The organism is Kribbella sp. NPDC000426 (genome assembly GCF_040300265.1).
Taxonomy (GTDB): domain Bacteria; phylum Actinomycetota; class Actinomycetes; order Propionibacteriales; family Kribbellaceae; genus Kribbella.
Map to the genome: position 1 here is coordinate 372,256 of NZ_JBEPDK010000008.1, position 113,868 is coordinate 486,123.

Annotated in this window: 108 protein-coding genes, 1 tRNA gene, 1 pseudogene and 1 riboswitch (2 of these 111 cut by a window edge); of the genes and pseudogenes, 80 read left to right on the plus strand and 30 right to left on the minus strand. The window is 68.6% G+C overall.

From position 1 onward, the window contains the following. Positions 1-52, minus strand: the 5' portion of a protein-coding gene (locus ABT313_RS36305; RefSeq protein ID WP_350863402.1) for a hypothetical protein. Its footprint begins 485 nt before the window's first position; only the first 52 of its 537 coding nucleotides appear in the window; its start codon is at positions 50-52; its stop codon lies off the left edge, out of view. A 77-nt stretch (positions 53-129) separates the two neighbouring features. On the opposite strand from ABT313_RS36305, the gene imuA' reads away from it, so the two are divergent. Together imuA' and ABT313_RS36315 are read left to right on the plus strand one after the other, a co-directional pair. Further along, positions 130-999: a DnaE2-dependent mutagenesis accessory factor ImuA' gene (imuA', locus tag ABT313_RS36310; RefSeq protein WP_350863405.1), complete on the plus strand. Its 870-nt coding sequence runs from the start codon at positions 130-132 to the stop codon at positions 997-999. Further along, positions 999-2,651 (plus strand): DNA polymerase Y family protein, encoded by a 1,653-nt coding sequence (locus tag ABT313_RS36315; protein ID WP_350863408.1) that lies wholly within the window; start codon positions 999-1,001, stop codon positions 2,649-2,651. Before imuA' ends, ABT313_RS36315 begins: the two co-directional genes overlap by 1 nt. Here ABT313_RS36315 and ABT313_RS36320 read toward each other — a convergent pair whose 3' ends face one another. Beyond that, positions 2,652-3,260: a GNAT family N-acetyltransferase gene (locus ABT313_RS36320; protein WP_350863411.1), complete on the minus strand. Its 609-nt coding sequence runs from the start codon at positions 3,258-3,260 to the stop codon at positions 2,652-2,654. A 56-nt stretch (positions 3,261-3,316) separates the two neighbouring features. On the opposite strand from ABT313_RS36320, the gene ABT313_RS36325 reads away from it, so the two are divergent. Continuing rightward, positions 3,317-3,715 (plus strand): VOC family protein, encoded by a 399-nt coding sequence (locus ABT313_RS36325; protein WP_350863414.1) that lies wholly within the window; start codon positions 3,317-3,319, stop codon positions 3,713-3,715. A gap of 53 nt (positions 3,716-3,768) precedes the next feature. Next, the gene (locus ABT313_RS36330) at positions 3,769-4,533 is read left to right on the plus strand and encodes a class I SAM-dependent methyltransferase (protein ID WP_350863417.1); all 765 of its coding nucleotides are present in this window, start codon (positions 3,769-3,771) and stop codon (positions 4,531-4,533) included. On the opposite strand, the gene ABT313_RS36335 is transcribed toward ABT313_RS36330, so the two are convergent. Both ABT313_RS36335 and ABT313_RS36340 read right to left on the minus strand, forming a co-directional pair. Next, complete coding sequence (locus ABT313_RS36335) at positions 4,508-5,704, minus strand: RNA polymerase sigma factor (RefSeq protein ID WP_350863420.1); 1,197 nt, start codon at positions 5,702-5,704, stop codon at positions 4,508-4,510. The genes ABT313_RS36330 and ABT313_RS36335 overlap by 26 nt on opposite strands. After that, a complete protein-coding gene (locus ABT313_RS36340; protein ID WP_350863423.1) occupies positions 5,701-6,069 on the minus strand; it encodes a YciI family protein in 369 nt (122 codons plus the stop codon). The genes ABT313_RS36335 and ABT313_RS36340 overlap by 4 nt, the downstream gene beginning before the upstream one ends. Before the next feature lie 198 nt (positions 6,070-6,267). Between ABT313_RS36340 and clsA the strand changes: the two genes are divergently transcribed. The 16 genes and pseudogenes from clsA (at position 6,268) to ABT313_RS36420 (ending at position 20,865) form a co-directional block, all read left to right on the plus strand. Then, positions 6,268-6,864, plus strand: coding sequence for a cardiolipin synthase ClsA (gene clsA, locus ABT313_RS36345; RefSeq protein WP_350863426.1), 597 nt, complete (start codon positions 6,268-6,270; stop codon positions 6,862-6,864). Positions 6,865-6,868: 4 nt separating this feature from the next. Further along, positions 6,869-7,717: a DUF881 domain-containing protein gene (locus ABT313_RS36350; RefSeq protein ID WP_350863429.1), complete on the plus strand. Its 849-nt coding sequence runs from the start codon at positions 6,869-6,871 to the stop codon at positions 7,715-7,717. Continuing rightward, on the plus strand, positions 7,714-8,046 hold the full coding sequence (locus tag ABT313_RS36355; protein ID WP_012920789.1) for a small basic family protein: 333 nt from the start codon (positions 7,714-7,716) through the stop codon (positions 8,044-8,046). The genes ABT313_RS36350 and ABT313_RS36355 overlap by 4 nt, the downstream gene beginning before the upstream one ends. 1 nt (position 8,047) lies before the next feature. Then, positions 8,048-8,950, plus strand: coding sequence for a DUF881 domain-containing protein (locus tag ABT313_RS36360; RefSeq protein ID WP_350863434.1), 903 nt, complete (start codon positions 8,048-8,050; stop codon positions 8,948-8,950). A gap of 41 nt (positions 8,951-8,991) precedes the next feature. Then, positions 8,992-9,375 carry a glycine cleavage system protein GcvH gene (gcvH, locus tag ABT313_RS36365; RefSeq protein ID WP_130450574.1) on the plus strand — a complete coding sequence of 128 codons (384 nt, stop codon included), beginning with the start codon at positions 8,992-8,994 and terminating at the stop codon, positions 9,373-9,375. 127 nt (positions 9,376-9,502) lie between these two features. Then, positions 9,503-10,039: a zinc-ribbon and FHA domain-containing protein gene (locus tag ABT313_RS36370; protein ID WP_350863437.1), complete on the plus strand. Its 537-nt coding sequence runs from the start codon at positions 9,503-9,505 to the stop codon at positions 10,037-10,039. Continuing rightward, positions 10,026-10,739 (plus strand): transcriptional regulator FtsR, encoded by a 714-nt coding sequence (gene ftsR, locus ABT313_RS36375; protein WP_350863440.1) that lies wholly within the window; start codon positions 10,026-10,028, stop codon positions 10,737-10,739. The genes ABT313_RS36370 and ftsR overlap by 14 nt, the downstream gene beginning before the upstream one ends. Before the next feature lie 48 nt (positions 10,740-10,787). After that, the gene (locus tag ABT313_RS36380) at positions 10,788-11,279 is read left to right on the plus strand and encodes a bifunctional nuclease family protein (protein ID WP_350863442.1); all 492 of its coding nucleotides are present in this window, start codon (positions 10,788-10,790) and stop codon (positions 11,277-11,279) included. Positions 11,280-11,596: 317 nt separating this feature from the next. Continuing rightward, the gene (locus ABT313_RS36385) at positions 11,597-12,103 is read left to right on the plus strand and encodes a MerR family transcriptional regulator (RefSeq protein WP_350863819.1); all 507 of its coding nucleotides are present in this window, start codon (positions 11,597-11,599) and stop codon (positions 12,101-12,103) included. Between the two features lie 14 nt (positions 12,104-12,117). Next, the gene (locus ABT313_RS36390; RefSeq protein WP_350863445.1) at positions 12,118-13,011 is read left to right on the plus strand and encodes a dihydrodipicolinate synthase family protein; all 894 of its coding nucleotides are present in this window, start codon (positions 12,118-12,120) and stop codon (positions 13,009-13,011) included. 15 nt (positions 13,012-13,026) lie between these two features. Next, positions 13,027-13,116, plus strand: a riboswitch (glycine riboswitch). A 70-nt stretch (positions 13,117-13,186) separates the two neighbouring features. After that, positions 13,187-16,018, plus strand: a complete 2,832-nt coding sequence (gene gcvP, locus ABT313_RS36395; RefSeq protein ID WP_350863448.1) for an aminomethyl-transferring glycine dehydrogenase — start codon at positions 13,187-13,189, stop codon at positions 16,016-16,018. 521 nt (positions 16,019-16,539) lie between these two features. Further along, positions 16,540-17,832, plus strand: a complete 1,293-nt coding sequence (locus ABT313_RS36400; protein WP_350863822.1) for a serine hydrolase domain-containing protein — start codon at positions 16,540-16,542, stop codon at positions 17,830-17,832. Between the two features lie 89 nt (positions 17,833-17,921). Then, positions 17,922-18,089 (plus strand): annotated as a pseudogene (locus ABT313_RS36405) (hypothetical protein); the annotation flags it as partial. Continuing rightward, the gene (locus ABT313_RS36410; RefSeq protein ID WP_350863451.1) at positions 18,086-18,403 is read left to right on the plus strand and encodes a helix-turn-helix domain-containing protein; all 318 of its coding nucleotides are present in this window, start codon (positions 18,086-18,088) and stop codon (positions 18,401-18,403) included. The pseudogene ABT313_RS36405 and the gene ABT313_RS36410, both read left to right, overlap by 4 nt. Before the next feature lie 40 nt (positions 18,404-18,443). Beyond that, a tRNA-Asn gene (locus ABT313_RS36415) sits at positions 18,444-18,515 on the plus strand. Positions 18,516-18,543: 28 nt separating this feature from the next. After that, a complete protein-coding gene (locus ABT313_RS36420) occupies positions 18,544-20,865 on the plus strand; it encodes a hypothetical protein (RefSeq protein ID WP_350863454.1) in 2,322 nt (773 codons plus the stop codon). Here the strand turns inward: ABT313_RS36420 and ABT313_RS36425 are convergent. After that, a complete protein-coding gene (locus ABT313_RS36425) occupies positions 20,839-21,582 on the minus strand; it encodes a hypothetical protein (RefSeq protein ID WP_350863457.1) in 744 nt (247 codons plus the stop codon). The genes ABT313_RS36420 and ABT313_RS36425 overlap by 27 nt on opposite strands. A gap of 169 nt (positions 21,583-21,751) precedes the next feature. On the opposite strand from ABT313_RS36425, the gene ABT313_RS36430 reads away from it, so the two are divergent. The 8 genes from ABT313_RS36430 to ABT313_RS36465 all read left to right on the plus strand — a co-directional run bounded on the left by ABT313_RS36430 (position 21,752) and on the right by ABT313_RS36465 (position 32,043). Further along, a complete protein-coding gene (locus ABT313_RS36430) occupies positions 21,752-23,239 on the plus strand; it encodes a pyridoxal phosphate-dependent decarboxylase family protein (RefSeq protein WP_350863460.1) in 1,488 nt (495 codons plus the stop codon). Continuing rightward, positions 23,236-24,858, plus strand: coding sequence for an IucA/IucC family protein (locus tag ABT313_RS36435; RefSeq protein WP_350863463.1), 1,623 nt, complete (start codon positions 23,236-23,238; stop codon positions 24,856-24,858). Before ABT313_RS36430 ends, ABT313_RS36435 begins: the two co-directional genes overlap by 4 nt. A 17-nt stretch (positions 24,859-24,875) precedes the next feature. Then, positions 24,876-25,400 (plus strand): GNAT family N-acetyltransferase, encoded by a 525-nt coding sequence (locus tag ABT313_RS36440; RefSeq protein WP_350863465.1) that lies wholly within the window; start codon positions 24,876-24,878, stop codon positions 25,398-25,400. A 1-nt stretch (position 25,401) separates the two neighbouring features. Beyond that, the gene (locus ABT313_RS36445; protein ID WP_350863468.1) at positions 25,402-26,661 is read left to right on the plus strand and encodes a lysine N(6)-hydroxylase/L-ornithine N(5)-oxygenase family protein; all 1,260 of its coding nucleotides are present in this window, start codon (positions 25,402-25,404) and stop codon (positions 26,659-26,661) included. A gap of 455 nt (positions 26,662-27,116) precedes the next feature. Further along, positions 27,117-28,781 (plus strand): IucA/IucC family protein, encoded by a 1,665-nt coding sequence (locus ABT313_RS36450; RefSeq protein WP_350863471.1) that lies wholly within the window; start codon positions 27,117-27,119, stop codon positions 28,779-28,781. Positions 28,782-29,042: 261 nt separating this feature from the next. Further along, positions 29,043-30,062, plus strand: a complete 1,020-nt coding sequence (locus ABT313_RS36455; protein ID WP_350863473.1) for a Mom family adenine methylcarbamoylation protein — start codon at positions 29,043-29,045, stop codon at positions 30,060-30,062. 205 nt (positions 30,063-30,267) lie between these two features. Beyond that, the gene (locus ABT313_RS36460) at positions 30,268-31,308 is read left to right on the plus strand and encodes a hypothetical protein (protein ID WP_350863476.1); all 1,041 of its coding nucleotides are present in this window, start codon (positions 30,268-30,270) and stop codon (positions 31,306-31,308) included. Positions 31,309-31,518: 210 nt separating this feature from the next. Further along, the gene (locus ABT313_RS36465; RefSeq protein WP_350863479.1) at positions 31,519-32,043 is read left to right on the plus strand and encodes a hypothetical protein; all 525 of its coding nucleotides are present in this window, start codon (positions 31,519-31,521) and stop codon (positions 32,041-32,043) included. A 91-nt stretch (positions 32,044-32,134) separates the two neighbouring features. Here the strand turns inward: ABT313_RS36465 and ABT313_RS36470 are convergent, their stop codons facing one another. Continuing rightward, a complete protein-coding gene (locus ABT313_RS36470) occupies positions 32,135-32,290 on the minus strand; it encodes a hypothetical protein (protein ID WP_350863482.1) in 156 nt (51 codons plus the stop codon). Positions 32,291-32,885: 595 nt separating this feature from the next. Between ABT313_RS36470 and ABT313_RS36475 the strand changes: the two genes are divergently transcribed. Further along, positions 32,886-33,761: a hypothetical protein gene (locus ABT313_RS36475; protein WP_350863485.1), complete on the plus strand. Its 876-nt coding sequence runs from the start codon at positions 32,886-32,888 to the stop codon at positions 33,759-33,761. Positions 33,762-33,765: 4 nt separating this feature from the next. Here the strand turns inward: ABT313_RS36475 and ABT313_RS36480 are convergent, their stop codons facing one another. Further along, a complete protein-coding gene (locus ABT313_RS36480) occupies positions 33,766-35,298 on the minus strand; it encodes a PfkB family carbohydrate kinase (RefSeq protein ID WP_350863488.1) in 1,533 nt (510 codons plus the stop codon). A 148-nt stretch (positions 35,299-35,446) separates the two neighbouring features. Next, positions 35,447-36,961, minus strand: a complete 1,515-nt coding sequence (locus ABT313_RS36485; RefSeq protein ID WP_350863491.1) for a PfkB family carbohydrate kinase — start codon at positions 36,959-36,961, stop codon at positions 35,447-35,449. Positions 36,962-37,232: 271 nt separating this feature from the next. On the opposite strand from ABT313_RS36485, the gene ABT313_RS36490 reads away from it, so the two are divergent. Together ABT313_RS36490 and ABT313_RS36495 are read left to right on the plus strand one after the other, a co-directional pair. Beyond that, entirely contained in the window at positions 37,233-37,901 is a 669-nt protein-coding gene (locus ABT313_RS36490; protein WP_350863494.1) for a class I SAM-dependent methyltransferase, read from the plus strand. A 161-nt stretch (positions 37,902-38,062) separates the two neighbouring features. After that, complete coding sequence (locus ABT313_RS36495; RefSeq protein WP_350863497.1) at positions 38,063-38,488, plus strand: DUF805 domain-containing protein; 426 nt, start codon at positions 38,063-38,065, stop codon at positions 38,486-38,488. Between the two features lie 66 nt (positions 38,489-38,554). Here ABT313_RS36495 and ABT313_RS36500 read toward each other — a convergent pair whose 3' ends face one another. Then, the gene (locus tag ABT313_RS36500) at positions 38,555-39,958 is read right to left on the minus strand and encodes a metallopeptidase TldD-related protein (RefSeq protein WP_350863500.1); all 1,404 of its coding nucleotides are present in this window, start codon (positions 39,956-39,958) and stop codon (positions 38,555-38,557) included. Next, positions 39,955-41,466, minus strand: coding sequence for a TldD/PmbA family protein (locus tag ABT313_RS36505; RefSeq protein ID WP_350863503.1), 1,512 nt, complete (start codon positions 41,464-41,466; stop codon positions 39,955-39,957). Before ABT313_RS36505 ends, ABT313_RS36500 begins: the two co-directional genes overlap by 4 nt. 61 nt (positions 41,467-41,527) lie before the next feature. Between ABT313_RS36505 and ABT313_RS36510 the strand changes: the two genes are divergently transcribed. The 3 genes from ABT313_RS36510 to ABT313_RS36520 are packed head-to-tail and all read left to right on the plus strand — an operon-like array spanning position 41,528 to position 43,411. Beyond that, a complete protein-coding gene (locus tag ABT313_RS36510) occupies positions 41,528-42,088 on the plus strand; it encodes an RNA polymerase sigma factor (protein WP_350863506.1) in 561 nt (186 codons plus the stop codon). Then, a complete protein-coding gene (locus tag ABT313_RS36515; RefSeq protein WP_350863509.1) occupies positions 42,085-42,741 on the plus strand; it encodes a hypothetical protein in 657 nt (218 codons plus the stop codon). The genes ABT313_RS36510 and ABT313_RS36515 overlap by 4 nt, the downstream gene beginning before the upstream one ends. A 37-nt stretch (positions 42,742-42,778) precedes the next feature. Beyond that, positions 42,779-43,411 carry a hypothetical protein gene (locus ABT313_RS36520; protein WP_350863512.1) on the plus strand — a complete coding sequence of 211 codons (633 nt, stop codon included), beginning with the start codon at positions 42,779-42,781 and terminating at the stop codon, positions 43,409-43,411. Here ABT313_RS36520 and ABT313_RS36525 read toward each other — a convergent pair. After that, a complete protein-coding gene (locus ABT313_RS36525; RefSeq protein ID WP_350863516.1) occupies positions 43,408-44,097 on the minus strand; it encodes a nucleotidyltransferase domain-containing protein in 690 nt (229 codons plus the stop codon). The genes ABT313_RS36520 and ABT313_RS36525 overlap by 4 nt on opposite strands. Next, positions 44,097-44,939 carry an alpha/beta hydrolase gene (locus ABT313_RS36530; protein ID WP_350863824.1) on the minus strand — a complete coding sequence of 281 codons (843 nt, stop codon included), beginning with the start codon at positions 44,937-44,939 and terminating at the stop codon, positions 44,097-44,099. The genes ABT313_RS36525 and ABT313_RS36530 overlap by 1 nt, the downstream gene beginning before the upstream one ends. Before the next feature lie 154 nt (positions 44,940-45,093). Here ABT313_RS36530 and ABT313_RS36535 point away from each other — a divergent pair, with 154 nt between their 5' ends. Genes ABT313_RS36535 through ABT313_RS36555 form a run of 5 tightly spaced genes read left to right on the plus strand, consistent with a single transcriptional unit; the run spans position 45,094 to position 50,689 of the window. Then, positions 45,094-46,023, plus strand: a complete 930-nt coding sequence (locus ABT313_RS36535) for an ABC transporter permease (RefSeq protein WP_350863519.1) — start codon at positions 45,094-45,096, stop codon at positions 46,021-46,023. Next, a complete protein-coding gene (locus tag ABT313_RS36540; protein ID WP_350863521.1) occupies positions 46,023-47,021 on the plus strand; it encodes an ABC transporter permease in 999 nt (332 codons plus the stop codon). Before ABT313_RS36535 ends, ABT313_RS36540 begins: the two co-directional genes overlap by 1 nt. Further along, positions 47,014-48,024 (plus strand): ABC transporter ATP-binding protein, encoded by a 1,011-nt coding sequence (locus tag ABT313_RS36545; RefSeq protein ID WP_350863524.1) that lies wholly within the window; start codon positions 47,014-47,016, stop codon positions 48,022-48,024. The genes ABT313_RS36540 and ABT313_RS36545 overlap by 8 nt, the downstream gene beginning before the upstream one ends. Then, complete coding sequence (locus ABT313_RS36550; RefSeq protein ID WP_350863527.1) at positions 48,021-49,019, plus strand: ABC transporter ATP-binding protein; 999 nt, start codon at positions 48,021-48,023, stop codon at positions 49,017-49,019. Before ABT313_RS36545 ends, ABT313_RS36550 begins: the two co-directional genes overlap by 4 nt. Next, a complete protein-coding gene (locus tag ABT313_RS36555) occupies positions 49,016-50,689 on the plus strand; it encodes an ABC transporter substrate-binding protein (protein WP_350863530.1) in 1,674 nt (557 codons plus the stop codon). The genes ABT313_RS36550 and ABT313_RS36555 overlap by 4 nt, the downstream gene beginning before the upstream one ends. Positions 50,690-50,692: 3 nt before the next feature. Here ABT313_RS36555 and ABT313_RS36560 read toward each other — a convergent pair whose 3' ends face one another. Then, positions 50,693-51,184: a phosphatase domain-containing protein gene (locus ABT313_RS36560; RefSeq protein ID WP_350863532.1), complete on the minus strand. Its 492-nt coding sequence runs from the start codon at positions 51,182-51,184 to the stop codon at positions 50,693-50,695. Further along, a complete protein-coding gene (locus tag ABT313_RS36565; RefSeq protein WP_350863534.1) occupies positions 51,177-51,749 on the minus strand; it encodes a GNAT family N-acetyltransferase in 573 nt (190 codons plus the stop codon). The genes ABT313_RS36560 and ABT313_RS36565 overlap by 8 nt, the downstream gene beginning before the upstream one ends. Between ABT313_RS36565 and ABT313_RS36570 the strand changes: the two genes are divergently transcribed. The 3 genes from ABT313_RS36570 to ABT313_RS36580 all read left to right on the plus strand — a co-directional run bounded on the left by ABT313_RS36570 (position 51,748) and on the right by ABT313_RS36580 (position 56,541). After that, positions 51,748-52,569, plus strand: a complete 822-nt coding sequence (locus ABT313_RS36570; protein WP_350863537.1) for an oxidoreductase — start codon at positions 51,748-51,750, stop codon at positions 52,567-52,569. The two genes, ABT313_RS36565 and ABT313_RS36570, sit on opposite strands and share 2 nt — an antisense overlap. 94 nt (positions 52,570-52,663) lie before the next feature. Continuing rightward, positions 52,664-53,791, plus strand: a complete 1,128-nt coding sequence (locus tag ABT313_RS36575; RefSeq protein ID WP_350863540.1) for a metallophosphoesterase family protein — start codon at positions 52,664-52,666, stop codon at positions 53,789-53,791. Then, positions 53,788-56,541 carry an AAA family ATPase gene (locus ABT313_RS36580; protein ID WP_350863543.1) on the plus strand — a complete coding sequence of 918 codons (2,754 nt, stop codon included), beginning with the start codon at positions 53,788-53,790 and terminating at the stop codon, positions 56,539-56,541. The genes ABT313_RS36575 and ABT313_RS36580 overlap by 4 nt, the downstream gene beginning before the upstream one ends. Here ABT313_RS36580 and fdhD read toward each other — a convergent pair. Together fdhD and ABT313_RS36590 are read right to left on the minus strand one after the other, a co-directional pair. Further along, positions 56,525-57,358 (minus strand): formate dehydrogenase accessory sulfurtransferase FdhD, encoded by an 834-nt coding sequence (gene fdhD / locus ABT313_RS36585; RefSeq protein WP_350863545.1) that lies wholly within the window; start codon positions 57,356-57,358, stop codon positions 56,525-56,527. The two genes, ABT313_RS36580 and fdhD, sit on opposite strands and share 17 nt — an antisense overlap. Positions 57,359-57,375: 17 nt before the next feature. Next, a complete protein-coding gene (locus tag ABT313_RS36590; RefSeq protein WP_350863548.1) occupies positions 57,376-58,341 on the minus strand; it encodes a phosphotransferase family protein in 966 nt (321 codons plus the stop codon). A gap of 107 nt (positions 58,342-58,448) precedes the next feature. Between ABT313_RS36590 and ABT313_RS36595 the strand changes: the two genes are divergently transcribed. Beyond that, complete coding sequence (locus tag ABT313_RS36595) at positions 58,449-59,630, plus strand: RNA-guided endonuclease InsQ/TnpB family protein (RefSeq protein ID WP_350863827.1); 1,182 nt, start codon at positions 58,449-58,451, stop codon at positions 59,628-59,630. Positions 59,631-59,724: 94 nt separating this feature from the next. Next, entirely contained in the window at positions 59,725-60,330 is a 606-nt protein-coding gene (locus ABT313_RS36600; protein WP_350863551.1) for a trimeric intracellular cation channel family protein, read from the plus strand. Here ABT313_RS36600 and ABT313_RS36605 read toward each other — a convergent pair. Further along, on the minus strand, positions 60,313-61,023 hold the full coding sequence (locus ABT313_RS36605) for a MerR family transcriptional regulator (RefSeq protein ID WP_350863554.1): 711 nt from the start codon (positions 61,021-61,023) through the stop codon (positions 60,313-60,315). The genes ABT313_RS36600 and ABT313_RS36605 overlap by 18 nt on opposite strands. A gap of 40 nt (positions 61,024-61,063) precedes the next feature. Then, positions 61,064-62,239 carry an MFS transporter gene (locus ABT313_RS36610; protein WP_350863556.1) on the minus strand — a complete coding sequence of 392 codons (1,176 nt, stop codon included), beginning with the start codon at positions 62,237-62,239 and terminating at the stop codon, positions 61,064-61,066. A 72-nt stretch (positions 62,240-62,311) separates the two neighbouring features. Here ABT313_RS36610 and ABT313_RS36615 point away from each other — a divergent pair, with 72 nt between their 5' ends. The 3 genes from ABT313_RS36615 (at position 62,312) to ABT313_RS36625 (ending at position 64,780) form a co-directional block, all read left to right on the plus strand. After that, a complete protein-coding gene (locus ABT313_RS36615) occupies positions 62,312-63,382 on the plus strand; it encodes a ferrochelatase (RefSeq protein WP_350863559.1) in 1,071 nt (356 codons plus the stop codon). Next, on the plus strand, positions 63,379-64,185 hold the full coding sequence (locus ABT313_RS36620) for an inositol monophosphatase family protein (RefSeq protein WP_350863562.1): 807 nt from the start codon (positions 63,379-63,381) through the stop codon (positions 64,183-64,185). The genes ABT313_RS36615 and ABT313_RS36620 overlap by 4 nt, the downstream gene beginning before the upstream one ends. Positions 64,186-64,480: 295 nt before the next feature. Next, positions 64,481-64,780, plus strand: a complete 300-nt coding sequence (locus ABT313_RS36625) for a DUF4193 domain-containing protein (protein ID WP_130379292.1) — start codon at positions 64,481-64,483, stop codon at positions 64,778-64,780. A 92-nt stretch (positions 64,781-64,872) separates the two neighbouring features. Here the strand turns inward: ABT313_RS36625 and ABT313_RS36630 are convergent, their stop codons facing one another. Both ABT313_RS36630 and ABT313_RS36635 read right to left on the minus strand, forming a co-directional pair. Next, positions 64,873-65,199 (minus strand): DUF4235 domain-containing protein, encoded by a 327-nt coding sequence (locus ABT313_RS36630; protein ID WP_350863566.1) that lies wholly within the window; start codon positions 65,197-65,199, stop codon positions 64,873-64,875. A 30-nt stretch (positions 65,200-65,229) separates the two neighbouring features. Further along, on the minus strand, positions 65,230-65,685 hold the full coding sequence (locus tag ABT313_RS36635; protein ID WP_350863569.1) for a DUF3093 domain-containing protein: 456 nt from the start codon (positions 65,683-65,685) through the stop codon (positions 65,230-65,232). Positions 65,686-65,737: 52 nt separating this feature from the next. Here ABT313_RS36635 and dut point away from each other — a divergent pair, with 52 nt between their 5' ends. The 4 genes from dut (at position 65,738) to ABT313_RS36655 (ending at position 68,112) form a co-directional block, all read left to right on the plus strand. After that, positions 65,738-66,190 carry a dUTP diphosphatase gene (gene dut / locus ABT313_RS36640; protein WP_130450488.1) on the plus strand — a complete coding sequence of 151 codons (453 nt, stop codon included), beginning with the start codon at positions 65,738-65,740 and terminating at the stop codon, positions 66,188-66,190. An 87-nt stretch (positions 66,191-66,277) separates the two neighbouring features. Then, positions 66,278-66,928, plus strand: coding sequence for a DUF3710 domain-containing protein (locus tag ABT313_RS36645; RefSeq protein WP_350863573.1), 651 nt, complete (start codon positions 66,278-66,280; stop codon positions 66,926-66,928). Between the two features lie 19 nt (positions 66,929-66,947). Further along, on the plus strand, positions 66,948-67,337 hold the full coding sequence (locus ABT313_RS36650) for an OB-fold nucleic acid binding domain-containing protein (RefSeq protein WP_134098895.1): 390 nt from the start codon (positions 66,948-66,950) through the stop codon (positions 67,335-67,337). Further along, on the plus strand, positions 67,330-68,112 hold the full coding sequence (locus tag ABT313_RS36655; RefSeq protein WP_350863576.1) for a DUF3159 domain-containing protein: 783 nt from the start codon (positions 67,330-67,332) through the stop codon (positions 68,110-68,112). The genes ABT313_RS36650 and ABT313_RS36655 overlap by 8 nt, the downstream gene beginning before the upstream one ends. Before the next feature lie 52 nt (positions 68,113-68,164). Here ABT313_RS36655 and ABT313_RS36660 read toward each other — a convergent pair whose 3' ends face one another. Both ABT313_RS36660 and ABT313_RS36665 read right to left on the minus strand, forming a co-directional pair. Next, positions 68,165-68,839 carry a potassium channel family protein gene (locus ABT313_RS36660; RefSeq protein WP_350863579.1) on the minus strand — a complete coding sequence of 225 codons (675 nt, stop codon included), beginning with the start codon at positions 68,837-68,839 and terminating at the stop codon, positions 68,165-68,167. Then, complete coding sequence (locus ABT313_RS36665; RefSeq protein ID WP_350863582.1) at positions 68,839-69,501, minus strand: potassium channel family protein; 663 nt, start codon at positions 69,499-69,501, stop codon at positions 68,839-68,841. The genes ABT313_RS36660 and ABT313_RS36665 overlap by 1 nt, the downstream gene beginning before the upstream one ends. Before the next feature lie 96 nt (positions 69,502-69,597). On the opposite strand from ABT313_RS36665, the gene ABT313_RS36670 reads away from it, so the two are divergent. The 8 genes from ABT313_RS36670 to ABT313_RS36705 all read left to right on the plus strand — a co-directional run bounded on the left by ABT313_RS36670 (position 69,598) and on the right by ABT313_RS36705 (position 83,134). After that, a complete protein-coding gene (locus tag ABT313_RS36670; protein WP_350863585.1) occupies positions 69,598-71,625 on the plus strand; it encodes an APC family permease in 2,028 nt (675 codons plus the stop codon). Beyond that, entirely contained in the window at positions 71,622-72,821 is a 1,200-nt protein-coding gene (locus ABT313_RS36675; RefSeq protein ID WP_350863587.1) for a class I SAM-dependent RNA methyltransferase, read from the plus strand. The genes ABT313_RS36670 and ABT313_RS36675 overlap by 4 nt, the downstream gene beginning before the upstream one ends. A 35-nt stretch (positions 72,822-72,856) precedes the next feature. Beyond that, positions 72,857-77,791 carry a hypothetical protein gene (locus tag ABT313_RS36680; protein WP_350863590.1) on the plus strand — a complete coding sequence of 1,645 codons (4,935 nt, stop codon included), beginning with the start codon at positions 72,857-72,859 and terminating at the stop codon, positions 77,789-77,791. Between the two features lie 10 nt (positions 77,792-77,801). Then, the gene (locus ABT313_RS36685; RefSeq protein ID WP_350863593.1) at positions 77,802-78,731 is read left to right on the plus strand and encodes an LLM class F420-dependent oxidoreductase; all 930 of its coding nucleotides are present in this window, start codon (positions 77,802-77,804) and stop codon (positions 78,729-78,731) included. 147 nt (positions 78,732-78,878) lie between these two features. Beyond that, complete coding sequence (acnA, locus tag ABT313_RS36690) at positions 78,879-81,653, plus strand: aconitate hydratase AcnA (protein ID WP_350863596.1); 2,775 nt, start codon at positions 78,879-78,881, stop codon at positions 81,651-81,653. A 24-nt stretch (positions 81,654-81,677) separates the two neighbouring features. Continuing rightward, a complete protein-coding gene (locus ABT313_RS36695) occupies positions 81,678-81,908 on the plus strand; it encodes a cold-shock protein (protein WP_350863599.1) in 231 nt (76 codons plus the stop codon). Positions 81,909-81,939: 31 nt separating this feature from the next. Further along, positions 81,940-82,494 carry a HEAT repeat domain-containing protein gene (locus ABT313_RS36700; RefSeq protein ID WP_350863602.1) on the plus strand — a complete coding sequence of 185 codons (555 nt, stop codon included), beginning with the start codon at positions 81,940-81,942 and terminating at the stop codon, positions 82,492-82,494. A 40-nt stretch (positions 82,495-82,534) separates the two neighbouring features. Next, complete coding sequence (locus ABT313_RS36705) at positions 82,535-83,134, plus strand: GNAT family N-acetyltransferase (protein ID WP_350863605.1); 600 nt, start codon at positions 82,535-82,537, stop codon at positions 83,132-83,134. Here the strand turns inward: ABT313_RS36705 and ABT313_RS36710 are convergent. Further along, positions 83,111-83,527, minus strand: coding sequence for an HIT family protein (locus ABT313_RS36710; RefSeq protein ID WP_350863608.1), 417 nt, complete (start codon positions 83,525-83,527; stop codon positions 83,111-83,113). The genes ABT313_RS36705 and ABT313_RS36710 overlap by 24 nt on opposite strands. 4 nt (positions 83,528-83,531) lie before the next feature. Next, positions 83,532-85,439 carry a Na+/H+ antiporter gene (locus ABT313_RS36715; protein WP_350863611.1) on the minus strand — a complete coding sequence of 636 codons (1,908 nt, stop codon included), beginning with the start codon at positions 85,437-85,439 and terminating at the stop codon, positions 83,532-83,534. Between the two features lie 122 nt (positions 85,440-85,561). On the opposite strand from ABT313_RS36715, the gene ABT313_RS36720 reads away from it, so the two are divergent. Together ABT313_RS36720 and ABT313_RS36725 are read left to right on the plus strand one after the other, a co-directional pair. Then, the gene (locus ABT313_RS36720) at positions 85,562-87,070 is read left to right on the plus strand and encodes a CocE/NonD family hydrolase (protein ID WP_350863613.1); all 1,509 of its coding nucleotides are present in this window, start codon (positions 85,562-85,564) and stop codon (positions 87,068-87,070) included. Positions 87,071-87,074: 4 nt separating this feature from the next. Next, on the plus strand, positions 87,075-87,707 hold the full coding sequence (locus ABT313_RS36725; RefSeq protein ID WP_350863616.1) for an alpha/beta hydrolase: 633 nt from the start codon (positions 87,075-87,077) through the stop codon (positions 87,705-87,707). On the opposite strand, the gene ABT313_RS36730 is transcribed toward ABT313_RS36725, so the two are convergent. Further along, positions 87,704-88,057: a DUF402 domain-containing protein gene (locus ABT313_RS36730; RefSeq protein WP_350863619.1), complete on the minus strand. Its 354-nt coding sequence runs from the start codon at positions 88,055-88,057 to the stop codon at positions 87,704-87,706. The two genes, ABT313_RS36725 and ABT313_RS36730, sit on opposite strands and share 4 nt — an antisense overlap. 209 nt (positions 88,058-88,266) lie before the next feature. On the opposite strand from ABT313_RS36730, the gene ABT313_RS36735 reads away from it, so the two are divergent. From ABT313_RS36735 to ABT313_RS36750, 4 genes are all read left to right on the plus strand, one after another. After that, positions 88,267-90,009, plus strand: coding sequence for a polymorphic toxin-type HINT domain-containing protein (locus tag ABT313_RS36735; protein WP_350863622.1), 1,743 nt, complete (start codon positions 88,267-88,269; stop codon positions 90,007-90,009). Between the two features lie 20 nt (positions 90,010-90,029). Next, positions 90,030-90,311 (plus strand): VOC family protein, encoded by a 282-nt coding sequence (locus tag ABT313_RS36740; protein WP_350863625.1) that lies wholly within the window; start codon positions 90,030-90,032, stop codon positions 90,309-90,311. Between the two features lie 292 nt (positions 90,312-90,603). Continuing rightward, on the plus strand, positions 90,604-90,885 hold the full coding sequence (locus tag ABT313_RS36745; protein ID WP_350863628.1) for a hypothetical protein: 282 nt from the start codon (positions 90,604-90,606) through the stop codon (positions 90,883-90,885). Then, positions 90,882-91,229, plus strand: a complete 348-nt coding sequence (locus ABT313_RS36750; protein ID WP_350863631.1) for a hypothetical protein — start codon at positions 90,882-90,884, stop codon at positions 91,227-91,229. The genes ABT313_RS36745 and ABT313_RS36750 overlap by 4 nt, the downstream gene beginning before the upstream one ends. Before the next feature lie 802 nt (positions 91,230-92,031). On the opposite strand, the gene ABT313_RS36755 is transcribed toward ABT313_RS36750, so the two are convergent. Then, the gene (locus ABT313_RS36755; protein ID WP_350863634.1) at positions 92,032-92,532 is read right to left on the minus strand and encodes a DUF402 domain-containing protein; all 501 of its coding nucleotides are present in this window, start codon (positions 92,530-92,532) and stop codon (positions 92,032-92,034) included. A gap of 180 nt (positions 92,533-92,712) precedes the next feature. Here ABT313_RS36755 and dxs point away from each other — a divergent pair, with 180 nt between their 5' ends. The 5 genes from dxs to ABT313_RS36780 all read left to right on the plus strand — a co-directional run bounded on the left by dxs (position 92,713) and on the right by ABT313_RS36780 (position 100,317). After that, positions 92,713-94,605: a 1-deoxy-D-xylulose-5-phosphate synthase gene (dxs, locus tag ABT313_RS36760; protein WP_350863637.1), complete on the plus strand. Its 1,893-nt coding sequence runs from the start codon at positions 92,713-92,715 to the stop codon at positions 94,603-94,605. Positions 94,606-94,640: 35 nt separating this feature from the next. After that, positions 94,641-95,978: a hypothetical protein gene (locus ABT313_RS36765; RefSeq protein WP_350863640.1), complete on the plus strand. Its 1,338-nt coding sequence runs from the start codon at positions 94,641-94,643 to the stop codon at positions 95,976-95,978. A 67-nt stretch (positions 95,979-96,045) separates the two neighbouring features. Further along, complete coding sequence (locus ABT313_RS36770) at positions 96,046-97,404, plus strand: gluzincin family metallopeptidase (protein ID WP_350863643.1); 1,359 nt, start codon at positions 96,046-96,048, stop codon at positions 97,402-97,404. Positions 97,405-97,473: 69 nt separating this feature from the next. Beyond that, complete coding sequence (locus ABT313_RS36775) at positions 97,474-98,955, plus strand: APC family permease (protein ID WP_350863646.1); 1,482 nt, start codon at positions 97,474-97,476, stop codon at positions 98,953-98,955. Between the two features lie 54 nt (positions 98,956-99,009). Further along, a complete protein-coding gene (locus ABT313_RS36780) occupies positions 99,010-100,317 on the plus strand; it encodes a hypothetical protein (protein ID WP_350863649.1) in 1,308 nt (435 codons plus the stop codon). Positions 100,318-100,817: 500 nt separating this feature from the next. On the opposite strand, the gene ABT313_RS36785 is transcribed toward ABT313_RS36780, so the two are convergent. Both ABT313_RS36785 and ABT313_RS36790 read right to left on the minus strand, forming a co-directional pair. Next, positions 100,818-102,929: a 3-hydroxyacyl-CoA dehydrogenase NAD-binding domain-containing protein gene (locus ABT313_RS36785; protein ID WP_350863652.1), complete on the minus strand. Its 2,112-nt coding sequence runs from the start codon at positions 102,927-102,929 to the stop codon at positions 100,818-100,820. Continuing rightward, complete coding sequence (locus ABT313_RS36790; RefSeq protein WP_350863655.1) at positions 102,926-104,128, minus strand: thiolase family protein; 1,203 nt, start codon at positions 104,126-104,128, stop codon at positions 102,926-102,928. The genes ABT313_RS36785 and ABT313_RS36790 overlap by 4 nt, the downstream gene beginning before the upstream one ends. Before the next feature lie 158 nt (positions 104,129-104,286). Here ABT313_RS36790 and ABT313_RS36795 point away from each other — a divergent pair, with 158 nt between their 5' ends. The 5 genes from ABT313_RS36795 (at position 104,287) to ABT313_RS36815 (ending at position 108,025) form a co-directional block, all read left to right on the plus strand. Beyond that, positions 104,287-104,955, plus strand: coding sequence for a hypothetical protein (locus tag ABT313_RS36795; RefSeq protein ID WP_350863658.1), 669 nt, complete (start codon positions 104,287-104,289; stop codon positions 104,953-104,955). Further along, a complete protein-coding gene (locus tag ABT313_RS36800) occupies positions 104,952-105,614 on the plus strand; it encodes a dienelactone hydrolase family protein (protein ID WP_350863661.1) in 663 nt (220 codons plus the stop codon). Before ABT313_RS36795 ends, ABT313_RS36800 begins: the two co-directional genes overlap by 4 nt. Before the next feature lie 2 nt (positions 105,615-105,616). Beyond that, positions 105,617-106,105, plus strand: a complete 489-nt coding sequence (locus ABT313_RS36805; RefSeq protein WP_350863664.1) for a glutathione peroxidase — start codon at positions 105,617-105,619, stop codon at positions 106,103-106,105. Positions 106,106-106,196: 91 nt separating this feature from the next. After that, positions 106,197-106,787 (plus strand): winged helix-turn-helix domain-containing protein, encoded by a 591-nt coding sequence (locus ABT313_RS36810; protein WP_350863667.1) that lies wholly within the window; start codon positions 106,197-106,199, stop codon positions 106,785-106,787. Continuing rightward, on the plus strand, positions 106,784-108,025 hold the full coding sequence (locus ABT313_RS36815; protein WP_350863670.1) for an MFS transporter: 1,242 nt from the start codon (positions 106,784-106,786) through the stop codon (positions 108,023-108,025). Before ABT313_RS36810 ends, ABT313_RS36815 begins: the two co-directional genes overlap by 4 nt. A 6-nt stretch (positions 108,026-108,031) precedes the next feature. Here the strand turns inward: ABT313_RS36815 and ABT313_RS36820 are convergent, their stop codons facing one another. Next, entirely contained in the window at positions 108,032-109,294 is a 1,263-nt protein-coding gene (locus ABT313_RS36820; protein WP_350863672.1) for a ribonuclease D, read from the minus strand. Then, positions 109,291-109,893, minus strand: a complete 603-nt coding sequence (locus ABT313_RS36825) for a DUF3000 domain-containing protein (RefSeq protein WP_350863675.1) — start codon at positions 109,891-109,893, stop codon at positions 109,291-109,293. The genes ABT313_RS36820 and ABT313_RS36825 overlap by 4 nt, the downstream gene beginning before the upstream one ends. A 106-nt stretch (positions 109,894-109,999) precedes the next feature. Here ABT313_RS36825 and hemE point away from each other — a divergent pair, with 106 nt between their 5' ends. The 5 genes in view from hemE to ABT313_RS36850 are tightly spaced (each overlapping or abutting the next) and all read left to right on the plus strand, a layout consistent with a single transcriptional unit that may run on beyond the window. After that, a complete protein-coding gene (gene hemE / locus ABT313_RS36830) occupies positions 110,000-111,040 on the plus strand; it encodes a uroporphyrinogen decarboxylase (RefSeq protein WP_350863678.1) in 1,041 nt (346 codons plus the stop codon). Further along, positions 111,037-111,546: a GNAT family N-acetyltransferase gene (locus tag ABT313_RS36835; protein ID WP_350863681.1), complete on the plus strand. Its 510-nt coding sequence runs from the start codon at positions 111,037-111,039 to the stop codon at positions 111,544-111,546. Before hemE ends, ABT313_RS36835 begins: the two co-directional genes overlap by 4 nt. Next, positions 111,543-112,946 carry a protoporphyrinogen oxidase gene (hemG, locus tag ABT313_RS36840; RefSeq protein WP_350863683.1) on the plus strand — a complete coding sequence of 468 codons (1,404 nt, stop codon included), beginning with the start codon at positions 111,543-111,545 and terminating at the stop codon, positions 112,944-112,946. Before ABT313_RS36835 ends, hemG begins: the two co-directional genes overlap by 4 nt. Beyond that, positions 112,943-113,638 (plus strand): hydrogen peroxide-dependent heme synthase, encoded by a 696-nt coding sequence (hemQ, locus tag ABT313_RS36845; protein WP_350863686.1) that lies wholly within the window; start codon positions 112,943-112,945, stop codon positions 113,636-113,638. The genes hemG and hemQ overlap by 4 nt, the downstream gene beginning before the upstream one ends. Continuing rightward, on the plus strand, positions 113,638-113,868 hold the 5' portion of the coding sequence (locus ABT313_RS36850; RefSeq protein ID WP_350863689.1) for a VOC family protein. It continues 147 nt past the right edge of the window; only the first 231 of its 378 coding nucleotides appear in the window; its start codon is at positions 113,638-113,640; the stop codon falls past the right edge of the window. The genes hemQ and ABT313_RS36850 overlap by 1 nt, the downstream gene beginning before the upstream one ends.

Sequence of the window (113,868 nt, forward strand, 5' to 3'; positions counted from 1 at the left end):
CCTGGATATCTCGCAGCGCGGCGGTGAACCGGGGGTCTTCGACGCGTCGCACGGCTGCGACTCTAGCCAGATCCCGGGCCTGTGGACGACCGGATTGACATGTTCGAACAGGTGTTCGAACATGGATTCATGACGGGGAACGAGGCAGCAACGGGCCGGGTCACGGCACTCGACCAGGCACGGCTGCTCCTCGCCCAGGTCAAGGCGCGGAAGGCCGCCGAAAACGACGCGGGAAACGACGCCGCAGACGACGCTGGAATCGCTGCTGGGGAGAGTGCCTGGCCGGCTCCGGTCACCGGCCGGGTGCCGTCGGTTGCGCGGGTGCAGCAGGCGTTGGATACGGCGGGGGTGGATCGGGAGCTGCCGACGCATCCGGCGGTGAGCGAGCTGCTGGCAGGGGCGAGCCTGCGCGGCGGCTCGGTGTACTCCGTTCGTGGCAGTGCCGCCCTGGTGATGGCGTTGATGGCGGGGCCGTCCGCGGAGGGCGCCTGGTGCGGTGTCGTCGGGGTGCCGTCGTTCGGTGCCGAGGCGGCGCGTGGGCTCGGGGTCGATCTGGAGCGGCTCGTGCTGGTCCCGGATCCGGGTCGCGAATGGCTCAGCGTCGTCGCCGCGTTGGTGGACGCGCTGACGGTGGTGGTCGTCCGGCCGCCCGGGGAGGTGACACCGGGGGAGGCGTCCCGGCTCGCCGCCCGGCTCCGGACCCGCGGCGCGATGCTGATCGCGTATGGGTCGTGGCCCGGCAGCGAGGCCCGGTTCGAGATCGAGAGCAGCACCTGGACCGGTCTCGGTGACGGCGAGGGGCTGATCACCGCCCGCCGGGCCACGGTCGCGGTGACCGGTCGACGGGCGGCCGTCCGTGCTCGTCGGCATGAGCTCTGGCTGCCCGGCCCGGACGGTGCGGTCCGGCCTGCCGAGCCGGCGCGTGCGGCCGACCTGTTTCGTGAGGAAGGCCCGGGCTGGCAGGAAGAGTGGGCGGACCAGATCGGCGCGGTGGGCTGATGGGCGGCCGCGGACTCACCCGCACGATGGTGATCTGGGTGCCCGACTGGCCGGTGACGGCGGCCGCGGTGGCGACCGGGCGCTCGCCGGACGATCCGATCGTCGTGCTGGAGAAGGGGAAGGTGCTCGCCACCTCGGCGGCTGCCCGGGCCGAAGGGGTGCGGCGCGGGCAGCGGGCCCGGGACGCGCAGTCGCGGTGCCCGGAGCTGGTCGTGCTGAAGTACGACCCGGTGATCGACGCGCGCGCGTTCGACCCGGTGATCGCGTGCCTGGAGGCGATCACGCCGGGGGTGCAGGTGATCCGCCCGGGCATGTGTGCGTTGAAGGCACGTGGTCCGGCCAGGTTCTACGGCAGCGAGGAGAGGGCGGCGGAGAAGCTGCTCGACCGGCTGGAGACGTTCGACGTGCCGGGCAGCCGGGTCGGGATCGCCGACGGTCCGTTCGCCGCGGAGCAGGCGGCGCGGGCGAGCTCCGCGCGGACCAGGGTGCAGGTGGTGCCGCCGGGCGGATCGCCGGAGTTCCTCGCGCCGTTGTCGGTCGACCTGCTCGAGCAGCCGGAGCTCACGGATCTGCTGCGCCGGCTGGGGTTGCGGTCGCTGGGTGCGTTCGCCGGGCTGTCCGCGACGGAGGTGCTGACCCGGTTCGGTCCCAGCGGCGCCTTCGCCCATCGGCTCGCGAGCGGATCCGACGATCGTCCGGTGACCGGCCGGGAGGTCCCGCCGGAATTGACCCGCACGCTCGACTTCGAGCCGTCCGTCGACCGCGTCGACCAGGTCGCGTTCGCGGTCCGCGCGATCGCCGACGAGCTGATCGTCCGGCTGACCGAGCTCGGCCTGGTGTGTACGACGCTGCGGGTCGAGGTCGGCACCGAGTCCGGGCGGATCCACGAGCGGGAGTGGCTACATCCGCGCTGGTTCACCGCGGCGGACGTGGTGGACCGCGTGCGTTGGCAGCTGCAGGGGAGCGGCACGGCGACCAGTGAGCTGACGTCACCCGTCGTGCGGATCCGGTTGATCCCGGACCAGGCGGATCCGGTCGGCGCGCATGTCGACGGGTTGTGGGGCGGCGGGCCGGATGAGCGGATCCACCGGGCGTTGTCGCGGGTGCAGAGCATGCTCGGTCACGGCGCGGTCGTGTCGGTGGTGATCGGCGGCGGCCGAGGATTCGCAGAGCGCCAGACACTGATCCCCTGGGGTGACCCGCCTGTGCCGGCGAGGCCGCCCGACCAGCCCTGGCCGGGGTCGATCACCGGGCCGAGCGCTGAGCCGGGGCCGGGCAGCGGGTCCATCACCGGCACTGGGGCGAAGCGCTGGCCGGTGCCGGCGCCGACCACGATCTTCCCCGAGCCGATCCCCGCGAAGGTGTTCGCCGCGGACGGCACCCAGGTCTCGGTCAGCGCCCGCGGTGAGCTGTCCGGCGAACCGGCCGCCTTCTCCTTGCTGTCCGCCGGCGGTGCCGGCGTTCAAGTTGCCGACAGCAACAAACTCCACCCGATCACGGCCTGGGCCGGCCCCTGGCTCAGCACCGAACGCTGGTGGGACCCCGCCACCGAGTCCCGCCAGGCCCGCTTCCAGTTCCAGACCGCCGACACCCGAGCCTGGCTCTTCACCCTCCACCGAACAACCTGGCAGGCCCAAGCCACCTACGACTGATCACACGAAGTCGATGCGCATGACTGTGCGGCGGAGGGTGGGGTGGGTGAGTTGTTTGAAGCCGGCTTCTTCGAAGGCTTGGTGGGGGCCGACGTGGAGTTCGCCCCAGGTGATGGTCTTGCCGGGTTGGGTGAACATCGGGTAGGCCTCGAGTGCGCGGGCGCCGCGGCTGCGGGCGTAGGGGATCGTGGCGCGGGCCAGGTGATAGGTGAGGCCGCGGCCGCGGAAGCCTTTGCGGACCGTCATGCAGGTGACTGCCCAGACGCTCTCGTCGTCCTTGTCCTCGGAGCGGTCGGCCCACGGCACCCGCGACGTCCGCAGCTTCGGGTAGGCCGTGCGCGGCTCGACGGCGACCCAGCCGGCCGGCTCGCCGTCGACGTACGCCACCAGGCCGGTCGTCGACTTCGCGTCCGGCATGTCGCACGCGGTCTGGTCCTGGAGCCGCGTCATCCGCTCGTCCAGCGTCGAGTCCCGCCAGATCCACCCGCGGATCTTGAACCGCTGGCACTGGCACTCACCGGCGTCCGTGGTACCGAAGATCGTTTGCAGGTCTTCCCACGACGCCTCGTTCGCCGGTACGACGGTCAACTGCGACTCATCGATCACCATGCCCGCAGATTAACGCCGGTTCCGGACGACCCGCGTCCGGATCTAGGTTGATCCGTATGCATCGCAGCCGAGTCTCCACCTTTCTCATCGACGTACGGCGGGACGAGGTCGGCGCCGCCACGACGTTCTGGTCCGAGGCGCTCGGCGTCCGGACGTCGTCGCCGGAGGGCGAGCCGCAGTTCATCAGCCTGCACAACGCGATCCCCGGGTACGTCGCCGCGATCCAGTCCGTCGACGACGACCCGCGGTACCACCTCGACATCGAGACCGACGACGTCCCCGCCGAGGTCGCGCGACTGACCGGCCTCGGCGCGGTGGAGATCGCCGACTGGCAGGGCTGCCACACGCTCCGGGCCCCGGGCGGCCACCTCTTCTGCGTCATCCCCGTACACAGCGATCCGGAGCACTTCGAGCAGCATGCAACGGTCTGGAACAGCCCTTCGGTTCCGGACTAGGCTGCCAGCAGAATCCGCTGGTCAGCGCCGGATCGCGGACTAGGCTCCGAGGCATGACTGAGCTTGCGACGACGTTCCAGCAGGAAGCGGTAGCGAAGGCATATCAGCATCGGCCCCCGTACCCGGACGAGGTGTTCGACCGCCTCGAAGCCCTGATCACCGACGAACCGCGACGCGTGCTCGATATCGGCGCCGGCGAAGGCGCGATCGCCCGGCCGCTCGCCCCGCGGGTCGAGCACGTCGACGCGATCGACTTCTCCGCGCCGATGGTCGAAGCCGGCCGGGAGCGCCCCGGCGGCGACCGCTCGAACATCACCTGGCAGGTCAACGCGATCGAGACCGCCGACCTCGAAGGCCCGTACGCACTGGTGACGGCCGGCGCGAGCATCCACTGGATGCCATGGGAGGAGACGTTCGCGCGGATCGTCCCGCACCTGACCCCGAACGCCCAGCTCGTCGTCATCGAGCACGGCCCCGTCGAAATGCCGTGGTGGGACGGCGTCGTCGCAGCGATCCAGCTGCACTCGCGCAAGAAGGACCACGACCCGAAGTACAGCGTCGTCGAGGCGATCCGCGATCGCGGCCTGCTCGAGCTCAACGGCACGGTGCTGACGGCGCCCGTCACTTATCACCAGAAGGTGGCGGACTACGTGGAGCAGTTCCACTCGACCTCGAGTCTGGCGCGGGACCTGATGACACCGGAGGAGGCTGCCGACTTCGACGCGAGGGTCGAGGAAGCGGTCCGCCCGTACGCGACGGACGGCGTACTCGCGCTGAAGATCCAGGCCGAGCTCAGCTGGGGCCGGCCGCGAGCTTAGCGGCGCGCGCCTGCAGGTAGCGCTGCTCGGGAAGACTTTGCGTGAGCCGCGCAGCAAGCTCGTACGCCGAGAGCGCGGCGCCCGCATCGCCCGACAGCTCGAGTAGATGGGCGCGAACCGCAGCCAACCGATGGTGGCCCTGCAACGCAGGATCCACGTCGTCGAGCAACGCCAGCCCGGCCGCCGGGCCGTGCACCATTGCGACCGCGACGATCCTGTTCAGAGTCACCATCGGGCCCGGCGCCGTCGACTCGAGGAGTTCGTACAGCATCAGGATCTCGCGCCAGTCCGTGTCCTCGGCCCGCGCCGCCGAGTCGTGGACGGCGGCGATCGCCGCCTGCAACTGGTAGGGACCGACCGGCGCCGTCTGCAGCGTGGACGTGATCAACTCGGTGCCCTCGGCAATCGCCTTGGTATCCCACAACAGCCGGTCCTGCTCCGGCAACGGCACCAAGGCCCCTTCGCCCGTCGTACGTGCGGGCCGGCGGGCGTCCGTCAGCAGCATCAAAGCCAGCAGCCCGGCCACCTCGCCCTCCGCCGGCAGCTGAGCCCGCAGCTGCCGCGTCAACCGGATCGCCTCCGTGCTCAACTCGACCCGGTGCAGCGACGTACCGGACGATGCCGTGTAGCCCTCGTTGAAGATCAGATACAGCACATGCAGTACGGCGGCCAGCCGCTCGGGCTGCTCCGCCGCCGGCGGCATCGCGAACCGCGCGCCCTGGAGCTTCGCCTTCGCCCGGCTGATCCGCTGCCCGATCGTTGCCTCTGGCACCAGAAATGCCCGGGCGATCTCACCGGTGGTCAGTCCGCCGACCGCGCGCAGCGTGAGCGCGACCTGCGACTGCGACGTCAGCGCCGGGTGGCAGCACAGCATCAGCAACGTCAGCGAGTCGTCGACCGACGACGCGGGCTCCGGCTCCGGAGCGACCGCGACCGTCTCCTCCCGCCGCGCTCGCGCCGCCTCGCTCCGCAGTACCTCGATCCGCCGCCGCGACGCGACCGTGACCAGCCAGCCGCGCGGATTCGCCGGAACACCCTCACCCGGCCACTGCAACGACGCAGCCAGCAGAGCCTCCTGTACGGCGTCCTCGCACGAGTCGAAGTCGCCGTACCGCCGGACCAGCGCGGCCAGCACCTGCGGGGCCTGCTCCCGCAGCAGGTCCTCGATCACATGAACGCACCGAGATCGCGGACCGGACGGACCTCCACGACACTGAACGGAGCCTCCGGGATCTGCGCGACGATCTCCACCGCCCGGTCCATCGACTCGCAGTCCAGCAGGTAGAACCCGGCCAGCTGCTCCTTCACCTCGGCGAACGGCCCGTCCGTCGTCAGCGGCTTGCCGTCGCGGACCAGCACCTGCTTGGTCAGCCCCGGGTCGTCCAGCGACTCCGACGCGACCAGCTCCCCGCGGGCCTCGAGCGCCTCGTGCAGGCCGGCGTACCCCGCCATGCCTTCCTTCTTCTGCTCGTCGGACAGCGAATCCCACACTGCCCGCGACTCCGGGTTCCCGTAGATCAGTACCAAGAACTTCATGATCGGCCCTCCCGTTCCAAGGATCACTCTCGGGTATCGATCGGGTCACCGGTTCGCAGCACCCATAGCGGACAACAGGCCGCCGCGTTCTGGTATCAGGGGAAAGTCGGGGCATGCCCCGGCATGGCCGGACGTAAACCTGTCGGGGCGCCCCAGTAGAGTTACGACGGGTATCAGGGTGAGAGAGGGAGGGGTCGCGTGCCGGACTTGGAAGTGTCCGACCGGGTTTGGACGATCCCGAACGCGCTCAGCTTCCTCAGGTTGCTGGGTGTGCCGCTGTTCCTGTGGCTGGTGCTCGGCCCGAAGGAGGACGGCTGGGCGCTGCTGGTGCTGGCGATCTCCGGCTTCACCGACTGGGCCGACGGCCAGATCGCCCGCCGGATGAACCAGACCAGCCGGCTGGGCCAGATGCTCGACCCGGTGGCCGACCGGCTGTACATCTTCGCGACCGTCGTCGGCCTGGCGTTGCGCGACATCATTCCGTGGTGGCTGGCGATCGCCCTGCCGCTGCGGGACGTGCTGCTGACGCTGACCCTGCCGGCCCTGCACCGCCGCGGCTTCAACGCGCTGCCGGTGCACTTCCTCGGCAAGTCCGCCACGTTCTGCCTGCTGTACGCGTTCCCGCTGCTCCTGCTCGGCGACGGCGACTCCACCCTCAACCTGCTCGCCCGAGTGTTCGGCTGGGCGTTCGCGATCTGGGGGACCGGTCTGTACTACTGGGCCGGCGCGCTGTACTTCGCCCAGCTGCGGCACCTCGTCCAGACGGTGAAGCCGATCAAGGACGCGGCCGGGTAGACCCGTGACACAGCAAGCCCCCCAGCAACCGGCGCAGAAGCCCCGGCGCGTCGACGCGTCGATGTCGCTGCTCAACAACCTGATGGCGCACCCGATCGACGAGGGGTACGCCGTCGCCGCCCGGACCCGGCCGAAGGACGGCGCCAAGGCCTTGCGCTCCCGGCACCGGATCATGCTGGTGGCGGCCACGGTCGTGCTCGGCTTCCTGCTCGCGATCGCCGCCTCGCAGAACTACCGCAGCGCGCCGGAGGCCGAGAAGCAGCGCAACGAGCTGATCGACCGGATCAACCAGGCCGACAGCCGGCTGACCGGCCTGCGCAACCACCAGTCCGACCTGGCCGACGAGGTGCGCCGGTTGCAGGCGAGCGGACTGAGCAACGACAGCACCGGCGCCGCGCTGCAGCAGAAGCTCGACGACCTGGAGCTGCAGACCGGGGCGATCTCGGTCACCGGCCCCGGGCTGAAGGCGGTCGTCGACGACGCGAAGGACGCCGACTCCAAGGAGGGCCGGCTGCTCGACGTCGATCTGCAGCAGCTGGTCAACGGCCTGTGGACGTCCGGCGCGGAGGCGGTCTCGGTGAACGGTCACCGGATCACCTCGCTGACCGCGATCCGCGGCGCGGGCAGTGCGATCACGGTCGACTACAGCTCGCTGACCCCGCCGTACACGGTGCTCGCGATCGGGGACACCGCGACCATGCCGGCCCGGTTCGCGCAGAGCTCGGGCGGCCGCTGGGTGCAGTACCTGGTGAGCAACTTCGATGTCCGGATGACGATCACGACGGAGGACTCCTTGCTGGTGCCGGCCGATGCGACCATCGCGTTGCGCTACGCGAAAGTGGGATCGAGATGATCGCCGTACTCGGACTGGTGATCGGTGTCGTGATCGGCCTGCTGGTCGCGCCCGACGTACCGGACTGGGCCCAGCCCTACCTGCCGATCGCGGTCGTGGCCGCGCTCGACGCGGTGTTCGGCGCGCTCCGCGCGTTCCTGGACGGGATCTTCGACGACAAGGTGTTCGTCGTGTCGTTCGTCTCGAACGTGCTGATCGCGGCCCTGATCGTGTACCTGGGCGACCAGCTCGGCGTCGGCTCGCAGCTGTCGACCGGCGTGGTCGTCGTCCTCGGCATCCGCATCTTCACCAACATGGCCGCCATCCGCCGCCACATCTTCCGGGCCTGACATGACCGACGACAAGCCTGACAAGCCCGAGCAGCCGGCCAAGCCTGAGCAGCCGCCGAAGCCCGAGCAGACGCCCAAGCCCGAGCGGACGCCCAAGGTCGAGCAGGCGGCGAAGCCTGCGGTCGAGGCGCCGCAGCCGGCCGCACCGACCCCGATGCCCAAGCCGAAGACGCCCAACCTGGCGCTGCGGCGGCTCAAGGCCGGTTTCAAGCCGTCCCGCGGCCAGGCGATCGTGGCCGTCGTACTGGCGCTGGTCGCCTGCGTGGCCGTCGTCCAGGTGCGGGTGAACCGGGCCGACGACGGCTACCAGAACGCCCGCCGCGAGGACCTGATCGCGATCCTGGACGGCCTCGGCCAGAACACCCGCCGGCTGGAGAGCGAGATCGCCGACCTCGAGGAGCGGAAGAACTCGCTGTCCTCGAGCGCGGACAAGGCCCAGACGGCGCGCGAGCAGGCCGAGGCCCAGGTCCGCACCCTCGGCATCCTGGCCGGTACGCTGCCCGCGACAGGTCCCGGTGTCCGGATCACGCTGAACGACCCGCAGGGCAAGATGACCTCGAGCAACCTGCTGGACGCGATCGAGGAGTTGCGCGACGCCGGGGCGGAAGCGATCCAGATCAACGGGTTGGTCCGGGTCGTCGCCAGCACCGACTTCGTGGACGACCCGCCGGGCATCCTGATCGACGGCCAGAAGGTCATCTCGCCGTACGTGATCGAGGCCATCGGGGAGTCGCACAACCTGGCCGAGGCGGCCAACTTCCCCGGCGGCCTGGTCAGCGAGGTGACCGGTCCGCAGGTGGGCGGAACGGCGGAGGTGAACGAGCTGCCGACGGTCCCGATCACCGCCTTGCACGCGCCGCAGGAGCATCGTTACGCTCGCCCGGCGCCCAGCCCGACCAAGTAGCTGTCCCGTAGCTGTTCTCCTTGAGTGAAAGAGGAACGAAGGTGTACCCCGAAGACCTGAAGTACACGGCCGAGCACGAGTGGCTGAAGGCCGGCAGCGACGGACCGGTGCGGGTCGGCATCACCGACTTCGCGCAGGACCAGCTCGGCGACATCGTGTACGTGCAGCTGCCCGACGTCGGCAGCACGGTGCGGGCCGGCGACGCCTGTGGAGAGCTGGAGTCGACCAAGAGCGTGAGCGACCTGTTCGCCCCGGTGAACGGCACCGTGACCGCGGTGAACGAGGCCCTGGCCGACCAGCCCGACCTGGTGAACAGCGACCCGTACGGCGAGGGCTGGCTGCTCGACATCGAGGTCGAGGACGCGGCCGAGGTCGCCGCGCTGATGGACGCCGATGCCTATCAGGGACAGCTCGACCAGAGCTGATAGGTTTTGGGGCCTCAACCGCCGGTCGAGGGTTGAGGCCCCCTCATCTTGTTCCAGCACGTCACACTGTTCATACGGGGTCTATCGAAAACGTCGCCGGACACCCGGCGATCGGGAGGATCACAGCATGCCGTTCTGCAACCAGTGCGGGCACGAGAACTCCGAGGGCAGCCGGTTCTGCTCGCAGTGCGGAGCGATGCTGCCTGGCGCCGACCGCCCGGCGGCAGCACCGGCGACTCCTCAGCCGACGCCGGGCGTCACCGACACCGCGATGCTGACTCCGATCGGCGTCGAGCCGGAGCCGGAGCAGACCGGTGAACCGCTGTCCGCCGACGACGAGGCCGCCGTCGGCGCGCTGCCGGCCGGATCGGCGCTGCTGATCGTCCAGCGCGGCCCGAACGCGGGCAGCCGGTTCCTGCTCGACGTCGACGTCGTCACCGCGGGCCGCCACCCCGACAGCGACATCTTCCTCGACGACGTCACCGTGTCCCGCCGGCACGCGGAGTTCCGCCGCGACCCGTACGGCGTGAAGGTCCGCGACGTCGGCAGCCTCAACGGCACCTACGTCAACCGCGACCGGATCGACGAGGTCCAGCTGAACAACGGCGACGAGGTTCAGATCGGCAAGTACCGGCTGGTGTACTACGCCAGTGGCCAGGCCTGATCCGAGCGCCGCTGATTCCACGGCCGGAGGGCCGGCGGACGGTCGCGGCATCGGTCAGGTGCTGCAGCTGCTGCAGGCCGAGTTCGCCGACGTCACGATCTCGAAGATCCGGTTCCTCGAGGCCGAGGGGCTGGTGACGCCTGCCCGGACGGCGTCGGGGTACCGCAAGTTCAGTGCCGCCGACGTCGAGCGGTTGCGGTACGTGCTGACCGCGCAACGCGACCAGTACCTGCCGCTGAAGGTGATCAAGGAACATCTCGGCGCGATCGACCGCGGCCTGCGTCCGGCCGCCGCGGGTCCACCGGTCGCGCCGAGTTCGTTGCCGCAGACTCCCGGTCAGCCGGTGGCGGAGGATTTCGGTGCCTCGGGCACCGAGCTGCGGCTGACCCGTGGCGAGCTGCAGGCCGCTGCCGGCGTCTCGGCCGAGTTGCTTGGGGAGTTGGAGAGCCACGGCCTGGTGGTGGCCAGCGGCAACCACTATCCGGGCGACGCGATCGTGATCGCCCAGGTTGCCGCGGAACTGGCCGGGTACGGGCTCGAGCCGCGGCACCTGCGCGCGTTCCGGACGGCGGCCGATCGGGAGGTCGGCCTGATCGAGCAGGTCACCGGCCCGCGCCGTACCGACCAGACCGCGGAGCTGGCCGCCCTGACCGTTCGGTTGCATACCGCACTGGTCCGTTCTCGCCTGCCGCGTCCGTAGCCAACCCACGGGGCACCTCAGGGCTTCCCTGCGGAGTAGGCTGAAGGTGTGCGCGAAGTCGACGTGGTCGGAGTCCGGGTTGAGATGCCCTCGAGTCAGCCGATCGTGCTGCTGAAAGAGGTCGGCGGAGAGCGGTACCTGCCGATCTGGATCGGGGCCGCCGAGGCCAGTGCGATCGCGTTCGCCCAGCAGGGCATGGAGCCGCCCAGGCCGCTGACCCACGACCTGTTCGCCGAGACCATCCGGGTGCTCGGGCACACGCTCAGCCAGGTCCGGATCGTGAACCTGAACGACGGGGTGTTCGAGGCGATCCTGGTCTTCGACGACAAGACCGAGATCTCCGCGCGGCCGTCGGACTCGATCGCGCTTGCGCTGCGGACCGGTACGCCGGTGTTCTGCGCCGAGGAGATCCTGGCCGAGGCCGGGATCCCGGTCCCGGAGAGTGAGACGGCCGACGACGAGGTGGTGGAGGAAGAGGAGGTCGAGCGGTTCCGCGAGTTCCTCGACCAGGTGACTCCGGAGGACTTCGACAAGAGTTAGCCACCCGTCGATTTGCCCCGGGTGGTACAAGAGCGGCTTGGTAACGATTCGTACGGCGGTCGCGACACGCTCCCGGCTCGGTGCGGTTGTCGTTGACCCGGTTGGGGCGGCAGCTTACCGTGAAGGAGTCGTGGGGTGCTGTCACTCCACGGAGATGGCTCGTTCCAGTCGGTATCCAGGGAGGCTCAGGCGTGACACGCACCGGCGACACGGATCTGACGGCGCAGTCGACGTCCGACGCGCACGCCAAGGCTGTGGCAGAGGCTACGGCCACCGCCGGCGTCCAGGGTCTGCTGTTCGACGACGACCTGCGGCCGATGCCGGAGGATGTCGGGTTCCGCGGCCCGACGGCCTGCGCCGCGGCCGGGATCACCTACCGGCAGCTCGACTACTGGGCGCGGACCGGTCTGGTCTCGCCGTCGGTCAGGCCGGCGACCGGCTCCGGGACGCAACGGTTGTACGGTTTCCGTGACGTTCTGTTGCTGAAGGTGATCAAGCGGCTGCTCGACGCCGGGATCTCGCTGCAGCAGATCCGGACCGCGATCGCGCACCTGAGCAAGCGCGGCTTCGACGACCTGACCCAGATCACGCTGATGAGCGACGGCGCCTCGGTCTACATGTGCTCCTCGCCCGACGAGGTGATCGACCTGCTGGCCGGCGGCCAGGGCGTGTTCGGTATCGCGCTCGGCGGCGTCTGGCGCGAGGTCGAAGGCTCGCTGTCCGAGCTGCCCACCGAGCGTGCCGACGGTCACGACGACGGCGAGTCCGACGGCCACGCCGGCGACGAGCTCGCCGCCCGCCGCCGCGCCCGGATGACGGGCTGACATAGTTCTGTCCTGTGCGCCCACTCACTGCTGACTCGCTCCGCGGTGTGTGGGCGACTTTGTTGCTGCCCCTCAACCCGGACGACTCGATCGACTTCGCCCGGCTCGAGTCCCAGGTCGCCGTACTGGCGTCGTCCGAGGTGGATGGCCTGTACGCCCACGGGACGGCGGGGGAGTTCCAGACGCTGACCGAGGACGAGTTCGACCGGATCAACTCGTTGCTCGTGGCCGCGGGTAAACCGTTCCAGCTCGGCGCCAGCCACCCGTCGGCCCAGGTGCAGCTGTCGCGGGTCGAGCGAGCGGCGAAGCTGGCGCCTGGAGCGATTCAGGTGATCGTCCCGGACTGGCTCCCGTTGAACGACCGTGAGTTGCTGACCTTCTTCCGGCGGGCGGCCGAGGTGGCAGGGGACGTGCCGCTCGTGTTCTACAACCCACCGCACGCGAAGACCGCCGTCGGGCCGCGGCAGCTGTGTGAGCTGGCGCAGGCGGTGCCGAGTCTGATCGGGTTGAAGACCGCGGGTGGGGACAGGGTCTGGTTCGACGAGGCTCTGGAGTCGGGGCTGGCGATCTTCGTGCCTGGACACTTCCTGGCGAGTATGTCGTTACTCGGTGCACACGGCAGCTACTCGAACGTCGCTGCGCTGTCACCCGACGGCGCCGTACGGACCGCTCACGATCTGGACGTCGAACGCCGGATCGCCGAGTTCTTCGCGGCGCACGTCGCGCCGCTGCAGAAGCTCGGCCTGTCGAACCCGGCGCTCGACAAGTTCCTTGCCGCGGTCGGCGACTGGGCCGACGTCGGCACCCGGGTCCGCTGGCCGATGCAGTCGGCGACCGCGCGGCAGGTCGAGGCGGCCAGGCCCGCCGCCCGGAGACTCCTGCCCGAACTGTTCGCAGAATCCTGGTAACCTCGGGACTGCCGTACACAGCACTCGGGAGAGACCCGTGTCATCGGGCGCCGAAGGGGCAATTCCTCCCCGGAACCTCTCAGGCCCATGGACCGAGTGCCACAGGCGACTCTGGAGCGCGCTCGCGTGACAGAGGGGGAGGCGACCGGAAGCATTGTCAGCAACGGAGCCTCTGATGACCGAACTGTCCGCAATCTTCGCCGACCGCCACATCGGGCCACGCCCGGACGAGGTCGCGCGCATGGTGCAGCTGCTCGGGTACGCCGACGTCGACGCACTGGTCGATGCCGCCGTACCGGACTCGATCCGCTCGGCCGAGCCGCTCCGGCTGCCTGAGCCGGCCTCCGAGGTCGACGCGCTGACCGAGCTCCGCCAGCTCGCGGCCCGCAACAACGTCGCGACCTCGATGATCGGCCAGGGGTACTACGGCACGTTCACACCGTCGGTCATCGTCCGACGACTGGTCGAGAACCCGGCCTGGTACACCGCCTACACGCCGTACCAGCCCGAGATCTCCCAGGGCCGCCTCGAGGCGCTGCTGAACTTCCAGACCGTCGTCTCCGACCTGACCGGCCTGCCGACCGCGAACGCGTCGCTGCTCGACGAGGGCACCGCGGCCGCTGAGGCGATGACGCTGGCCCACCGCTCCAACAAGAAGAGCAAGTCGGACCGCTTCCTGGTAGACGCCGACTGCTTCGCCCAGACCGTCGCCGTCGTGCAGACCCGCGCCGAGGCGCTCGGCATCGAGGTCGTCGTCGCCGACACCAGCGAGGGCCTGCCGGAGGGTGACTTCTTCGGTCTCCTTGTGCAGTACCCGGGCTCCAACGGCGCCGTCCGCGATCTCAAGCCGCTGATCGAGACGGCGCACGAGCGCGACACGTTGGTTGCCGTCGCCTCCGATCTGCTCGCGCTGACGGTGCTCGACGCACCGGGTGAGGCCGGCGCCGACATCGTCATCGGTTCCTCGCAGCGCTTCGGCGTACCGCTGTTCTACGGCGGCCCGCACGCCGGCTTCATGTCCGTGCGGTCCGGCCTCGAGCGGTCGTTGCCCGGTCGCCTCGTCGGCGTATCGGTCGACGCCGACGGCGCCCCGGCGTACCGGCTGGCGCTGCAGACGCGTGAGCAGCACATCCGTCGCGAGAAGGCGACCTCGAACATCTGTACGGCGCAGGTCCTCCTGGCCGTCGTCGCCTCGATGTACGCCGTGTACCACGGGCCGGACGGTCTTCGCGCGATCGCCGAGCGGGTGCATTCGTATGCCGGGAAGCTCGCCGCGTCGCTGCGAGCGGGCGAGGTCGAGGTCGTGCACGACGACTTCTTCGACACCGTGCTCGCCCGCGTGCCGGGTCAGGCCGCCGACGTGGTCGACGCCGCCCGGCAGAACGGGATCTGGCTGCGGCTCGTCGACGCGGACCACGTCGGCATCTCCTGCGACGAGAAGACCGATGTCGCCACGCTGACGCGGGTCTGCCAGTCCTTCGGGGTGCAGTACGACGACACGCTGGGCGCCGCGGCGATCGCCGTACCGCGGACGACGGAGTACCTGACGCACCCGGTGTTCAACACGCACCGGTCCGAGACGGCGATGCTGCGGTACCTGCGCAAGCTGTCCGACAAGGACTACGCGCTCGACCGCGGGATGATCCCGCTCGGCTCGTGCACGATGAAGCTGAACGCGACGACCGAGATGGAGCCGGTCACCTGGCCGGAGTTCGCGGACCTGCACCCGTTCGCGCCGGTCGAGGACGCGGCCGGATACCTGAAGCTGATCGGTCAGCTCGAGCGCTGGCTCGCCGAGGTCACCGGCTACGCGAAGGTCTCGATCCAGCCGAACGCGGGTTCGCAGGGTGAGCTCGCCGGTCTGCTCGCGATCCGCGGCTACCACCGGGCCCAGGGTTCTGCGGAGCGCAACGTCTGCCTCATCCCGGCGTCGGCGCACGGCACCAACGCCGCCTCCGCGGTGATGGCCGGTATGAAGGTTGTCGTTGTCAAGGGCAACGACGACGGCACGATCGACCTGGACGACCTGCGGGCCAAGGCCTCCGAGCACGCGTCGAAGCTGGCGGCCATCATGATCACGTACCCGTCGACGCACGGTGTGTACGAGGAGAGCGTCCGCGAGGTCTGCTCGATCGTCCACGAGCACGGCGGCCAGGTGTACGTCGACGGCGCGAACCTGAACGCGCTGCTGGGGCTGGCCAAGCCGGGTGAGTTCGGCGGCGACGTCAGCCACCTGAACCTGCACAAGACGTTCTGCATCCCGCACGGCGGCGGCGGTCCGGGTGTCGGGCCGGTCGGCGTCGCGGCCCACCTTGCGCCGTACCTGCCGAACCACCCGCTGCTCGACCAGGCCGGTCCCGAGTCCGGCGTCGGGCCGATCAGCGCGGCGCCGTTCGGATCCGCGGGCGTGCTGGCGATCTCGTGGGCCTACATCCGGATGATGGGCGCGTCCGGGCTGACCGACGCGACCAAGACCGCCGTACTGAGCGCGAACTACGTGGCGAAGCGGCTCGAGGGCGCGTTCCCGGTGCTGTACACGGGTGAGAACGGGCTGGTCGCGCACGAGTGCATCCTGGATCTGCGGCCGATGACGAAGGAGACCGGGATCTCGGTCGACGACGTCGCGAAGCGGCTGATCGACTACGGCTTCCACGCGCCGACGATGTCGTTCCCGGTCGCGGGCACGCTGATGGTCGAGCCGACCGAGTCCGAGGACCTGGACGAACTGGACCGCTTCTGCGACGCGATGATCGCGATCCGGCACGAGATCGACCGGGTCGCGGCAGGCGAGTGGCCGGCCGCGGACAACCCGCTGGTGAACGCCCCGCACACCGCCGAATCCGTCATCAACGACAAGTGGGAACACGCCTACACCCGCGAAGAGGCCGCCTTCCCCCGCTCGGTGGACCGCGCCTCCAAGTACTGGCCCCCCGTCCGCCGAATCGACGGCGCCTACGGCGACCGCAACCTAATCTGCTCCTGCCCCGCCCCCGAAGCCTTCGAGTAGAAGACGAAGAGCAAGAGAAAGATAGGTTTGGCGTGGTGGCCGGCTCCGGCGACCGATCGACGGGTCGGACCAGGTCCGATCGGGGCACGGGGTCTGCACCGACGGGTCGTACTCGTGCTGAGGCAGGCCTGAACTGACCGCCCCGGACCAGCTTTCCGGAACATAGCTGCCAGCGAGCGCCAACTTCTTTCCGGAAAGCGACACCTCGGCCCACCGCCGACTTCGGTCTCGCAGATGTTCCACCCGATCAAGCTGTTCGCGGTGGAGCGTCTGAGGGATCTGCAGTTCGACAGGAGGTCTCACATCGTCGGCTGGGTTTCCGGTTCGGCTGTACGACGCGCACAGCCGAACGCCTGCATGATCCACAGCCCCGCCGAGTCGTGGCGAACGGTTCCGACCCCGAACGCCGAGCCGCCGCCTGCGTCGACGCGGGCTGTGGGCTGTCCACCGGGGTGGTTACGTGGACATTAGGATGTCAGGGCGTTGTGGACCTGTTGGTGTGGAGGCGTTGGGTGAGTTCTGTGCGTCCTGATACTGCTGCTGCGTTGGTTGCTGAGGTTGCTACGGCTCAGGGGGAGTCGCGGGTGCCTTCGGTTGTAGCGGGGGTGGTTCGGGGCGGGGAGTTGGTGTGGACGGGGACGCGCGGGCGGTTCGCGACGGCTGATGGTGGGCTGCCGGGTGTAGAGGTGCAGTACCGGGTCGGCTCGATCACCAAGACGTTGACGGCGATCCTGGTGATGCAGTGCCGGGATGACGGGCTGCTGTCGCTGAATGATGCTGTGGGCAAGCATCTGCCGGGGATCGCGTTCGGGGACCGGACGATCCGGCACCTGCTCGCGCACAGCGGTGGGATGAACGCGGAGCCCGAAGGCCCTTGGTGGGAACGGAATCCGGGGGTCACCTTCGACGAGCTGACCGCGGCGATGGACGACTCGCAGGCCGTCGGCCCAGCGGATCGCCGGCACCACTACTCGAACCTCGGGTACGGCCTGCTCGGCGAGATCGTCGCGCGCCTCCGCGGCCTTCCGTGGATCGAGCTCGTCCAAACCCGGATCCTGAACGCCCTCGAGATGCGCCGTACGACGTACTTCCCGGAGGCCCCGGCGGCCGAGGGGTTCTCGGTGCACCCATTCAGCGGGCAGCTCGTCCCGGAGCCGGCGTACGACTCCGGCGCGATGGCCCCGGCCGGGCAGCTGTGGAGCACGATCGAGGACCTGGCCCGGTACGCGTCGTTCTGGATCGACCCGGTCCACGAGATCCTGAGCCGCGACACGGTCGAGGAGATGGCGGCGCCGGTCGCCTCGGATCCGCGCGAAGGCCTGACCGCGTCGTACGGCCTGGGGCTGCGGTTGATCGCCGACGACCCGCATCTGCTGATCGGCCACACCGGCTCGATGCCCGGCTTCCTCGCGGGCCTGTTCGTCGACCGCGTACGCCGGATCGGCGCGGTCACGCTCGGCAACGCGACGTACGGGCGGGTCGCCTCACTCGCGCCCGACCTGCTCCGCATCCTCACAACCTACGAGCCGCCGCTCACCCAGGAGTGGGTCCCCGAGCCAAACCTTGCCCAGGGCACCGACCTCCTCGGCCAGTGGTACTGGGGCAACACGCCGCTCACCATCTCCGTCTCCGCCGGCATCCTCCAACTCACCGGCGGCCTCACGACCCGCCTCTCCCCCCTGGAACCCGACCTCTACCTGGGCCGAGACGGCTACCTAGCAGGCGAAAAACTCCACGTCATCCGCACCGGCAACACCATCTCCCACCTCAACATCGCCACCTTCATCCTGACGAGAACGCCCTACGGCGACTGATGCCGATCAGCCGGGTTTACCATTTGCTATACCTAAGCCAGAGCGATGCACGAGTTTGTGCGGACAATTGACGCACTGCCCGAGGCGCGGTCCGGATCTTGTTTGCGTTCGATCCGTGGCGATCGAGCATCCTGCTGGTCGCCGGGGATGAGGCCGGTCGGTGGAAGGCTTGGTACAACGAGGCGATCCCGCTCGCGGAGCACCGTTACGAGATCTACGTGAAGGAACGACAGGCTGACGAGGAGGGCGAGCGATGAGCGGCTACGTGAGTTGGCGGGACATCCGTGATCAGGAGGTCGCACGTGCCGGGGGTGAGGAGAGCGTCGCGGCAGGCAAGCAGGAACTCCTTGCGGAGGTGCAGGGACACCGCTTGGCGGAGATCCGGCGCGCTCGTGGCTTGACCCAGACCCAGGTCGCCGAGCGGATGGGAGTGACCAAGGGTCGGGTCTCCCAGATCGAGAAGGGCAAGATCTCGGGCCAGGAAGTCCTCCTGCGCTATGCGGCCGCGCTTGGCGGTCGCCTGCACCAGGCGATCTATTTCGACGATGGCGACATAGCCGCGATCGCCTGAGCGCCGAAAACCCCTACGGCGGTTAGGCTGTGAGGCGTTGCATGGAGTAGATCAGGGGTAGATCGCCCGGCTGTTAACCGGGAGGGCGCAGGTTCGAGTCCTGCCTCCATGTCTTTGGATGACTAGGGAAATGGGGTCCTATGTCAGAGGAAGCGCGGGCGGAAGCCTCGGCCGGGTATGCGATGGGGCGGCTGGAGATGGCTCTCGAGCGTGCCCTGACCTCTGACGATCTGGACGTACGGCGACGTGCGGCGGCGCGGGTCGATGCCTGGCGCAACGTTCTCGACGGGATGGCGTCGGGGCGGCTCACGATCGGATCGCGGACCCCGGTGGCGGACACGCCGGCCTGGGTCACGCTCGAGGTGGCGCACGGCGGGTTCGCGACCGGGCGGTACGTCGCGGAGGCGCCGCTGCGCGAAGACGAGCTGGCCCGATTGCCGGAGGACGCGCCGGGGGAGACCGACAGGGAGCGACTCAACCTGTGGTTCCTCAGCGATGAAGGGCTCGCGGAGCTCAGCCAGGCCCTGCGGACCGGCAACTACCGCGTCGACGTCCCGGAGGAGTCGGCGCTGCTGGTCGTCGCCTGGTTGCTCGAGCGAGAGCAGTACGCCGCCGCGCTCGATCTCACGTCAGAACTGCGTCCGCTGATGCATCGGTTCCGGTTCACTCCGACGTTCAGCCCGTCCTCGGCCCCGGCCGGCTCGGTCGTGCGGCTGCAACCCGTCGGCGAGGTCCGCAGTATGTTGCGCCAGGCAACGGTACGCCCCCGGATCGCCGCCATGCTGGAGACTTTGCGGGTCTGGAACCCGCTGTACGACCGGCTCGTCGCGATGTGGTGCGACACGGTCGACGACGAACTGCCCGAGCTGACCGCCGACGGCACGGTCGTCGGAGGTTGGCCCTGCCGGGTCTGGCCGGACGACTGGGTGGAACGGCGATCTCAATGGCTGGACGAGTTTCGCGCCGCCGCCGAGGTCCATCGGCCGCGACATCCGAAGAGCAACTTCGCCCGGTTGCAGGCGGCGCTAGAGCGTTGCCCGTCCGACAGTTCAGCGCTGACCGGTCGTGAGGTCGGTTGGATCCGACGCGCGCTGGCCAACACGATCCAGGCCCACGGCGCGCCCGGCTCGGAGGCGCGTGCGGCCTTGCGTACGACGCAGAACGCGGTCGCCGCGCGGCCTACGTACGCGACTTTGGCGCACCTGCTGAGCTGCCGGCTGGATCGGTTCCCGGATGACGGCGGGCTGCCGACGCTCGACGCGATCGACGGTGAGGTGACAGCGGACGAGGTCCCGGCGGCGGCCGGCTCAGCCATTCCGGCGCATCTGCTTGCGAAGGCAGCACGGGCACTCGAGGCCCCGATCGGTGAGTTGGTGGATCGCGGCGTCATCAGCTCGGGCGAGGTGCTCGCGCAGGTGCTGCCGCAGATCACGTCCCAGCTGCTCGCCGCCAACATCGAGGACCCGACGCTGGCCGCCGCCTACGCCCAGACGTACGCCGCCTTCCGTCGCCGCCGGAGCCTGCTGCTGCTCAACCTGGAGCACCAGGTGCGCTTCGAGGAGCTGCCCTGGGTTGATGCCGTGGCGCCGTACCGCGATCGGCGCGCGCAGGCGACCCGGGCCGCCGCGCAGTCGCTGCGTGAGACGGCGGTCATCGCACTGACGGCGTTCCCGCAGACGATCCTGCCGAACCCGCTCGTGCGTGAGCTGGGCGCGCTGGCCTCGCAGGCCGACCTGAAGCTGCCCCTGGTCGAGGAGGTAGCGGCTGACATCTTCATGGGGACGTTCACCGAGAAGTGGCGCGCGGCGGCTGCCATGGCGAGCCGAGTGCTGTCAGGGACGCTGTACGCGCAGTACTACGCCCTGCCCGCCGCCTGGCCGGCTCTGGAGCAGCGCCGCTACAAGCGCTGGGGCAAGGCGACCGCAGACGACTTCGCAGAGGTGTGCAGTCGGCGCGCTCTCGAGGCACAGACCGGCAACGGTGGGTACGTCGCCAAGAACGGTACTGTCCTGGAGCAGAGCCAGATCCTGACCACGCACAACCTGGCAGTGCTGGTCGACGCATTGCAGCTCACGGACTGGCTGCGGGAGGTCGCCCCTGACCTGGCTGACCGCGCATTCGCCTGGGCGGTGCAGCGCCAGACCCAGCCGCCGACGGCGTGGATCACCGAGCTGCAGGGGATCAAGAACACGGCGTACGCGTGGCGGCAGGCGATCTTCTACCTGAGCTTCTGCGACCAGTCCGCGCAGCGCGACGTGCTGACGAGGCTGGGGGAGCGGTCCGGCGCACTAGGACCACGGATCGCGCCGGCTGTCGCAGGGCTGCGGCAGGTGGCCGCAGGGGACCGCTTCAACTCGGAAGGCCGGACTGCCCGCGGTGGGCGTCGGCTGCTGGGTTGGAGCGTCGGACCGCACTGGTTGGCGCGGCACGGACTGTCAAGGCATGACCTTCACCAGTACTAGTCGCTCCGCTGGGCCTCGCACTGACAGCTCAGCCACCGGACCGATGCCACGAACGTAGTACTTGTTGTCCACCACATCCGGCTCGAGCGCTGTGGTCTCCACGGTGCGCAAGGCGTTCCGGAACGTGCGGTACGGGACGGTTACCGTCGCGTGGCGTTCGACGGCCCAGAACACGTCCTCGGCCTCACCGGCGTACCACTCCTGACGGAACTTGCGTCCGAGCTGAGGGCGGGCCTGCATGAACACGCCGGCCTGTGCCCCGTCCACTCCGGCGTGGAACGAGCCCTCGGTGCTCACCACTCTGCCGTGGCTGTCCAGTTCGGCGGTGTCCTCGCCGAAGTACCAGACGTTGCCGCAACGGTCCTGCGCGTAGTAGTCGCTGGTGCGCTCCGCCAGCACTCTGTCCAGATAGAGACGGTCCTCGACCACGCGGGTGAGTACTCCGGCGACCAGTTTGGTCCTCGGGGTGATGACGACCACGTCGAGTGCCTTCTTGCCGTCCTTGACGCCGGTGGAAACCAGCGTGCGCCGCGGTTTCAGCGGGAACCACGGGTTGGTCACGTCGGCGGTGTGCCGCGACCGCTCGAACTTCGGGTGATATCGGCTGCCGGGCCCGAAGACCGGCAACTGACAGGCCGCATGTGCCTCGGCCGGCGCCGGAACCATCGCTGCGACCGAGACGCCGACGGTCGCAAGCAGTACAGCGGGCTTGAACATGATGCTCCCTTCGTCGCCCTTCAGCCTGCGACCGGACTGCTGAACCAGGCCTGAACCGTGAGGATGTTCACGTCACGGGTAGTCGGGTTGACACGATGGGTACGGCGGGCAAAAGTTAGGGCTGCCTTAGTAAGGGTTGCCTTACTCGACAACTTCCCGGGAGATCTGGATGTCGCAGCCCGCGCGTCTGACCGCGCTGCCAACACCCGTCCGCGATCCGTTCACCGACCGCTGGCCGCTGGCCTCGACGGTCGCGGATCGGGAACGTGGACCGTTGCCGCACGGTTCGCCGGGAGCGGTACTGCGCCGGGCCGCCGAGGTGCTGGGTGAGCCGCGGATCCCGTCGACCGGGGTGGGGGAGTCGGCCGCGCTGGACCTGATCGCGGGACTGCTGGACCAGGACGGCATCGACCTGAGTCACCCGCATGCGGCGGCACACTTGCAGCCGCCGGTGCTCCAGGTCGCGGTCGACGCGGACGCGCTGGCCTCGGCCTCGAACGCGTCGATGGACACGTACGACTCCGGTCCGGCCACGCTCGCGATCGAGCAGTGGGTCGTGAAGGCGCTGGCCGGTCTCGCCGGGTTCGGCCCGGAGGCGGACGGCGTACTCACGCCCGGCGGTTCGATCTCGAACCTGCTCGCGGTCCTGATCGCCCGTGACAGCGCGGCCGCCGCGGCCGGACTCGACGTACGGCGGAACGGCCTGCAGGGGCTGGAGCGGCCGGTCGTGTTCTGTTCCGAGCTGGCGCACTTCTCGGTCCAGCGAGCCTGCGCCGCCCTCGGGCTCGGTGAGTCGGCCGCGATCACGATTCCGTCCGATGAGAACTTCCGCCTGCGCACCGACGTACTCGCCGAGGAGCTGGCGAAGCCTGGCCGTACGCCGGTCGCAGTGGTCGCGACGGCCGGTACGACGGACTTCGGCTCGATCGACCCGATCGCTGAGGTCGCCGCGCTGGCCCGGGCGTACGGGGTGTGGATGCACGTGGATGCGGCGTACGGGTTCGGGGCGCTGTTCTCTGAGCGACTGGCCCCGCTGCTCGCCGACCTGCCGCTGGCGGACTCGGTCACACTGGACCTGCACAAGATCGGCTGGCAGCCGGCCGCGACCAGCGTGCTGCTTGTCGCCGACCGGACCCGGTTCTCGGCGTTCGACCGGTCGGTGGACTACCTGAACCCGGCCGACGACATCGACTCCGGGCTGGACGGGCTGCTCGGGCGCAGCCTGCAGACCACCCGCCGTCCGGATGCGGTCAAGGTTGCCACCACGCTGACGGCGTACGGGCGGTCCGGACTGGGCACAATGCTCGACACCTGTCACGAACTCGCGCACGCCGCCGCGGCCCGGGTCGTTGCCGACAGCAACCTTGAGTTGCTGGCGCCGGTGACCCTGACCACGGTGTTGTTCCGGGTCGCCGGGCAGGGGCTGGAGGCATCCGCTGCGGACGCCCTCCAGGGCGAGGTCCGGCGCCGGTTGCTGACGTCCGGGCGGGTGCTGATCGGCCGGACCAAGCTGCCGGCCCGCGGCGGCCGCCCGGCAACGGTCGCGTTGAAGTTGACGCTGCTGAACCCGAACGCCACCGCGACGGACATCGAGGACCTGCTCGACCAGGTCGTGGCCACCGGCCTCGACGTCCTGACCGGTGAAGGAGCAGCGTGAGTACTGCGGTTGCAGCGCACCTGAACGCGATCCTGCGGTGCTACACCCGGGAGTCGTCCGTGCCGGTGGCGGTCGGACCGTTGTCGTTCTCGGTGGGCTCGTCGACGGTCACGGCGCGGGTTTCGCATGCGTCGCGGACGGGGTTGCACCAGTTCGACGACGTGCTGGTGGACGGCGTACCGGCTGTTCCTGAGGAGCTGGTGCGGGTGCTGTCGGCGGACGCCGATCCGGCAGAGATCGACGACCTGGCTGCGCGTACGGCGGAGTCGGTGCGGAACGTCGACCTGTTCGTGTCCGGGGCTGACGGGGAGCGCGGGCCGGGGCGCTTCCTGGAGTTCGAGCAGGCGTTGCTGTTCGGGCATCTGAACCACCCCGCGCCGAAGAGCCGGGACGGACTGAGCGGTGCCGAGCTGGCGGCGTACTCGCCGGAGCTCGGTGGCCGTTTCGCAGTGCACTGGTTCGAGGCCGACGCCGAGCTGGTGTCGTCGGACCAGGTGGCTGGCGCGCCCTCGCTGCAGGGACTGGACGCTGTGCAGCTGATGGGCGCGCTGGCCGGTATCACCCCGTCGTCGGGCCGAGTGCTGATCCCGGCCCACCCGTGGCAGGCCGCGGCCGTTGCGGCGCGGCCGCGGGTGGCGTCACTGATCGCCTCTGGTCGGGTCAAGGCGCTGGGGCCGCAGGGTGCGCAGTGGTACCCGACGTCCTCTCTGCGCACGGTCTTTCACCCCGATCTGCCGGTCATGCTCAAGCTGTCGCTCGGGCTGCGGATCACCAACTCGCGGCGTGAGTCGACGCCGACCGAGCTGCGTCGCGGGCTGGAGATCAACCGCCTGCTCGACGCGGCGTACAACGCGGGTACGGCGACCGCGCACCCGCGCTTCAGCATCGTCAGGGACCCGGCCTGGGTTGCTCTTGACGAGGGTGGACCGACATTGACTGGTATTGACGTGGCTGTACGAGAAGTGCCGACAGACGTCAACAGTTATGCATGTTTGGCGGGTCTCGTCGCGCCTCGTCCGGGCGGGCTCAGCCGGTTGAGTGTGTACGCCGCGGACGATCCGGCCGGCTGGGTGGCGGAGTACATCGACAACGTGCTGGTTCCGATGCTGCACCTGTACGCCGAGACCGGCATCGGACTCGAGGCGCATCAGCAGAACACGCTGGTACGGCTGGACGGGTCCGGGCGGATCAAGGGCGGTGCCTATCGCGACAACCAGGGCTATTACCTCGCATCGTCGTACCTGCGCGGTCTGTTGGCGGTCACCGGACTGCGTGACTCGACCCTGGCGGTCGTGGACGATCCGATTGTCGACGACCGGTTGACCTACTACCTGCTACACAACCAGGCGCTGGCTGTTGTGGGCTGTCTGGCGGCGGACGGGATCGCTGACGAGGCTGCGCTGCTTGAAGTGGTGCGTGAGCGGCTCACCCTCGCACTGCCGTTGCTGGCGGCTGCTGGACCCTCTGGTGACCGGCTGGCGCGGCGCTGGCTGGAGGCGGACACGCTGCCCTGCAAGGCGAACATGCTGACCCGCCTGCGCGGCATCGACGAGGTGGTGGCCCCACTGGACGCGCAGTCGGTCTACCTCGACGTACCGAACCCGCTGCGGCTCCGGTGAGGTGCGTCATCCGACCGATGCTCCACCTGGACCATGGCTTCGACCTGCGACCGGCCGACCCTTCCGACGCGGCCCGGATCGCACTGTGGATGGCGCAGCCGCACATCCAGCAGTGGTGGCACCAGGACTGGTCGGTCGAGCGCTGGGCCCAGGAGATTACTCGGCAGACCTCGGGGGAGCACTCGATCCCCTGCGTCGCGGCTGTCGACGCGGAGGACTTCGGGTACGTCGAGCTGTACCGCGTGCGGCACGACCACTTGGCGGAGTACTACGCGAGTGACGAGCACGACTGGGGTCTCCACCTCGCCATCGGCGACCTCACCCGTGTCGGGCGCGGACTCGGCCGGGGACTGATCCGGGCGGTCGCTGACGCGTTGCTGCGGGCCGATCCGTCGTGCTCGCGTGTTGTGGCCGAGCCCGACGTACGGAACACCCCGTCCGTACGCGCGTTCGCCGCCGCCGGCTTTGCCCAGCAAGGGGAGCTGCAGCTGCCCGAGAAGACCGCAGTACTGATGATCCGCTCGCGGACCCAGGAGGAATGACATGTACGACGTGATCGCAATCGGCTGCGGGCCGTTCAACCTGGGACTCGCCGCACTGGCGTCTGAGGTGGACGACGTCTCGCTTGCTGTGCTGGACAGCAGGCCGGAGTTCACTTGGCACCGCGGGCTGATGTTCGACGACGCGATGCTGCAGGTGTCGTTCCTGGCCGACCTGGTGTCGTTGGTCGAGCCGGCGCACCACCTGTCGTTCCTGTCGTTCCTACGGGCGACTGATCGGCTCTACCAGTTCTACGTGCGGGAGAAGTTCCATCCGACCCGGCGCGAGTACGAGACCTACCTGCGGTGGTGTGCGGCGCAGCTGGACTCACTGCACTTCGGCCACCACGTGCGGTCGGCTGTCTGGAACGGCTCCTTCTTTGAGCTTGCTGTGGAGCGCGGCTCGTCTGTTGAGACCTTTGAGGCTCGGCATCTGGTGGTTGGCGTCGGCACTGAGCCGTTCGTGCCTGCTGCGCTGGCTGGGCTGCCTCCGGAGCGGTTCCTGCACTCAGGGGACTACCTCTTCCGCCGTGACGATTTGCTGCGCGCCGGCCACGTGACTGTCGTCGGCTCGGGTCAGTCCGGCGCCGAGTGCACACTCGACCTTCTGCGAGCCTCAGGCCCTGCCGTCTCCTGGCTGACCCGCACCGCCGCCTTCACCCCACTGGACTACTCCAAACTCGTTCTGGAGATGACCACCCCGTCGTACGTCGACTACTTCCACGCACTGGACGAGTCCGTCCGCGACAAGCTGGTCAAAGACCAGTGGCGCCACTACAAGGGCATCTCCTCGGAAACCCTCGAAGCCATCCACGACGAGCTCTACGCCCGCGACCTGATCGCTGCGCCAGCTGAGCTCCAGGTAGGTGTAGGCGTCCAGTCCGCAGCCGTCGGCCCCGACGGTGTCGAACTGACCATGCTGCACACCGACACGGGCCGCACCTTCCAGCACACAACAGACGTAGTCATAGCCGCCACCGGCTACCGCAACAGACCCCTGCCCTTCATGGACTCCCTACAACCCCTCCTCGACCACGACGCCTCCGGCCGCTGGATCCTCAACCGCAACCACAGCGCCTCCTCAGCCACCCTCCCCGACCGAATCTTCGTAGCCAACGCCGACCTCCACTCCCACGGCGTAGCCGCCCCCGACCTAGGCCTAGGCGCCATCCGCAACGCCACGATCCTCAACACGATCACCACCCGCGAAGTCTTCCGCCTCCCAAAGACCACCGCCTTCACCAAGTTCGCGATCCCCGGATGAACGACCTCTGGACGGCCTGCTCTTCTCAACTACTGGCGAAGCTGATCTCCCAGTTCTCCACCGAAGGCCTCCTAGAACCAACCCCAACCCCGGCCCCGGCCCCATCCCCGGCCCCATCCCCGGCCTCGGCTCCGACCCCGGCCTCGGCTCCGACCCCGGCTCCGACCCCGGCCTCGGCCCCGGCCCCATCCCCGGCCCCATCCCCGGCCTCGGCTCCGACCCCGGCCTCGGCTCCGACCCCGGCCTCGGCTCCGACCCCGGCCTCGGCTCCGACCCCGGCCTCGGCTCCGACCCCGGCTCCGACCCCGGCCTCGGCTCCGACCCCGGCCTCGGCTCCGACCTCGACCCCGACCTCGGCTCCGACCTCGGCCTCGGCTCCGGCTCCGGCCTCAGCCTCAACGGCGTCGCCTTGCCCCGCTCCTGCTTCTCCGGCCGCGGCGGACCCGCCCCCCGCCTTGTCCGGGCCGGTTGGATACCAACTGGAGTTCGGAGCTATCGCCTACAACTTCTCCGCGACCCGCGGCGGCTTCGGCAGCTGGCGGGTCGATCCGGCCTCGATCCGCCGTACCACGGCCGGCATCCTCGGCAACGACGAGAGTGAACCCGCGACCGACCCCATCCAGTTCTTCGTCGAGGCTGCCGACGTACTGCGCCTGGACGGATCGACGGTGGCCGGGTACGTCGCCGAGCTGACGAGCACGCTGGCCGCCGACGTACGCATGGCCGCGTCCGCCGTACCTGCGGCCGACCTGCTCGACCTCCACCACAGCCGCCTCGAAGGGCACTTGACCGGGCATCCGCTTCTCGTCGCCAACAAGGGCCGGCTGGGCTTCTCCGCCGCCGACAGCGAGCGCTACGCCCCCGAAGCCCGCACCCCACTCCACCTGACCTGGCTAGCCGTACGACGAGGCCTCGCCGAGTTCCGCGGTACCCCGGACCTCTCCGAACACGCCGTCATCGCCCGCGAACTCGACGCCCCCGTAGTACAGACCTTCCGCGCCCAACTCGACGACCCCGACTCGTACGTCTGGCTCCCATGCCACCCCTGGCAACTCGACCATGTCATCCGCACCCAATGGGCCCGGGAACTGGCCACCGGCGAGATCGTCGTCCTGGGGCAGAGCCCAGACGAGTACCTCCCCACACAGTCCATCCGCACCATGGTCAACATCACCAACCCGACCCGCTACCAGGTCAAGCTCCCCCTGAAAATCCTCAACACCTCTGTCTATCGAGGCATCCCCACCCACTGCACCCTTGCCGCCCCCATGCTCACCCAATGGCTCCGCGGCCTCTGGTCCCGAGACGACCTCTTCCAACAACTAGGCACCGAACTCCTAGGCGAGGTCGCCTCCGTAAACGTCCCGCACCCAGAACTCTCAATCCACCCCACCACCCCGTACCAATGGACCGAAACCCTAGGCACCATCTGGCGAGACCCCATCGACCCCCGCCTCCACGAAGCCGAGTCCGTCTGGCCTTTGGCCGCAGTCCTCCACCCTGGGTTCACCTCCGCCGCCATAACCCGCTCGGGCGTCGAACCACAGGCCTGGCTCAGCGCACTCCTAGGCACCCTGCTGCGACCGCTCCTCCATCTCCTCCACGAATACGGGATCACGGTCAACCCCCACGGCGAGAACCTCGCCATAATCTGCGACCCGAACGGCGTCCCTGCCCGCCTGGTCATCAAAGACCTCGTCGACGACATCAACATCTCCACCGACCCCATCGTTGCCCGCGGCCCCGAACCCGACTCCCACGCCCGAGTCCTTCCCCGCAAGCCCTGGCACATCCTCCGCCAGTACGTCGTAGACGCCCTCCTCCTCGGTGTCCTGAACCCCCTAGCCGCCCAGAACCACATCCCCGAACACCTGTTCTGGTCCCTGGCCCGCGCCGAAATAGACCTCTACGCCACAACCCACCCAGAACACACCACCCGCCTGGCCGCCACCGCCCTAACCGGCGAAACCTTCGCCCGCTACCCCCTCAACGGCTACCGCCTAACCCTCGGCTACGCAGACCTCGACACCCGCCCTCCAATTCCCACCACAGGCACAATCCCCAACCCCCTCCACACCGCACAACTCGCATGGCTGCGCAACTTTCGACGTTTTTCGTGACCCACTGGGCTTGAGGCTCGTTGTGCGTACGGCGCGATCCGCCTAGCGCCAAATGTCGGGCCAGATCTGTCGAGCGATCGGCATGAGGGCTAGTGTTCGTCTCCGACCGGACACTCTATGGCCGGCTGCGAACTAATGGGGCACGAGATTGGCGTGGCGGCCAATGCTCGCAGTGCGAGATGGAGCGGGTATGGCTTCTGGCCAATGGCGGACGGTGGATCAACTGACTGGACCGCAAGCAGTTCTTGCAGGACTGGGGAGGTGAGCACGTGGCTCGATCGCTGCGTCTCGGTCAACATGGCATCCATCGAAGAGGACGCCGCCTTGGCAGGAGTCAGCCTGGCTGAGTTGGAGCGGCACGTTCGGCTGCATCTCCCTTCTGTTTCGGTTCAATTGATCGTGGCGCAACGACTTCATGAGGCCTACAGAGCCGTGCGTCGGATCGCGAGTGAGCGCGCAGTCGCGATCCACACAGAACATCAGGATGCGGCGGTCCATGGCGGGACGGAACTGCTTCAATCAGCTGATTACATCTGCCGACGGGACCTATGGCTCGAGACAAATTCACGTCCACGGGTGCCGCTGAGGTTCGACGATGTCGACCCGGATCTCGGCGAGCATTACCAAGGGAGCCTCCACTACCTCCTGACGCCGCGAGCGGACACAACACATCACTTCGGCTTTTACCTTGCCGATGCCAAGTGGCCGATCGCTTATATCGCGGTGTCGCCCTGTGACCGGCCCTACATGGCGCAAGGCTTGGCTGCGCACGGGTTCGGCATCGAGGACGCAGTCGTCCTGACACGGATGCATGGACTGCCGGGGCTGCCGCCCAACGCGATGAGTCTTATGACGAAGCACGTGATCCGGGCTCTGCGGCGTCGTGGCAAAGCGCGCGTCCTGCTGACGGCCTACAACCCCTTGCTTGGCTTCTGCGGCGCCGTCTACCGCGCCTCCGGATTCGTCCCGTACACCACCGCGCCGGTTGCCTACGGCTACGACAAGTCCGGCCGCTACACAACCCGACGGGCCGGGACCGGTGTACGGCTCTCGAAGTTAAACACGCCGCCGAATATCCTGATGGCACGCGGCCTGGATCCGTACGCCCAGGTAGCCCTATCCGCGCCCAAGGTAATAGGGCGGATCCCCGATCACGAGTATTGGGCGGATGTCCCGGCAGTGAGCGGTCTCAAGCCATGGGAATGTCGGCCGAAAGTTCAAACGACTGCATTGTCCGACCATTGTTATGACAATGTGTCCGTGACCGCGGTTTCTCCCTGAGTGCTCACTGGGTAAATCCTCCATGACAGGTATGAATTCCGGCAGGCGGCGATGAGGCCGCCTGTCACTTTGCTCCCGGAGGTGGTGTGCGCATGAACTGGTCAGGTCCTGCGGCCCTGCCTGACGTGCCTCATTGCCAAAGGGGTAGCCACGATCCTGTGAGCTGATGGCGCGATCCGGCGCCGGCTCCGGAGAGGGGGACCCGATGAACGGTCTGCTGCTGCTCTCCTCAGACGACCGCACCCGGTACGCCGAGGATATTCAGACCGCGATCGCACTGCCGGAAGGCGGGATCATTCAGTTCCGTTATCGGATGCGGTGGATCTCGCCGGAGTTGCAGGATGACGTGCGGGCCGACCGGGTCAACGGGCAGTCCGCTGTTCTTGGGTTCGTCGGGATGGACCGGCAAACCTCCCCGTTCGTCCTGCCGGTTCGTTATGCGACGGTGGCCAGGACTGAGGTCGTCGCGGACATGGTTCTCTTCCAGCTATGCGTGCGCGGCTACCCGAATCTCGACCTGTACCCGTCGTCGTTCGCCGAGATTGTCGCGATGAGCCGCGGCGTCATCGGCCAGCTGAAGCGAAACTCCAAAGGAAGGTTCTATCCGGCGACGTCGAACTTTCCGGCGATGCCGCACGAGATCCTGGACGATGCTCCGAAGCGGTGGCTGTCGACTGCACGACTCCTCGCGCTTCATCCGACGTTCAAGGAGTCCTACTTTCTCCGGGTAGCGCCGGTAGAGACCACTCGGCGCAAGTTGACGTTCGACGCCGAAGGAAAGCTCGCGAGCGTGGACGGCGAGTCGTTGCGGATCGCTACGCAGATCTTTGCCACGCACTACTCGCGTGACGGCGACTTCAGGCTGACCTGCTTGACGGACGAGACGAACCTGCGAGTTGCATCCGACAACGTTTACCACGTGGCGCTGAGGTACGACTCGATCGAGTTCTGGCTCCATCCTGCCGGCCAGAACTACGACACCTCCTCGCTTGTCAGGATCAGCTTGGCGAGTGAGAAGGCCGGTGGTCGGACGATTGCCGCGCATGTTCGCTTGCCAGTAATTGTTCGGCGGTCGAGATCGCGGATCATGCGGCGGTGGTCTGCGGCCAGTGTCGGGGCCGTTCTGGTTGCGATGCCGACCATCCTCGGCCCCGCGGTCGAGGTGCCGATCGGAGTACGGCTGGCGGCGGCACTAGTTGGTGCCGGACTACTCGCTGGTGGTGCGGTCCTGACTTCGCCGAAGTAGACGGCGAGAGTCTGTCGCGTTCCATAAGTCGTTCTCATTCAGATACACCGCTACACCCAGAATCACCCGGACTACACCTGGCCCCGTAGTGCGGAACGACCCGGATCCCCTTATAAAATTGACCTTGCGAACCGCTCCCGGCTGCGCTCATCATGACCAAAGATGCTCGTGCCCGACGGGTGCGAGGTTCGAGGCGAGGATGGGGGGATCGTGAGAAACTTCGCGTTGTCGATTTCCGGCGCAGAGACCGACTCTTGGCTCTCCGCGCACCTTCGCCGTCGGCTGTACGCCTACCGGGTCGCGCTGTCCGAGGAATGGTCAGAGTCCACAGTGCACCCAGCATTTACAGATCGCGCGGACGGCCCTGCATCGGCGGGTCAATGCGGCGTCAGTTCGGCCTGGCTTCTGCATGAATTGCCGTTGCTGTTGCGGGCGCGGTCGCGGTACTGCGTGGGCGACATCCTGGTCGGTAATCAGACCCTGCCGTTCCACTGCTGGATCGAGGTCGGGAACCCGGCGTCTCCCGACCGCTGGGTCATCGATCTGACCTGCGACCAGTACGAACTGCTCTCCGACCGAGCCTTCGTCTGCGACCGGCACAGCACCCTTACCGCCTTGGCCATCGAATACAAGGCCGTGTTGCGGCTCTCCGCCCGGGAACTGAAAGAGGACCCGGTCTGGCACCGCACGCAACTCCTGGCCAAAGGCATGAGGAGCTGGCTCACACGCCCGTAGCGGGCCTGCCGAGATGTGATCAACAGCCCGGCGAACAGTCAGACGCCCGCCCGGGATTCCCGGGCGGGCGTCGGACGTGCCTTGTGATCCGTCAGCCGGCCATCACAACCGCCACGCTGTAGAGCCCGTAGCAGAAGATCAGAACAACTCCCACGAGAGCAAGAATCAAGAGCTGCTTCCACAGCGTCACCATGAGGACCGAGCAAGCGAGTGCGACGAGGATCGGGAGCATTTCGTGCTGATTCATGGTGGGCCTCTTTTCCTGATTCACTTCCCTTGGCTCTTGTCATTTGCCGCCCACTGACTAGAGTGGGTCGCGGCGTCCTGCGTCTGGTTACTCTTCTATAAGACCCCACGACAATCGGTTGTCAATCCACCGGATTTGGTGGTTGTCAATCTGACCGAATTGTCTTTTCGGCAGGACGAGGTGAATCTTTGGCAACATTGTGGCGCGCAATCGGTGATACCTGACGCATCGCATCCGTACTGTCTCCTGCCAGTTGGCAGGGGAGGATCGCCAACTGGCAGTACGACTCGAGCGACACGAGCCAATACGTGTCGGGTTGGGAGTTGCGATGAGTAGGCAACTATCCGCTAGCATCCCGAATGTGGTGAGCATCACCACCGCACGGTGACGTTGCACGCGCCGACCGATGCGTGTCACGGCACGTGCGGACCCAGGGGCGATGACAACTTCAGTGCACGATGGCCGAGCGTCTCTACCGACGTCGGCCGCGCGGGGGGCCGCGGAACTAGTCTCAGCCGACTCGAGGAAGGCTTTCACGGCTGCTTTGCCGTACGCCGTCGCACGTCCGCAGATCTCACGCCGTCGCTCTCGGGCGTTGACGCTTGACGATTGCAGGTCAGGCGAGCCGGCGTTCGCAGAGCTGGTCGAACGTGTGGCGAGCGTGTACGAGGTCCCGGTGCGTGCGCTGACCGTCCGTACGCTCCTGCACTTGCCGCTGCTGGCGAAAGCAGGCGGGCGAATCTCGCAGAGCGACGTGACCGCGGAGCTGGAGCGGAACGCAGACAGGCTCGGGTCGGATTACGAGGCCATAGAACACCTTGTTCCAACGCGCGGGCACCCGCTTTCGGACCTGCGCTTCGAGGTTCTTCCCGATCGCATCGCGAATCAGATCTTCAGTCGGCTGCACTATCTGCGCAGCGCTCGCGACGGTTCTTTCAACTTTGCGCTCGTGGACCCGGTACATCGACTGCCCGTAACCGTGTGCAGCGTGTCCCCGTTGGAATGGGCGCTTGTCGGCCGCCAGTTACGTGCGTCCTTCGGGGTTGCGCCAGGTACTGCGTGGGACGTGTCGCGCGTGTACTCCTTCGAAGTCGCTCCTAAGAACGCCATATCCTTCCTGCTTGCGAAGGTCCGGCAGGTCATGCGAGGTATCGAGAACGCCCGAGTGCTGACCACAGCCGTTGACCCGAACCTGGCGTTCGTCGGCGCCAGCTACCGCGCTGCGAACTGGCAGCGGTGGATGTCCGTCCAGGCCAGGCCGTACTTGTATGTCGATGGCACGTATGCGAGTCCGCGGCAGCTCCGGGTTCGCTACGGCGGCGCCAACCTTCCGCACTTGCGTGCAATGAATCCCGGCACTCGTTTCGAGCAGAGCCGAGTGCCACTGCTGGACTCGTGGATCTATTGCTGCCGCCTGGACGGCATCACAGAGAGCGTTGCCGCCGAGGACCAGCGTCGTCTCCGTCGATGACCGGTCAGACCGTCGCGGGGTGTGGCGGTCGCAATCCCGAACGGGCCAAGAACGTGTCGATCTGTTTGCGGTCGGGCATCGACTCCGAGCGGAAGCCTGAAGCGGCGCAGGACATTGCCGCTGTTGCCCAGATCGCCACGTCCGGCGAGAACGTGCGGTTGTCGTCGATCAGTTTGGCCGCCAGTGCCGCGCAGAAGGCGTCACGCGCGACTGACGTCTCCTTGTAGATCGTCGGGAAGAGGGGCACCGGAGTGGCTTCCTCGAGTGGATGCGAGTAGATCGTGCAGCCGCCGTTCACCAGCAGACAAAGAGTCTCCACGCCGAAGGTGACAAGCTTCTCGGCGACCGGCCCGGGGGCGAACGGAAGCTCGGCCGGCGCAAAGGGGCCTAGTTCCCAGGGGTGCGCAATCAGGTAGTCGATCCGGCCGAACGTTGGAGGGCTGATGCGCTCGTCCGTGTACGGCTGGCCGGGCGTGACGATCACCAACGGACGATTGTCGGGCTCTCGGTGAGCGAGGGCGAGTGTTCGCTCCATTGTCACCCGGGGCATTTCGAAGGTCGTCATCAGAACGTCGCAGCCGATCACATCGCCGGCTCGATCTTCCATGTCCTGCTGGGACAGGAAGACCTCGCCCTGATTGCGCCAGTTCACCGCGATGCTGTCACCCATCTCCCTTTCGAACACCCCTGTGAAGGGAGTACTGGCGCCGTGGACGCGTTTGATCAGGGAGGTGTCGACGCCTTCCGAATCAAGATGCTCGAGGATGTCGTCGCCGAAACGGTCGTCGGCTACAGCGGCGATAAGCGAGGACTTCAGACCCAGCCGAGCGCAGGCTATTGCTTGCGTCAGCGCCTTACCGCCCGGCGAGAGACTGAAGCCGTATGCCTCACTCGAGGTCTCTGGCGCAGGCAGAGACTTGATGCGGAACGTTGCGTCCATCACCGCGCCGCCCACCACCACGACCTGTCGGACTGGAGGCGTCGAATCGGTCGGCGTGGTCGGCCGCGTGGTGACCGTTCTGGATCCGCCCGAGTGGCCGTCCGGCCTGACGAGCTGCTTCGCTAGTTCGCGCAGTACTTCGGGCTCCGTCGTACCGCGGAGGGCGCGGTCGCCGGGTGCCTCCGGGGCCGTGAGGTCGAGCGCGTCGTGCAGCCTGTTCCAGCTGTTCAACAGGACCAGACGGCGCCGACCAAGTGCGGCGAGATACAGCGAGCGCGTCGTTCGACTGTCGATGCCGGCGTTCTCGTAGGCACTCTTGTGCAGGCCGAGCGCGAGGATCGCGTCTGCCACGATCTGTTGGGTGCCATGCAGTTGGTCGCGAACTGTCGCGACCACGAGGTCGAATGCGGCCGCCGCCAGTTCGAGATCGCCGACATTGCCGAAGCGGGTGCTAGCCAGGTCGAGCAGCGGCGTCGTCGTACTGACCCGACCTGCATGCACGCGGGCCGCGGTCAGACCATCGCGGGTGCGGAGCTTCTCGAGGACGCCGACGAGCAGCAACGCATTCGTCGGCAGGCTCTCGCTTCGAAATGTCATCGACCCCCACCTGCCTTGTTCGTACCGGCCGTCAGACTGCCTGTGCGGTGAGCAGAGTGTGCCAGCACCTCTCGGAAGAGGTGAGGGCGGGCCGGTCTTTCAGGTTTAGTCCAGCAAACGTTGCTGGCAGCATTCCCTCTCGCGGTCTTCATGAGACGTCCGGCGACGTGATTTGACGGTACTTTTCGTCAACTGTCGCGCGTCTGGGATGCGAAGGAGTCCGGTGGTAACTCTCGGCGAAGCTGGACATGGCGGCCGCGGCCCAGCGAATAGCGTCGTCGGTCAGGCTGCGGTCTTCAATCAGGCGAGCGGCGAGGGCGGCGCAGAAGGCGTCTCGGGTGATTGAAGACTCCCTCAGGAGCAAAGGAGGGATGGGAATCTGCTGCTGGCGCTTGTCTGGTTCGTAGATGGTGCCGCCGCGGTCGACCAAGAGGCAGAGTGAGCGGAGACCGAGGCCCAGGAGATCGTCACCGACGATTTGAGGGTCGTGCTTCGACTCCTCAGTGAACGCGAAGCCTTCGAGTTCCCAGAGGTGGGCGACCAGGTAGTCGATCTGTTTCAGCACCGGGCTGAGGAGGTGGCCGTCCGCATAAGGCTGACCCGGCGTGACGATGACAACTGGCCTGTTCGGCGCTGAGCTGACCAGACTGAGGGTGTGCCGCAGGACGTACTGCGGCACTTCGAACGTCAGTAGCAGGACGTCGCACGAAATGATGGCGTCAGCGTGTTGGTCGATGGCGGAGACGTCGAGCTCCACACCGTCGCGCCAGACCGCGGCCGAGCTGTTGCCAAGTGGCAGCTCGAAGATCGCTGACGCCGGCGTCCGGACATCGGTTCTCTCGATCCGCTGCAGGAGTGAGGTGTCGACGCCCTCGCGTTCGAGGTGGGCCTCGATCTCCCGGCCTTCGTCGTCAGTTGCGATCGCGGCGAGTAGGCAGACATCGAGGTCCAGGTGGGCGGCTGCGACAGCCTGGCCCAAGCCCTTGCCGCCTGGTGTGCGGGTGTAGCTCATCGCCGGTGTCGAGGTGCCGACGTCAGGCATCGAACGGATTCGCCAGATGTGGTCGATCGTGGCGCCGCCGAGCACGATGACCTTGCCTGCCGCTGTCGAGTCGACGGTCCGCGCGGTCGTGGCCGGGATCGGCTCCGAGAGTTCAATCGTGGACCCGGGGTTGACGAGTAAAGCGGCGAGGCGCTCGAACACCTGGCCCTCGATGAGGGATCGGAGGGTGTGCTCGCCGGGAGCCGGCTCCACGTCAGACTCCGCGCCGAGTGCGTCATGAAACGCCGCCCAGTGCTCGAGGAGAGCGTTTCGCCGATTGCCGAGTGATCCCATCGACAGCTGGTGGATCGCTCTCGTCGGGAGGTTGTGGGCCTTGTATGCCTCTAAATAGATGCCGAGCTTGAGGCTGGCGTCCGCGACTATCCGGTCGGTCGGAGAGTCGAGCGCCCGGACCCGATCGGTGATGACCTCGAAGGCCGCGTCGGCGAGCTTCTGGCCGGTTCGGACAGCGTGGTTCCGGACGATGGCCAGGCGGAGGAGGGGCTGGGCGGCTGGGGTTGTGAGGCGCTTGGGGGTTAGGCCGTCATAGCGGCGGAGGGATTCCAGGACAGGGACCAGATAAGCGGCCTCGGTCTGTCCTTGGAACAAGTGGTCGGACATGCGTCCCCCAACGCAGTTAGTCAGCAGTTTCAGTATGCGGGCGGGGGGCGGGTGACGCTGGGTTGCCAGCGCGTCGTTGCAAGCACTTGATTCAGGCGGGGGAGTTGCGGGGGCTGGTCCGGATGGTTGCGGTGGGCAATCGGAGGGGTTGTGGGTAAGGCTGTGGATAAGGGGAACGGAATCTCGGGCGGGTGCGTCGATTCGATGTTCTGACGTAGGCTGCTGCGGTCTGTCGATCGGCCAGGTCGGTGGGGCGAACACGGGGAGCAGGATGAATACAGGGCATGTGGAGCTTGCGAGGGCTCAGCAGGAGCGGTGGGAGTCGGCTTATGCGCGGCACCCGCAGTTGCAGGGGGCGGAGCCTTCGGCGGCGGCGGGGTGGGCGGCTGAGGTGTTCGGTGCCGCGGGCATCGATGATGTGCTGGAGCTGGGGGCGGGGCACGGCAGGGACGCGCTTTTCCTGGCTCGGCAGGGATTCAGCGTGCATGCCACCGATTTCAGCGAGGCGGCGCTCGACCAGTTGCGGCACGAGGCGCAGCGGGAGGGGCTCGACGATCGGGTGACGGCGGCGTTGCACGACGTCCGGGATCCGTTGCCGCCGGCCGATGCGACGGTCAACGCGGTGTTCGCGAATCTCCTGCTGAACATGGCGTTCTCGCCGTCCGAGCTGCGGTCGCTGGTCGCGGAGATCCATCGCGTTCTCTGCCCTGGCGGGCTTTTCGTGTACGCCGTGTGGTCGACGGCGGACTCGTGTTCGCAGTACTGGCGTCAGCTCGAGGACGGGCTGGCGATGCACGACGGATTCGTCGGGCGGTTCTTCGACGAGTCACTGGTGACCGAGCTGGCCGCGGAATGGCGGCTCGACGAGGCGACGCCGTACGACGAAGGTCAGCGGCGGATGTGGCGGGTCACCATGACCAAACCAGGGCAGGAAAGCTGAAGCCGGCTCTAGGTGTTCCGGTCGCGAACTGGTGAAGTTGCCGGCGGTACCGGCGTGCCAGATTGCGGTGTGGTCACCAAAGCGAAAAGTTGCATTGACGAACCCGACCGGTTCCGACAGGCTCGGTCCGCGTCTCACCTTCGACCATCGGAGATACAGCAATGCAGTGGTACATCGACGTTCTGAAGAAGTACGCCGTGTTCGACGGCCGGGCCCGCCGCAAAGAGTACTGGATGTTCGTGCTCTTCAACGTGATCGCCTCGATCATCCTGTCCATCCTGGACAAGATCCTCGGGCTCGACTTCGGCTCGGGCAACTCGTCCGGCTGGCTGTCGACGATCTACAGCCTCGCGGTGCTGCTGCCCACGATCGGTGTGGCGATCCGGCGCATGCACGACACCGGACGTTCCGGCTGGTGGATCCTGATCAACCTGATCCCGTGTATCGGGTGGATCTGGTTCATCGTCCTGGCTGCCCAGGAGGGCAACGCGGGTGACAACGCGTACGGTCCGGACCCGAAGGCGGCCGAGCGGTTCGGCGGCCCGGGCCAGGCTGGTCCGGCGGAGCCGGGTTACCCGACCGTCTGATCCAGACACAGCAGAAGGCCCCCGCGAACCAGCAGGTCACGGGGGCCTTCTGCTGTTCCGGAAAGATCAGTTGGCCTGGCTGACGCTCGACATGTTGAAGTCGGGCACCAGCAGCGGCGGCGTCGCCGTCCGTGAGAAGTAGTCGCCCCACTCCCGCGAGTACGACGGAACCGTGGCTCCCGCGGCGGTGAACCGGGCGAGCAGGTCGACCGGGCTCTCGTTGAACCGGAAGTTGTTGACCGCGCCCGTCACCTCGCCGTTCTCGACCAGGTAGACGCCGTCGCGGGTCAGACCGGTGAGCAGCAGCGTCTGCGGGTCGACCATCCGGATGTACCAGAGACAGGTCACCAGCAGACCGTTGTCGAGCCCGGCGACCAGGTCGTCGGTCGAGCCGGCGCCGCCGTCGACGGACACGACGTAGTTCGCGATGTCGGGCGTTGCCTCCGGTACGCCGATGAGCTCCGCCGTGTGCCGGCTCGTCATCAGATGTTCGAGCTTGCCGCCGCGGATCCAGTCCGTCGCCTGCAACGTCAGTCCGTTGTCGAACACGCTCGACGAGCCGCCCGACGACCGGGCCACCGCGAACGCGAACGCCTCCAGCCCGGCCAGCGCCGGGTCGGAGTGCATGCTCACCGGCTGCTGCGACAAGGTGTCGCCGATCCGCGTACCGCCGCCGGACTTCGAGAACACCGTCTGGCCGTCGAAGGCGTCGCGGCCGTCGAGCTGCCAGTACAGGTACGTCATCAGGTCGGCGACCGCCGCCGGCGGCAGGACCGTCGGATGCCGGCCGGCGTCGACCGCGACCGTCCGGGTCGCCCAGCCGAGCCGGCGGGTGAGCTCGGCGTCCAGCGCGAGCGCGTCGACGTCGGTGAAGTCGCGGGTGGCCGTGCCGACCCAGGCAGAGTGGCTGAGGTCGGCGTTCTTGCCGGTCGAGGAGACATACCCGCGGGGGAGCGCCTGACGCAGCCGCAGTCCGGTCGACGAACCGACGTACAGCGTGACCACCTCGTGGTTGGCGAACCCGTACAGCCGGCGTCGCTCGAGGTCGGCGCGTTTGAGCGACTCACCGAGCGACGGCGCGAACTTCTCGTAGACGCCGACCGTGGTCTCCTCGGGTTCGAGGTCCCAGTCGGCGCCGACGGTGCCGTCGACGAGCGGGCGGGCGTCCTCGGCCGGGCCGGCCGAGCGGGCGGTCGCGATCGCTGCGGAAACGATCTCGCGCAACGAGTCCTCGGTGACGGACGAGCGGCGGATGACGCCGGCCGCCGTACCCTCGCCGGATCCGACCGTGGCGATCACGGTCACGCTCGATCCGCGCATCGCGCCGTTCGTGGTCAGGGTGTTGTTGGCCCAGCGCAGGTTCGTGCTGGAGGTCTCGGCGACGAGTACGACGCAGCCGTCGGCACCCTCGGCCGCGGCCAGCGCCAGACCGCGCTCGATGGTGTCCTGGGGCGTGAGCTGAATCGTCACCGGCCGGCCTCCTGCGTGGTGTTGAGAATGCGGACGCTGCGGAACAGCGCGGACGGGCAGCCGTGGGTGACCGCGCCGGACTGCGACGGCTCGGCCTTGCCGCAGTTCAGTGCGCCGCCGAGCAGGTACGTCTGCGGGCCGCCGACGGCCTCCATCGAGCCCCAGAAGTCGGTGGTAGTCGCCTGGTACGCGACGTCGCGGAGCTGGCCGGCGATCTTGCCGTCGACGATCTTGTAGAACCGCTGACCGGTGAACTGGAAGTTGTACCGCTGCATGTCGATCGACCAGGACTTGTCGCCGACGATGTAGATCCCGTTCTGCACCCGGCTGATCAGCTCCTCGGTCGAAGGGCCGTCGGCGGCGGGCTGGAGCGAGACGTTGGCCATCCGCTGGATCGGGATGTGGCCGGAGGAGTCGGCGTACGCGCAGCCGTTGGAGCGCGGTGTGCCGAGCAGGTCCTCGTTCTTCTTCGCCATCCGGCGGTCGACCTGGTAGCCGACCAGGATGCCGTCCTTGACCAGGTCCCATTGCTGGCCGGCGACGCCCTCGTCGTCGTACCCGACGGTGGACAGGCCGTGCTCGACGGTGCGGTCGCCGGTGACGTGCATGACCGGCGAGCCGTACTTGAGCGTGCCGAGTTTGTCGGTGGTGGCGAAGCTGGTGCCGGCGTAGTTCGCCTCGTAGCCGAGGGCGCGGTCCAGCTCGGTGGCGTGGCCGATCGACTCGTGGATCGTCAGCCAGAGGTTCGTCGGGTCGATGACGACGTCGTACTCACCGGCCTCGACGGTCGGGGCGGCGAGCTTCTCGGCGAGCCAGCCGGGGATCTGGGCGAGCTCTTCGTCCCAGTTCCAGCCGGTGCCGGTCATGTACTCCCAGCCGCGGCCGGCCGGCGGGGCGCAGGTCGACATCGAGTCGAACCGGTCCTCGGCGACGGCGTGGGCGGTGATGTTCGGGCCGATCCGGACGCGCTGCTGGGTGTACGACGTACCGGCGGTGTTCGCGTAGTACTTGCACTCGTGGATGGTCGCGACGTGGACGCTCACGTGGGCGACGCCGTCGGCCTTCAGCAGGCGGTCGCTGTAGTCGGTGAGCAGGGCGACCTTGTCGGCGCGCGGGACGGTGAACGGGTCGATCTCGTACGACGAGATCCAGGTGACGTCGTCGTACACCGGCTCGTCGGCGAGCTCGATCGTCTCGGCGTTGATCGGGCGCGAGACCTGCGCCATGTTCACGGCCTGCTCGGCGACGCGGACCGCTTCGTCCTCGGTGAGCGCGACGCCGGCGGCGAAGCCCCACGTGCCGTCGTGGATCACGCGGACGGCGAGACCGAGGTCCTCGTCGTCCTTCGCGCTCTCCAGGACGCTGTCGCGCAGGGCGATCGACTCGGACCGGATCCGCTCCAGCCGGAACTCGGCGTACGTCGCGCCGAGGTCGCGGGCACGCTGGAGCGCCGCGTGGGCGAGTTCATGACGGGGGAGGGCGAGGAAGCTCGCGTCGACTTCAGGCACGGTGTCGACCTTATACACGGAACCCGACAAACCCGGGTGGTGTAGGGACAATGACTGGAAGTTGACAGGAGGAGTGATCGAGTCCGGCGACGAGGGTCAGGTTCTGGCTCGGGTGCGGGGTGGGGAGGTGGCCGCGTACGGCGAGCTGGTGGATCGGTATGCCCGGATTGCGAAGCGGACGGCGGTGTTCCTGGGGGCGGGGGCTGATGCGGATGACGTGGTGCAGGAGGCGTTCGTCAAGGCTTACCGGGGGCTGGGCGGGTTCCGGGACGGAGCTGCGTTCAGGCCCTGGTTGTTGAGGATTGTTGCCAACGAGACCCGGAACGCCATCCGGGCCCGGGGCCGGCGGGCTCGGCGGGAGGAGTTGGCGGCGCCGCTGGATGTGGTGCTGGATCCGGCCGACGCAGCAGTGTCACTGGAACGCCGGACCGAGCTGCTGGACGCAGTCAAGCAGCTCCCGGAGCCGATGCGCCTAGTGGTGACCTGCAGGTACCTCCTGGATTTGGACGAGCAGGAGACCGCCGCAGTACTCGGCTGGCCCCGCGGCACCGTCAAATCACGCCTGCATCGCGCGCTGGGGAGACTCCGCGACGCCCTACCAGACAAGGAGGTGCAGCGATGAGCCTCGAAGACGAACTGCGGGCCGTCGGGCGCTCTGCCGTCGTACCTCCGGTTGACGACACCCTGACTGCCACAGTGCTCACACGCGTAGCTGACATCCCAGTCCGGAAGCGCCTGCGCGACAGGTGGCGTACGTTCCTCGCCGGATTCCTGGTACTCCTCGCAGGCCTAGCCCTGACGCCACCAGTACGGGCGACCGTCGCAGAGTGGCTGCGCATCGGTGGAGTCCAGGCCGAGCCCGTGGGCAGCGGTCCGAGTACTGCGCCTCCCGTGCCGACCGTCGGTGGACATCTGTCGTTGGAGCAGGCTGCACAGGTCGCTGGGTTCACTCCAGCTCTTCCGACGGAGCTGGGCGCACCAACCGGCGTGGAGGCCTCGAAGGGGTTCATAGCGACCAGCTGGACCGGCGTGCGGCTGGAGCAGTTCCAGTCCGGTATCGAGCCGATGTACATCAAGCGGTACTACGGCGACATCGACTACGTCGACCAGATCAACGCCTTCTGGTTCAAGGCCCCTCACGACCTCGTGCTGGTCGACAAACGCGTCGTACGCATCGCCGGACCCACTCTGGTCTGGGAGCGCAACGGCGTGACGTTCCGCCTCGAGGGCCCGGACAAGACCCGGGCGATAGCCCTGGCAAGCGGAACCTCCTGACGACCGGCGGTGTATCCAGCGCGAAAGGAGAGCCGCCATGATCCGTCGCACGCTCGCACTCGCCGCCGCACTACTAGCCCTGACAGGCCTCACAGCCCTGCCGGCGCAAGCAGGAGGCCCCACCAGCGTCCTGCTCAGCGCACCACCGCACGTGACCGCAGTCGGCTACGACGACGAGCGGTACTACGACCTGCAGAACCTGATCCAGGGCCCGTCGAAGCCCGACACCGGCGACGACGTCCACAGCGTCGGCAAGTTCGTCCGCGCGACCTGGCTCATCCACGACATGAGCGTCTGGCGGATCGACGTCATCTACCCGGACGCGCCTGGTGGCCCGTGGATCTCCACAGAGGAGTTCACAACGGAAACCAAGCCGGCCAAGCCCACCTGGCACCGAGCCGCCGACCCAGACCGCCTCCTGCAGGTGCTAGGAACGTTCAAGCTCCTCGACGGCAAGTTCGACGGCGGCCCCACCCTCGACAACGGCTACTCGGTAGCGGACCCGTCGGCACCGGTCACCACACCCCAACCGGCACCCGCTCAGGCCCAAACCCAGACCAACGCCTTCACCGGCTGGCGCTGGATCATCCTCGGCGTCCTGATCGGTGCAGCGGCCGCAGTCGCCGCCGTCCGCCTCTTCCCGAAGCGCCGCTGGGAGCTGATCGGCTAGAGCTTGGCCGCGAGCTCGAAGCCCGCAAACAGCCGCCCACCGAAGCCGTCAAGGATGTGGTCCACGGCAACGACCAGCCGATCGTCCTCCGCCCGTACGCCGTCCATCAGCGCCGCAGCCTGTGCACTGTCGTACGCCGCAACCTCCCGCAGCAGCCCCTTACCGGTGCCGGACCACCGCCCGGCACCGGTCAGCAACAACCGCGCCGCGTCCTGCCACAGCACCGAAGCGATTGCCAGCCGCACATCACCGGACGCATCCGACAGGTCGTCGATCAGATTGGTGATCGTGTAACGCAGCAGGTCCAGCTCGTCCTGCGACAACAGCTTCGGCCCAGCCGCCACCTCGGCCAGGTACTCCTCCTGCAACCGCGCCCCACACCCATCCACGTCCAGCAGTACGACGGACTCCCCGACGAGCCGCATCATCGTCGGCTGCCGTCGCTCCTGGTCCTTGTCGGCGAAGTAGCGCAGCGACATCTCGGTGTGCACGAACAGCTCGACCGGCCACCCGGCGTACTCCAGCGACTTCCGCATCGGTGCCGGCGGACCGTCCAGCAGCACAGTGATGTCCAGGTCGGACGTACTACTCGCGTCGCCGCGCGCCACACTGCCACCGAGCCAAGCGGCCAGGGCATCCGGATACAGCTCCTCGACGAGTTGGCGCGCCACGTCCACGGGGTCCATCAGGACAGTGTCAGCCAGCGCAGCAATTCGCGGTACGCATTTGTCGGCGGGATGTGACCGCCGACGTAGTACTTGCGTTCCGCGTGAGCTATCTCGGCGGCCAGAAACTCGACGGACTTGCCGGCGCGTTCGTCCGCCGAGCCGTGCCAGAGGCTGACCGGGACGCGGATGTCGCCCAGTTCGAAGCCCCACGGTGTAGCGAACGCGATGTGGTCGTCCAGCCAGCCGTCGTGGCTGGTGACGAAGGTCGCCGTCAGCCGAGCCATAGCCGCGGGGTCCTCGCGAGCCGGCGGTCCGGGATCAGCTCCTGGTTGCGGCGGGATCTCTGGCCCTCCGTCCGCCACAGCAGCCATGATCGCCTGGGCTGTCTCCTCGAACCCAAGCCGGAGGTCACCGTGAACCGCGCGCCAGGAGGTGCGGTTACGCCGTGGATCCGCGAGCTCCTCCTCCTCTGTCGGCTCCGGGCCGTCCACGATCGGCGGCGAATTGCTCCCGATCACCGCGCACCTCGTCACCCGGTCAGGCAACAGCGCAGCACAGGCCAGCGCATGCGGACCGCCGCCGGAGCCGCCGGTGACGGCGAAGCGGTCCCAGCCCAGCGCATCGGCCACGGCGAGAGCGTCCTCGGCCACGGAAGCGACGGTCCGGCCAGGCTGACGGGTTGACCCGCCGTAGCCGGGGCGGTCCGGGGTGGCCAGTCGCAGACCGGACGACTCGATGGCCGCCAAGGCGTCCGGCCGCTTCCAGCGGGTCGAAGGCGTACCGCTGAACGACAGCGCAGGCAGCCCGTCCTCGGCGCCTTCCACGTTGTAGAGAACCATCCGGTCGCCGATCCGCACCATGCCGTCCACCAGCGGAGCGTAACCAGTCGGCAGCAGCTATCCGAATCCAGAGTTACCAACCCGAGATTCTCGGAATTCGAGATGCAACAGCAGTGGTGGAAGGATGCGGCCTAGGTTTTGTCGGCTGTAAATATTCAACCAGTCGGGAGTGCTTGTGAGTTCCTCGGTCGCCGGGACCGTTTCACCCACCCGGCAGGCGTTGCGCCGGTTACGGCGTGACCGCAGCGCCCGGGTCGGCGTCGCACTGGTCGGCGTGCTGATCGTGATCGCGGCGGCCGCGCCGCTGCTGGTGCGACTGGCCGGCCAGGACGCGACGACGTACCACATCGATCTGCTCGATCCGAACCGCGGGAACGCGCCGGCCGGCGCCCTGGGCGGGATCAGCGGCACCCACTGGTTCGGCGTCGAGCCGTTGACCGGCCGGGACCTGTTCTCGATCGTCGTCCTCGGCCTGCGGACGTCGTTGTTCATCGCGGTCGTGGTCACCGCGATCACGACGGTCGTCGGCACGCTCGCCGGCATCAGCGCGGCGTACTTCGGCGGCTGGTTCGACGCGGTCATGTCGCGGCTGCTCGACTTCCTGTTCGGGTTCCCGCAGCTGGTCTTCATGATTGCCCTCGGCATCATCATCCCGGCCAGGTTCCCGCGCTGGCTGCTGCTGATCCTGGTGCTGAGCTTCTTCGGCTGGGCCGGCCTGGCCCGGCTGATCCGCAACCAGGCCCGCTCGCTGGTCGCTCGCGAGTTCGTGGAGGCGGCCCGCAGCGTCGGCTCGAGCGGCTGGATGGTCATCACCCGCGAACTGCTGCCGAACCTGCTCGGCCCGGTCCTGGTGGTCGCCACGCTGGCGATCCCCGGCTACATCGGCGCCGAGGCGGCGCTGTCGTTCCTCGGCGTCGGCGTACCGCCGCCGACACCGAGCCTCGGGCGGTCGATCTCGGACTCGATCGCCTGGGTGTACACCGGCGCGGATCCGTGGTTCCTGCTGTTCCCCGGCACGATGCTGTTCATCGCCGTTCTCGGCTTCACACTTCTCGGTGACGGCGTCCGGGACGCGTTCGACGTCCGGCTGCGGAGGACGAGCTGATGCCCGACCTCGTTTGGTTCGTGATCCGCCGGCTGTTCGCGGCGCTGCTCGTGATGCTCGCGCTGAGCCTCGCTGTCTACCTGGTCTTCTACGCGATCCCCGCCGACCCCGCCCACCTGGCCTGCGGCAAGCCCTGTACGCCGGACCGCCTGGAGCAGGCGCGGCACTTCATGCAGCTCGACCAGAGCACCCTGCAGCAGTACCTGAGCTTCCTCAAGGGCATCTTCGCCGGCCGCACCTTCGGCGAGGGCTCGGCGGCCGTGCACTGCAACGCGCCCTGCTTCGGGTACTCGTTCCCGCTGGCCCGCCCGGTCACCACGCTGATCCTGGACCGGCTGCCGGTCACCGCGTCGATCGCGCTCGGCGCCGCCGTACTGTGGCTGCTCCTCGGCGTCTCACTCGGCGTGATCGCCGCGCTGAACCGCGGCCGCATCCTCGACCGGCTCGCGATCGGGGTGGCGCTGGTCGGAGTCTCGACGCCGTCGTTCCTGCTCGGGCTGCTGGCGATCCTGGTGTTCGGGTTCTGGCTCAACATGGTCCCGGTGAACGGGTACGTTCCGCTCACCGAGAGCCCGGTCGACTGGGCCTGGCACCTGATCACGCCGTGGATCGTGCTCGCGATCCTGCAGGCGGCGTCGTACATCCGGCTGACCCGTTCGCAGATGCTCGAGGAGCTGAACCTCGACTACATCACCACGGCACGGGCCAAGGGCGCCGGCGAGGGTCGCGTGGTCGTGACGCACGGGCTGCGCGGCGTGCTCGTCCCGGTCATCACGCTGTTCGGCCTCGATCTCGGCGGTCTGCTCGGTGGTGCGATCCTGACCGAGAAGGTCTTCAGCATGCAGGGCCTCGGCGACCTGCTGATCAGCGCGGTCGGCTCGCTCGACGTCGCCGTGGTCGTCGGCGTGACGCTGTTCTCGGCGTTCCTGATCATCCTCGCGAACCTGGTGGTGGACATAGTGCACGGTGTGCTCGACCCGAGGGTGAGCCATGGCTGAGCCGAGCAACAGGCCGGTGCTGGAAGTACATGACCTGCACGTCACGTTCGCGACCGAGGGCGGCCCGGTGCCGGCCGTCGACGGCATCGACTTCGCCGTCGCGCCGGGGGAGACGCTCGCAATCGTCGGCGAGTCAGGTTCCGGCAAGAGCGTCAGCTCGGCCGCCGTGATGGGCCTGCTGCCCTCGAACGCCGAGGTCACCGGCGAGGTGCTGCTCGACGGCCGCGAGCTGATCGGCCTGCCGAACGACGAGCTCCGCAAGATCCGTGGCAACGAGATCGCGATGGTCTTCCAGGACGCCCTGTCCGCGCTGAACCCGTACTACAGCGTCGGCTGGCAGGTCGCCGAGGCGTACCGCCTGCACCACGACGTCTCGAAGAAGAAGGCGTACCAGCGGGCCATCGAGATGCTCGACAAGGTCGGCATCCCGGACGCGTCCCGGCGGGCCGACAGCTACCCGCACGAGTTCTCCGGGGGAATGCGCCAGCGGGTCGTGATTGCTATGGCTCTGGTGAACGACCCGAGAGTGCTGATCGCGGACGAGCCGACGACCGCACTCGACGTGACCGTGCAGGCACAGATCATGCGCCTGCTCGACGACGTGCAGGCCGAGTTCGGTACGGCGCTGGTCCTGATCTCGCACGATCTCGGCGTCGTCGCCGAGGTCGCGGACGACGTCCTGGTCATGTACGCCGGTCGCGCGGCCGAGCGCGGTACGGTCCGGGACATCTTCTTCCGGGCTGCCCACCCGTACGCGCTGGGTCTGCTCGGGGCGATGCCGCGGGTCGACGTACCGCCGAAGCCACGGCTGACCACGATCCCGGGCACCCCGCCCACGCCGGGCTCGATCACGACCGGTTGCCCGTTCCAGCCGCGGTGCGCGTACACGCATCTGGTCGGTGAGCGCTGCATCACCGAGCGTCCGGAGCTGACGCCACGCCCCGGTGAAGGCGACCACGAGGCGGCCTGCCATCTCGGACGACGGCCGGAGGTGATCCTGTGAGAGAGGAGCTGCTGAACCTCAAGGACGTCAAGAAGTACTTCGGTCTGCGCGGCGCCCCGTGGCGCAAGGCGCAGGCGGTCCGCGCGGTCGACGGCGTGAACCTCGTGGTGCACAAGGGCGAAACGGTCGGTCTGGTGGGCGAGTCCGGGTCGGGCAAGTCGACGCTGGCCCGCGTGGCGACCCGCCTGCTCGACCCGACCCACGGCCGCGTCGAGATCGGCGGCACCGACGTCACCAAGGTCCGCGGTCGCCGGCTGCGGCCGGTCCGCCGGCGGGTCCAGATGGTCTTCCAGGACCCGCAGGCGTCGCTGAACCCGCGGCAGTCGGTCGGCACGATCCTGAGTACGCCGTACCGCGCACAAGGCATCCGTCCGACCCGCGCCCAACTCGTCGAACTGCTGGAGCAGGTCGGCCTCGCCGAGCAGTACCTCGAGCGGTACCCGCACGAGTTCTCCGGCGGCCAGCGCCAGCGGATCGGGATCGCGCGCGCGTTGTCGGTGAAGCCGGACCTCCTGGTCTGCGACGAGCCCGTGTCCGCGCTCGACGTGTCCGTCCAGGCCCAGGTGCTGAACCTGCTCGCCGACCTGCGCGACGAGCTCGGCCTGTCGTACGTGCTGGTCGCGCACGACCTCGCCGTGGTCCGGCAGGTCGCCGACCGGATCGCGGTCATGTACCTCGGCACGATCGTCGAAGAAGGCCCCGCCGCACAGGTCTACGAGTCCCCGGCGCATCCGTACACGAAGGCGCTGCTGTCCGCGGTGCCGGTGCCCGAGCCGGGCGTGAAGCGGGACCGGATCGTGCTGACCGGCGACGTACCGACGCCCATCGACCCGCCGTCCGGGTGTCCGTTCCGGACACGCTGCTACAAGGCGCAGGACGTGTGCGCGACCGAACGACCGGTGCTCGAGCCCGTCCAAGGTTCGACCGAACGCTCCACCGAGCATCGGGCCGCCTGCTACTTCCCTGAGCCCCCCACCTCTGAGAGGAACCAATGAAACGCATATCCCGAGCGGTCGCGGTAGCGGCCGTGCTGGCGCTGGCGGCCGCCGCTTGCAACGCCAACGACAAGACCGCGTCGAGCGGTGGCAGCACCGCGGCCGCGGAGCAGGGCGGCACCCTGCACTTCCTCAGCACCGCCAAGGAAGTCAGCTACGACCCGGCCAAGAGCCAGAACCTCGGCATCAGCGGCATCCACCTGGTCCTGCGCGGCCTGACGTCGTGGAAGACCGACCCCAGCAAGCCCACCGAACTGGTCCCCGACCTCGCCACCGACACCGGCCAGGTCAGCGACGGCGGCAAGACCTGGACCTACAAGCTGAAGCCGGGCCTGAAGTACGCCGACGGGTCGACGATCGTTGCCGCTGACATCAAGTACGGCGTCGAGCGGTCGTTCGCGCCCGAACTGTCCGGCGGTCTCGGCTACCACAAGTCGCTGCTCGTCGGCGGCGACAAGTACACCGGCCCGTACAAGGGCGGCGAGCTGGCCTCGATCGAGACCCCGGACGACTCCACGATCGTCTTCAAGCTGAACAAGCCGTACGGCGACTGGCCGTGGATCGTCAGCATGCCGGCGTTCTCACCGGTGCCGAAGAAGGACGACACCGACCCCGCGCACTACGGCGAGAAGCCGATGGCCAGCGGCCCGTACCAGGTGCAGTCGTACTCGCCGGGCTCGAAGCTCGTGCTGACGCGCAACCCGAACTGGGACAAGTCGACCGACCCGGCCCGGACCGGTCTGCCGGACTCGATCGTGACCGACATGGGCCTGCAGCCCGACGTCGTCAACCAGCGGCTGATCGCGGACGCCGGCGACGACAAGTTCGCCGCCACCACCGGGGTCTCCGTCCCGGCCGCGCTGATCCCGACCGTCACCGGCAACCCCGCAGTGAAGGCCCGGGTGGCGACGTCGACGTCCGGCGCCCTGATGTACCTGGCGATGAACACGCAGCGCCCCGCGCTCGCCAAGCCCGAGGTCCGCAAGGCGATCCAGTACGCCGTCGACAAGCAGGCCGTCCAGGTCGCCGAGGGCGGTCCGGAGTTCGGCGGTGAGCTCGCCACAACCCTGATCACGCCGGGTATCGACGGCTACAGCAAGTTCGACCTGTTCCCGGCGCCGCCGGCGGGTGACCCGGACAAGGCCAAGCAGATGCTCGCGGCCGCCGGTGCCGGCAACCTGAACCTGGTCCTGGCCGCCGACAACACGACCGGTCTCGGCGTGGCGCAGGCGATCCAGCAGGGTCTGAAGCGGGCCGGGATCACGGTCACGATCAAGCCGCTGGACAGCGAGCCGCTGACCGACCTGATCACCGGGAACAAGCCGGACTTCGACCTGACCGTGTCGAGCTGGCTGCCGGACTTCCCGAGCGCGATCGGCAACATCCAGCCGCTGTTCGCCTCGTCGGAGATCGGCAACGGGGGATACAACATCTCCCGCTACTCCAACCCGGCGGTGGACTCCGCGATCGCCGCGGCGACGGCCGAGTCGGACCGGACCAAGGCCGCCGGGATGTGGGGTGCGGTGGACAAGCAGATCATGGCCGACGCACCGGTCGTGCCGCTGATCTACGCCCGGAACGCGTTCCTGCACGGTTCGAAGGTGCAGAACTTCTACCTGCCGCAGTACCCGCCCTACCCGAACACGCTGATCCTCGGGCTGAGCAAGTAGGTCTCAGGTCCGTCCTTCGGATTCCTGAGCTTCGAAGAGGGTCGGCTGGGTCTCGGCATCGAGTCCCCAGTCGGCCCTCATCACTGTATAGCCGGCCTTCTCGGCAGCGGCGATCACCTTGACGTCGTCGTCGACCAGGACGGCGACCGGGCGCTGTTCGGCCAGACGCTGCAGCCGGCCGAGCTTCATCATCGTCGACGGGCGCCGGTCGGTGTTGCCGCGCATGTACAGCTTCCCGTCCGGGAAGCCGTTGTCCTTCAGCCACTTCACCGTGTCCCGCCGCAGCCGCTCCGGCCGCCCGGTCAGGTAGACGATCTCGTGCTCGGCCGCCAGCGTGGTCGCGACCGCGAGCCCTTCGTCGAGGACGGCGTCCTCCTTGGCGTGCGCGAAGAACGAGTCCCAGTCCTTCGGCTTGCGCTCGATGAAGTGGATCCGCCGGCTCGTGTCGGACAGCGTCGCGTCGATGTCGAGTACGGCGTACGGTCGCTCATCCATGGTGCACAGCTTCCCAGGTCGCGCGGTCGGCGCCGTACAGGACCTCGCCGAACTCGGTTCCGGGCAAGGGGTCGTCGAAGTGCTCGTGGTAGATCTTCAGGAACCGCAGGCCGGACCGGCGCATCACTGCTCGCGAGCGGTGGTTGACCGCCATCGTGTCCGCGACCACCTGCTCCATGCCGAGGCCGAAGGCGTGGGCGATCAGCGCCTTGGTCCCTTCGGTCGCGTAGCCCTTGCCCCAGGCGGCCCGGTGCAGCCGGTAGCCGACACCGGCCGTTGAAGCCTCGGCGGTCGGTTGCAGGCCGAACCATCCGATGAAGCCTTCCGCTGCCTCGGCCTTGAACGTCCCGAGCTGCGGATGCTCGGCGTACACCTTGAGGATGTCCGGCAGTACGACGTTCTCGATCTCGTCCCGTGGCGTCGGCTGCCGGGTCAGGAACCGCATCACCTCCGGGTCGGAGTCCAACGCCAGCAGCAGGTCGACATCGGCCGGGGTGAACCGGCTGAGCCTCAGCCGATCGGTCTCGAGGTAGATCGCCACTCCCGGATCGTAGGCTGTCTGCATGTCTGAGGTCTGGTTGATTACAGGTGCCGGAGCAGGATTCGGACGGGCGTTGACGGAGGAGGCACTGGCCGCGGGTCACACCGTGGTAGCCGCGGTACGACGGCCGGAAGCCCTCGAGCTGCAGCATGCGCGGCTGTCGGTGGTGAAGCTGGACGTGACGGACACCGAGGCGATTCCGGCGGTGGTCGCGGATGTACTCGCGCAGCACGGGCGGATCGACGTACTCGTGAACAACGCCGGCCGCGGGATGGTCGGGGCGGCCGAGGAGACGACCGACGAGGAACTGCGCGGGTTGATGGAGCTGCACTTCTTCGGGCCGGTCGCGTTGACGAAGGCCGTGCTGCCGGGGATGCGCGAGCGGGGGAGCGGCACCGTCGTACAGCTGACCAGTCAGGGTGGGCGCTTCGCGTTCGCGGGGATCAGTGCGTACAGCGGGTCGAAGTTCGCGCTCGAGGGTTGGTCGGAGGCGCTCGCGGCCGAGACCAAGCAGTTCGGTATCCGCGTGATCATCGTCGAGCCGGGCGCGTTCCGTACGTCGTTCAACGAGCCGAGCGCCCTGTACGTGACCGAGATCAGCGACACCTACGAGGGCCCCGTCGGAGCCGTCCGTGACGCACTCTCGAACGGAAACGGCACCCAGCCCGGTGACCCGGTCCGCGCCGCACAGGCCATCCTCACCGCCGTCGCCAGCCCCGAGCCCCCGCTGCGTCTGCCGCTCGGATCGGACGCGGTCGACGCACTCCAGGGCGTGTACGGCGCTGCGCAGGTCCAGGTCGCCACCTGGTCCGAACTCTCCCGTAGCGCCGACTTCCCCCGGTAAACGCCGGAAACCTGTCCGGAGTGTGGGCGGTGTGGGGCGCTTCTGAGTGTTGAGTGTGCGACTGTCGGTGGCTCGGGTTAGCGTTCTTCCCGCAATGGACGAGTCGATCACGTTTCTGCACAGCTCGGACTGGCAGCTGGGAATGATGCGCCGGTTCCTGGGGCCGGACGGTCAGGCCCGGTGGGGCCAGGCGCGGCTGGACGCTGTCGCACGGATCGGCGAGGTCGCGGAGCAGACCGGGGCGGCGTTCGTGGTCGTCACCGGGGACGTGTTCGAGCACAACCAGGTCGAACGGCAGACGATCCTGCGCGCTTGTGAAGCCCTGAAGCGGATCCCGGTGCCCGTCGTCCTGCTGCCCGGCAACCACGACGCACTCGAGCCCGGCTCGCTGTGGACGTCGAGCCAGTGGCAGGCGCACGCGCCGGAGCACGTCACGGTCCTGACCGAAACGACGCCTTTTCAAATCCTGCCGGGGGTCGAGCTCGTCGGCGCACCGTGGCGTTCGCGCCGCCCGCTCTCGGATCCGGCCGCGCCCGGGTACGCCGACCTCACGCCCGAGCCCGGGATCGTCCGGATCCTGCTCGCCCACGGTCAGCTCACCAGCTTGTCCGGCGGCATGTCCGACGTACCGACGATCGACCAGACCGCACTGGAGGCCGCGGTCGCGGACGGCCGGCTGCAGTACGTCGGGCTGGGCGACCGGCACTCCACCACGAAGGTGACCGAGCGGATCTGGTTCTCCGGGACGCAGGAGGTCACGTCGCCCGAGGAGGACGCTCCGGGCAACGTGCTGAAGGTGACGATCGGCGCCGGCGCCATCGAGGTCGAACCGGTGCGCGTTGGCGCCTGGCACATGGTCGACCACCGCGTCGAGCTGTTCGACGAGGAGTCGATCCAGGCGCTCGAGGACTGGTTCGCCGAGCTGCCGGACAAGGAACGGACGTACGTGCGGCTGGCCGGCGACGGCTCGTTGCCGCTGCCGTTGCTGAGCCGGCTGGACGCGATGATCGACGCGCAGGGCGAGGTCTTCGCCAGCGTGGAGCGCTGGGCCAAGTTCTGGACCGTCCGGCCCGCACCGGACGCGGCCGACCTCGAGTCGCTGCAGTTGAGCGGTCCCGCGCGCGCCGCGATGGAGGAGCTGCGACAGGCGCTGGCCGGCGGCGACGAGGGCGCGGGTGCGGCGTTGTCCTTGATGCACCGATTGGCGCGGGACGCGGGATGAGATTGCACAGCTTGGCGCTACGGGACTTCCGTGGCGTCAAAGACCGCATTGTCCGGTTCCGCGCGCTCGGCACCACCGTCGTGGTCGGCGACAACGAGGTCGGGAAGTCCAGCCTGGTCGAGGCGTTCGGGCTGGTCTTCGAGCTGCCCGACGACTCGAAGTCGACCCGGATCCGCGACATCCAGCCGGTCGGGCAGGACGTCGGCCCGGAGGTCACCGCCGAGCTGAGCCTCGGCGGCCGCGAGCTGACCTACACCAAGCGCTGGCTGAAGAACCGCTCCACCGAGCTGACGATCGTCGAGCCGGACGGCCGGCGGCAGTCCTGGACCGGGCGCGAGGCGCACAACGAGGCCGAGCGGCTGTTCCACGAGAACGTCGACCCGGTGCTCTGGCAGACGCTGATGGTCAGCCAGGGCCAGTCGTTGGTGCTGCCAACGCCGGCCGACGCCGAGCCGCTGATCACCGCGGTGACCGCCGAGTCGGGGACGCCGGTCGACGGCGCGTCGATGCCGTTGGTGACTGCGGTCGAGCACGAGTACCTGCGGTACTGGACGCCGCGCGGCAAGCCGACCGGCGACTACGCGAGGTCCGCGAAGACGGTGTCCGCGGCCGAGCTGGGCGCGGCGCAGGCGTTGCAGGCGATCGAGGAGGTCCAGTCCGACATCCGCCGGGCCGAGCGGCTCAACCTCGACCTGTCCGATGTCGACGCCCGGCTGTCCGATCACCTGAAGTCGGTCGAGGAGCTGCGCGAACGCAAGAAGGCAACTGACGAGATCCTGCTCCGCCGTGACTCGGTCCGCTCGCGGGCGGAGACTGCGCGGGCCCGGCTGGAGAACCACACCCGCACGCGGCTCGACCGCGAGCGGCTGCTGGACGAGGTCGAGCGGTTCACCAAGTTCGAGGCTGAGCTGGCCGCGAAACGTGCGGATGCCGACCTGGTCGCCAAGACCGCGGCCGAGATGGTGCAGGCGGCCGAGGCGGCGCTGGCCGAGGTCGTCGAGCTGAAGGACCTCCGGCGGACGGACGTGCAGGCGGCCGAGCGGCGGGTCTCGGACCTGATGGATCGCGCCGAGCTCGATCGTTTGCTGGGGCAGCAGACCGAGCTGGTCGACGTCCGTGCGCGGATCGCGGCGGCCGGGACGATCCTCGACCGGATCAAGGTCGACGACGCGATCGTCGCGGCGCTGGAGGACGCTCGCGCGGCCGTGGTCGAGGCCCGCGCGGCGCTTGCGGCCGGCGTACCCGAGGTGTCGGTACGGCGGCTGGGCGCGGAGCCCGTGGAGTTGTCGGGGACCGGCCTGGACGGAGCTGTGCCGTCGGAGCTCGGCTTCGACGAGGCGACCGAGGTCCTCGTCTCGGGCGAGCTGGTGATCGGCGTACCGGGTCAGCTCGAGGTGACTGTGCGGGCCGGTGGCGAGGCTGCGACGCTGCGGTCGCGCGTCGACGACGCCGTACGGCGGGAGAAGGACCTGCTGAAGAAGGCCGGCGTGAAGGACGTCGCCGCCGCGCGGGAGTTGCTGCGGAAGGCGGACACCGCGACCGCCGAGCTGAACGAAGCCCGCCGGACGGAGAAGTCGCTGACGGCCGGAGGGGATCCGGGGGAGCGGATCGCCGTTCTCAGTGCCCGGCTGGGTCCTGACGACCCCGCAGAGGAATCAGGCAAGCCGGCGGTCGAGGGTGTGCCGGGGCAGATGTCGCTGTTCGCGGAGTTCACGGAGTTCGCGTCTGCGCACGACACGCTGTTCGACGACGTCGACGAGCCTGCACCGGCGGCGGGCGATCTTGCGGGTGCGCAACGAGTGCTCGAAGAGGCGCGCGACGGGCTGGCCGAGGCGGAGCGGTTGCTCGCGGACGCGGAGTTCGCGGCGGCGCAGGCGCGGAAGGCTGCTGACGAGGACCGGTCCGAGGCCCAGAACGCGCGGGCCAGGTCGGAGCTGGCCGGGGAGCGGCTGGCGTCCGCGGTCGAGGCGCTGGAGGCTGCGCGCGCGGTGCTCGACGACGACGGGGTGTCCGCGGCGGAGACCGAGGCGACGGCTGAGGTCGAGGCGGTGCTCGAGGAGCTGACCGTCGTACAGGAGCAGGCGGATGCGGCCGGCGCGGATCAGGTCGCAGGCGAGCTGACGCACGCGTTGGCGGTGGCGAAACGGTTGCAGGGCGAGCGGGACACGCTGCGGGATGCCCTGCGTACGACGGAGGGCCGGCTGGAGCAGTCCGGTCGCGACGGGCTTGCGACGCGGCGGGATCTGGCCGACCTGGAGTTGGCCGCCGTACGCGCGGAGCACGACAGCCTGGAGCGCCGGGCGGAGGCGGCTCGGCGTGTGTACGAGACGCTGAGCCGGCATCGCGCAGAGGCCCAGACGAAGTACTCCGAACCCCTGCAGACCCGCATCGAGTCGCTGGGCCGGAGCGTCTACGGGCCGTCGTTCAAGGTCTGGCTGGACGACGATCTCGCGGTCGCGGAACGAGAGCTCGACGGCGTCCGCCTTCGGGTCGACGCGCTGTCGACAGGCGCCCAGGAGCAGCTGGCGATCATCACCCGCCTGGCGATCAGCCATCTGGTCAGCACCGGCGAGGGCAGCGTTCCCGTCATCTTCGACGACGCCCTCGGCTGGTCCGACAAGGCCCGCCTCCGTGACATGGGCGCCCTCCTCGGCCGGGCCGGCGACCATGGCCAGATCATCATCCTGACCTGCATGCCCGACCGCTACGAATACGTCCCCAAAGCCACCTTCCTCAAGCTGGACGCGTGACCCGCTCCGGGGCGGAGTAGATGACGCAGCGTTCGCCGCGGGTGAAGCCGACCAGCGTGATGCCGGACTGGCGGGCCAGGTCGACGGCGAGGCTGGAGGGGGCGCTGACGGCGACGATCATGCCGATGCCGGCGGCGACGGCCTTCTGGACGATCTCGTAGCCGGCGCGGCCGCTGACGGCCAGGACCAGGCCCTTGCGGCTGTGGTGGTTGAGGACGGTCCAGCCGACGACCTTGTCGACGGCGTTGTGCCGGCCGACGTCCTCCTTCACCACGATCTTGCGGCCGTCGACGGTGAACAGGCCGGCCGCGTGCAGTCCGCCCGTGCGGTTGAACGTGGTCTGCCCCTCGCGGAGCAGATCGGGCAGCCGCCGTACGACGTCGACCGGGACCTCGACCGGGTCGACCGGGTCGTACTCGCGCTCGGCGAGCTCGTCGAGGCTCTGCTGGCCGCAGACGCCGCAGGCGGCCGACGTGACGCCGTACCGCTGGGGCGGTTCGCGGTCCGGGGGACCGTCGAAGGTGACCGTGACGGTGTTGAACTGCTGCTCGCGGGTCAGCGCGACATCGGTGCAGTAGGCAACCGTTCGGATCGCGTCCGGGCGGACCGCGAAACCTTCGCCGAGGCAGAAGCCGGCTGCCAGCTCGAAGTCGGAGCCGGGCGTCCGCATCGTGACGACCAAGGGTTCGGGCGGCCGCCCCGGCCACTCCAGCCGCAACTCCAGCGGCTCCTCGGTGGTGACGACATCCTCACGCCGCGACGTCCGCTCACCATCGAGCACCTCGACTTTGAACCTCGTGGCCGGTCCTTTGGTCATACAACAACAGTAGGCGTTCACCAGCCCCGGCGTACGGCGAGCCAGTCGAGGAACGTCCACGCGTGCAGCCGCTGGTGCTCGCGCAGCGCCGGCGTACATCCGGTCGGCGGTGGGGCATCGGCGTTCTTCAACATGTACGCGGCGATCAGCGCGACGAACGCGTCGAGGTGTTCACCGGGTACGTCGGCCGTCAGCGGACTGCGCTTGATCGCGGCGAACGTGTCGATGCCCTGGTGCTGCGCGATCGGCAACAGACCCGCCCAGTCCACCCAACGCGGCCCCAGCGTCAGCCAGTTCCAGTCCACGATCCAGCACGTGCCGCTCTCGTCGATCAGCATGTTGTCCGGCCGCAGGTCGGAGTGCATCGCCGTGTCGCCGACGAGGATCTCCGGCCCGGCTGCGGCCAACTCGGCCAGCTCCGGCAGCACTCGCGGCAGCCACGGCTGCAGACCCAGCGGAAGCTCACGCTCACCCGCCAGGATCTGCGCGGGTACGGCGACATCGTCCTCGACCAGATACCCGAACGGCTTCAAGCCTTCGAGAGGACTGGGCCGCAACGCGACAGCCATCTCCTCACAAGCAGCCGTGACTCGATCGAAGTCGTCTATCGTCCACGGCGTCCCGGGCATCCGGCCGGTCACGCACTCGGACGCCACCGCGAACCAGCCGTCGACCTGCGCAGTGGCAACGATCGCCGGCGCGCGCACGACGGCCGGAAGTTGCGGCACGACCTCGGCCTCACGCTGGTAGGCGCCGTACGCGTGCATCCCGGACGGCGCTGCCTTGATGAACACCTGGCGGCCGTCGGCCAGCTGCGCGCGGGCCGCGAACCCGCCGGTGAAGCCGGACCCGACCGGATCGGCCACCGCGGTGATCTCGGTGCCTAGGGCAACAGCGAGGGCTTGCTGGACAGCGGATGGGAGGGAACTCCAGTTGGGTCGCAAGGAGGTGCTCGTGTAGTCGACTTCAGGTACGTCGGTCATCGGTTCCTCGCGAGATATACCGCTGCGGCCGACAGTTCGCTTCCGGGCCTCGAGGATCGGAACTGTCGGTGAGTTCTGCTTGGATTGATGGCGTGTCGAGATTTCGGATGTACCCGACTCCACAACAGCATGCAGCGCTGGTAGCGCAGTGTGGGCACGCGCGGTATGTATGGAACTTGGCCCTTGAGCAATGGTTGATGCTCACCCGAGCAAAGCATCCGACGCCCGGGTACGCCGGTCAAGCACGGCAATTGACCGAGGCTCGAGCTGCCGTCGACTGGTTGCGGGCCGGCTCGCAGACCGTGCAGCAGCAAGCGTTGCGCGACTTCATGCAGGCGGTCAAGAACTTCGGCATCGGTACGCATCGTCGACCAACGTGGCGCAAAGCAGGATCGCATGAGGGCTTCCGCATTGTCGGCTCGCAAGCAACCCGGTGGACACACGTGAACCGCAGATGGTCGCGAGTGTTGGTGCCAAAGGTCGGCTGGGTGTGGTTCCGTCGGTCGCGAGCGGTGCCGCAGGCGAAGTCGTACCGCATCACGTGCGACAGGGCGGGTCGCTGGCACATCGCGTTCGCTGCGGTCCCACGTCCGACACCTGCCCCGGGGAATGGAAAAGCTGTCGGTATCGACCGCGGCGTTGTAGTCTCGGCGGCTCTGTCGACTGGAGAACTCCTGTCGTGTCCAGGGTTCTCTGCGTCCGAACAGCAGCGGCTGAAGGTTCTGCAGCGTCGGCTCGCACGTTGCCGGCGAGGCTCCAGCCGGCGGTTGCGCGTCAAGGCGGCGTTGGCGAAGTTGTACGCCCGAGGCCGTGACCGGCGCAAGGATTGGGCAGAGAAGACGAGCACCGACCTGGCTCGGCGCTTCGACATCATCCGTGTCGAAGATCTGCAAGTTCGGCAGATGACACTGCGGCCGAGGCGCAGGCCGGATCCTGAACGTCCCGGGACGTACCTGCCGAACGGGCGACGGTCCAAGGCAGGATTGAACCGGGGCATCCTTGCGAACGGATGGACTATCCTGGTCCGTCGACTCGAGCAGAAAGCACCAACTCGGGTCGAAAGAGTCAACCCCGCCTACACATCGCAGACCTGCAGTGCTTGTGGGCACGGCGCGCCGGAGAATCGCAAGAGTCAAGCGGTCTTCCTGTGCGTTGCCTGCGGACATCAGGGACACGCCGATGTGAACGCGGCGATCAATATCGCGGCCGGGCGGGCCGTCAGAGTGCGCCGAGAGACGTCGGTACGCGTCTCGTCGAAGCGTGAACCTCAACTCACTACCTCCGCGTAGATGGTTGGATCCCAGCTGCGAGGCCGGGAGGACGCCAAGTCCACCAACGATAGAAGTGACGGCGCGGCGGCGCTCGTGGTTTAGCGTCTGGCCCATGGTGCTGCAAGTTCTCGACCTGGTGGGGATCTTCGTCTTCGGGATCACCGGGGCGCTGGTCGGCGTCCGCAAGAAGCTGGACGTGTTCGGGATCCAGGTGCTGGCGCTCGTCACCGGGCTCGGCGGCGGGTTCATCCGGGACGTGCTGATCGGCCAGACCCCGCCGGCCGCGCTGCGGGACTGGCGGTATCTGGTCGTCCCGATCGTGGCCGGTCTGCTGACGTTCTTCCTGCATCCGGGGATCGGCCGGCTCGAGCGGCTGGTGAACATCTTCGACGCGGCCGGCCTCGCGCTGTTCTGCGTGACCGGCGCGCTGAAGGCAATCCAGTTCGGCCTGTCGCCGTTCTCGGCCGCGCTGCTCGGCACGCTGTCCGGCATCGGCGGCGGCGTGATCCGCGACGTCCTCAGCGGCCGCGTGCCCGTCGTACTCCGCTCCGAGATCTACGCCACGCCGGCGCTGCTCGGCGCCGGCATCGTGGTGGTCGCGGCGGCGCTGGAGTACCACGCGCTGTGGGTCCCGATCGCCGCCGCGCTGACCTGCTTCACGATCCGGCTGGTCGCGATCCGTCGCGGCTGGAACGCGCCGCTACCCCGCAACCCGTGACGGCGGCTCCCATCCGTTGACCACGGCAACCAGTTCGACGTACCGGTGCCAGCGTGGGTCCGCAGTACGCCGTAGGTCGATCAGCTGCCTGCGGAGCTCCGGGTCCGCCCGCAACGGGTTGTCGCCGGAGAGGACCCGGTAGCCGGCTGTAAGACGCCGTACCGCGGCACGGAAGTCTTCTGAGGAGGCCAGCTCGGCCAGCTCGAGCCAGGCGTCGACCTGCCGTGGCTCGGCGTCGTCAGGCAGTACGGGGGTGAGGTTCTGGCGAGCTGCGGCGAGGGCCGGGTCGTCGCCGAGCGCGTCGGTCAGGAAGTCGGCGATCAGCGTCCGGCGTGCTTCCTCGAACTGTTCAGTCATTTCGGTGAGCTCCTCGGGAGTGGAATGGGCGACCACCGATACGAGGGCGTGCTGCGCCTGCAGCGTCCGGATCTGTACGGCGAGGGCGTCGGCGTGGGCCGCGAGCACGTCGGCGAGCGTCCGCTCCCGCTCCAGCACCGCCCGCACCGTCTCCAGGTCGATGCCCAGAGCACGCAGCGTGCGGATCAGCTCCAGCCGCGCGACCGCGGTCTCGTCGTACCGCCGGTGGCCGGCCGTCGTACGTCGTGAGGTCAGCAGCCCGAGGTCGGAGTAGTACCGCACGGTCTTCACCGACACGCCGGCCAACCGCGCCACCGCACCGATCGAATGGTCCATACCCGACACCCTCACATCTCCCGTTACCGGAGATACAAGCCTAGTTGTGGGCGAAGCGTTCCTTCGGCCGCGCGAACGTGATCGAGACGGCGGCGACGATCGCGCACGCGATGCCCACGCCGAACGGGACCCAGTAGGCGTCGGACGGACCCCACACGTCGACAGCATGCCCCGCAGCCGCGTTGCCCGGCGCGACGCCGAGCAGGATGCCGGTGACCGTCCAGGTGATCGCCTCGGTCAGGCGCTCCGGCGGCACCCACTCCTCGACGCAGGCGGTGACCGCCACCATCGTCGGCGCGATCGTCATGCCACAGCAGAACAGCACGACACCGAGCAGCAGCACGCTGTTGACCCAGGGGAGCGGTGCGAGCGTGACAGCCAGTGCGATGGTGCCGATCAGCAGCCGGCGCTCGACCGGAGCGCGCCAGTGCACAGAGCCGTACCAGAGCCCGGCCAGCAGGCTCCCGAACGCCCAGATCGCCAGTACGACGCCGGCCAGGCCGGCCTGGCCCTTCTCGGTGGTGAAGGCGACCGTGATCACCTCTGCGCCGCCGAGCGTCGCACCGAGGCCGAGACCGATCAGGCTGAGCAGTGTGATCGACAGCCACGGCATCCGGGCCTGATCGGCGCCGTTCGACTTCCCACGCCCTGGCGGGTCCGACGCGCGCAGTGTGGCCAGCCAGATGCCACCGGCCAGCCCCAGTACGCCGGCGGCCGTCAGAGCGGCGTACGGGCTCCACTGGGTCGCCAGCGTGGTGACCAGGACCGGACCGACGATGAACACGACCTCGTCGCCGACCGCCTCCAACGCGAACGCGGTCTGCAGCGCACGGCCCCGCCCGAGCAGATGGGTCCAGCGTGCCCGGACGAACGAGCCGACCTGCGGACGGGTGCCACCGGCAACGAACGACAGCGCGTACAGGATCCAGGTGGCGGCATTCGCACGGACCGCGACGAGGAGACCGCCCAGTGCGACCGTGCAGAGGACCGAACCGATCAGCAACAGCATCCGCTGACCGAACCGGTCGACCAGCCGGCCCTGCACCGGCCCCGTCAACGCGCCGGCGATGACCGCGACACCCGAGACCGCGCCGGCCAGGCCGTACGAGCCGCTCTCGCGGGCGATCAGGATCACGATGCCGAGGCCGATCATCGAGATCGGCATACGCCCGAGGATCCCGGCGGCGAAGAAGGCGCCGGCACCGGGACGGCGCATGAGATGAACGTAGGGCTTGAGCATGAGAGACCGGGAACACCCTAACGTTTCGTCGTCTGAGAAGCTTGGAATATGTCGCCTGCTGCACCCCCGTACGACGCGGTCCTGCTGCTGTCCTTCGGAGGCCCCGAGAAGCCCGAAGACGTCCTGCCGTTCCTCCAGAACGTGACCCGCGGCCGCGGGATCCCGGACGAGCGGCTGAAGGAGGTCGGGGAGCACTACTACGCGTTCGGCGGCAAGAGCCCGATCAACGACCAGAACCGCGAGCTGCTGACGGCGCTGCGGGCGTCGTTCGACGAGATCGGCCTCGACCTCCCGATCTACTGGGGCAACCGCAACTGGGCGCCGTACCTGACCGACACGATGCGCGAGATGGCGGCCGACGGCGTCCGCCGCGCGGTGGTGATCGTCACGTCCGCCTACCCGTCGTACTCCGGCTGTCGTCAGTACCGGGAGAACCTCGAGGACGCGGCCCGGGAGGTCCCGGACGCGCCGCGGATCGACAAGCTCCGGCACTACGCGAACCACCCCGGTTTCGTCGGGTCGTTCGTCGAGTCGACGGCCGATGCGCTGAGCCGGCTGCCCGAGGGCAGCGCGATCGCGTACGTGACGCACTCGATCCCGACCGCGATGAACGCGACCAGCGGACCCGACGGCAACGGGTACGTCGACTGGCACCTGGACGTCGCCGCGGAGATCACGGCCGAGCTGGAGCGCCGGACCGGCCAGGTACGTCGTACCGACCTCGTCTACTGCTCGCGGTCCGGGCCGCCGCAGGTGCCGTGGCTCGAGCCCGACGTCAACGACCACCTGGAGGTCCTGGCCGCCGAGGGCGTGCCGGGGGTGGCCGTGGTACCGATCGGGTTCGTCAGCGACCACATGGAGGTCATCTACGACCTCGACACCGAGGCCGCGAAGACGGCCGAGAAACTCGGCCTGCCGATGGCCCGGGCCGCGACCCCGGGGACCGACCCGAAGTTCGTCATGATGCTCCGCGACCTGGTCGTCGAGCGGGCCGCGGCCGAGCGCGGCGAGCAGCCGGACCGGCCCTGCGTCGGCAAGCTCGGCCCGGCCTGGGACGACTGCCGCCACGACTGCTGCCCACCCTTGCGTCGCCCTACCCCTCAGAAGGAAGCCGTATGACGTCGTCGCCGGACAGCCCGCAGGACCTTCTCAAGCTGGCCGTGGAGGTGGCGGAGGAGGCGGCCAGGCTGATCGTCGAGCGCCGCCGCGGCACGATCACGGTCGCCGACACCAAGAGCACGATCACCGACGTGGTCACCGCCGTCGACCGCGAGTCCGAGGAGCTGATCCGGGCCCGGGTCCTGCAGGCCCGTCCCGACGACTCGTTCCTGGGCGAGGAGGGCGACGACGTGGTCGGCACCAGCGGCGTCCGCTGGGTGGTCGACCCGATCGACGGCACGGTCAACTACCTCTACGACCTCCCGACGTACGCCGTCTCGATCGCGGTCGAGTACGCCGGGGAGACCGTCGCCGGCGTGGTCGTGGACGCGCCGAAGGGCGAGGTGTTCACCGCGACCAAGGGCGGCGGGGCGTTCGCGGACGGCAAGGCGATCCAGGTGTCGGGCGCGACCGAGCTGAGCCAGGCGCTGGTCGGGACCGGCTTCGGGTACGACCCGGCCCGCCGGCAGGTGCAGGCGGAGGTGATCCAGCAGCTGATCACCAAGGTCCGCGACATCCGCCGGATCGGGGTCGGCGCGATCGACCTCTGCTACGTCGCGTGCGGCCGGCTGGACGTGGTGTTCGAACGCGGACTGAACCCGTGGGACTACGGAGCGGGTGCGTTGATCGCGGCCGAGGCCGGGGCGACGATCGGCGGCCTGAACGGCGCGCCGGTGTCGCCGGAGATGTCGATCGCGGCGAGTCCGGCGCTGTTCTCGCCGTTCCACGACCTGTTGGCCGCTGCGAACCCGTTGCGCGCGTAGACGTCGGTGAGTGCTCGTTTCTGCGCAGTATCGCGCACTAATGAGCATTTTGGTGTTCGGTCCTGACATTTGTGGCGACACGCGGGTCACAGCATGGACCCAGCCGTGCATTACGGCGCTTTATAGGGCACAATCCCGTCCTCGGGAGAGGTGATTGCCGATCCCGGCCTGGCTGTCAAGGGTTTCGGGGGACGAAGATTCAGCGCGGTGCGCCGACGCGGAATTTCTCGGCCGCTCTACCCGTTCAAGGGCTCAGCAGGCAACACCACGGGTACGAAGAGGGCAGGGAAACACCATGGCGACTGATTACGACGCCCCGCGCAAGACGGACGAGGACGCTTCCGAAGAGTCGATCGAGGAGCTGAAGACTCGGCGTCACGACAAGAACTCCGGCAAGGTCGACGAGGACGAGGCCGAGGCCGCGGAGAGCTTCGAGCTGCCCGGCGCGGACCTGAGTCACGAGGAGCTGGCGGTCCGGGTCCTCCCGCGCCAGGCCGACGAGTTCACCTGTTCGAGCTGCTTCCTGGTTCACCACCGCAGCCAGCTCGCCGAGACGAAGAACGGCCAGCTGATCTGCCGCGACTGCGCAGCCTGACACCAGCACCCTTCTTCGTAAACAACCAGCGGGACCGCTTCCAGCCACCTGGAACGGTCCCGCTGTCTGTCTGAAAACACCCTCTGCAGGCCTCAGTCGTCTTTCTTGACCAAGCCTGTGTCGGTGCCTCGGATCAGCCCCGCCTTGGCGTCCTGCACGTACCCGGGCGGCGCGTGGCCCGTCGAGCGCAGGTAGTAGGCGGCCGCGCGGCGCTCCGCGAACAACCTGGCGGCGGCTGCGGCTCCAGCACTGGCAGCGGCCCAGGTGATGGCCTCGGCGTACCCTCCGGCGCCGTCCTTCGGCGGCTTCCCGCCCGACCCGAGCTTCCAGGCCGTGGTGACCGCCTTGCTCGCGGCCAGGCCGACCACGATCGTGAAGGCGGCCTGCACCAGCTTCCAGCCGATCTTCGCTCCGACCACTGCACTCTCCCCTAACGCGACAACTGACAGTCAGGATCTTCCCACGCTGTGCCCGCTGAGCGCGGCAGCCAACCGGTCCGGGTGCCGCGTGGCGATCAGCCAGTACGGCGCCGGGTCGCCCGGGTCGGTGATCTGGACCCGCACAGCCCCCGGCACGTAACTGCGCAGCACCAGGTACGCCTTCGGGTCGCAGTCCCGCCCGAACGCCAGCCGCGCGTCCTCACCGGTCAGCGCCTCGACCGTGCCGAGGTACGACCGGTCGATCTCGGCCCGTCCGGCCCGCAGCCGTACGTCGTCCACCTCGACCCGCGCACCGCCGTACCGGACGAACAACGTCACCAGCAGCACCGCCGCGAGCCCGCCGACGATGCTCCCGGCGATCAGCCCGGCCGGCACCGCAGTGATGACGAACAGCGTGATCACAGCGGCCGCGGCGATGATCCACCACGACACCGGCACGCGCAGACTCTCGCGATAGCTACCCACGGACCCAGCCTGGCACGAACCCGTCCCGGCGCGCTCGATAGGGTCGCCTCTCGTGACCGAGGTACTCATCCAGCGCATCGACCCCGAACTCCCGCTCCCGTCGTACGCGCATCCCGGCGACGCCGGCGCGGACCTGGTGGCGGCGGCCGACCTGACCCTCAAGCCGGGGGAGCGCGGCCTGGTCGGCACCGGCATCGCCATCGCCCTGCAGGACGGGTACGCCGCCTTCGTGCACCCGCGATCCGGCCTGGCGGCCAAGCACGGCGTCTCGATCGTGAACGCCCCCGGCACCGTCGACGCCGGCTACCGCGGCGAGATCAAGGTCTGCCTGATCAACCTCGACCCGCACACCGAGGTGACGGTGCGGCGCGGCGACCGGATCGCCCAGCTCGTCATCCAGCAGGTGGAGAAGGCCCGGTTCGTCGAGGTGACCTCGCTGCCCGGTTCCGCGCGCGGTGACCAGGGACACGGGTCGACCGGCGGCTTCGGCGATGTGACACGCTGAGCAGGTGCATCCGTTGACCTGACGGATGCGCGAGACTACGGCGGCCGTGCTGACGTTGTACCAATACCAAGGAAGTAGGCAAGAGCTGTGATCTTCCGCCGCAAGGGCAAGAACGATCCCGAGACGAACGACACCGACGCGGTGGCCGACGAGGGCCCGCTGGACGTTCGCTCCGAGGGCCCGTTCGACTCGACCGAGGTCGACGCCGACGTGCTGGAAGCGGAGGACCGGATCGACCTGGGCGCGCTGGTGGTCAACGGCATGCCCGGGATGGAGCTGGGCCTTCAGGTCGACGAGCAGAGCGGCGTGGTCCAGGCGGTGCTGCTGATGCTCGAGGACTCCGCGCTCGAGCTGCGTGCGTTCGCGGCGCCGCGGTCGAGCGGTATCTGGGACGAGGTCCGACAGGAGATCGCCGCCGAGGCCAGCCGGATGGGCGGTACGGCGACCGAGCACGACGGCCAGTTCGGCACCGAGCTCGTGCTCGTCGTGCCGGTCGAGGACCCCGAGGGACAGATCTTCAGCCAGACGTCGCGGGTCATCGGCGTGGACGGTCCGCGCTGGCTGCTGCGCGCCACCGTCCTGGGCCGCGCGGCGGTCGAGCCGGACGCGGCGCTGCCGATGGAGGAGACGGTGCGCAACACTGTCGTGGTCCGCGGCGACGAGCCGATGGCCGTGCGGGAGTCGCTGCCGTTGCGGATGCCGCCGGGTGCCCAGCCGACTCCGACCGAAGAAGCGTGAGCGGACTACACTCGACGTCATGGGTAGCAGCAAACCCGCGGGGTTGTGGAAGCGTGCCTTCCGCGGCCTGGCCGGTGACCGCGATCAGCAGGACGCGGAGGTCCTCCAGGACTTCGCGCAGGACTGCGGCGCGCGTTCCATCACCGGCTGTCACGACCGGGAACTCGTCACGCTGTACGGCACGTTGCGCACGATCACGTTCAGCCCGCGCGGCGGCGTACCAGCACTGGAGGGTGAGTTGTACGACGGCACCGGCACGGTCAAGCTGATCTGGCTCGGCCGCCGCAAGATCGGTGGCATCCACGCCGGATCGGAGCTGATCGCGTCCGGCCGGATCGGCGTCGTCGACGGCGACCGGGTGATGTTCAACCCGCGCTACGAGCTGCGACCGACGGCCGCGCATGGCTGAGCCGACGTCGCGTCGCGACCAGCTCGACGAAGACCTCAACGAGAAGCTGGTCGAGATCCTGAAGCCCGAACTCGAGGCCGCGGCCACCGAGCCGCCGTCCGACGAATCCGCCAAGCCGGCCCGGTCCACGGACAAGGACTTCTTCCAGGCGCTCGGTGGGTGGGGTGCCCTGCTCGACATCGGGCTGCCGTGGATCGCGTTCTTGGTCGCGTATGCGGTCACCGACCACAAGCTGCAGCTGTCGCTGATCATCGCCGTCGGTATCGCCGCGGTGATCGCGGTGGTGCGGCTGGTCCGCCGGCAGCAGTTGCGCAACATCGTCGGCGGCTTCATCGGCGTACTGATCTCGGCCTGGGTCGCGAACCGCACCGGAAACGCCAAGGACTTCTACGTCCCCGGCCTGCTGACCAACCTCGGGTACGGCGCTCTGTACCTGATCACCGTGCTGATCCGCTGGCCGCTGTTCGGCGTCCTGTACGGCGTGATCACGCAGACCGGCACCGCGTGGCGCCGCGACCCGGCGATGCTGAAGGGCTTCTCCCGGGCGACGCTGGTGTTCGTCGGCCTGTTCGCGATCCGGCTGATCGTCCAGGTCCCGCTGTACTTCACCGGCAGCCTGAACGCCCTCGGCATCGCCAAGATCGGCCTCGGCCTGCCGTTCTACGCACTCGCGATCTGGGTCGCCTACGCCGTACTCCGCGGCTCCCTCCCCGCCGAAAAGTGGGACGAAGCCCGCGACCACATAACCCACCTACTCCGCGGCAACAAGAAGTAGCAAGAAGTAAAGGACACCGCTCCAGCTGTCGCGGAGCGGTGTCCTTTACTGCTTACTCCGGCTTGCGGTGGTGGGGGGAGAGCATGTCTTCGAGTTGCTCTTCGGTTTCGTCGGCGGCGACGAAGAGGAGCTCGTCGTTGAGCTCGAGGGTGCCTTCGGGGTCAGGGCGCAGTACGCGACCTTCGCGGAGGATGACCACGAGGGCGGTGTCCAGCGGCCAGTCGATGTCGCCGACGCGTTGGCCGATCATCGGGGAGTCTTCGGGCAGGGTGAGCTCGACCAGGTTCGCGTCGCCCTGGCGGAAGGTGAACAGGCGGACCAGGTCGCCGACCGACACCGCCTCCTCGACCAGTGCGGACATGATCCGCGGCGTCGACACCGAGACATCCACACCCCAGGCCTCGTTGAACATCCACTCGTTGCGCGGATGGTTGACCCGGGCAACGGTCCTCGGTACGCCGAACTCCGTCTTCGCGAGCAGCGAGACGACCAGGTTGACCTTGTCGTCGCCGGTGCTGGCGATCGCCACCTGGCAGCGCTGCAACGCCGCCTCCTCCAGCGAGGACAGCTCGCACGCGTCGGCCAGCAGCCACTCGGCGCGCGGCACCGTCTCGGCCTTGATCGCCCGCGGGTCCTTGTCGATCAGCAGTACTTCGTGGCCGTTCTCCAGCAGCTCGGCGGCGATCGAACGTCCGACGTTCCCGGCACCGGCGATGGCTACCCGCATCACAGCTCCTCAGGCTTGGCGCCGAGTTGGGACTCGATCGCGGCCGCGTCCCGTTCGAGCATGACGACATGGACCAGATCGCCTTCCTGGATGACCGTGTCGGCCTTGGGCAGCAGCCCTTCGCCGAGGCGGGTCAGGAACGCGACGCGGGCGCCGGTGGCCTTCTCGATATCGAGTGCGACGCGGCCGATCCAGTCCGGGTGTACGTGCATCTCGGCCAGCCGGACCGTCGCGGACGGGTCCCGCCATTCGGGCTCGGCGCCCTCGGGCAGCAGCCGGCGCATCATCTGGTCGACCGTCCAGCGGACCGTGCCGACCGTCGGGATACCGAGCCGCTGGTACACCTCGGCGCGTCCGGGGTCGTAGATCCGGGCCACCACGTTGGAGATGCCGAACGTCTCGCGGGCCACCCGGGCGGCGAGGATGTTCGAGTTGTCGCCGTTGGAGACCGCCGCGAACGCCTCGGCGTCCTCGATCCCGGCCTCGATCAGCACCTCGCGGTCGAAACCCATCCCGACGATGGTCCGGCCGGTGAAGTTCGGGCTGAGCCGCCGGAAGGCGTCGGCGGTCTGATCGATGATCGCGACCGTGTGGCCGCGTCTCTCCAGGCCACGCGCGAGCATCGACCCGACGCGGCCGCAGCCCATGATGACGACGTGCACTGAGTGATCACTCCTTGCCCCACACCAGGGGCCGCTGTCTCGGTTCGGCAGGGATAGACGCTACACCGGACCGGGGTGCCCTCTAACATCACCGGTGTGACTCCCGCTCTAGGTGACCTCGGCAAACGGCTGCTGCTCGGTCGCAAACTGCGCAGCACGCAGCTGGGTGAGACCCTGCTGCCGAAGCGCATCGCCCTCCCGGTGTTTGCGAGCGACGCGCTGTCGTCGGTCGCGTACGCCCCTGACGAGGTCTTCCTGACGCTGTCGATCGCCGGGCTGGCGGCGTACAGCTATTCCTGGAAGATCGGCCTGCTGGTCGCGTTCGTGATGCTGGTCGTGGTCGCGTCGTACCGCCAGAACGTGCACGCGTACCCGTCGGGCGGCGGTGACTACGAGGTCGCGACGGTGAACATCGGCCCGACGGCGGGGCTGACCGTGGCCAGCGCGCTGATGGTCGACTACGTGCTGACGGTGGCGGTGTCGATCTCGTCCGGCGTTCAGAACGCGAAGTCGGCGCTGCCGTTCCTGGAGGGGCACGAGGTGCCGCTCGCGGTTGGCTTGGTCCTGCTGCTGACCGCGATGAACCTGCGCGGCGTCCGTGAGTCCGGGGCGGTGTTCGCGGTCCCGACGTACATCTTCATGTTCTCGATCATCGGGATGGCGATCTGGGGCCTGATCCGGCTGAGCGCGGGCAACCTACCGATGGCGGAGAGCGCCAACTTCGAAGTACACGCCGAGGGCGGGCACGAGGTGTTCACCGGCCTGGCCGCGGTCTTCCTGCTGGCACGGGCGTTCTCGTCCGGATGTGCGGCGCTGACCGGTGTGGAGGCGATCAGCAACGGCGTACCGGCGTTCCGCAAGCCGAAGAGCAAGAACGCGGCGACCACGCTGCTGCTGCTCGGCACGATCGCGGTGACGATGCTGATGAGCATCCTGTTCCTGGCCAGCAAGATCAAACTCCGGTACGCCGAGGATCCCGCGACCCAGCTGTACCTGGACGGGCAGCCGGTGGGTGACAGCTATACCCAGAAGACCGTGATCGGCCAGATCGGCGACTCGGTGTTCTCGAACTTCCAGCCGGCCTTCTACGTGGTGATCGGCGCGACGATGCTGATCCTGGTGCTGGCCGCCAACACCGCGTTCAACGGGTTCCCGGTGCTCGGCTCGATCCTGGCCCGCGACGGCTACCTGCCCCGCCAGCTGCACACCCGCGGCGACCGGCTCGCCTACAGCAACGGGATCATCCTGCTGGCGCTGTGCGCGGCGGGGCTGATCATCGCGTTCGACGCCCAGGTGACCAAGCTGATCCAGCTCTACATCGTGGGCGTGTTCGTCAGCTTCACGCTCAGCCAGTTCGGCATGATCCGGCACTGGACCAGGCATCTGAAGTCCGAGACCGACGCGGTCAAGCGGCGCCAGATGATGCGGTCCCGGGTGATCAACGCGATCGGTCTGACGATGACCGGGGTGGTTCTGATCATTGTGCTGCTGACCAAGTTCACCCACGGCGCCTACATCGCGATCATCGCGATGGCCGCGCTGTTCCTGCTGATGAAGGGCATCCGCCGGCACTACGAGACGGTGCGTCGGCAGATGTCCGCCGAAGGTGACGAGCCGCTGATGCTGCCGTCCCGGGTGCACTCGATCGTGCTGATCTCCAAGCTGCACAAGCCCACCCTGCGAGCGCTGGCGTTCGCCAAGGCGGCCCGCCCGTCCACGCTCGAGGCGGTCACCGTCGACGTCGACCGGGACGAGGCGGATGCGTTGCAGGCCGAGTGGGAGGCGCGCGGCATCCCGATCCCGCTGAAGCGGCTGGCCTCGCCGTACCGCGAGATCACTCGCCCGATCCTGCAGTACGTTCAGGACATCCGGCGGCAGTCCCCGCGGGACGTGGTGATGGTCTACATCCCGGAGTACGTCGTCGGGCACTGGTGGGAACACATCCTGCACAACCAGAGCGCACTCCGGCTCAAGGGGCGGCTCTTGTTCACACCTGGTGTCATGGTTACGTCGGTTCCTTATCAGTTGCTCTCCTCGCAGGGGGCCGAGGAGCGGCAGGATCGGGTAGAACGGGTCGCCGGCCAGGTACGGCGCGGGGCCCGCAAGGCGTCAGGAGATCGGTGACAGACTCAGACAGTCTGGTTGGGGCGGTAGTCGAGCTGGAGGTAGGGCCAGTCGCGCACGGGGGACACTGCGTCGCCCGGCACGAGGGACAGGTGGTGTTCGTCCGGCACGCGCTGCCGGGGGAGCTGGTGCATGCCCGGATCACCGAGCAGACCGCGAAGTACTTGCGCGCGGACGCGGTGTCCGTGCTGACGCCGTCCCCGCAGCGGATCGAGCCCCCGTGTCCGTACGCCGGTCCGGGGCTCTGCGGCGGGTGTGACTTCCAGCACGCGAACATCGTCGAGCAGCGCCGGCTGAAGGCGACCGTGGTGTCGGACACGCTCCGCCGGATCGGCGGGATCGAGCGGACGATCGTGATGGAGTCGCCCGGCGACGACGGCCTGGGCTGGCGGACCCGGATGCGGTACGCCGTCGCGGACGGCCGGCCCGGGATGTACGGGCACCGCTCGCACGACCTGGTGCCGATCGACCGGTGCCTGATCGCGCATCCGGGGACTCCGGACGTGCTGTCCTCACGCTGGCCGGGCGTGTCGTCTGTGCAGGCCGTGGTGTCGTCCGAGGGGAAGACTGCGGTCCAGACGGATGTGGAGCCTGGGGAGCGGCTGGTCGAGGTGGTGCGGGACCGGCGGTTCCTGGTGGAGGCCGGTGGGTTCTGGCAGGTCCACCCTGCGGCGCCCGAGACGCTGCTGGACGCCGTACTGAGCGGACTGGAGCCTGCTGCGGGGGAGACCGCGCTGGACCTGTACTCCGGTGTGGGGCTGTTCGCTGCGTTCCTGGCGGAGGCTGGGTGTGCGGTGCTGGCGATCGAGGGCGACAAGGACGCGGTCCGGAACGCCCGGCGGAACCTGCACGACCTGGAGGACGTGACGCTGGAGAACGGCGACGTCGATCGGGTACTGAACGCGGCGGCCGGGCAGGGCCTGGAGCACGTGGACCTCGTCGTACTCGATCCGCCCCGCACAGGCGCCGGCAAGGACGTCGTACGGCGGGTTGCGGCGCTCGGACCACGGCGTGTGGCTTATGTGGCGTGCGACCCGGCGGCGCTGGCGCGGGACCTGAAGACCTTCGGTCGGCTCGGCTACGGGATCGCGTCGCTGCGGGCCTTCGACCTGTTCGGCATGACCCACCACATCGAGTGCGTGGCGATCCTCGAGCCTGTGGACAGTGAAGTGGTGCCCTCGGGAGGCCTCGGGTAGCGTTCTGGCCTGGATTCCAATGCGCTGGAGACCTGATGCCGCTCGTTGACCTGGACGACCCTGAGGAGTTGCGGGCCCGCTGGACCGCACTCGCGGCGGTCGCCCATGCCACGGGCTTCGACCGCCGGTGGTATGCCGACACCGACGGCTATCACCACCAGGACGAGACCGCTTCCGTGCTGCGGCTGGCCCGGCTGGGTGACGGCCGGGTGGTGCTGTGGGGCTTCCACACGCAGCACAGCGCGACCGCCGGCGCCGATCTGCTGGCCGGGTCGCCGGACTGGATCGGTCAGCCCGAGGTGCGGCAGCGGCAGGCGTCGGGCGAGCTCGGCTTCGTGTACGGCGCGTTCAACGGGACGTGGGCACGCGCGTCGTACCCGGGCGATCCGTGGCAGCCGGTCGACGACGGATTCCAGCCGATCGGCGGTTGGATCACCTCGGACGAGGCCGCCGCCGACGAGATGATCGAGTGGGTCGCGGAGTGGGCCGACTACCTCGACGGGCTGGACGAGTTGCGGCCGTACGGCGTCGAGCTGATCCGGGCGGCGCTCGGGTCGGGGATCACCGGTGAGGGGCTGGCGGCGTTCTTCTCGCACTTCCGGATCGACCCGCGCTCGCCGGTGCAGCCGGAGATCGCGGCCGGGGTTGCGGCGGCGGAGGACTTCACCCGGAATTTTGCAGTACCGGCAAGTTTCGCCGACGACCCTGACACAGCCGAGGTGTCGGTCGTTGAAGATCTCGTGATTGGAAGTCCCGACAGCCGACGCCCGTCCCCGCCCCCCGAGGACGAGGAGTCGTACGTCGTCCCACCCGGCATCAGCCCCTTCACCGGCCAACCCATCGACGCCCCACCCGCCGGCCAGTCGCCAGCTGCCTATGAGGCGGCCTGGAACGGGGCTCCAGCGTCTGGAGCCACCGACTACGACGCCGGCGGGCACCAGCCTGCGCCCTACGGACCCGACACCGAGGACACCGCCGGCCGCGGCATCACGGCGTACGGAGCCGGAGCTCAGGACACCGACGAGCGCGGGATTGCGGCGTACCGCGGTGCCGCCGGGCAGGACACCGCTGGGCGTGGGATGACGGCGTACGGAACCGGGGCCCAGGACGCCGACGGGCGGGGGATGGCGGCGTACCGCGATGCCGCCGAGCAGGACACGGCGGGGCGTGGGATTGCGTACCGAACCGGGGCCCAGGATGCCGATCAGCGCGGGGCTGGCGGGGACTACGGGGTTACCGGGAAGAAGCAGGGCTGGCTCCGCCGCCGCAAACACGACACCGGCTCGACTCCCGCCGTGCAACCCGAGCCACCCCAGCCGTCCGCCGCCCCAGCCCCAGGCACCTACCTGCCCCACAACATCCAAGGCCCCGGCCTGCCGACGCCGGCGTACGCCCCGACGCTCCCGTCCGCCGAGCCCCCACGCGTAGGCGGCGGCCAGTACGAAGGCGACGACTTCTACAACAGCCTCTTCGCCGACGCCCCAGCCGCGGCCGCCCCGTCACCCGACGAACAGGACTGGGAAACCGCCGAACAACCTGACTGGTCCAACCAGGAAGCCACCAGCGAATACAACCCCTTCGCCGACGACACCGCCGAAAACAACCCCGCCTGGACCGGCCCCACCTGGATCAACGGCAAATGGGTAGAAAACCCACCCCCACACCGCACCCCCCACCCGCCTGCCGGACACCCGGCCGGACCACCCCCCGCCGCCCAACCAGCCCATCCCGCCGCACACCCCGCTCCGACCGCCCAGTCCGGCACCAACCCCACCAACACCGCACCCGCCCAGTCCGCCGGACCCGCCCCACACCAGGACACCGCCCCGGCCGACTCACCGTTCGCGCCGCTCGCCCCCACAGACCCGGAGAACTCGCCGTTCGCGCCGCCCGCTCCCGCCGACGCCGACCCGCCCTTCGCCCGTGCAGACGCGTCCGCGACCAACCCGCCGTTCGCTCCAGCCGCCCCCGCAGACGCGGGTGCGACCAACTCGCGGTTCGCGCCAGCCGCCCCCGGAGACGCTCCAGCCGCCCCGGCAGACGCGGGTGCGATGAACTCGCCGTTCGCGCCAGCCGCTCCCGCAGACGCTTCCGCGACCAACGCGCCCTTCGCTGCGGCCGACTCCCCGTTCGTGCCCGCTCAATCGGCCGCGGGCGATCCGTCGCCCGACCTGGAAGACGACGACGCCCCCACCGCCGAGATCGCCGCGGTCCTCGACCCACCCTCCGCGACCGAGGAGGACGACGAGGAAGACCTCGCCTCCTTCACCGGCCCCTCGCCCTTCGCCCCAGTCACGCCCACCGAGCCCCACCAACCCACCCCGCACGCTGACCACCCCGCGCCGTACCAGGACATCCCCACCGCAGCCCCGCCGTACGCCGCGACCCGCGCCCAGCCCCACCCGATCGACCGTCCGGCGCCTGACGGTGCGAGCGCACACCACGCTCCGAACGAGCCGTCCGCGGACCGTGCTCCGGCCGAACTATCTGCTGACCTCGACGCGGACGACCAGACCGCCGAGATTCCCGCGGTCATCGGGGAGCCGTCGGCTGCACAGGCACCCGACGTACTCCGAGCATCCGCAGACACCGACGCGCCCGGCTCGCCCGGACGCCTCGACCACGACTCGGCCGATGCACGTAGACACAGCTCAGCAGATGCGCGTGGATACAGCTCGTCGGACGCTCGCCCCCAGGACTCGACAGACCCGCACTCGCACGGCCCGGCAGACGCCCTGGACCACGGGCCGGCGTATGTCCGCGAGTACGACGCGCCCGATGCACGCGGCCACAGCCCAGCAGACGCACGCGCGCAGGGCCCGGCAGGAGCCGAGAACCAGTCGACGCGAGCGCAGGCCGACCAGGCGCAAGCCGAGTCCGCTCTCAGTACGTCGAGTGCGCGGTACGACGCCCTCGGGCCGGACGACGACGAAGACGAGATCTACGGCGGACCCGCCGCAACCCGTGTCGCGCGCAGCCACGCACCGGAGGCAGCCACCACGCCGCGACCGGGCGCCGGCGACGCCGAGTCCCGTGCAGCCGAAGCAGACACCGCGCCACGAGCGGTTGAACCAGGTGCCGTGCCGCGGACGGGCGAGGCTGATGCCGAGGCTTGGGGGGTCGGAGGAGCCGCCGAGTCCCGGTCGGCTCAGGCTGACGCCGAGTCCCGAGCTGCTGAGGCAGTTGCCGGGCCCCGGCCGGCTGAGGCTGATGCCGAGTCCCGAGCTGCTGAGGCAGTTGCCGGGCCCCGGTCGGCTGAGGCTGATGCCGAGTCCCGAGCTGCTGAGGCAGTTGCCGGGCCCCGGTCGGCTGAGGCTGATGCCGAGGCGCGGACAGCTGAAGCCGACGGCGAGGCGTGGGGGACTGAAGCTGGTGCAGAGTCTTGGGAGGCTGGTGCTGAGGATGGGTGGGGTCGGGGTAAAGCTCAAGTAGACCCTCAGCCCTGGCCTCAGCCGCAGCCGCGGCCGGAACCCTGGCCGCAGCCAGAGCCGCACCCTGCCCCGTGGCCCGAGCCGAACCCGCCGCACCCCGAGCCTGCGCCGTACCCCGGACCCGGTCCTGAGCCGTACCCCGGTCCTGGTCCCGAGCCGTACCCCGGGCCGAGTCCTGAGCCGATGCCAGGTCCCACACCGCGGCCCGAGCCAACTCCCGGTCCTGCGCCTGAGCCGTTGCCGGGGCCGGAGCCGACGCCTAACCCGGATCCGTTCCCTGAGCCGGAGCCATTGCCGGAGCCGTTCCCTGATCCCGAGCCGCAGCCGGATCCTGAACCGCAGCCTGATCCGTTCCCCGAGCCTGAGCCCGAACCTGCGCCAGAGCCGCTCCCGGAGCCAGAGCCTCAGCCGCAACCAGACCCGGAGCCAGAGCCGTTCCCAACCCCGGAAGACCGTCCGGCCCCCGGGACATCCGCGCAGCCGTGGGCCGCGGAGCACTCCGAACCGGACCGCCTCGCGTCGACTGGTGCCCCGTCGGATGCTGGCGCGCTGTCGGATCGTGTGGCGTCGGAGTGGGCTGGTCGTGGCGCCGACGGGCGGGATGAGTTTGTCGGGGATCCGGAGGATGACTGGCCGACCGGGGTTGTGCCGGTTGTCGCTGACGATGCGCCGACGGGGGAGATGCAGGCCGTCGGGTTCGAGGATCTGCCTGTTTCCCCGGGGGACGAAGCGACGGCCTGGACGGGCGACGATGGCGAGTGGGGTGGAGACGCCGACACCACGAACGGCGCGGATCACGCGTACGGCGCCAACGGGGCCGCGCGGACGAACGGCGTAGGCAGCGCGAATGGCGTGCGGCGTGAGTACAACGCGGGTCAGCGCGATCGCGAGGACCAGCCGGACCACGGCGACAGCGGTGACCGTGCGGACGGCGGGGACCGGGGTGACCGTGCGGATGGCGGGGACCGCGGGGCGGATGTGGCCTCGGTGGTGGCTCGGATGTCTATTCCGGAGTTGGGGTTGGTGGGTGGGGACGGGCCTCGGGTTGCCGTTGTGCCGGGGTCTATTGAGGAGGCCATGCGGGCGGAGGCGGAGCGGCCTCGGCCTCGGCCGGAGGAGTCGGAGGCGGTGTTGGCGTTGCGGGCGTGGTGCCGGGCGCGGACGGCGATTGTGCCTTCGGGGTTCACGATTCAGGTGCAGGTGCTCGACCCGGCCGCGCCGTCGTACCGGTTCGATCTGGAGCCGCCGGACGTCGACGACCCGGAGTACGCCGCAGACAAGCTCAGCGGGCTGCTCGGTGACCTGTGGCTGGCCGAGCAGCAGAGTGAGAAGGGCGAGCAGGGCGGGTGGCTGTTCGCGCGGATCGACGCGGCCGGGCGGACGCTGCGGATCGACCGGTGGTACGACCAGGTGCCCGACTGGTGGGACAACCCGATCGAGCCGCGTCTCGACGTCAACGGGCTGGTACGCCGCCTGTACAGCCGCGGCCCGGAATGGCAACCGTCGTACCTGGAGAAGCTGTACACCAGCGCGAGATAGCGTTGGCGCCATGCTTCTCAGGATCTTCACCGAACCGCAGCAAGGCGCCTCGTACGACGACCTCCTGGCGGTCGCCCGCAAGACCGAGGAGAACGGTTTCGACGCGTTCTTCCGGTCGGACCACTACCTCGCGATGGGCGGCGGCGACGGCCTGCCCGGACCGACCGACTCATGGATCACGCTGGCCGGACTGGCCCGCGAGACCAAGAACATCAAGCTCGGCACGCTCGTCAGCTCCGCGACGTTCCGCAACCCCGGCGTGCTCGCGATCTCGGTCGCGCAGGTCGACCAGATGAGCGGCGGCCGCGCCGAGCTGGGTCTCGGTGCCGGCTGGTTCGAGTCGGAGCACCAGGCGTACGGCCTGACCTTCCCCTCGACGAAGGAGCGCTTCGAGATCCTCGCCGAGCAGCTCGAGCTGATCACCGGCCTGTGGGACACACCGGTGGGGGAGAAATACCAGTTCCAGGGCGAGCACTACCAGATCACCGGCTCGCCGGCGCTGCCGAAGCCGGTGCAGCAGCACCCGCCGGTGATCATCGGCGGCAGCGGCAAGAAGAAGACGCCGGCGCTCGCCGCGAAGTACGCCGCCGAGTTCAACGCCAACTTCTGCTCGGTCGAGTCCGCCGCGGAGCTCTTCCAGCGCGTGCAGGCAGCGTGTACGGCGATCGGCCGCGACCCGAAGAGCCTCACGCTCTCCACCGCGCACACGGTCGTGGTCGGCAAGGACGACGCCGAGGTGAAGCAGCGCGCCGACGCGATCGGCCGCGACCTCGACGAGCTCAAGCGCAGCCAGATCGCCGGTACGCCGGCCGAGGTCGTCGACCGGCTCGGCCAGTTCGCCGCTGCCGGGTCGGAGCGGCACTACGTGCAGATCATGGACTTGCAGGACCTCGACCACCTCGACCTGATCGCGGCGGAAGTTCTTCCACAGGTTTCCTGATCGCCGGAAAAGTTGGCTCGATGTCGTGTATCTTGATGTCGAGAGAGTTTGCCGGGTGTCAGGTTAGGTCGACCTGACCTCGCACCCGGCCCGGCCCCTCGGCAGGATGGGCCACAGCGGACACGGACTGGACAGAGGAGCAGGTTGATGGCGAGCGTCGACAGCTTCGGTGCCAAGGGTGCACTCGAGGTCAACGGGCAGTCGTACGAGATCTTCAGGTTGGCGGGTATCGAGGGTGCGGACACACTGCCGTACTCGTTGAAGGTCCTGCTGGAGAACCTGCTGCGCACCGAGGACGGCGCGAACATCACCGCCGAGCACATCAGCAAGCTCGGCAACTGGGACCAGAACGCGGCCCCGGACACCGAGATCCAGTTCACCCCGGCCCGGGTGATCATGCAGGACTTCACCGGCGTCCCGTGCGTGGTCGACCTGGCCACGATGCGCGAGGCGGTCGGCGAGCTCGGCGGCGACCCGACCAAGATCAACCCGCTGGCGCCGGCCGAGCTGGTCATCGACCACTCGGTCATCATCGACGTCTTCGGTACGCCGGACGCCTTCGAGCGCAACGTCGAGTTCGAGTACGGGCGCAACCGCGAGCGCTACCAGTTCCTCCGCTGGGGCCAGACCGCGTTCGACGAGTTCAAGGTCGTCCCGCCCGGCACCGGCATCGTGCACCAGGTCAACATCGAGCACCTGGCCCGCACGGTCATGGTCCGCAACGGCCAGGCGTACCCGGACACCTGCGTCGGCACCGACAGCCACACCACGATGGTCAACGGCCTCGGCGTGCTCGGCTGGGGCGTCGGCGGTATCGAGGCCGAGGCCGCGATGCTCGGCCAGCCGGTCAGCATGCTGATCCCGAAGGTCGTCGGCTTCAAGCTGACCGGGTCCGTCCCGGCCGGCGCGACCGCGACCGACGTCGTGCTGACGATCACCCAGATGCTGCGCAAGCACGGTGTGGTCGGCAAGTTCGTCGAGTTCTACGGCGACGGCGTGGCCGCGGTGCCGCTGGCCAACCGCGCCACGATCGGCAACATGAGCCCGGAGTTCGGCTCCACCTGCGCGATCTTCCCGATCGACGACGTGACGCTGGACTACCTGCGGCTCACCGGTCGCTCCGACGACGACGTCGCGCTGGTCGAGGCGTATGCGAAGGAGCAGGGCCTCTGGCACAACCCGGACGTCGAGCCGCGCTTCTCGGAGTACCTCGAGCTCGACCTGTCGACCGTCGTGCCGTCGATCGCCGGGCCGAAGCGGCCGCAGGACCGGATCGAGCTGAGCAAGGCCAAGGAGTCGTTCCGCGGCGTGCTGCCGGACTACGCGACCGAGGAGAAGGACGTCGACCCGTCCGAGACCGGGAGCTTCCCGGCCAGCGACGCGCCGAACGGTCACGGCGACGTCGACGACAACCCGCACGAGGTGCACGCCGGCAAGGACCGCGCCTCGAAGAAGACCAAGGTCTCGCTCGAGGGCCAGGAGATCGAGCTCGACCACGGCCACGTCGTGATCGCGAGCATCACCTCCTGCACCAACACGTCGAACCCGTCGGTCATGCTGGCCGCCGCGCTGCTCGCGAAGAACGCGGTCGACAAGGGCCTGGCGTCCAAGCCGTGGGTGAAGACGTCGCTGGCGCCCGGCTCGAAGGTCGTCACCGACTACTACGAGAAGGCCGGCGTCACGCCGTACCTGGAGAAGCTCGGCTTCCACCTGGTCGGCTACGGCTGTACGACGTGCATCGGCAACTCCGGTCCGCTGCCCGAGCCGATCTCGGCCGGTGTCCAGGAGGCCGACCTCGCCGTCGTGTCGGTGCTGTCCGGCAACCGGAACTTCGAGGGCCGGATCAACCCGGACGTGAAGATGAACTACCTGGCGAGCCCGCCGCTGGTGATCGCGTACGCGCTGGCCGGCACGATGGACTTCGACTTCGAGACCGATGCCCTGGGCAAGGACTCCGAGGGGAACGACGTGTTCCTGAAGGACATCTGGCCGAGCGCCGACGAGGTCGAGGCCACGATCGCGAACTCGATCAACAAGGAGATGTTCGCCAAGGACTACGCCGACGTGTTCGCCGGTGACGAGCGCTGGCAGTCGCTGCCGACGCCCGAGGGCAAGACGTTCGCGTGGGACGCCGAGTCGACGTACGTGCGGAAGCCTCCGTACTTCGAGGGCATGGCGAAGGACCCGTCGCCGGTCACCGACATCGCCGGTGCGCGCGTGCTGGCCAAGCTGGGCGACTCGGTCACGACCGACCACATCTCCCCGGCCGGCTCGATCAAGGCCGACAGCCCCGCGGGCAAGTACCTGGCCGACCACGGTGTGGACCGCAAGGACTTCAACTCGTACGGTTCCCGCCGCGGCAACCACGAGGTGATGATCCGGGGCACGTTCGCCAACATCCGGCTGCGCAACCAGATCGCGCCGGGCACCGAGGGCGGCTTCACCCGCGACTTCACCAAGGACGACGCCCCGGTCACCACGATCTACGACGCGGCCCAGGCCTACGCCGAAGCCGGGACGCCGCTGGTGATCCTGGCCGGCAAGGAGTACGGCTCGGGCTCGTCGCGTGACTGGGCCGCCAAGGGTACGGCGCTGCTGGGCGCGAAGGCCGTCATCACCGAGTCCTTCGAGCGCATCCACCGGTCGAACCTGATCGGCATGGGCGTGCTCCCCCTGCAGTACCCGGACGGCGAGACCGCGGAGTCGCTCGGCCTGACCGGCGAGGAGACGTTCGACATCACCGGCGTGACCGCGCTGAACGACGGCGACATCCCGCGCACGGTGCACGTGACCGTCACCGGCACGGACGGGTCGAAGAAGGAGTTCGACGCGGTCGTCCGGATCGACACGCCCGGTGAGGCCGACTACTACCGCAACGGCGGCATCCTGCAGTACGTGCTGCGTTCCCTGATCGCGAGCTGACTGAGCTGACTGGGAGCTGACGGAATGGAGCGTCGTGCCGGCGAAGACGACGGTGTCGTCCGGTTCTGGCACGACGACGAGGGCTGGGGCGTCGTCGACTGCCCCAGCACCCCCGGCGGCTGCTGGACCCACTTCTCGGTGATCGAGGCCGACGGGTTCCGCTCGCTGCCGCCGGGAGGCGCGGTGCGGGTGCGCTGGGAGTCGCCCGGCCAGGATGGCTACGACTACCGCGCCGAGTGGGCCAAGCAGCACTGAAACTGTCGGTGGGGCGGGGTTTACTGACTCCATGACCGAGAGGGAGTCGCCGCGAGACGTCGTCCGTGCCGTGTGCGCGGAGTTCGGCGAGGACGCGGTGATCGACTGGTGCGTCGCGTTCCTGAGCGGGGAGATCGACGGCGAGGCGGCGTACGGCGCTGAGTTGCCGAAGCTGGTTGCGATCACCGGGTCCGACAATCCAGGTGGGTGGCAGGCGCCGGTCGACCCGGTCAACTACTACTGGATCCGGGTCTGGGCGGCCCGCGTGTTCCTGTACGTGTGGCGCGACGACGTCGTCGACACGCTGCTGGTCGCGGCGGACGATCCGGCGTGGCGGGTTCGTGAGCACGTCGCGCGGATCACGGCGCAACGCGAGCTCGGTCAGCTCGTCGACGCGTTGCTCCCGATGCTCGAGCATGACCTGCCGCGGGTCCGGGCGGCTGCCGTTCGCGCAGTCGGCGCCGCCGGGGAGTACGAACATGCGGAGGCGATCCAGCCGCTGGCCGACGACCCTGATCAGACAGTCCGCGCCGCCGTCGAGCGCGCCCTGGAGAAGCTGGGGGAACGCCTTGACCGAGCCATCTGACGATGCCCGCCGCGCGCCGGAGCCGAGAGACGGACGGGTCGTGCCGGTGCCGACGGGCGAGCGGGGCGTGCCGGGGTCGAAGGGCGAGCGGGGCGTGCCGGGGTCGAGGGGCGGACGCGTCGCGGCCGGGGCGATCACGGCCCGGCTTGCGACGTCCGCCGACGCGGCGGCGGTCGGGGAGATTCACGCGGCGTCGTGGGGAGCGGCGTATGCGCCGATGTTTCCCGAGGAGGTCGCGCGGGAGGGGATCGAGAGTCGGCTGAGCCGGTGGCACGCGCGGATCGCGGACGGCAACGGGACGATCATGCTCGGTTTCGTCGGTGAGCGGGCGCTCGCGATGTCGTGGTCGATGGCATCGGAGACCCGCCCAGGATTCGCGGAGATCTACAGCTTCTACACGCACCCCGACGGCTGGGGGAGCGGGGTGTCGGCCGCGCTCATGACGAGCACACTGCAGCAGCTCAGCAAAGATGGCTTCGACCGCGTTCACCTGTGGACGTTGCGCGACACCCCGCAGTCACGCCGGTTCTACACGAAGGTCGGCTTCACCGAGACCGGCGCCACCCAGACCCGCGACTTCGGCGACGGCAACCCGCTCCCACAGGTTGAGTACGAGTTATCCCGCCAGAGCGGCACGTAGCTTCCCGGCGTACTCCGAGGCTTCGATGTCGTCGGCGTACTTCGTGCGCGGCCAGAAGAACCCGCGCAGCCCGTCGCCCTTCGTCCGCGGTACGACGTGGACGTGCAGGTGTGGCACCGACTGCGACACGACGTTGTTGACGGCAACGAACGAGCCCTGCGCGCCGAACGCCGTACGCACCGCGTCCGCGACCGACCGGGCCGCGCCGAACAGCGGGACCATCACCTCGTCGGTCATCTCGACCATCGTCGGCACATGCTCGCGCGGCACGATCAGCGTGTGGCCCTTGAACACCGGCCGGATGTCGAGGAACCCGACCACGGCCGGGGTGTCCAGCACGATCTGCGCAGGCGTCGTACCGGCGATGATGGAACAGAAGAGACAGTCCGCCATGCCGTCAACCTAGCTTCTCGTCGACGAAACACCACCGCCAAGTCTCGCCCGGCTCGAAGCTGCGCATCACCGGGTGCTTCTCGTGGTCGTAGTGCTTGCTGGCGTGCTTCATCTCCGACGAGTCGCAGCACCCGACGTGACCGCAGGCCAGGCACAGCCGCAGGTGCACCCAGGATGTGCCGTCGGCCAGGCACTCCTCGCAGCCGTCCGGCGTGTTCGGCGCGACCACGAGCGGCGACTCCGAGAGGTGTTCGCACTCGCCGCCGGGCAGCATCTTCGGCCGCAGATCCTCCGAGCGCCCGCCGACGTCGTCGTCCTCGTCGCGGTCCAGGATCGACTCCTCGATGTCGAGCGCGTTCTGCGCCCGCTGGAGCACCTCGTCGGCGACGAGTCCGGCATCGCGGACCTTCAGGATGTGCGTACGTTCCGCCTCGAGCATCGCGATCCGCAGTCGTCGGTACGCCTCGCTCGGCGTCTCGTACTCGGTCTCCGGCCGCCCGAGCCGCTCCCAGGCGGCCTGCGCGCGCGCCTCGCCCCGCTGCCGCAGTACGTCGAGCACGGCCGGCGGATCCGACGGCGACGCGATCTCGTCGAGCTTCTCGATCGCGGCCCGATGCGCTCCCTGCAGTACGGCGGCCTCCTGCAACGCGTCCTCGGCCGGGTCCGGCCCGGGCAGGCCCAACCGCCGTACCAGCCAGGGCAGCGTCGATCCCTGGACGAGCAGCGTGCCCGCGGTCACGGTCAGCGCGATGAACACGAGTACTTCGCGATGCGGCGTGTCCTCGGGCAGCGTGAAGACCGCTGCCAGCGTGACGACGCCGCGCATGCCGGCCCAGCACACGACGATCAGCGCCCGCCGCGAAACCGGTCCGGGCCGCGACGGACCGAGCACCCGCCGCGAGAGCAGCGTGGTCGGAATGATCCAGATCGGTCGCAGCAGGATCACTGCGACGAACACCGCGATCGTGGACGTCGCGATCAGCCAGGCCGGGAGCGGGCTGTTGCCGAGGGCGTCGAGGATCCACCGCGTCTGCAGGCCGATCAGCAGGAAGACCATGTTCTCCAGCAGGAACTGGATCGTCCGCCAGTTGGTCCGCTCCGACATCCGCGACTTCGCCGATTGGATGATCGGCGCCTTGTGGCCGAGCAGCAGACCGGTGACGACGACCGACAGTACGCCGGACGCGTGCACGTAGTGGTTCTCGGCCGCGATGTAGGCGATGAACGGCGCCGTCAGGCTGAGCGTGGTGTCGAGGACCGGATCGGTGAACCGGCGGCGGATCTTCGCGAGCACGAACGCGACCGCGACGCCGATGACCACGCCGCCGCCGGCCGCGCGCAGGAAGTCCAGGCTGACGTGCAGGACGGTCGGGGCGACGACGGCCGCGGCGAGCGCCGTACGCAGACAGACCAGCGCGGTCGCGTCGTTCATCAGACTCTCGCCCTCGAGGATCGTGACGATCCGGCGGGGGAGGCCGACGCGTTTGGCGATCGCAGTCGCCGCGACCGCATCGGGCGGGGCGACGACGGCGCCGATCGCGAACGCCGCCCAGAACGGCAGCGGCTTCTGACCGATCGACTCCGCGACATCCCCGAGCAACCACCACGCGACCAGCCCGACGCCGAGCGCGGTGAACGCGACCAGGCCGACCGACAGCAGACCGATCGACCGCCGGTGCTTGGTGAAGTCGACCAGGCTGGTCTTGATCGCGGCCGAGTACAGCAGCGGCGGCAGGAACCCGACCAGGACGACCTCGGGCGAGAGCTCGATCCGCGGGACGAACGGCAGGTACGACACGGCGATCCCGATGACCACCAGCAGCAGGGGAGCCGAGATCCCTATCCGCCGCGCCAGCGCGGCACCGGCCGCGACGACGGCGACGAGGGCCACGACCTCGATCGCGATATGCACGCGCACAGTGTCGCAGTGCGCGGCGGATTTGCACTGCTTGGTTCGCCCACGGCTGAGTTCAGGGCTGGTCAGCCGGGAGGGAGTCGTCTAGCGTGTGATCAGTCGATCACCAGGAGTCACTGATGCGTCGTCGTGTGCTTGCTCTGGCGGGTGTGGTCGCCCTGCTGTTGTCGCCGGTGGTCCCGGCGGCTGCCGACAGCACGGTGGTCAACGGATGTGTCGCATCGGTGCCGGAGCCCGGTACGACGACACCCGTCCGGATCTGCTATTCGCTCTTCAAGCCGGCGTCGGCCTCGGCGCAGCACACCGTGCCGCTGATCTTCCACAGCCACGGGTGGGGCGGGAGCCGTACGAAGGATCCCGCGGCGTTCAAGGACTGGCTCGACGCGGGTTTCGGCGTACTGAGCTTCGATCAGCGGAGCTTCGGCGAGAGTACTGGCGTCGCCCACGTGATGAACCCGGATTTCGAGGGCCGCGATGTCGTGAAGCTCGTCGACCTGGTCGCCGGCCTCGACTGGGTGACGAAGCAGCGGCCGGGCGATCCGTTGATCGGCGCGATCGGCGGGTCGTACGGCGGCGGGTACCAGTTCGCCGGCGCGTTCACCGAGCTGCGCGACCGCGGCCGGACCCGGTTCGACGCGCTCGCTCCGGAGGTCACCTGGTGGGATCTCAAGCAGAGCCTCGCGCCGCAGGAGGCGGCGCGGACGATGTGGTTGTCGATCCTGTTCGCGGGTGGCGGCACGCATCTACCGCCTGCGGTGTCGGCCGCATTTGTCGCGTTGATTGCGACCGGCGCGTGGCCCGCGGGGAAGGCCGGTCGTGATCTCGATGCGTTCTTCGCGCACAACGGGCCGGCGTGGCAGGCACAGCAGGGGCGCAAGCTCGATATCCCGGTGCTGTTCGGGCAGGGCATCTCCGACAACCTCTTCAACCTCAATCAGGGGCTGGCGAACTTCGATCGCGCGCTCACGGCTCGGGCCCGGGCGCGCTCGATCTTCGTCGGGTACAACGGCGGGCACACGCTGCCCAGCGTCGTACCGCCGGGCTTCGCGACCGCCGGCGATCCGTGCTCGATCGCTCTCGGATCGCCGAACTTCGCGAGCCTCTCGATCCGATTCATGCAACTGCAGCTGCTGCACAAGTCGACCGGTCTGACCGGCGTCGGCACGTACCACCTGTCGACCGCCGCCGGTCGTTGCCTCACGCAACAGAATCTCACGCCGAACAAGAGTTATCGGCTCGGCAAGATCGTTGCCCCGACCGGCGTCGGTCTGCCCGTCAACCTGCCGATCGCCCACGGCCCGATGACGATCGCCGGTACGCCGACGCTGACCGGCGATGTCTACACGGTGATCCCGCAATCCGCGGCGTACTTCGCGTTGAGCGTCGGCAAGAGCCCGTTGACCGCAAGAGTCGTGCAGAACAACACGATGCCGCTGCGCGAGAAGCACCCGGCCCGCGGCGTACGCCGCACGATCGAGTTGCCGGCGATCGCGGTCGACGTACCGGCGGGGGAGAACCTGTATCTCACCGTCGCGCCGATCGCCGACATGTACGCCGGGCAGCGCGGCCCGCTGCCGGGGGTGATGATGCTCAAGAACGGGACGTTGACCCTGCGCTCGGTACGGTGAGGTGATGGTCACCGGGACGTTCGAGTACGACGGCGGTCGGCAGGTCACGGCCTACGTCCCGGCGCAGACTCCCGAGGCGGTCGTGTTCGCGGGTGACGGTCAGCTGATCTCGCAGTGGGGCGAGTTCCTCAACGCGGCGGACGACGTACCGCCGACGCTGCTCGTCGCGGCGCATCGGCTGGACGACGAGATGGAGCGGATCCACGAATACTCGCCCGGGTTCGAGCCGGAGCGGTTCGCGGCGCACGAGAAGTTCTTCGTGGCGGACGTCCGCTCGTGGGTGCGCTCGCGGTTCGGGGTCGCGCTGCCGGTCGAGCGTACGGCGGTGTTCGGGGTGTCGGCGAGTGCCGAACTCGCGCTCGCGATCGGGCTTCGCCACCCGGACGTCTACGGCGCGATCTTCTGCGCGTCACCCGGCGGGGGATACCAGCCGCCCGGCGACATGGGGAGCTCGCTGCCGCGTGCGTACTTCGTCGGCGGCACGGAGGAGCCGTGGTTCCTCGAGAACGCGGCCCGGTGGGCGGACGCACTCCGCGACGCCGGGGCGGACGCCGTACTCACCGAGCGGGCCGGCTCCCACGGCGACGACTTCTGGCGCCGGGAACTCCCGCTGATGGCGGCCTGGGCCTTCGCCTAGCGAACCTTGTCGAGGTACGTCTTGTAGACGGTGAGGAACGGCTCGTCGGTCGACACCGCACCGACCAGCCAGTCACAGGTCTCACGCGCGGTCGCGATCACGTCGGCCGGATACCCGTACTTCACCTGATGCTCGGCGAACTCGTCCTCGTCGTCGATGAACACGGTCCCGTCCCGCCGCTTGATCACGTCCAGATCGAGATCGATCATCGTGAACACATCGTCGGAGAACTCCACCGGCGTGGTGATATCGGCATAGATCTCGGTGTACCGCGGCTCGTCGTTGAAGATCGCCGTGAACCACTTGTCCCGCGGAAACAACTGCACATGAGCCTGCTCCTGCGTAACCACCGGCTCATCCCCCCGCTGCGACACCGACCCCGCCGCCGCCCCCAACCACACCCCGAACTCATCCTCCCCGAGAAACCGCATCCACTGATGCCAATGCAACTTCTCATCAAACTTCCGATAAACCACCCGAACATCACGCATACCCGTCAACCTATCCCGCCACAGGTGCTCCGACCCCTGCTGCGACCCTCGACACAACCACTCGTGCCGTGACCTCGAAGCGCGAGTACTCGATCGACGGACAGGCAGTCGCGACCCGTTCGAGCATTACCGATCTCAAGTGGCTGGTCCCCGATCATCACGAGACCACGAGTGTCGCAGTGGACTCCAAGACTCTGGCCGTCACAACGCGCTACACCACCCCGTTCGGCGAGATTCGCGGCAACGACCCGGCCAGCTGGCCAGACGACCACGGCTTCCTGGACAAGCCACAGGACAAGACGACCGGCCTCACCCAGGTCGGTGCCCGTGAGTACGATCCGACGATCGGTCGCTTCCTCAGCGTTGACCCGCTGATGGACACCGCCGACCCGCAGCAGATGCTGGGCTACACCTACGGCAACAACAACCCGACGAGCATGTCGGACCCGACCGGCCTGCAGAACTACGACGGCGGGGAGAACAGCGGCGGCGGCACCCAGGAAGACGTCCGGCCCCCGATCGACACAGGCGACGACGGTGGTGGCGGCCATGACGGCGGCACCAACGGCGGATCTCCTGGCGGCGACGACGGCGGCAGCAACGGCGGAGGCGGCGGCGACCACGACAACTCCGGCGGCGGAGGCAGCGTCGGCGGCCTCTTCAAGAAGGCTGTGCACCACACGGCCCACGCGATCGACCTCGGAAACAAGGCCTGGAGCGACTACACCGACGGCATCGCAGCACAGGCCGCGGACACCGCAAAGGGCCTCGCTGTCGGTGCCTACCAGCAGGGCAAGTGCATCGCGATCCATGACTGCCAGTCCCAGATCGAAATGGTGTCCACGATCGTCCGCAACCCGGGCTCGGTCTGGAACGCAATGGTCGAACCGGTCAAGCAAGACTGGACCAACGGCGAACAAACCAAAGCCGCCGGCCGAGTCACCTTCATGGTCGTCGAAACCACAGCCGGCACCAAGGGCGCCGGCCGCGCCGCATCAGCCGCCTCCGCGGCGGCCCGCGCAACGGCGGCCCGCGCAGGTGAGAGCGCCGCCACAAAGGTCACAGAAGCCGCCGCTGAGACCGCCGCCAAGGCCTGCAGCTTCTCCGGTGCGACCACGGTTCTGATGGCCGATGGCGCACATCAGCCCATCGCGGAGATTAGAGCTGGCGACAAGGTCGTGGCTACAGACCCGGAAACAGGTGAACAAGGGGCCAAGACCGTCAGCCACGTCTGGGTCCATCGCGACGCCCTGAGCGTCCTGGTAGTCGACGGTGAGCAGCTCACCACCACCGAGGACCATCCGTTCTGGTCGGTCACCGATGGACGCTTTGAGAGAGCCGATCAGCTCGCGGCTGACGAGCAGGTTCTCGGCGCTGATGGCAGGTTGGTCCGGGTCTCTGAGCCGCTTGCGCTCGGGGGCGTCGATTTGGCGTACAACCTGAGCGTCGAAGGCATCCATACCTACCATGTCGGCGCACATGAGGTATTGGTTCACAACACCTGCATACCCTGGAGCAGCTCCAAAATGGGACGCGTCGCCGGGCAGCTCCAACGTGGTGCGGAATCTGCAACAGTTGCGAACCGATCGCAGGCCGAGGAGCTCTTTCTCAGGCTGTATCAAGGCAAGGGATATCGGAACACGACAGGTATGTCCGGCAAGGAAGCGCGCGACTTCTTTGGGAGCAAGGCTGGCACGTATCATTGGCACACAGAGTTGACGCCGGGGCTGAAACACAGTGGATCGCCGCACCTGCAGGTCCACCAGCCTGATGGAGCGATCGTTCGCATCTTTTACGGAGGCGCTTCATGAGGACCGAGGTTCGGAATCGTGTGACCATGCTGCGTGATTCGGTCGTCGCGGAGGTCGGGCCAAGCCGGACTGGCAGACGAGCCTGGATGATGATTCGTCCGTCGGATGACGGGAGGATAATGCTGGTCGAGTTCGAACACGATACCGCTCTCGACACGGACTCCTGGCCGGCACCTGAGGACATCCTGGATCGCCGAAGGGCGGATTTCGACACACTTGAGGACGTGATCGAACATCTCTCGAAACGGGGTATCGATACCGACCAGTTCGACGCTCCGTGGAAGGTGGACTATCCGCTGTGAGGCCGCGAAACGTGTATGGCTGACCGTTGCCACGCGACGCGCGGGTCGGAAGGGTGTGCAACCTCAGCGTCGAGGCATCCACACCTATTATTGCGGTCCCCACGAGGTCTTGATTCGCACCACGGGCAAGAATCGTCATCCGGACGGCTGGCGCGGCAGCCCGATCATGTTGACCGGATCGCCGAGGCAGCGGGTGGCCTGGCGTCGTTCCGGTCGCGGGTGACGTGCAGAAATCGCCGATTCTTCAGGCAACTGGTGCCATCGGCCACGTCTTCTTCTTTGAGGTACGCAGGTGCGCGAGATGCGCGTCGGAGCGGGACGCGGCGTGGTCGGGACCGATATCGGCGATGTGGACATCTTCATCGTCAGTGACGACTTGTATGCGCGTGGAGTTGCTGCTGGATCCAAGGGTAGGAACGGTGCGTTGCGCGTAGGGGAGACGATCAAGTATTTCCCTGAGATCGCGTCTGTCGAGCAGCGGATCAGTTCGGAGATCGGAACAGGAGCATCCGTGAGGATTTTCAGCACACAGGGATTCATGCGGGTCCGGAATGGTTTCGAGGTTTTCGGGTGACCACAGCCGAGGTGTATTTCAAGACCGGTATGGGGCTGGAGCAGTTTGCCGCGTGGTTCAGGGAGCTGATGAACCTCCGCGACGTGAACAGATCTCCGTTTCAACTCGAGCAGCAGCGTTACGGCGTCAACTACGGCGGCGACTACTTCCTGTTCGAGGTCCTTGGCGTGGAGTTGCGCCTGTTGCGCAACCAGGGCGAGGTGGAGATCCCCGAGCACGGTGACTACTACCTCTACGTCATGGTCCGGATCAACACCGCGTCATTGAGTAGTTCTATCGCCGAGAACATCGGCAACCTGGTCAACGCGGAAGGAATAGAAGCAATAGTCGACTCGGTGGCGTGACGACCGGCATGGAGTATCTAGCAGTCGAAGAACGGACCCGGCGTACCGGTGGGGACGGATCTTGGGTTGCATCCTGCACGGGACCTACAAGATCTGGTCGTCGCCTGAGATGACCGCCGACGCGGTGGAGGAGCGCCCAAGCTGGCGTTCGAGCCCTGACTTAGGTCCCACACCTGCAACTTGATGCAACTTTGCTGTGGGGAGTGGACTGGTTGCGGATTGCGATCGAGGATGTTGTGGTGCCGGACTAACCGACACGCGTGATCGGCCCTTGTCGGCTCAGGGGGGCTCCTAGCCGACGGGGGCCGGTTGCTGTCTTCGGGGTGTTCGCGGTGGGTGTGGGCGGGTCGGGGTGCTGGGCTGGCTCGCCCTAGCGGAGCCGGAGAACGGTCGGGGGCCGTTCGGGTGTGGTTGTGCCACGCGGGTGCAGGGGCGCTGGCCAGCCGGCTTCCGATCCTGCGCGCCGGTGGGCACGGGGCGGTAGCTCGCTCGGGCCGACTCCGGTGAGAGCTCGCGGCTGTTCGCCCCGGCGGTCGCTTGTCCGCGACGGTGCTCGCCTCCAACGATCGCTTGCCTGCGACGATGCGCGCCGCCACGGGCAGTCGGTCGCGCGGCAGCGCGCACGGGTGTGGGCGGTAGCCCACCAGCCCGGCGATAGCCGGAAGTCCCGGCGGCAGCCGGAAAGGATGCTCCGGGCGATGAGCCCGGGGGTGGGTGGGGCGGCGCGGAGGACGGCGACGGAGGAGCCGCCCGTAGCCCCGCGAGGGCCGGCCGCAGTACCCGTGAGGCCGCCCGCAGGACCTCACATGGTTCGGATGAGTTCCAGGTAGGGCTTGTAGGCGGTGGTGAAGGGTTCTGTGGTGGTGATGGTGGTGGCCAGGTGGTCGCAGGTGGCCTGGGCGGTGGCTACTACCTGGGGTGGGTAGTTGTAGCGGATCTGGTGGGCGTGGAACTCGTCTTCGTCCATGACGTGGACCGTGCCATCTCGCAACAGCCGGATGTCGAGGTCCAGGTCGACCAGGGTGACCGAGTCGACGCCGAACTCGGCCGGCATGGTGATGTCGCAGTAGATGGCGGTCTGGTGCGGCTCGTCGTTGAACAACGCGCTCCACCACTGGCCGCGGGGGAAGAGCCGGACGCGGTGGTGGTCGATGGTCTTCCAGCTGCCGTCGGCGCGTTGGCCCTGGGTGCCCGGGACGGAGCCGACCCACAGGCCGTACTCGTCCTCGCCGAGGCGGATCGCCTCGACCAGGCGATGCGGCTGCCCGTCGTACTTCCGGAACAGGGTCCTCACCAGGTCCATACCGATGACTCTAAGTGAGACCCACACCACGTCGAACCAGCGACTCCCGGGAAGCGTCTTGGAGTGTGAGATTGCCCAACATCTGCCCTGAACAGGCTCAGCGGCGCCTCTCCGAGTTCGGATTCCGGGCGGCGCGAGCATAGACTCAAGCATTCGAGAAAGACCTGCGGGAGGAGCTCGATGCGCGTGCTGGAGACGGTAGGAGGTCCGGCGGACCTCAAGAAGCTGACTGATCAGCAGCTCACCGATCTCGCGGCGGAGATCCGGGACGTACTGGTCGAGACCGTGTCCCGGACCGGGGGTCACCTCGGCCCGAACCTGGGGATGGTCGAGATCACCCTGGCGATGCACCGCGTCTTCGACTCGCCCCACGACCGGCTCCTGTTCGACGTCGGCCACCAGGCCTACGTGCACAAGCTGGTCACCGGCCGTGCCTCGCGCTTCGACACGCTCCGTCAGCAGGGCGGCTTGTCCGGCTACCCGAGCCACGCCGAGTCCGAGCACGACATCATCGAGAACAGCCACGCCTCGACGGCTCTCTCGTACGCCGACGGCCTGGCCAAGGCCTACCGGCTCACCAAGGAGGACCGCCACGTCGTCGCGCTGATCGGCGACGGCGGCCTGACCGGCGGCATGGCCTGGGAGGCGCTGAACAACATCGCCGCCGCCAAGGACCTCAAGCTGGTCATCATCGTCAACGACAACGGCCGCTCGTACAGCGACACCGTCGGCGGCCTCGCGACGCACCTGACCACCCTGCGCACCAACCCGCGGTACGAGAAGGTCCTCGACCTGATCAAGAAGAACCTCGGCCGTACGCCGTACGTCGGCCCGCCGATGTACGAGGTGCTGCACGGGATCAAGAAGGGCCTCAAGGACATGCTCGCCCCGCAGGGCATGTTCGAGGACCTCGGCCTCAAGTACGTCGGCCCCGTCGCGGGCCACGACCGCGAGGCGATGGAGGACGCGCTCCGCAGCGCGAAGGCCTTCGGCGGACCGGTGATCGTGCACGCTGTGTCCAAGAAGGGCTTCGGCTACGCGGCCGCGGAGCAGGACGAGGAGGACAACCTCCACCAGATCCGCCCGGCCAACAAGCCGCGTGGCTGGACCGACGTGTTCGCCGACGAGCTGATCAAGATCGGCCACCGGCGCCCGGACGTGGTCGCGGTCACCGCGGCGATGCTGCACCCGACCGGCCTGGCCCGGTTCGCCGACGAGTTCCCGGACCGGACGTTCGACGTCGGCATCGCCGAGCAGCACGCGGTGACGAGCGCGGCCGGTCTCGCGATGGGCGGTCTGCACCCGGTCGTCGCGATCTACGCGACGTTCCTCAACCGCGCCTTCGACCAGGTCCTGATGGACGTCGCGTTGCACAAGTGCGGCGTCACGTTCGCCCTCGACCGCGCCGGCGTGACCGGCGACGACGGCCCGAGTCACAACGGCATGTGGGACATGTCGATCCTCCAGCTCGTCCCCGGCCTGCGGCTGGCCGCGCCGCGCGACGGCAAACGGGTCCAGGAGCTGCTCAACGAGGCAGTGCAGGTGGACGACGCCCCGACCGTACTGCGGTACTCGAAGGGCGAGGTGGGCCCGGACATCGAGGCCATCGACCGCATCGGGCAGCTCGACGTCCTCAAGCGGACCGGCGACGACGTACTGCTGGTTGGCATCGGCGCGATGGCGGCGACCGCGATGGACGTCGCGGACCGGCTCGAGGCGCACGGCTTCGGTGTCACCGTGGTCGATCCGCGCTGGGTGAAGCCGGTGGCTCCCGAGCTGGTCGAGCTGGCCGAGGGCTTCAAGCTGGTCGCCACGATCGAGGACAACGGCCGGGCCGGCGGGTGCGGCTCGATGATCGCGCAGGCGGTGCGGGACGCCGGCATCGAGACGCCGGTGCGCGACTTCGGCATCCCGCAGGAGTTCCTGCAGCACGCCAAGCGCCCCGCCGTACTGCAGCAGATCGGGCTGACCGGGCAGGAGCTGGCCCGCGAGATCACCGAGCTGCTGTCGGAGCACCACGACCAGGCTCTCGACGCGCCCGACCCGGCGGGCGACCGACCGGGCAACGCCTAGGCCCTTCACCGGCCAGGACCCCAGGACCTAGGACCATGGCTGAGGCAGGGCGGCACAGCCGCCGCGGCAGGGCTCGACGGCGGTCGAGCCGGGTCTGGCCGGTCCTGCTGTCGCTGGTCCTGGTCGGCGCGGCGGTCGCGGGCGGTCTCGCGCTGCATCGTTCGAGTCAGCGCGCCGACGGCTCGATCGACAACGGCGCCAGTACGGCGAGCGTCGACCTCGCCGCCCGTGCGGCCGCGGTCGACGTCGTACTGAAGCGGCGCGCGCAGGCCGTGCTGGCCGGCAACGAGACGGAGTTCCTCGCCGACGTCGACCCCGGCAACACGCGTCTCGTCGCGAGCCAGCGGACCCTGTTCACGAACCTTCGCCAGTTCGGGTTCGCCAAGCTGGCCTACCAGCAGTTGGCGCAGCAGTACGACGACAGCATCGTGCAGAAGGACGGCCCAACGACGTACCTGGTCGCCGTCGCGATGACGTACCAGATCCGCGGCATCGACCTGGTCCCGGTCCGCGCGATGCTCGGGTACACGTTCACCCAGCGTCCGAACGGGTCCTGGATGCTGGTCTCGGACTCCGACATCGACAAGCGCCTCCCACGCGGCTCGCACCAGGAGGCGTGGGACACCGGCCCGGTCCTGGTCAAGCGGGCGCCGCGGGTGCTGGTCGTCGTCGAGAAGGGTCAGGAGGCGCTCGCGTCCAAGCTCGTCACGATGTCGCTCAGCGCGGTGCAGGCCGTCTCCAAGAGCTGGCCCGGCGGCTGGAAGGGCTCCGGTGTCGTGATCGCGCTCGACGACAAGATGGTTCGCGGCGCGGATTACACCCAGCCGAAGAACGCCGAGGACGCGATCGCGATGGCGACCTGGGTGTACCGCACGCTGCCCGGCGAGGTCACCGGCGCGGGGGAGCGGGCCGACTCGTACGTCGTCATCAACCCGTACAACCGAGACAAGGTCGACGCGCGGACGCTCGCCCACGAGTTCACCCACGTCGCGACCGCGCCGTACGGTCCGTATGCGCCGCGCTGGCTGGTCGAGGGCGCCGCGACGTACGTCGAGTTCCTGCCGATGGCCGGCCAGAAGAACCTGGCGATCGCGCAGTACAAGCAGGACGTCCGGACGAAGTACCTGGCGAAGGCGAAACGGCTGCCCGCGGATGCCACGTTCTTCGACCAGGCCGACAGCTCGTACCCGCTGTCCTGGCTCGCGCTCGACTACTTGTTCACGCGCTTCGGCGGGGTCGAGGTCGGCACGCTGTACCGCGAACTCGCGGCGATGGGCTCGACCCAGAAGGAACGCGACCGGATCATGCTCGAGCACCTCGGGATGACCGAGACGGGACTTTTCACCGCGCTGAAGGCTGCCGCGGCAGCATAAAGCGGGGAAGGTCGGTTAGGGTAACCCGTCTGCGACCATCGGGTACTCGGAGGGGAACCAACCCGAAGTGAGTGCAACGACGCCTGAATCAGGGCCGCCGCCCACCGGCCCCCGCCGCTGGCTGGGGCTTGTGCTGGCCGTGGCTCTGGTGGCGGTCGGTGTCGTTTACACCGTTGAACAGCGTGAGCAGGACGCCCGCGACCGCCCGGCGGCCGTGCAGACCGCCACGCCGACCACGCCGAAGGCGACCAAGCCGTCGCGGATCGCCGCCCAGATCGCCGCGCGCCGGCTCGCCGTCGACTCGATCCTGCTCCGCCGCGCGCAGGCCGTGCAGACCGGCGACGAGGCGCTGTTCCTGGCCGACATCGATCCGGCCAACAAGAAGCTACGCACCGAGCAGCGGATCCTGTTCGCGAACCTGGTCGAGATCGGGTTCAGCGAGCTCGGCTACAGCCAGGCCGAAGAGCGGTTCAACCCGGCCGTCGTCCGCGCCCACGGCGGTACGACGTACCTCGTCCGCGTGCTGATGCGGTACCAGATCCCGAAGGTCGACTTCACGCCGGTGACGACCGAGCTCGGCTACACGTTCATCTCCCGGGCCGGCCACTGGCTGCTCACCGACGACAACGACCTGGACGCCGACCTCGGCCCGGGCGCACATCGCGAGGCCTGGGACCTCGGCCGGATCGAGGTCCAGCGCGGGCCGCGCGTCCTCGTGGTGGTCGAGAAGGGCGACACGAAACGCGGCCGCGCGATCGTGACCGCCGCGACTGAGGGCCTCAACGAGGTGACGGCGTACTGGCCGCGCCGGTGGAACGGCTCGGTGTTCGTGATCGCGCTCGACGAGACCGACGTGCGCGACGCCCGGTTCGCCGACGAGGACATCGAGTCCGCGGCCAGCACCGGTTCGACGTTCTCGTCGCTGCCCGGTCAGGACACCGCCGATGGCACGGTCGCCGGCGGCTACATCGTGATCAACCCGAACGAGCGCGACCGCGTCGACGAGATCCTGCTGTCGCACGAGATCACCCATGTCGCGACCGCGGACCTCGGCGGGTACGAACCGCTCTGGCTGGCCGAGGGTGCCGCGGAGTACGTGTCGTGGAAGGGCATCGAGGCGATCAGCGGACCCGGCGAGGTCGCCAAGTGGGAGCAGGAGGTCATCGACGAGGCGCTGCCGCAACTGTCCTCACTGCCGAGTGACGCCGGCTTCTACCAGAACTCCGCGGACGTGTACGGCGTGAGCTGGCTCGCCGTCCGGTACCTCGTCCAGCGGATCGGGCTCGACAAGGTCGAGGACCTGTACGAGGACCTGGCGACGAACGGAACCGACCAGGCCGCGCGCGACCGGATCCTGACCGAACGGACCGGTCTCACCGAAGCGACCCTGTGGACGTCGCTGGCAACATACACGCCGCAACGCTGAGTGGCGGTTTGACCTCGCGCTGTCAGAGAGGCAACCTCGAAGGGTTCCGTCCACCTCTAGGAGGCGCAGATGAGTCTTGTGCGGAAGAAGACGATCGAGCAGTCGATCGCCGACACGGACGAGCCGGAGTACCAGCTCAAGAAACGCCTCACCGCGATAGACCTGACCGTCTTCGGCATCGGTGTCATCATCGGTGCCGGCATCTTCACTCTGACCGGGCGTGCCGCCAAGTTGTACGCCGGCCCGGGGATCGCACTGTCCTTCGTCCTCGCCGCGGTCTGCTGTGCGCTGGCCGCGTTGTGCTACGCCGAGTTCTCGTCCACCGTGCCGGTGTCGGGTTCGGCGTACACGTTCTCGTACTTCTCCCTCGGTGAGATCTTCGCCTGGATCATCGGCTGGGACCTGCTGCTCGAGCTGATGCTCGGGGCAAGTGTCGTGGCGCAGGGCTGGTCGACGTACGCCGCGTTGTTCCTGGATCAGATCGGGTTGGGCTGGCCGTCGTCGATCGGGCCGGACAGCCATGTGAACGTGCTGGCGATGCTGCTGGTGCTGGTCCTGGCGACGCTGGCGACGATCGGGATCAAGGAGTCGCTGCGGGTCAACCTGGTGCTGGTCGGCATCAAGCTGTTCGTGGTTCTGTTCGTGATCATCGCCGGCCTGTTCTACATCAAGGGCTCGAACCTGTCGCCGTTCATCCCGCCGAGCGTGCCGGCCCCCAACGGCGACGTCACGATCACCACGCCGCTGTTCCAGGCGCTGTTCGGATTCACGCCGTCGACGTTCGGCATCATGGGCCTGGTGTCCGGCGCGTCGCTGGTGTTCTTCGCGTTCATCGGGTTCGACGTGGTCGCGACGACCGCGGAAGAGGCGAAGAACCCGCAGCGCGACCTGCCGCGCGGCATCATCGGCTCGCTGGCGATCTGCACCGTGCTGTACGTGCTGGTCTGCATCGTCATCACCGGCATGGTGAAGTACACCGACATCAACGGTGAGGCCGCACTGGCGGAGGCGTTCCGCTCGGTCGGTCGCGGCGGCTTCGCGACGCTGATCTCCGCGGGTGCGGTCGCCGGTCTGACCACCGTCGTGCTGACGCTGATGATCGGCGCGGCGCGGGTCGTGTTCGCGATGAGCCGCGACCACCTGATGCCCCGCCAGCTCGGCAAGACGCACCCGAAGTGGGGTACGCCGTACCGGCTGACGATCGGGATCGGCATCGTCGTCGCGATCATCGCCGGGGTCACCCCGATCGGCAAGCTGGAAGAGATGGTGAACATCGGCACGCTGGCCGCGTTCACGCTGGTGTCGATCGCCGTACCGCTGCTGCGGAAGAGCCGGCCGGACATCAAGCGGTCGTTCACGGTGCCGGGCAACCCGGTGGTGCCGATCCTGGCCGCGGTGATCTGCGTGTACCTGATGCTGAACCTGTCGCTGGAGACCTGGCTGCGGTTCGCGATCTGGATGGTGCTCGGATTCCTCGTCTACGCCCTGTACGGCTACCGGCGTAGCCGGGTCGGCCTGGAGGAGCGCACCGGCGAGGCGCAGAAGGCGTGATCGTCGCCCTCGGATGGTCGGCTAGGATCAGCCGACCATCCGAGGGGATCACCAATGAATCACCCGAAACGCCTGCTCGCAGGCGTTGCCGTGCTGGCGCTCGCTGCGTCCGGCGCAGTTGTCGCCGTACGGTTCCGGAACGGCGAGGCACCGGCCGGCAGTAGCGCGGTCGCCGCCGTCGCGACGCGGGCGACGTCGCCGGCGCCGGGGGAGCTCCCTCCGGCCGAGGAGCTGGCCCGCAAGCAAGCGATCGACGGGCTGCTGGCCCGGCGGTCGGCCGCCGTACTCAAGGGCGATCTGAAGGGCTTCCTGGCCTCGGTCGACCCGAAGCAGCCCGAGTTGGTCGCGCGGGAGCGGCTGCTGTTCGTGAACCTGCGGAAGTTCGGGTTCGGTTCGCTGAAGTACTTCACCGCCGACGCGTTCCGGCCGGTGCCGGGGCTGGTTTCGAAGTTCGGGCCGACGACGTTCTCGACGCGGGTGATGATGCGGTACCAGTTGGTGGGGCTGGACCCGAAGCCGGTGCAGACCGACCTCGGGTACACGTTCGTCCAGCGGGGTACGGCGTGGGTGCTCGTCGACGACACCGGCACCGACGAGAACCTCAGCCGCGACGGGCATCAGCAGCCGTGGGACTTCGACGAGGTCCAGGTGGTACGCCGTGGCACGGTCGTCGTGGTCGTGGACAAGCGGGAGGCGAGCCTCGGTACGAAGGTCGCGCAGGTTGCCGAGAAGGCGGTGAAGTCGGTCCGCAAGCACTGGGCCCGGCCGTGGAACGGCGCCGTACTGGTGGTGGCGATGCCGCAGGACCGCGTCATGTCGACGATCTGGACCGCGGGGACCGGGGACGGCTGGACGATCGCGGCGAAGGCGGTCACGCTCTACGAAGGCGAGCAGTTGGGTCGGCCGGTCGGCCCGCCGATCGGCAGCCGCATCGTGGTGAACCCGGCCCTCCGCAAGCGCCTCGACAAGGATCTGCTGGTGCACGAGATGACCCACGTCGCGACGTCGACGCTCGGCATCTACACCCCGATCTGGATGGTCGAGGGGATGGCGGAGTACGTCCGCTGCCGCTCGATCGAGGACGACCCGCACTGGTCGGTCGACCCGTACCGCAAGCGCGTGAAGTCGGCGTACCTCCCCAAACTCACCGCCCTCCCTGACACCACGGTCTTCGACACCAACGCAGACCGCGCCTACGGCACCAGTTGGTGGATCGTCGAATACCTCGCCGACAAACTAGGCGAAAAGAAACTAGCCACCCTCTACACCGACATGTCCCGCCACGGCGCCTCAGCCCTGAAACAGGACACCGGCCTAACCCCCGCCCAGGTAATAGCCGGCGCCAAGAAGTTCAAAGGCTAAGCGCAAAGAGACAGAGAAGATAAACAGAAAGAAGAGTTGGAGTAGTGGTTGGCTGAGATGATCAGCCGCAAGTTTGCGTGTCCGCAGTCGGACTACGCGAGCCCAGGTCCGCCCGCTCCGAGGGTACGCACCAGCCGCTTGCTGAAAGCCGTCAGCGTCTGCTGATACGAGGGTGCGAAGGTGCCCCACCGACGCTTCGGAGCCGGGTACCAGACTTTCCGACAGGAAGTGTCAGGCCCAAGAGGGTTGCCCCCACGTGCCTCAGCGGCAACGGCCGCACATGTCCTGTCGAGATGTCGGTGAGCCACGACCAGGACGTCTCGTGCAACCCGATCGTCTGCAGGCCGACCCTCAGTTGGCTGCCGAAGCCGGCCACCACTCTAAATCTCGGTTCTTTCTTGTTTTTGTTCTTGTTCTTTTCTTCGTATTCTTTGTCTTCGCCGACGGGAGTTGCTGGGGGCCGGACCGGGCTTCCGGGTCCGGACCGACCCCCAGCGGTATCAGGCGAGGCCGGCGGTGCCGCGGGGGAGGAAGCGGGATCCGTTGATCTTCTCGGCGATGCCGGTGCGGTCCAGGTACGGGGTGATGCCGCCGAGGTGGAAGGGCCAGCCGGCGCCGAGGAGGAGGCAGAGGTCGATGTCCTGGGCCTCGGCAACCACGCCCTCGTCGAGCATGATCTTGATTTCCTCGGCCAGCGCGGTCAGCACCCGGTCGCGGAGTTCGTCCGGGGTGGAGGGCTTGTCGCCGACCGTCACCAGCGCCTCGACCTCCGGGTCGACGACCGGCTTGCCCTCCGGCCACACATAGAACGAACTCTTGCCTGCAGCAACAACCTTCGCCAGGTTCTCCGACACCGCGAACCGGTCCGGGTACGCGCGGTTCATCGTCTCCGCGACGTGCAGCGCCACCGGCAGCCCGACCAGCTGCAGCAGCACGAACGGCGGCATCGGCAGGCCCAGCGCGGACAGCGCGCGATCGGCGTCCGGGATCGGCGTACCTTCGTCCACCGCCGCGCTGACCTCGCCGAGGAACCGGGTCAGCAGCCGGTTCACCACGAACGCCGGCGCGTCCTTCACCAGCACGCACGACTTCTTCAGCGTCTTCCCGACCGCGAACGCAGTCGCCAGCGAAGCGTCGTCGGTCCGGTCGGCGCGGATGATCTCCAGCAGCGGCAGTACCGCGACCGGGTTGAAGAAGTGGAACCCGACGACCCGCTCCGGGTGCTCGAGGTCCGCGGCCATCTCGGTCACCGACAACGACGAGGTGTTCGTCGCCAGGATCGCGTCCGGACGGACGATCTTCTCCAGGTCGGCGAAGATCGTCTTCTTCAGCTGCAGCTCCTCGAACACGGCCTCGATCACGAAGTCCGCGTCCGCGAACACCGCGCGATCCACCGACCCGGTGACCAGCGCCTTCAGCTGGTTCGCCTTGTCCGGGCGAACGCGCCCCTTCGCCAGCAGCTTGTCGATCTCACCGTGCACATACCCGACACCGCGGTCCACGCGCTCCTGGTCGAGATCCGTCAGTACGACGGGAACCTCGAGCCGCCGCGCGAACAGCAACGCCAGCTGACCCGCCATCAGACCCGCGCCGACGACACCGACCTTCGTCACCGGCCGCGCCAGCGACTTGTCCGGCGCACCGGCCGGCCGCTTGGCCCGCTTGTTCACGAGGTCGAACGCGTAGAGGCCGCTGCGCAGCTCCTCGCTCATGATCAGATCCGCGAGCGCCTCGTCCTCGGCCGCGAACCCACGGTCCCGGTCGTTGTCGCGAGCCGCCGCGATCAGCTCCAAAGCCCGGTACGGCGCCGGCGCTGCCCCGCTGACCTTCAGGTCGGCAAAAGCCTTGCCCCGGGCAACGGCCGCATCCCACGCGTCACCCCGGTCAACCGCAGACCGCTCGACCACAACAGACCCCGTCAGCACCTGAGATGCCCATAGCAGCGACTGCTCGAGGAAGTCCGCCGACTCCAGCAGTACGTCGCCGATGCCGAGCTTCACCGCCTCCGGCCCGCTGAGCATCTTGTTCTGGTTGAGGGCGTTCTCGACGACGACCTTGACCGCGTTGTCCGCGCCGATCAGGTTCGGCAGCAGGAAGTTGCCGCCCCACCCCGGGATCAGCCCGAGGAAGACCTCCGGCGTCGACAACATGCCCGCGGCGACCGACACCGTCCGGTACGACGCATGCAGCGCGACCTCGAGTCCGCCACCCAGCGCCACCCCGTTCACGAACGCGAACGACGGCTTGCCACCGTCGACCAGCTTCCGCATCACGCCGTGCCCGATCTTGCCGAGCGCCAGCGCCTGCTCCCGGTCGGCCAGCTTCGGCACGCCGGTCAGGTCCGCGCCGGCGGCCAGGATGAAGGGCTTCCCGGTGACGCCGATCGCCACGATCTCGTCGCGGGCCAGCGCGGCATCGAGGGCGGCGTTCAGCGACCCCAGACCCTTCGGGCCGAACGTGTTCGGCTTGGTGTGGTCCTGGCCGTTGTCCAGCGTGATCAGCGCCATCGTGCCGGCCTTGCCCGGCAGGACGACGTCGCGCGAGTGGGCAAATGTGACGACCTCGTCGGTGGACAGCGCGGACGCCGAGTCGATCAGTTCCTGCAGGCTCATGCGGCTGCGTTCCCTTCCCAGTTGGGGTTCTCCCAGATGACGGTTCCGCCCATGCCGAGGCCGACGCACATGGTGGTGAGGCCGTAGCGGACCTCGGGGCGCTGCTCGAACTGCTTGGCCAGCTGGTTCATCAGCCGGACCCCGGACGACGCCAGCGGGTGGCCGTACGCGATCGCACCGCCGTACGGGTTGACCCGCGGGTCGTCGTCGGCGATGCCGTAGTGCTCGAGGAACGCCAGTACCTGGACGGCGAACGCCTCGTTCACCTCGAAGGCCTGGATGTCGTCGATCGTCAGGCCGGCCAGCCGCAGCGCCTTCTCGGTCGCCGGGATCGGCCCGACGCCCATGACCTCGGGCTCGACGCCGGCGAAGGCGTACGAGACCAGCTTCATCTTCGGCTGCAGCCCCAGCTCCTCGGCCGCTGCGGCAGACGTCAGCACGCAGGCGGTCGCGCCGTCGTTGATACCGGCCGAGTTGCCCGCGGTGACCCGGCCGTGCGGACGGAACGGCGTCTTCAACGCCGCCAGGTCCTCGACCGTCGTCCCCGGACGCATCGGCTCGTCGGTGCTCGCGAGACCCCAGCCCTGCTCGGCCGACCGGGTCGCGACCGGCACCAGGTCCGGCTGGATCAGGTCGTTGGCGTAGGCCTTGGCGGCCTTCTCCTGGGAGGCGGCGGCGTACGCGTCGGCGCGCTCCTTGGTGATACCCGGGAACCGGTCGTGCAGGTTCTCCGCGGTCGAGCCCATCACCAGCGCGGAGGTGTCGACGAGCTTCTCCGAGATGATCCGCGGGTTCGGGTCGACGCCCTCGCCCATCGGGTGCCGGCCCATGTGCTCGACCCCGCCCGCGATCACCACGTCGTACGCACCGAACGCGACACCGGCCGCGGTGGTGGTGACGGCGGTCATCGCGCCCGCGCACATCCGGTCGATGGCGTAGCCGGGTGTGGTGTTCGGCAGGCCGGCCAGCAGGGCCGCGGTCCGGCCGATGGTCAGGCCCTGGTCGCCGATCTGGGTGGTGGCCGCGATCGCGACCTCGTCCACCCGCTCCGGGGGGAGACCCGGGTTCCGCCGCAGCAGCTCCCGGATGCACTTGATCACCAGGTCGTCGGCGCGGGTTTCGGCGTACTGGCCCTTGGCCTTGCCGAACGGGGTGCGAACGCCGTCGACGAACACGACATCGCGGATCTCACGGGGCACGGGGGCCCTCCTCTGGGGGTCGGGAAAGCTACCCCGATGCTACCCATGAGTAACAGAACTGCCAAACACCCTGTGGCTGTGGAGCTGCTCACAGCAACCCGTGGCCAACCGCCCCGAATCGGCGCATGCTGGTGGAAGTAACGATGGGGAGCCGTTCAATGAACAACCTTGATCTCGCCGTACCGGTCCTGAGCCGCGGCAAGCACCGCAATCCACGCAAAGGCGCCTGCTTCATGGAGTTCGCCTCCTACCTCGCCGGCGAACCGTGGTCCGACCATCCTGCCTGCACGCATCCGCTGCTGGCCGGGGTCGCGCGGGACGTCAACGACTGCACCACTGACTCCGGGAGGTCCCGCCTGGCCCCGATGATCCCGTCGGTGATCGGGCTGACCCCGGACGACCCGCACGTCGTGGCGAGGGTGACGGCGCGCTGCATCCAGCACGCGCTGCCGGTCGTCTCGCAGGAGCGGCAGTACATCCTGGCCGTCGCCTTGCTGGTGGGGGAGAAGCAGCTGGCCGACCTCGACGGGCGTCCGCTCGACGACATCGAGCCGGACTCGCTCGCCGTACTGCAGTCGGTCCCGTCGGCGACCAAGTGGGCGCGGGCGTTCACCGCACGTTCCCGCCGCGGTGCGCCGGACTTCGCCCGCCGTACGGCGCCGCGCGCGGTCTCCTGTGCCGTTGAGGGCATCTCGCAGGCGTGCGTGCCGGACCCGGACGACCGGCTGTACAAGCTGCTCGTCGACGCCATCGCCGAGACGAAGTCGTGGATGCCCACACCTGCACCGAAGCCGGCACCCACCGAGGTCGTACGCTTCACAGTGTGACCTTGGAGCTCGACGCCGGATTACCAGTCCACGAGTGGGGATCCGCCGACGCCGACGCGCCGGGAATCCTGCTCCTCCAGGAGATTTTCGGGGTCTCCGACTACATCAAGCAGCGTGCGGTGGATCTGCACGCCCTGGGGTACTACGTCATCGCGCCGGAGATCTACTGGCGCCTTGACGACACCGAGCTGGACGAGTCCTCGCCGGAGCTGCTGCCACGCGCGATGGGCATCGTCCAGCGGCTCGACTGGGACCTGGCGGTGCAGGACGCCCTCACGGCTCTTGGTTATTTGCAGGCCCGCGACAAGCCCACCGGCATCGTCGGCTTCTGCTTCGGCGGCGGGCTGGCCTTCAACGTCGCCGCGTTGTCACGCCCGGATGTGCTCGTGAGCTACTACGGCTCCGCCCTCAAGAACCTGCTGGAGCTGACCCCGCAGGTCACCGCGCCGAGCCTGCATCACTTCGGCAACACCGACACGTACCTGGACGTGGACGCGATCGTCCCCGCGCTCGGCGACGCCGAGATCCACCGGTACGACGGCGCCGGGCACGCGTTCGACAACCCGCTGCCGATGTTCCACAACGCCGACGCCGCCGCGCTCGCGTGGCGCCGTACCGAAGACTTCCTTGCCCGTCACCTCCCAACCCCCCAAGGATGAGCATGAGCCTGTACGACATTCCGCTGACCACTCTGTCCGGTGCATCGACGTCGCTCGGCGACTACAAGGGCAAGGCTGTCCTGGTCGTCAACGTGGCGTCGAAGTGTGGTCTGACGCCGCAGTACGAAGGGCTGGAGAACCTGCAGAAGAAGTACGAGTCGCGCGGGTTCACGGTGCTCGGCGCGCCCTGCAACCAGTTCGGCGGCCAGGAGCCCGGGTCGGCCGAGGAGATCGAGACGTTCTGCTCGACGACGTACGGCGTGACGTTCCCGATGCTCGACAAGCTCGAGGTGAACGGCGAGGGTCGGCACCCGCTGTACGCCGAACTGACGCTGACACCGGACGCCGAGGGCGAGGCCGGCGACATCCAGTGGAACTTCGAGAAGTTCCTGATCAGCCCCGAGGGCACCATCGCCGCCCGCTTCCGCCCCCGCACCGAGCCCGAGTCGGAAGAAATCGTCGCCGCCATCGAAACCCAACTCCCGAAGTAGTCCAGTAGGTCGGGTCGCCCGTCGCAGCCACGGCGGGCGACTTCCTTTGCCAGGGATTGCAACAACTCTTTCGAAAGAGTAGTTTCGATGCATGCCGGACCCGCATCGTCGCCTGAGCGACCCTCGTGAGCTGAATGCGCTCGCCCATCCCGTGCGGATGGCGATCATCGAACTGCTGTCGGTCAGCGGACCGCTGACCGCGACCGAGCTAGCCGACCGGCTGGACGAGACGCCGGCCAACTGCTCGTGGCACCTGCGCAAGCTGGCCCAGCACGGCTTCGTCGAGGAGGCCGCGGGCGGGAAGGGGCGGCAGCGGCCGTGGCAGGTGCCGGGGCTCGGTTTCCGCTGGGACGACGAGCACGCATCGGCGTCGGTCGAGGAGCGGCGGGCCGCCCAGGCCTTGTCCGAGGTGACGATGGGCCGGGCGATGGATCGGCTGCGGGAGTCCGAGCAGCGCATGCCGGACGAGCCGGAGGAGTGGCGTACGGCGCAGTCGGGCACCGAGATGGTCGCCTGGCTGACCGCGGACGAGCTCAAGGAGATGAACGACGCGATCAGCGCCGTACTCGATCGCCACGTCGAGCGGCTGACCGACCCCGCCCAGCGGCCGGCGGGTGCGCGGCTGTGCGAGTTCGTGGCGTGGGGCATCCCGACGTACTTCCCGGGAGTTGAGCCGGCATGAGGAAGCTGTTCGCCCAGACCGGGTTCCCGCGGCTGTTCGGCGGCCTGAGTACGTCGATGCTCGGCGACTCGGTGATGTTGCTGGTGCTGAGCATGTGGGTGAAGACGCTCACCGGCTCCAACGCGATGGCCGGCCTGACGTTCTTCTTCATGGTGCTGCCGGCGCTCGGCGCACCGCTGCTCGGCGTGTGGGTGGATCGCCTGCCCCGCAAGCCGATCCTCGTCTGGGGCAACGTCGCCAGCGCGGCCGCCGTACTCCCGCTGGTCCTCGTTCGCGACAAGGGCGACGTGTGGCTGATCTGGGTGGTCGCCTGCCTGTACGGCGTCTCGTTCGTCGTCCTGCCTGCTGCGCTCAACGGCCTGCTCAAGGAACTGCTGCCGGACGAGCTGCTCGTCGACGCCAACTCGAGCCTGGCCACGATCAAGGAAGGCTTCCGGCTCTTCGGACCGCTGGTCGGGGCGGCGCTCTTCGCGACGGTCGGCGGCTGGCTGGTCGCGGTCGTCGACGCGGCCACGTTCGTGGTGGCCGGCCTGCTGATCGCGACGATCAAGGTGACCGAGACGCCTGCTCCGACCCAGCACGCCTTCCGTGAGGAGGTGATGGGTGGGATCCGTTTCCTGATCGGCGACCGCGTACTCCGCCACGTGCTGGCCGGGCTCGGGATCTCGATCCTCGTTATCGGGTTCTTCGAGTCGTCGATCTACGCCCTGCTCGATGCGTTCGGCAAGCAGGCGACGTTCGCCGGAGCGTTCGTGACGGCTCAGGGCATCGGCGCGATCATCGGCGGACTCACCGCCGCTCGCGCGGTCCGGAGAGTGGGTGAGGTCTCCGTCTGCACGCTCGGCCTGGTCGCGCTGGCTGTCTCCACCATCGTCTGCATCGTCGCGCCCAGCATCACCGTCGTGATGGTCGGTGCCGCGATCTGCGGCCTGGGGCTGCCGTGGACGTTCGTCTCCTTCACGACGCTGATGCAGCGCCGCTCGCCAGGTCATCTGATCGGCCGGGTGTCGACCGCGGTCGAGGTGCTGCTGTCCACGCCGCAGGCGATCTCGCTCGCGCTCGGGAGTTTGCTCGTCAGCCTGCTGAGCTACCGCCAGATCTTCACGATCATCGCAACGGTCATCCTGCTCGGCGCCCTCCAGATCGCCCTCACCCTGCGAGACCAGCTCCGCCCCCAGCCGACAGCCGCAGACGACCAGCTGCCTGCGGAGCCGGCTTCCGGAGCGGATGCCCTGTAGGCGCGCTCAGTCGAGCGGTTTGGCGGGTGCCTCGGACGACATGGCGTCGGTTAGGACGTCGGCGGTGAGGCCGATTTGCCAGGGGCGGGCGTGGTGGTCGCGGAGGAACGTGGTGACTACGTCGAGGTTGACGTCGTGCGGCGGGGACCAGGCGAGGCGGCGGATGGTGTCCGGGGCCAGCAGGTTCTCGGTGGGCAGGCGGTGGGCCTCGGCGATCTCGGCGACTGCGGTGCGGGCGGCTGAGAGGCGTGCGGCGGCGTCCGGGTCGCGGTCGGCCCAGGCGCGGGCGGGCGGCGGGCCGTCGTACCGCGGTCCTTGCTTGGGGAGCTCGGAGTCGGGGAGCCGGCGGGCGTGGTCGACCGCTTCCCACCAGGTCCGCATGTGGCGGTGCGCGCCGCGGCCCTTGAACGCCGTCAGCTTCTGCAACGTGTCCCGGTCGGCCGGCATCGCCGACGCGGCCTCGACGATCGCGGCGTCCGGGAGGATCCGGCCGGGGGAGATGTCCGCGGACTCGGCGATCTGGTCGCGCGCCTCCCACAGCGAGCGGACGACGGCCAGGCTGCGACGGTTGCGGACCCGGTGCATACCCGACGTACGACGCCACGGGTCCGGCTTCGGCTCGCGCGGAGGAGCGTCCAGGATCGCGGCGAACTCCTGCTCGGCCCATTCCCACTTGCCTTCGCTGCGCAGCTCCTGCTCGATCGCGTTCCGCAGTTCGATCAGCATCTCGACGTCCAGCGCGGCGTACACGAGCCAAGGCGCGGGCAGCGGCCGGGTCGACCAGTCGGCGGCCGAGTGTTCCTTGCGCATCCGGTAGCCGAGCACTTCGCTCACAAGCGAGGCCAGGCCGACCTTCGGGTACCCGAGCAGGCGGCCGGCCAGCTCGGTGTCGAAAACCTGCCGCGGCACCATGCCGACCTCGGCCAGGCAGGCCAGGTCCTGGTTGGCGGCGTGGATGATCCACTCGGTGTCGACGATCGCGTCGCCGAGCGCGGACAGGTCGCCGAACGGGATCGGGTCGACCAGCGCGGAGCCGGAGCCTTCACGACGCAGCTGGACCAGGTACGCCCGGTGGGAGTAGCGGTAGCCGGAGGCGCGCTCGGCGTCGACGGCCACCGGGCCCGTCCCGGCCCGGAACGCCTCGACCGTCTCGGTCAGCGCGGACTCGACGTCGACCACGTCGGACAGCCCGTCCCGCAGTTCGAGGAGGGGCAGGCTCGCGGTGGGGTCGTCCGAGGTGGACGGCTGCGGAGGGTTGGCTGAGGTCATCGGCCCCGCTGTCCGCGCCGGGTCGGCATCGCGACCACCCCCGGCGGAACCGGCGGCAGTCCGGCCGCCGTACACAGCACCTCGCCCCACGCCTCGGCGTGCCGGGTCACGTCCACGACGCCTCCCGGTCCGGGCACGGGGCTCCAGGACGCGCGGATCTCGATCTCCGCCGTCGCGTCGTCGTCGGCCATCCCGCCGAAGCTCTCCGATACCACCCTGGTGACGGTACCGCTCGGGGCCAGGAAGTCCGCGCCGCGGTCGGCCAGCGCCTCCATCAGCCAGGTCCAGCCCACGCCGCCGAGCAGCGCGTCGGTCACCATCTCCGGTTCGACGGCGGCGCGCACGTACGCGACACAGCGGAAGGTCGACTGCCAGGCGTCGTTCCCGGCCGGGTCGTAGAGGATGACGAGCCGGCCGGTGGCGACATCGTCGCCGTCGACCGTCACGTCGGCGCTGACCGCGGCCGCGTGCGGTGCGATCCGCTGCGGCGCGGGCATCTCCTCGACGAAAACCTCGGGCCGGAACCGGGCACCTCGTAACTGCGAGACTGCCTCGGCGAACTCCGCGGGTGGCGCGTCGACCTGCTTGCGGGCACCCATGCTTGGCAGCCTACGACCGATTACTCACCGACGCTTGTCAAGACGCGCCGGTAACACCGCGCGACCGGCCGATCGGGCGCCTCGGACCGCGTGGGATCATCGCTGTGTGCCTTCGACGTCACTCGACCGTTCCCCGTACCTGCTGGCCGCCCGGGGAGAGCCGGTCCCGCATACGCCCGTCTGGTTCATGCGTCAGGCAGGGCGGGCGCTGCCGGAGTACCACAAGGCGCGGGAGGGCATCTCGATGTTCGAGTCCTGTCGGCGCCCCGACCTCGTCGTCGAGATAACGCTGCAGCCGGTCCGCCGTTACGGCGTCGACGCGGCGATCTTCTTCTCCGACATCGTCACCCCGCTCCAGTTCGCCGGCTACGACATCGAGATCAAGCCCGGCGTCGGCCCGGTGGCGGCGGACCCGATCCGCGACGCTGCCGGCGTCGCGGCGGTCCGGCCGGTCACTGCGGCCGACGTGCCGTTCACCACCGAGGCCATCCAGCAGCTCGTCTCCGAGCTCGGCGGTACGCCGTTGATCGGGTTCGCGGGTGCGCCGTTCACGCTCGCGTCGTACCTGGTCGAGGGCGGGCCGAGCAAGGACTTCGCGCGGACCAAGGCGATGATGCACGGCAACCCGGACCTCTGGCACGCGCTCGCGGACCGCCTGGCCGACGTCGCGATCGCGTACCTCGCGGTCCAGATCGAGGCGGGCGCGTCCGCGATCCAGCTCTTCGACTCGTGGGCCGGTGGGCTGTCGCCGCGCGACTACGAGCGGTTCGTGCTGCCGCACTCGGCCAAGGTCTTCGAGGCGATCGCGTCGTACGGCGTACCGCGGGTCCACTTCGGCGTGAACACCGGCGAGCTCCTCGGCCTGATGAGCGCGGCCGGTGCCGACGTGATCGGCGTCGACTGGCGTGTCCCGCTGGACGAGGCCGTCCGGCGGCTCGACACCCCGAAGCCGGTCCAGGGCAACCTCGACCCGGCCCTGCTGTTCGCGGGGTGGGAGGCGATCGAGCCTGAGATCGACCGGATCCTCGAGGAGGGCAAGAAGGCTCCGGGCCACATCTTCAACCTCGGCCACGGAGTCCCGCCGAACGCCGATCCCGACGTACTGGCGCGGATCGTGAAGTACGTGCAGACCCGGAGCGCTCGGTGACCCGTCTGCCGGACCACGCGGTGACGCTGCAGCCGCTGACCGCCGAGCACGCCGACGCCGTCCTGACCTTCGAGCTGGAGAACCGCGAGTACTTCGCCCAGTGGATCTGGGACCGCGGTGACGAGTACTTCGCGAACTTCGCCGCCAGGCACGCCGCGCTGCTCGCAGAGCAGGCTGCCGGGATCTGCCGCTTCCACGTGCTGGTGGACGACTCTGGCGCGGTCGCCGGGCGGGTGAACCTGGTCGATCTCGAGCACGGATCGGCCGAGCTCGGCTACCGGATCGCCGAGAAGTGGGCCGGTCAGGGTCTCGCGACGGCTGCCGTCCGGGCGGTCATCGGCCTCGCGGCGACGGAGTACGCGCTGACCACGCTGCGCGCCGGCGCCTCGGACCGGAACCCAGCCTCGCAGACCGTGCTGACCCGGAGCGGCTTCCGGCAGGTCGGGACTTCGAGCACTGATCTGGGCCCGGGGAAGCAGTACGAGTTGATCCTGGAGGGCGTGTGAGCCGCGTCGTTGTCGTCGGTGGCGGGATCAGCGGGCTGGCGGCGGCGCATGCGCTCGCGACCGGGCCGAACCCGCCGCAGATCACCGTGCTGGAATCCTCGCCGCGGCTCGGCGGGAAGCTGGCCGGTTCGGAGATCGAGGGCGTGCCGGTCGACCTCGGCGCCGAGTCGGTGCTGGCCCGGCGACCGGAGGCAGTTGACCTGATCAGGTCGGTGGGACTCGACATCGTCCACCCGGCGACGACCTCGGCCGGGTTGTGGGTCGGCGACCGGATCCGCGCGATCCCGCCGACCGTGATGGGTGTCCCGGTCGATCCGCCCGCCACGGCCGACGTACTCGGGCCGGAGGCGGCCGAGCAGGTAGCGCACGAGGCCGAGCTCGCCGCGCCCGCGCTCACCGAGGACGTGGCCATCGGCCGGTTCGTTGCCGAGCGGATGGGGTCGGCGGTCACCGAGAAGCTGATCGACCCGCTGCTCGGCGGGGTGTACGCCGGGAGGGCCGAGGAGATCTCGCTCGCGGCCGCCGTGCCCGATCTGTACGCCAAGCTGCGCACCGCCCCGAGCCTGCTCGCCGCGACGGCCGAGCTGCGCGAGCTGGGCCAGAAGCGCGCCGGCCAGCCGGTGTTCGCCGGCGTTGCCGGCGGCATCAACCGGATCATCACCGCGCTCGAGCAGGACCTGACGGCCCGGGGCGTCGAGATCCGCCGGAAGCTCACGGTCCGCAAGATCACCCGGAGCGCCGACGGCTACACGCTGGAGGCCGGTCCGGTCCCAGAGCCGACGTACCTGAGCGCCGACGCGGTCGTGGTCGCCGTACCCGCAGCTCCGGCCGCGCGGATGCTGACCGACCTGGTGCCGGCCGCCTCGACTGAGCTCGCGGCAATCGAGTACGCGAGTATGGCGATCGTCACGCTCGCCGTCCGCAAGAGCGACTGGCCCGACACCGCCACCGGATCCGGGTTCCTCGTGCCGTCGGTCGAGGAGCGCACGATCAAGGCGTCGACGTACTCGCACGCCAAGTGGGCGTGGTCCGCGGAGGCCGGGGGAGACCTGGCCGTACTGCGTGCCTCGGTCGGCCGCCTCGGTGAGGAATACGTGCTGCAGCGCTCCGACGACGAGCTCGCGGCGCTCGCGACCGCCGATCTACGCAAGGCGATCGGCCTGCAGGCGGAGATCGTCGGCTCGCTCGTGACGCGCTGGGGCGGCGGCCTTCCGCAGTACGCCGTGGGGCACCTGGACCGGGTCGATCGGGTCGAGGCCGCGGTGGCCGGCGTACCGGGCCTGGCCGTCTGCGGAGCGGCGTACCGGGGTGTCGGGATCGCGGCATGTGTCGCATCCGGTGGCAAGGCGGCCACCCGGGTGCTGGAGCATCTCAATGCATTGGAGACAATGGCGAAGTGACAGGTAAGCCGAAAGCCCGTGAACTGAACGACGTCATCCGCTACACCCTGTGGTCGGTCTTCAAGGTCGAGACGCCGCTCGGCGACGCGGACCGGGACGAGCTGACCGCCGAGCTCAACGACCTGGTCGGCAAGCTGGCGGCCGACGACGTCGTGATCCGCGGCATCTACGACGTCGAAGGATTCCGGGCGGACGCCGACTTCATGATCTGGTGGCACGCGCCGACCTCGGACGCGCTGCAGCGGGCGTACCACGCGCTGCGCCGGTCGCGGCTCGGCCGGCACCTGGTCCCGGTCTGGTCGCAGTTCGCGCTGCACCGGCCGGCCGAGTTCAACAAGAGCCACATCCCCGCGTTCCTGGCCGACGAGGAGGCGCGCCCGTACATCTGCGTGTACCCGTTCGTCCGGTCCTACGAGTGGTACCTGCTGCCGGACGAGGAGCGCCGGTTCATGCTTGCCGAGCACGGCAAGATGGCGCGCACGTACCCCGACGTCCGGGCGAACACGGTGGCGTCGTTCGCGCTCGGCGACTACGAGTGGATCCTCGCCTTCGAGGCCGACGAGCTGCACCGGATGGTGGACCTGATGCGCGACCTGCGGGCGTCGACGGCCCGCCGGCACGTGCGCGAAGAGGTTCCGTTCTACACCGGCAAGCGCACCGAGCTCGGTGAGCTGATCGCCAACCTCGTGTGATGCACCGCAAGGCGTTCCCGGTGCTTTACGTGACGAACGTGCGCCGGTCCGTCCAGTTCTACACACTTCTCGGTTACGAGCAGACGTACCAGTTCCCGCTCGAAGGCGACCCGCACTACGTCGGCCTCGAGCGGGGCGACTCCTCCCTCGGCCTGTCCGACGTCAGCTGGCCCGAGGCGCAGCTCGGCATCACCGTCGGCACCGCCCCGCGCTTCGAGCTGTTCGTGTAC

What these genes read in the sequence shown, in the direction of transcription:
- imuA' (WP_350863405.1), top strand. Translation starts at nt 130, where the DNA reads ATGACGGGGAACGAGGCAGCAACGGGCCGGGTCACGGCACTCGACCAG.
- ABT313_RS36315 (WP_350863408.1), top strand. Translation starts at nt 999, where the DNA reads ATGGGCGGCCGCGGACTCACCCGCACGATGGTGATCTGGGTGCCCGAC.
- ABT313_RS36320 (WP_350863411.1), bottom strand. Translation starts at nt 3,260, where the DNA reads ATGGTGATCGATGAGTCGCAGTTGACCGTCGTACCGGCGAACGAGGCG.
- ABT313_RS36325 (WP_350863414.1), top strand. Translation starts at nt 3,317, where the DNA reads ATGCATCGCAGCCGAGTCTCCACCTTTCTCATCGACGTACGGCGGGAC.
- ABT313_RS36330 (WP_350863417.1), top strand. Translation starts at nt 3,769, where the DNA reads ATGACTGAGCTTGCGACGACGTTCCAGCAGGAAGCGGTAGCGAAGGCA.
- ABT313_RS36340 (WP_350863423.1), bottom strand. Translation starts at nt 6,069, where the DNA reads ATGAAGTTCTTGGTACTGATCTACGGGAACCCGGAGTCGCGGGCAGTG.
- ABT313_RS36355 (WP_012920789.1), top strand. Translation starts at nt 7,714, where the DNA reads ATGATCGCCGTACTCGGACTGGTGATCGGTGTCGTGATCGGCCTGCTG.
- ABT313_RS36360 (WP_350863434.1), top strand. Translation starts at nt 8,048, where the DNA reads ATGACCGACGACAAGCCTGACAAGCCCGAGCAGCCGGCCAAGCCTGAG.
- ABT313_RS36370 (WP_350863437.1), top strand. Translation starts at nt 9,503, where the DNA reads ATGCCGTTCTGCAACCAGTGCGGGCACGAGAACTCCGAGGGCAGCCGG.
- ABT313_RS36385 (WP_350863819.1), top strand. Translation starts at nt 11,597, where the DNA reads ATGCCGGAGGATGTCGGGTTCCGCGGCCCGACGGCCTGCGCCGCGGCC.
- gcvP (WP_350863448.1), top strand. Translation starts at nt 13,187, where the DNA reads ATGACCGAACTGTCCGCAATCTTCGCCGACCGCCACATCGGGCCACGC.
- ABT313_RS36410 (WP_350863451.1), top strand. Translation starts at nt 18,086, where the DNA reads ATGAGCGGCTACGTGAGTTGGCGGGACATCCGTGATCAGGAGGTCGCA.
- ABT313_RS36420 (WP_350863454.1), top strand. Translation starts at nt 18,544, where the DNA reads ATGTCAGAGGAAGCGCGGGCGGAAGCCTCGGCCGGGTATGCGATGGGG.
- ABT313_RS36425 (WP_350863457.1), bottom strand. Translation starts at nt 21,582, where the DNA reads ATGTTCAAGCCCGCTGTACTGCTTGCGACCGTCGGCGTCTCGGTCGCA.
- ABT313_RS36430 (WP_350863460.1), top strand. Translation starts at nt 21,752, where the DNA reads ATGTCGCAGCCCGCGCGTCTGACCGCGCTGCCAACACCCGTCCGCGAT.
- ABT313_RS36440 (WP_350863465.1), top strand. Translation starts at nt 24,876, where the DNA reads ATGCTCCACCTGGACCATGGCTTCGACCTGCGACCGGCCGACCCTTCC.
- ABT313_RS36445 (WP_350863468.1), top strand. Translation starts at nt 25,402, where the DNA reads ATGTACGACGTGATCGCAATCGGCTGCGGGCCGTTCAACCTGGGACTC.
- ABT313_RS36460 (WP_350863476.1), top strand. Translation starts at nt 30,268, where the DNA reads ATGAACGGTCTGCTGCTGCTCTCCTCAGACGACCGCACCCGGTACGCC.
- ABT313_RS36470 (WP_350863482.1), bottom strand. Translation starts at nt 32,290, where the DNA reads ATGAATCAGCACGAAATGCTCCCGATCCTCGTCGCACTCGCTTGCTCG.
- ABT313_RS36480 (WP_350863488.1), bottom strand. Translation starts at nt 35,298, where the DNA reads ATGACATTTCGAAGCGAGAGCCTGCCGACGAATGCGTTGCTGCTCGTC.
- ABT313_RS36485 (WP_350863491.1), bottom strand. Translation starts at nt 36,961, where the DNA reads ATGTCCGACCACTTGTTCCAAGGACAGACCGAGGCCGCTTATCTGGTC.
- ABT313_RS36490 (WP_350863494.1), top strand. Translation starts at nt 37,233, where the DNA reads ATGAATACAGGGCATGTGGAGCTTGCGAGGGCTCAGCAGGAGCGGTGG.
- ABT313_RS36495 (WP_350863497.1), top strand. Translation starts at nt 38,063, where the DNA reads ATGCAGTGGTACATCGACGTTCTGAAGAAGTACGCCGTGTTCGACGGC.
- ABT313_RS36515 (WP_350863509.1), top strand. Translation starts at nt 42,085, where the DNA reads ATGAGCCTCGAAGACGAACTGCGGGCCGTCGGGCGCTCTGCCGTCGTA.
- ABT313_RS36520 (WP_350863512.1), top strand. Translation starts at nt 42,779, where the DNA reads ATGATCCGTCGCACGCTCGCACTCGCCGCCGCACTACTAGCCCTGACA.
- ABT313_RS36525 (WP_350863516.1), bottom strand. Translation starts at nt 44,097, where the DNA reads ATGGACCCCGTGGACGTGGCGCGCCAACTCGTCGAGGAGCTGTATCCG.
- ABT313_RS36530 (WP_350863824.1), bottom strand. Translation starts at nt 44,939, where the DNA reads ATGGTGCGGATCGGCGACCGGATGGTTCTCTACAACGTGGAAGGCGCC.
- ABT313_RS36540 (WP_350863521.1), top strand. Translation starts at nt 46,023, where the DNA reads ATGCCCGACCTCGTTTGGTTCGTGATCCGCCGGCTGTTCGCGGCGCTG.
- ABT313_RS36545 (WP_350863524.1), top strand. Translation starts at nt 47,014, where the DNA reads ATGGCTGAGCCGAGCAACAGGCCGGTGCTGGAAGTACATGACCTGCAC.
- ABT313_RS36555 (WP_350863530.1), top strand. Translation starts at nt 49,016, where the DNA reads ATGAAACGCATATCCCGAGCGGTCGCGGTAGCGGCCGTGCTGGCGCTG.
- ABT313_RS36560 (WP_350863532.1), bottom strand. Translation starts at nt 51,184, where the DNA reads ATGGATGAGCGACCGTACGCCGTACTCGACATCGACGCGACGCTGTCC.
- ABT313_RS36570 (WP_350863537.1), top strand. Translation starts at nt 51,748, where the DNA reads ATGTCTGAGGTCTGGTTGATTACAGGTGCCGGAGCAGGATTCGGACGG.
- ABT313_RS36565 (WP_350863534.1), bottom strand. Translation starts at nt 51,749, where the DNA reads ATGCAGACAGCCTACGATCCGGGAGTGGCGATCTACCTCGAGACCGAT.
- ABT313_RS36575 (WP_350863540.1), top strand. Translation starts at nt 52,664, where the DNA reads ATGGACGAGTCGATCACGTTTCTGCACAGCTCGGACTGGCAGCTGGGA.
- ABT313_RS36580 (WP_350863543.1), top strand. Translation starts at nt 53,788, where the DNA reads ATGAGATTGCACAGCTTGGCGCTACGGGACTTCCGTGGCGTCAAAGAC.
- fdhD (WP_350863545.1), bottom strand. Translation starts at nt 57,358, where the DNA reads ATGACCAAAGGACCGGCCACGAGGTTCAAAGTCGAGGTGCTCGATGGT.
- ABT313_RS36590 (WP_350863548.1), bottom strand. Translation starts at nt 58,341, where the DNA reads ATGACCGACGTACCTGAAGTCGACTACACGAGCACCTCCTTGCGACCC.
- ABT313_RS36595 (WP_350863827.1), top strand. Translation starts at nt 58,449, where the DNA reads ATGTACCCGACTCCACAACAGCATGCAGCGCTGGTAGCGCAGTGTGGG.
- ABT313_RS36600 (WP_350863551.1), top strand. Translation starts at nt 59,725, where the DNA reads ATGGTGCTGCAAGTTCTCGACCTGGTGGGGATCTTCGTCTTCGGGATC.
- ABT313_RS36605 (WP_350863554.1), bottom strand. Translation starts at nt 61,023, where the DNA reads ATGGACCATTCGATCGGTGCGGTGGCGCGGTTGGCCGGCGTGTCGGTG.
- ABT313_RS36610 (WP_350863556.1), bottom strand. Translation starts at nt 62,239, where the DNA reads ATGCGCCGTCCCGGTGCCGGCGCCTTCTTCGCCGCCGGGATCCTCGGG.
- ABT313_RS36615 (WP_350863559.1), top strand. Translation starts at nt 62,312, where the DNA reads ATGTCGCCTGCTGCACCCCCGTACGACGCGGTCCTGCTGCTGTCCTTC.
- ABT313_RS36620 (WP_350863562.1), top strand. Translation starts at nt 63,379, where the DNA reads ATGACGTCGTCGCCGGACAGCCCGCAGGACCTTCTCAAGCTGGCCGTG.
- ABT313_RS36625 (WP_130379292.1), top strand. Translation starts at nt 64,481, where the DNA reads ATGGCGACTGATTACGACGCCCCGCGCAAGACGGACGAGGACGCTTCC.
- ABT313_RS36650 (WP_134098895.1), top strand. Translation starts at nt 66,948, where the DNA reads ATGGGTAGCAGCAAACCCGCGGGGTTGTGGAAGCGTGCCTTCCGCGGC.
- ABT313_RS36655 (WP_350863576.1), top strand. Translation starts at nt 67,330, where the DNA reads ATGGCTGAGCCGACGTCGCGTCGCGACCAGCTCGACGAAGACCTCAAC.
- ABT313_RS36660 (WP_350863579.1), bottom strand. Translation starts at nt 68,839, where the DNA reads ATGCGGGTAGCCATCGCCGGTGCCGGGAACGTCGGACGTTCGATCGCC.
- ABT313_RS36680 (WP_350863590.1), top strand. Translation starts at nt 72,857, where the DNA reads ATGCCGCTCGTTGACCTGGACGACCCTGAGGAGTTGCGGGCCCGCTGG.
- ABT313_RS36685 (WP_350863593.1), top strand. Translation starts at nt 77,802, where the DNA reads ATGCTTCTCAGGATCTTCACCGAACCGCAGCAAGGCGCCTCGTACGAC.
- acnA (WP_350863596.1), top strand. Translation starts at nt 78,879, where the DNA reads ATGGCGAGCGTCGACAGCTTCGGTGCCAAGGGTGCACTCGAGGTCAAC.
- ABT313_RS36695 (WP_350863599.1), top strand. Translation starts at nt 81,678, where the DNA reads ATGGAGCGTCGTGCCGGCGAAGACGACGGTGTCGTCCGGTTCTGGCAC.
- ABT313_RS36700 (WP_350863602.1), top strand. Translation starts at nt 81,940, where the DNA reads ATGACCGAGAGGGAGTCGCCGCGAGACGTCGTCCGTGCCGTGTGCGCG.
- ABT313_RS36710 (WP_350863608.1), bottom strand. Translation starts at nt 83,527, where the DNA reads ATGGCGGACTGTCTCTTCTGTTCCATCATCGCCGGTACGACGCCTGCG.
- ABT313_RS36720 (WP_350863613.1), top strand. Translation starts at nt 85,562, where the DNA reads ATGCGTCGTCGTGTGCTTGCTCTGGCGGGTGTGGTCGCCCTGCTGTTG.
- ABT313_RS36725 (WP_350863616.1), top strand. Translation starts at nt 87,075, where the DNA reads ATGGTCACCGGGACGTTCGAGTACGACGGCGGTCGGCAGGTCACGGCC.
- ABT313_RS36755 (WP_350863634.1), bottom strand. Translation starts at nt 92,532, where the DNA reads ATGGACCTGGTGAGGACCCTGTTCCGGAAGTACGACGGGCAGCCGCAT.
- dxs (WP_350863637.1), top strand. Translation starts at nt 92,713, where the DNA reads ATGCGCGTGCTGGAGACGGTAGGAGGTCCGGCGGACCTCAAGAAGCTG.
- ABT313_RS36765 (WP_350863640.1), top strand. Translation starts at nt 94,641, where the DNA reads ATGGCTGAGGCAGGGCGGCACAGCCGCCGCGGCAGGGCTCGACGGCGG.
- ABT313_RS36775 (WP_350863646.1), top strand. Translation starts at nt 97,474, where the DNA reads ATGAGTCTTGTGCGGAAGAAGACGATCGAGCAGTCGATCGCCGACACG.
- ABT313_RS36780 (WP_350863649.1), top strand. Translation starts at nt 99,010, where the DNA reads ATGAATCACCCGAAACGCCTGCTCGCAGGCGTTGCCGTGCTGGCGCTC.
- ABT313_RS36785 (WP_350863652.1), bottom strand. Translation starts at nt 102,929, where the DNA reads ATGAGCCTGCAGGAACTGATCGACTCGGCGTCCGCGCTGTCCACCGAC.
- ABT313_RS36795 (WP_350863658.1), top strand. Translation starts at nt 104,287, where the DNA reads ATGAACAACCTTGATCTCGCCGTACCGGTCCTGAGCCGCGGCAAGCAC.
- ABT313_RS36805 (WP_350863664.1), top strand. Translation starts at nt 105,617, where the DNA reads ATGAGCCTGTACGACATTCCGCTGACCACTCTGTCCGGTGCATCGACG.
- ABT313_RS36810 (WP_350863667.1), top strand. Translation starts at nt 106,197, where the DNA reads ATGCCGGACCCGCATCGTCGCCTGAGCGACCCTCGTGAGCTGAATGCG.
- ABT313_RS36815 (WP_350863670.1), top strand. Translation starts at nt 106,784, where the DNA reads ATGAGGAAGCTGTTCGCCCAGACCGGGTTCCCGCGGCTGTTCGGCGGC.
- ABT313_RS36820 (WP_350863672.1), bottom strand. Translation starts at nt 109,294, where the DNA reads ATGACCTCAGCCAACCCTCCGCAGCCGTCCACCTCGGACGACCCCACC.
- ABT313_RS36825 (WP_350863675.1), bottom strand. Translation starts at nt 109,893, where the DNA reads ATGGGTGCCCGCAAGCAGGTCGACGCGCCACCCGCGGAGTTCGCCGAG.